The organism is Emticicia aquatilis, assembly GCF_014644295.1.
Taxonomy (GTDB): Bacteria; Bacteroidota; Bacteroidia; order Cytophagales; family Spirosomataceae; genus Emticicia; species Emticicia aquatilis.
This window is the reverse complement of sequence record NZ_BMKK01000001.1, coordinates 461,373-576,715: the sequence shown is the minus strand read 5'-3', so window position 1 is coordinate 576,715 and position 115,343 is coordinate 461,373. Positions and strand designations below refer to the sequence as shown.

99 protein-coding genes (1 of these 99 only partly in view) are annotated in these 115,343 nt (G+C 38.3%); 53 read left to right on the top strand and 46 right to left on the bottom strand.

Annotated features, from left to right (window positions below; all coding sequences use genetic code 11):
- From IEX65_RS02470 to IEX65_RS02420, 11 genes are all read left to right on the top strand, one after another.
- Positions 1-258 carry the 3' portion of an SgcJ/EcaC family oxidoreductase gene (locus tag IEX65_RS02470; RefSeq protein WP_188764304.1) on the top strand. It extends 249 nt beyond the left edge of the window, so the window shows 258 of its 507 coding nt (coding positions 250-507); its start codon lies beyond the left edge, outside the window; its stop codon occupies positions 256-258.
- 88 nt (positions 259-346) lie between these two features.
- Complete coding sequence (locus IEX65_RS02465) at positions 347-895, top strand: cupin domain-containing protein (RefSeq protein ID WP_188764302.1); 549 nt, start codon at positions 347-349, stop codon at positions 893-895.
- Positions 896-937: 42 nt separating this feature from the next.
- Positions 938-1,768, top strand: coding sequence for a helix-turn-helix domain-containing protein (locus tag IEX65_RS02460; protein ID WP_188764300.1), 831 nt, complete (start codon positions 938-940; stop codon positions 1,766-1,768).
- Between the two features lie 196 nt (positions 1,769-1,964).
- Positions 1,965-3,269 carry a phage tail-like protein gene (locus IEX65_RS02455; RefSeq protein WP_188764298.1) on the top strand — a complete coding sequence of 435 codons (1,305 nt, stop codon included), beginning with the start codon at positions 1,965-1,967 and terminating at the stop codon, positions 3,267-3,269.
- 10 nt (positions 3,270-3,279) lie between these two features.
- A complete protein-coding gene (locus IEX65_RS02450; RefSeq protein ID WP_188764296.1) occupies positions 3,280-4,386 on the top strand; it encodes a M43 family zinc metalloprotease in 1,107 nt (368 codons plus the stop codon).
- Positions 4,387-5,871, top strand: coding sequence for an NHL repeat-containing protein (locus IEX65_RS02445; protein WP_188764294.1), 1,485 nt, complete (start codon positions 4,387-4,389; stop codon positions 5,869-5,871).
- Between the two features lie 5 nt (positions 5,872-5,876).
- Positions 5,877-7,442 (top strand): phage tail-like protein, encoded by a 1,566-nt coding sequence (locus IEX65_RS02440; protein ID WP_188764292.1) that lies wholly within the window; start codon positions 5,877-5,879, stop codon positions 7,440-7,442.
- 4 nt (positions 7,443-7,446) lie between these two features.
- Positions 7,447-9,057: an NHL repeat-containing protein gene (locus IEX65_RS02435; RefSeq protein WP_188764290.1), complete on the top strand. Its 1,611-nt coding sequence runs from the start codon at positions 7,447-7,449 to the stop codon at positions 9,055-9,057.
- A gap of 23 nt (positions 9,058-9,080) precedes the next feature.
- Positions 9,081-10,613: a phage tail-like protein gene (locus IEX65_RS02430; RefSeq protein ID WP_188764288.1), complete on the top strand. Its 1,533-nt coding sequence runs from the start codon at positions 9,081-9,083 to the stop codon at positions 10,611-10,613.
- A gap of 22 nt (positions 10,614-10,635) precedes the next feature.
- On the top strand, positions 10,636-11,058 hold the full coding sequence (locus tag IEX65_RS02425) for a lipocalin family protein (RefSeq protein ID WP_188764286.1): 423 nt from the start codon (positions 10,636-10,638) through the stop codon (positions 11,056-11,058).
- 89 nt (positions 11,059-11,147) lie between these two features.
- On the top strand, positions 11,148-11,744 hold the full coding sequence (locus tag IEX65_RS02420) for a hypothetical protein (RefSeq protein ID WP_188764284.1): 597 nt from the start codon (positions 11,148-11,150) through the stop codon (positions 11,742-11,744).
- An 87-nt stretch (positions 11,745-11,831) separates the two neighbouring features.
- On the opposite strand, the gene IEX65_RS02415 is transcribed toward IEX65_RS02420, so the two are convergent.
- The 7 genes from IEX65_RS02415 to IEX65_RS02385 form a co-directional block, all read right to left on the bottom strand.
- On the bottom strand, positions 11,832-12,578 hold the full coding sequence (locus tag IEX65_RS02415; RefSeq protein WP_188764282.1) for an NIPSNAP family protein: 747 nt from the start codon (positions 12,576-12,578) through the stop codon (positions 11,832-11,834).
- Between the two features lie 158 nt (positions 12,579-12,736).
- Positions 12,737-13,462 (bottom strand): nitroreductase family protein, encoded by a 726-nt coding sequence (locus IEX65_RS02410; RefSeq protein WP_188764280.1) that lies wholly within the window; start codon positions 13,460-13,462, stop codon positions 12,737-12,739.
- Positions 13,463-13,649: 187 nt separating this feature from the next.
- Positions 13,650-14,003: a DUF2200 domain-containing protein gene (locus IEX65_RS02405; protein ID WP_188764769.1), complete on the bottom strand. Its 354-nt coding sequence runs from the start codon at positions 14,001-14,003 to the stop codon at positions 13,650-13,652.
- Positions 14,004-14,021: 18 nt separating this feature from the next.
- A complete protein-coding gene (locus tag IEX65_RS02400) occupies positions 14,022-14,915 on the bottom strand; it encodes an NAD-dependent epimerase/dehydratase family protein (RefSeq protein ID WP_188764278.1) in 894 nt (297 codons plus the stop codon).
- 53 nt (positions 14,916-14,968) lie between these two features.
- Positions 14,969-15,661, bottom strand: a complete 693-nt coding sequence (locus IEX65_RS02395) for a hypothetical protein (protein ID WP_188764276.1) — start codon at positions 15,659-15,661, stop codon at positions 14,969-14,971.
- Positions 15,662-15,684: 23 nt separating this feature from the next.
- A complete protein-coding gene (locus IEX65_RS02390) occupies positions 15,685-16,371 on the bottom strand; it encodes a hypothetical protein (protein WP_188764274.1) in 687 nt (228 codons plus the stop codon).
- A 191-nt stretch (positions 16,372-16,562) separates the two neighbouring features.
- The gene (locus IEX65_RS02385; RefSeq protein WP_188764272.1) at positions 16,563-16,946 is read right to left on the bottom strand and encodes a winged helix-turn-helix transcriptional regulator; all 384 of its coding nucleotides are present in this window, start codon (positions 16,944-16,946) and stop codon (positions 16,563-16,565) included.
- A 98-nt stretch (positions 16,947-17,044) separates the two neighbouring features.
- On the opposite strand from IEX65_RS02385, the gene IEX65_RS02380 reads away from it, so the two are divergent.
- From IEX65_RS02380 to IEX65_RS02370, 3 genes are all read left to right on the top strand, one after another.
- On the top strand, positions 17,045-17,392 hold the full coding sequence (locus tag IEX65_RS02380; RefSeq protein ID WP_188764270.1) for a YciI family protein: 348 nt from the start codon (positions 17,045-17,047) through the stop codon (positions 17,390-17,392).
- Between the two features lie 423 nt (positions 17,393-17,815).
- A complete protein-coding gene (locus IEX65_RS02375; RefSeq protein WP_188764268.1) occupies positions 17,816-18,997 on the top strand; it encodes a hypothetical protein in 1,182 nt (393 codons plus the stop codon).
- Positions 18,998-19,097: 100 nt separating this feature from the next.
- Complete coding sequence (locus IEX65_RS02370; protein ID WP_188764266.1) at positions 19,098-20,012, top strand: PfkB family carbohydrate kinase; 915 nt, start codon at positions 19,098-19,100, stop codon at positions 20,010-20,012.
- 157 nt (positions 20,013-20,169) lie between these two features.
- Here the strand turns inward: IEX65_RS02370 and IEX65_RS02365 are convergent, their stop codons facing one another.
- Positions 20,170-23,118 (bottom strand): putative LPS assembly protein LptD, encoded by a 2,949-nt coding sequence (locus IEX65_RS02365; protein WP_188764264.1) that lies wholly within the window; start codon positions 23,116-23,118, stop codon positions 20,170-20,172.
- A 271-nt stretch (positions 23,119-23,389) separates the two neighbouring features.
- On the opposite strand from IEX65_RS02365, the gene IEX65_RS02360 reads away from it, so the two are divergent.
- From IEX65_RS02360 to lptB, 4 genes are all read left to right on the top strand, one after another.
- Entirely contained in the window at positions 23,390-24,154 is a 765-nt protein-coding gene (locus IEX65_RS02360; protein ID WP_188764262.1) for an N-acetylmuramoyl-L-alanine amidase family protein, read from the top strand.
- A gap of 174 nt (positions 24,155-24,328) precedes the next feature.
- A complete protein-coding gene (locus IEX65_RS02355) occupies positions 24,329-25,258 on the top strand; it encodes an MlaD family protein (protein WP_188764260.1) in 930 nt (309 codons plus the stop codon).
- Between the two features lie 160 nt (positions 25,259-25,418).
- On the top strand, positions 25,419-27,134 hold the full coding sequence (gene recJ, locus IEX65_RS02350; RefSeq protein WP_188764258.1) for a single-stranded-DNA-specific exonuclease RecJ: 1,716 nt from the start codon (positions 25,419-25,421) through the stop codon (positions 27,132-27,134).
- Positions 27,135-27,249: 115 nt separating this feature from the next.
- Complete coding sequence (gene lptB, locus IEX65_RS02345; protein WP_188764256.1) at positions 27,250-27,987, top strand: LPS export ABC transporter ATP-binding protein; 738 nt, start codon at positions 27,250-27,252, stop codon at positions 27,985-27,987.
- Between the two features lie 59 nt (positions 27,988-28,046).
- On the opposite strand, the gene IEX65_RS02340 is transcribed toward lptB, so the two are convergent.
- Positions 28,047-28,454: a DUF4890 domain-containing protein gene (locus IEX65_RS02340; RefSeq protein WP_188764254.1), complete on the bottom strand. Its 408-nt coding sequence runs from the start codon at positions 28,452-28,454 to the stop codon at positions 28,047-28,049.
- A 103-nt stretch (positions 28,455-28,557) separates the two neighbouring features.
- Here IEX65_RS02340 and IEX65_RS02335 point away from each other — a divergent pair, with 103 nt between their 5' ends.
- From IEX65_RS02335 to IEX65_RS02320, 4 genes are all read left to right on the top strand, one after another.
- Complete coding sequence (locus IEX65_RS02335; protein WP_229250493.1) at positions 28,558-29,631, top strand: cyanophycinase; 1,074 nt, start codon at positions 28,558-28,560, stop codon at positions 29,629-29,631.
- A 147-nt stretch (positions 29,632-29,778) separates the two neighbouring features.
- Positions 29,779-31,227, top strand: coding sequence for a hypothetical protein (locus IEX65_RS02330; protein ID WP_188764252.1), 1,449 nt, complete (start codon positions 29,779-29,781; stop codon positions 31,225-31,227).
- Between the two features lie 61 nt (positions 31,228-31,288).
- The gene (locus IEX65_RS02325; protein ID WP_188764250.1) at positions 31,289-31,999 is read left to right on the top strand and encodes a 3-coathanger stack domain-containing protein; all 711 of its coding nucleotides are present in this window, start codon (positions 31,289-31,291) and stop codon (positions 31,997-31,999) included.
- Positions 32,000-32,158: 159 nt separating this feature from the next.
- A complete protein-coding gene (locus tag IEX65_RS02320; RefSeq protein WP_188764248.1) occupies positions 32,159-33,460 on the top strand; it encodes an alpha/beta hydrolase family protein in 1,302 nt (433 codons plus the stop codon).
- Between the two features lie 118 nt (positions 33,461-33,578).
- Here the strand turns inward: IEX65_RS02320 and IEX65_RS02315 are convergent, their stop codons facing one another.
- Positions 33,579-35,285 (bottom strand): alpha/beta hydrolase, encoded by a 1,707-nt coding sequence (locus IEX65_RS02315; protein ID WP_188764246.1) that lies wholly within the window; start codon positions 35,283-35,285, stop codon positions 33,579-33,581.
- A gap of 248 nt (positions 35,286-35,533) precedes the next feature.
- Here IEX65_RS02315 and IEX65_RS02310 point away from each other — a divergent pair, with 248 nt between their 5' ends.
- The 6 genes from IEX65_RS02310 (at position 35,534) to IEX65_RS02285 (ending at position 45,199) form a co-directional block, all read left to right on the top strand.
- Positions 35,534-38,137, top strand: coding sequence for a carbohydrate-binding domain-containing protein (locus IEX65_RS02310; RefSeq protein ID WP_188764244.1), 2,604 nt, complete (start codon positions 35,534-35,536; stop codon positions 38,135-38,137).
- A gap of 162 nt (positions 38,138-38,299) precedes the next feature.
- Positions 38,300-39,286, top strand: coding sequence for a sensor histidine kinase (locus IEX65_RS02305; protein WP_229250492.1), 987 nt, complete (start codon positions 38,300-38,302; stop codon positions 39,284-39,286).
- Positions 39,283-40,038, top strand: a complete 756-nt coding sequence (locus tag IEX65_RS02300) for a LytR/AlgR family response regulator transcription factor (RefSeq protein WP_188764242.1) — start codon at positions 39,283-39,285, stop codon at positions 40,036-40,038. Before IEX65_RS02305 ends, IEX65_RS02300 begins: the two co-directional genes overlap by 4 nt.
- 148 nt (positions 40,039-40,186) lie before the next feature.
- Positions 40,187-41,566: a DUF3500 domain-containing protein gene (locus tag IEX65_RS02295; protein ID WP_188764240.1), complete on the top strand. Its 1,380-nt coding sequence runs from the start codon at positions 40,187-40,189 to the stop codon at positions 41,564-41,566.
- A 7-nt stretch (positions 41,567-41,573) separates the two neighbouring features.
- Positions 41,574-42,848 carry a HupE/UreJ family protein gene (locus IEX65_RS02290; protein ID WP_188764238.1) on the top strand — a complete coding sequence of 425 codons (1,275 nt, stop codon included), beginning with the start codon at positions 41,574-41,576 and terminating at the stop codon, positions 42,846-42,848.
- Positions 42,849-42,946: 98 nt separating this feature from the next.
- The gene (locus IEX65_RS02285) at positions 42,947-45,199 is read left to right on the top strand and encodes a TonB-dependent receptor (RefSeq protein ID WP_188764236.1); all 2,253 of its coding nucleotides are present in this window, start codon (positions 42,947-42,949) and stop codon (positions 45,197-45,199) included.
- Positions 45,200-45,203: 4 nt separating this feature from the next.
- Here IEX65_RS02285 and IEX65_RS02280 read toward each other — a convergent pair whose 3' ends face one another.
- From IEX65_RS02280 to IEX65_RS02270, 3 genes are read right to left on the bottom strand one after another with little or no spacing between them, the layout of a single operon-like run.
- Positions 45,204-47,891 (bottom strand): hypothetical protein, encoded by a 2,688-nt coding sequence (locus IEX65_RS02280; protein ID WP_188764234.1) that lies wholly within the window; start codon positions 47,889-47,891, stop codon positions 45,204-45,206.
- A 56-nt stretch (positions 47,892-47,947) separates the two neighbouring features.
- Positions 47,948-48,334, bottom strand: coding sequence for a DUF7793 family protein (locus IEX65_RS02275; RefSeq protein ID WP_188764232.1), 387 nt, complete (start codon positions 48,332-48,334; stop codon positions 47,948-47,950).
- Positions 48,335-48,336: 2 nt separating this feature from the next.
- Entirely contained in the window at positions 48,337-48,825 is a 489-nt protein-coding gene (locus tag IEX65_RS02270) for a GyrI-like domain-containing protein (RefSeq protein WP_188764230.1), read from the bottom strand.
- Between the two features lie 402 nt (positions 48,826-49,227).
- Here IEX65_RS02270 and IEX65_RS02265 point away from each other — a divergent pair, with 402 nt between their 5' ends.
- From IEX65_RS02265 to IEX65_RS02195, 15 genes are all read left to right on the top strand, one after another.
- Positions 49,228-52,263, top strand: a complete 3,036-nt coding sequence (locus IEX65_RS02265; protein WP_229250508.1) for a SusC/RagA family TonB-linked outer membrane protein — start codon at positions 49,228-49,230, stop codon at positions 52,261-52,263.
- Positions 52,264-52,285: 22 nt separating this feature from the next.
- Positions 52,286-53,794 (top strand): RagB/SusD family nutrient uptake outer membrane protein, encoded by a 1,509-nt coding sequence (locus IEX65_RS02260; RefSeq protein WP_229250490.1) that lies wholly within the window; start codon positions 52,286-52,288, stop codon positions 53,792-53,794.
- A gap of 125 nt (positions 53,795-53,919) precedes the next feature.
- The gene (locus IEX65_RS02255; protein ID WP_188764226.1) at positions 53,920-56,598 is read left to right on the top strand and encodes a c-type cytochrome; all 2,679 of its coding nucleotides are present in this window, start codon (positions 53,920-53,922) and stop codon (positions 56,596-56,598) included.
- Positions 56,599-56,737: 139 nt separating this feature from the next.
- Positions 56,738-57,514, top strand: a complete 777-nt coding sequence (locus IEX65_RS02250) for a 3-keto-disaccharide hydrolase (RefSeq protein ID WP_188764224.1) — start codon at positions 56,738-56,740, stop codon at positions 57,512-57,514.
- A 96-nt stretch (positions 57,515-57,610) separates the two neighbouring features.
- Entirely contained in the window at positions 57,611-58,462 is an 852-nt protein-coding gene (locus IEX65_RS02245; RefSeq protein ID WP_188764222.1) for a sugar phosphate isomerase/epimerase family protein, read from the top strand.
- Between the two features lie 169 nt (positions 58,463-58,631).
- Positions 58,632-59,459: a sugar phosphate isomerase/epimerase family protein gene (locus tag IEX65_RS02240; protein ID WP_188764220.1), complete on the top strand. Its 828-nt coding sequence runs from the start codon at positions 58,632-58,634 to the stop codon at positions 59,457-59,459.
- Between the two features lie 9 nt (positions 59,460-59,468).
- Positions 59,469-60,278 carry an alpha/beta fold hydrolase gene (locus tag IEX65_RS02235; protein WP_188764218.1) on the top strand — a complete coding sequence of 270 codons (810 nt, stop codon included), beginning with the start codon at positions 59,469-59,471 and terminating at the stop codon, positions 60,276-60,278.
- Positions 60,279-60,314: 36 nt separating this feature from the next.
- Complete coding sequence (locus IEX65_RS02230; RefSeq protein WP_188764216.1) at positions 60,315-61,343, top strand: aldose 1-epimerase family protein; 1,029 nt, start codon at positions 60,315-60,317, stop codon at positions 61,341-61,343.
- A 229-nt stretch (positions 61,344-61,572) separates the two neighbouring features.
- Positions 61,573-62,775: a cupin domain-containing protein gene (locus IEX65_RS02225; RefSeq protein ID WP_188764214.1), complete on the top strand. Its 1,203-nt coding sequence runs from the start codon at positions 61,573-61,575 to the stop codon at positions 62,773-62,775.
- 154 nt (positions 62,776-62,929) lie between these two features.
- Entirely contained in the window at positions 62,930-63,961 is a 1,032-nt protein-coding gene (locus IEX65_RS02220; protein ID WP_188764212.1) for a sugar phosphate isomerase/epimerase family protein, read from the top strand.
- Between the two features lie 92 nt (positions 63,962-64,053).
- Positions 64,054-65,232, top strand: a complete 1,179-nt coding sequence (locus tag IEX65_RS02215) for a Gfo/Idh/MocA family protein (RefSeq protein WP_188764210.1) — start codon at positions 64,054-64,056, stop codon at positions 65,230-65,232.
- Positions 65,233-65,344: 112 nt separating this feature from the next.
- Positions 65,345-66,835: a sugar ABC transporter ATP-binding protein gene (locus IEX65_RS02210; RefSeq protein WP_188764208.1), complete on the top strand. Its 1,491-nt coding sequence runs from the start codon at positions 65,345-65,347 to the stop codon at positions 66,833-66,835.
- Positions 66,836-66,926: 91 nt separating this feature from the next.
- On the top strand, positions 66,927-67,856 hold the full coding sequence (locus tag IEX65_RS02205) for an ABC transporter permease (RefSeq protein ID WP_188764207.1): 930 nt from the start codon (positions 66,927-66,929) through the stop codon (positions 67,854-67,856).
- Positions 67,857-67,977: 121 nt separating this feature from the next.
- Complete coding sequence (locus IEX65_RS02200) at positions 67,978-68,910, top strand: substrate-binding domain-containing protein (protein ID WP_188764205.1); 933 nt, start codon at positions 67,978-67,980, stop codon at positions 68,908-68,910.
- A gap of 43 nt (positions 68,911-68,953) precedes the next feature.
- On the top strand, positions 68,954-71,098 hold the full coding sequence (locus tag IEX65_RS02195; RefSeq protein ID WP_188764203.1) for a bifunctional aldolase/short-chain dehydrogenase: 2,145 nt from the start codon (positions 68,954-68,956) through the stop codon (positions 71,096-71,098).
- Positions 71,099-71,243: 145 nt separating this feature from the next.
- Here the strand turns inward: IEX65_RS02195 and IEX65_RS02190 are convergent, their stop codons facing one another.
- On the bottom strand, positions 71,244-72,659 hold the full coding sequence (locus IEX65_RS02190) for a tetratricopeptide repeat protein (RefSeq protein ID WP_188764201.1): 1,416 nt from the start codon (positions 72,657-72,659) through the stop codon (positions 71,244-71,246).
- 448 nt (positions 72,660-73,107) lie between these two features.
- Between IEX65_RS02190 and IEX65_RS02185 the strand changes: the two genes are divergently transcribed.
- The gene (locus IEX65_RS02185; RefSeq protein ID WP_188764199.1) at positions 73,108-78,558 is read left to right on the top strand and encodes an alpha-2-macroglobulin family protein; all 5,451 of its coding nucleotides are present in this window, start codon (positions 73,108-73,110) and stop codon (positions 78,556-78,558) included.
- A 57-nt stretch (positions 78,559-78,615) separates the two neighbouring features.
- On the opposite strand, the gene IEX65_RS02180 is transcribed toward IEX65_RS02185, so the two are convergent.
- Together IEX65_RS02180 and glmM are read right to left on the bottom strand one after the other, a co-directional pair.
- Entirely contained in the window at positions 78,616-80,784 is a 2,169-nt protein-coding gene (locus tag IEX65_RS02180) for a 3-coathanger stack domain-containing protein (RefSeq protein ID WP_188764197.1), read from the bottom strand.
- Positions 80,785-81,048: 264 nt separating this feature from the next.
- The gene (gene glmM, locus IEX65_RS02175) at positions 81,049-82,452 is read right to left on the bottom strand and encodes a phosphoglucosamine mutase (protein ID WP_188764195.1); all 1,404 of its coding nucleotides are present in this window, start codon (positions 82,450-82,452) and stop codon (positions 81,049-81,051) included.
- Positions 82,453-82,652: 200 nt separating this feature from the next.
- Here glmM and IEX65_RS02170 point away from each other — a divergent pair, with 200 nt between their 5' ends.
- The gene (locus tag IEX65_RS02170) at positions 82,653-83,261 is read left to right on the top strand and encodes a DUF4230 domain-containing protein (protein ID WP_188764193.1); all 609 of its coding nucleotides are present in this window, start codon (positions 82,653-82,655) and stop codon (positions 83,259-83,261) included.
- A 133-nt stretch (positions 83,262-83,394) separates the two neighbouring features.
- Here IEX65_RS02170 and upp read toward each other — a convergent pair whose 3' ends face one another.
- Both upp and IEX65_RS02160 read right to left on the bottom strand, forming a co-directional pair.
- Positions 83,395-84,039, bottom strand: coding sequence for a uracil phosphoribosyltransferase (gene upp / locus IEX65_RS02165; RefSeq protein WP_188764192.1), 645 nt, complete (start codon positions 84,037-84,039; stop codon positions 83,395-83,397).
- A 76-nt stretch (positions 84,040-84,115) separates the two neighbouring features.
- Positions 84,116-85,870 (bottom strand): capsule assembly Wzi family protein, encoded by a 1,755-nt coding sequence (locus IEX65_RS02160; RefSeq protein ID WP_188764190.1) that lies wholly within the window; start codon positions 85,868-85,870, stop codon positions 84,116-84,118.
- 161 nt (positions 85,871-86,031) lie between these two features.
- Between IEX65_RS02160 and IEX65_RS02155 the strand changes: the two genes are divergently transcribed.
- Together IEX65_RS02155 and IEX65_RS02150 are read left to right on the top strand one after the other, a co-directional pair.
- On the top strand, positions 86,032-87,252 hold the full coding sequence (locus IEX65_RS02155) for a 4-hydroxy-3-methylbut-2-enyl diphosphate reductase (RefSeq protein WP_188764188.1): 1,221 nt from the start codon (positions 86,032-86,034) through the stop codon (positions 87,250-87,252).
- A gap of 146 nt (positions 87,253-87,398) precedes the next feature.
- On the top strand, positions 87,399-87,608 hold the full coding sequence (locus IEX65_RS02150; RefSeq protein ID WP_082892989.1) for a hypothetical protein: 210 nt from the start codon (positions 87,399-87,401) through the stop codon (positions 87,606-87,608).
- 213 nt (positions 87,609-87,821) lie between these two features.
- On the opposite strand, the gene IEX65_RS02145 is transcribed toward IEX65_RS02150, so the two are convergent.
- Positions 87,822-88,007 (bottom strand): hypothetical protein, encoded by a 186-nt coding sequence (locus IEX65_RS02145; protein WP_188764186.1) that lies wholly within the window; start codon positions 88,005-88,007, stop codon positions 87,822-87,824.
- 184 nt (positions 88,008-88,191) lie between these two features.
- On the opposite strand from IEX65_RS02145, the gene IEX65_RS02140 reads away from it, so the two are divergent.
- Positions 88,192-88,572, top strand: a complete 381-nt coding sequence (locus IEX65_RS02140; protein ID WP_188764184.1) for a hypothetical protein — start codon at positions 88,192-88,194, stop codon at positions 88,570-88,572.
- On the opposite strand, the gene IEX65_RS02135 is transcribed toward IEX65_RS02140, so the two are convergent.
- From IEX65_RS02135 to IEX65_RS02105, 7 genes are all read right to left on the bottom strand, one after another.
- A complete protein-coding gene (locus tag IEX65_RS02135; RefSeq protein WP_188764181.1) occupies positions 88,538-89,050 on the bottom strand; it encodes a DinB family protein in 513 nt (170 codons plus the stop codon). The two genes, IEX65_RS02140 and IEX65_RS02135, sit on opposite strands and share 35 nt — an antisense overlap.
- A gap of 11 nt (positions 89,051-89,061) precedes the next feature.
- On the bottom strand, positions 89,062-89,727 hold the full coding sequence (locus tag IEX65_RS02130) for a DUF2490 domain-containing protein (protein WP_188764179.1): 666 nt from the start codon (positions 89,725-89,727) through the stop codon (positions 89,062-89,064).
- 11 nt (positions 89,728-89,738) lie between these two features.
- On the bottom strand, positions 89,739-90,398 hold the full coding sequence (locus IEX65_RS02125; RefSeq protein WP_188764177.1) for a DUF2490 domain-containing protein: 660 nt from the start codon (positions 90,396-90,398) through the stop codon (positions 89,739-89,741).
- A gap of 63 nt (positions 90,399-90,461) precedes the next feature.
- Positions 90,462-91,097, bottom strand: a complete 636-nt coding sequence (locus IEX65_RS02120; RefSeq protein WP_188764175.1) for a DUF4956 domain-containing protein — start codon at positions 91,095-91,097, stop codon at positions 90,462-90,464.
- On the bottom strand, positions 91,066-91,866 hold the full coding sequence (locus IEX65_RS02115; protein ID WP_188764173.1) for a polyphosphate polymerase domain-containing protein: 801 nt from the start codon (positions 91,864-91,866) through the stop codon (positions 91,066-91,068). Before IEX65_RS02115 ends, IEX65_RS02120 begins: the two co-directional genes overlap by 32 nt.
- A gap of 12 nt (positions 91,867-91,878) precedes the next feature.
- Positions 91,879-92,352 carry a hypothetical protein gene (locus IEX65_RS02110; protein WP_188764171.1) on the bottom strand — a complete coding sequence of 158 codons (474 nt, stop codon included), beginning with the start codon at positions 92,350-92,352 and terminating at the stop codon, positions 91,879-91,881.
- 243 nt (positions 92,353-92,595) lie between these two features.
- Positions 92,596-94,167 (bottom strand): CotH kinase family protein, encoded by a 1,572-nt coding sequence (locus IEX65_RS02105; RefSeq protein WP_188764169.1) that lies wholly within the window; start codon positions 94,165-94,167, stop codon positions 92,596-92,598.
- A 203-nt stretch (positions 94,168-94,370) separates the two neighbouring features.
- Between IEX65_RS02105 and IEX65_RS02100 the strand changes: the two genes are divergently transcribed.
- Positions 94,371-94,712 carry a peptidase associated/transthyretin-like domain-containing protein gene (locus IEX65_RS02100; RefSeq protein ID WP_188764167.1) on the top strand — a complete coding sequence of 114 codons (342 nt, stop codon included), beginning with the start codon at positions 94,371-94,373 and terminating at the stop codon, positions 94,710-94,712.
- Positions 94,713-94,844: 132 nt separating this feature from the next.
- On the opposite strand, the gene IEX65_RS02095 is transcribed toward IEX65_RS02100, so the two are convergent.
- The 12 genes from IEX65_RS02095 to IEX65_RS02040 form a co-directional block, all read right to left on the bottom strand.
- Positions 94,845-95,372 (bottom strand): cupin domain-containing protein, encoded by a 528-nt coding sequence (locus IEX65_RS02095; RefSeq protein WP_188764165.1) that lies wholly within the window; start codon positions 95,370-95,372, stop codon positions 94,845-94,847.
- 501 nt (positions 95,373-95,873) lie between these two features.
- Positions 95,874-96,263 (bottom strand): DUF1398 domain-containing protein, encoded by a 390-nt coding sequence (locus tag IEX65_RS02090; RefSeq protein WP_188764163.1) that lies wholly within the window; start codon positions 96,261-96,263, stop codon positions 95,874-95,876.
- A gap of 144 nt (positions 96,264-96,407) precedes the next feature.
- Positions 96,408-97,172 (bottom strand): helix-turn-helix domain-containing protein, encoded by a 765-nt coding sequence (locus IEX65_RS02085; protein WP_188764161.1) that lies wholly within the window; start codon positions 97,170-97,172, stop codon positions 96,408-96,410.
- Between the two features lie 39 nt (positions 97,173-97,211).
- A complete protein-coding gene (locus IEX65_RS02080; protein ID WP_188764158.1) occupies positions 97,212-97,619 on the bottom strand; it encodes a VOC family protein in 408 nt (135 codons plus the stop codon).
- A gap of 136 nt (positions 97,620-97,755) precedes the next feature.
- The gene (locus IEX65_RS02075; protein ID WP_188764155.1) at positions 97,756-98,649 is read right to left on the bottom strand and encodes a helix-turn-helix domain-containing protein; all 894 of its coding nucleotides are present in this window, start codon (positions 98,647-98,649) and stop codon (positions 97,756-97,758) included.
- Positions 98,646-99,062, bottom strand: coding sequence for a nuclear transport factor 2 family protein (locus tag IEX65_RS02070; protein WP_188764153.1), 417 nt, complete (start codon positions 99,060-99,062; stop codon positions 98,646-98,648). The genes IEX65_RS02075 and IEX65_RS02070 overlap by 4 nt, the downstream gene beginning before the upstream one ends.
- Positions 99,063-99,118: 56 nt before the next feature.
- On the bottom strand, positions 99,119-99,652 hold the full coding sequence (locus tag IEX65_RS02065) for a carboxymuconolactone decarboxylase family protein (RefSeq protein WP_188764152.1): 534 nt from the start codon (positions 99,650-99,652) through the stop codon (positions 99,119-99,121).
- Between the two features lie 439 nt (positions 99,653-100,091).
- Positions 100,092-100,718 carry a hypothetical protein gene (locus IEX65_RS02060; protein ID WP_188764149.1) on the bottom strand — a complete coding sequence of 209 codons (627 nt, stop codon included), beginning with the start codon at positions 100,716-100,718 and terminating at the stop codon, positions 100,092-100,094.
- Between the two features lie 136 nt (positions 100,719-100,854).
- The gene (locus tag IEX65_RS02055; RefSeq protein WP_188764147.1) at positions 100,855-101,472 is read right to left on the bottom strand and encodes a hypothetical protein; all 618 of its coding nucleotides are present in this window, start codon (positions 101,470-101,472) and stop codon (positions 100,855-100,857) included.
- Between the two features lie 85 nt (positions 101,473-101,557).
- Positions 101,558-102,136, bottom strand: coding sequence for a Crp/Fnr family transcriptional regulator (locus IEX65_RS02050; protein ID WP_188764145.1), 579 nt, complete (start codon positions 102,134-102,136; stop codon positions 101,558-101,560).
- A 272-nt stretch (positions 102,137-102,408) separates the two neighbouring features.
- Entirely contained in the window at positions 102,409-102,768 is a 360-nt protein-coding gene (locus tag IEX65_RS02045) for a cupin domain-containing protein (RefSeq protein ID WP_188764143.1), read from the bottom strand.
- A complete protein-coding gene (locus IEX65_RS02040; protein WP_188764141.1) occupies positions 102,765-103,622 on the bottom strand; it encodes a CPBP family intramembrane glutamic endopeptidase in 858 nt (285 codons plus the stop codon). The genes IEX65_RS02045 and IEX65_RS02040 overlap by 4 nt, the downstream gene beginning before the upstream one ends.
- Positions 103,623-103,762: 140 nt before the next feature.
- On the opposite strand from IEX65_RS02040, the gene IEX65_RS02035 reads away from it, so the two are divergent.
- Positions 103,763-104,086, top strand: a complete 324-nt coding sequence (locus IEX65_RS02035) for a winged helix-turn-helix transcriptional regulator (RefSeq protein WP_188764139.1) — start codon at positions 103,763-103,765, stop codon at positions 104,084-104,086.
- Between the two features lie 176 nt (positions 104,087-104,262).
- On the opposite strand, the gene IEX65_RS02030 is transcribed toward IEX65_RS02035, so the two are convergent.
- On the bottom strand, positions 104,263-104,784 hold the full coding sequence (locus IEX65_RS02030; RefSeq protein WP_188764138.1) for a hypothetical protein: 522 nt from the start codon (positions 104,782-104,784) through the stop codon (positions 104,263-104,265).
- Positions 104,785-104,970: 186 nt separating this feature from the next.
- On the bottom strand, positions 104,971-106,362 hold the full coding sequence (locus tag IEX65_RS02025; protein ID WP_188764136.1) for a CotH kinase family protein: 1,392 nt from the start codon (positions 106,360-106,362) through the stop codon (positions 104,971-104,973).
- A 161-nt stretch (positions 106,363-106,523) separates the two neighbouring features.
- On the opposite strand from IEX65_RS02025, the gene IEX65_RS02020 reads away from it, so the two are divergent.
- Entirely contained in the window at positions 106,524-107,309 is a 786-nt protein-coding gene (locus IEX65_RS02020) for a LytR/AlgR family response regulator transcription factor (protein WP_188764133.1), read from the top strand.
- Between the two features lie 270 nt (positions 107,310-107,579).
- Positions 107,580-110,216 (top strand): TonB-dependent receptor, encoded by a 2,637-nt coding sequence (locus IEX65_RS02015; RefSeq protein WP_188764131.1) that lies wholly within the window; start codon positions 107,580-107,582, stop codon positions 110,214-110,216.
- A gap of 47 nt (positions 110,217-110,263) precedes the next feature.
- Here IEX65_RS02015 and IEX65_RS02010 read toward each other — a convergent pair whose 3' ends face one another.
- From IEX65_RS02010 to IEX65_RS01995, 4 genes are all read right to left on the bottom strand, one after another.
- Positions 110,264-110,890, bottom strand: coding sequence for a hypothetical protein (locus IEX65_RS02010; protein ID WP_188764129.1), 627 nt, complete (start codon positions 110,888-110,890; stop codon positions 110,264-110,266).
- Between the two features lie 17 nt (positions 110,891-110,907).
- A complete protein-coding gene (locus tag IEX65_RS02005) occupies positions 110,908-111,372 on the bottom strand; it encodes a GNAT family N-acetyltransferase (protein ID WP_188764127.1) in 465 nt (154 codons plus the stop codon).
- Between the two features lie 9 nt (positions 111,373-111,381).
- Positions 111,382-111,843, bottom strand: a complete 462-nt coding sequence (locus IEX65_RS02000) for a hypothetical protein (protein WP_188764125.1) — start codon at positions 111,841-111,843, stop codon at positions 111,382-111,384.
- A gap of 72 nt (positions 111,844-111,915) precedes the next feature.
- A complete protein-coding gene (locus IEX65_RS01995; RefSeq protein ID WP_188764123.1) occupies positions 111,916-112,692 on the bottom strand; it encodes an aminoglycoside 6-adenylyltransferase in 777 nt (258 codons plus the stop codon).
- A gap of 164 nt (positions 112,693-112,856) precedes the next feature.
- Here IEX65_RS01995 and IEX65_RS01990 point away from each other — a divergent pair, with 164 nt between their 5' ends.
- A complete protein-coding gene (locus tag IEX65_RS01990) occupies positions 112,857-114,398 on the top strand; it encodes a M28 family metallopeptidase (protein ID WP_188764120.1) in 1,542 nt (513 codons plus the stop codon).
- 66 nt (positions 114,399-114,464) lie between these two features.
- Here the strand turns inward: IEX65_RS01990 and IEX65_RS01985 are convergent, their stop codons facing one another.
- Both IEX65_RS01985 and IEX65_RS01980 read right to left on the bottom strand, forming a co-directional pair.
- Entirely contained in the window at positions 114,465-114,905 is a 441-nt protein-coding gene (locus IEX65_RS01985) for a GNAT family N-acetyltransferase (RefSeq protein ID WP_188764118.1), read from the bottom strand.
- A 5-nt stretch (positions 114,906-114,910) separates the two neighbouring features.
- Positions 114,911-115,342 (bottom strand): GNAT family N-acetyltransferase, encoded by a 432-nt coding sequence (locus IEX65_RS01980; RefSeq protein ID WP_188764116.1) that lies wholly within the window; start codon positions 115,340-115,342, stop codon positions 114,911-114,913.
- Position 115,343: the final 1 nt, after the last annotated feature.

The following is a 115,343-nucleotide window of genomic DNA, read 5'->3' as shown; positions in this document are numbered from 1 at the left end:
TTTAAGAATGTTACGCTAACCAAGAAAAGTGTACATTTTAGGGCTGTCACGAAAGATGTGATGGTGGTGCATTTGTTGCAGCGAGTTGGGGCTTATAGTTCGCCATCGGGTACTTTATACCCAGAAGCTGATAATTTAAAACTATTGGTTTTTGTGAAAAAAGCAGATAAATGGCTCTTAACAGCCGTAGAAAACGTGGTAGTGGTAGAGCAAGCCCAACGAAGCAATCCTGTAAATAAAATGCCGAAGCAAGATTAAAGAATGTCGATTTTTTACCACTAAAATATCCCGCTGATAGTGAAACTTTGTATCGAAATATTTATCGAACCTAATAAATCAAAAAACGATGCAACGCAGAAACTTCATTCAGGCTTCTTTGGCCGCTTTTCCAGTAATTGCGAACCCAGCAAAATTGACAGACGGAAATCGCTCCGCAAAAAGTTTTACGGTAGGAGCGGGTAAAGACCGATTTAATCAACCTATTAAGTACCGAGGTGTAAACCCCAACGATGTAAAGATTTCGAGCAAAGATACTGATGGTCAGCTATCAGTTTTTGAGTACGTTGGATTTCAAAAAATTGGACCTCAACTGCACGTTCATTTCGACCAAGACGAGATTTTTTATGTAGTAGAGGGCGAGTTTTTGTTTCAAGTAGGCGACGAACGTTCAACCTTAAAAGCGGGTGATACAATTTTCTTACCAAGGGCAGTGCCGCACACATGGTTGCAATTAACGGATAAAGGAAAGTTGGTATATTTTCTGCAACCTGCGGGAAAAATGGAAGAATTTTTCAAGAAAATGAATGAGTTGCAAGGCCCACCAACGCCCGAATTGGTTCAGCAAATTCATCAGGCACATGGCATGAAAGTAGTTGGCCCACCGATTACTTTGTAATTGAAGCTAAATTTGGTAAATTGACTAAAAAATCATAGAGCCATGCCATTTTTTTATGATTTACAGCCCAGTTTAGCTTTGCAGCAGCACGTACGGATGTATCGGTTTATGCACTTGTCATTTACCGATAGTACCTTACCGCCTGCCAAAGCGTATCCGCCTCGACCAGAAGTAACTTTGAGTTTTTATCCAAGAGACTCCGAAAAAGTAACTTATGAAGATGGTCGAGTGCTACCTTCTGTGCGGTCGGCACTCATTGGGCAGCAAAATGTGGTAAGCCACAGGCACGTAGGTAAAGATTTTCTGATGGTTCAGGTTGTGTTTCAACCTGGTGGACTGTATCGTCTGACGGGCATTCCGACGATAGATTTGAATAACCAGTATTTTGATGCAGAAGCGGTTTTGGGCAATGGAGCAAAGGCTTTGAACGAACGTCTGAGCAGTATCGAAGATTACCCAAAGATGATTCCAGTTGTAGAAGAGTTTTTGTTGGGTTTGCTCAAAAAATCAGCCTACGAAATTCGCCCGATTGATAAAGTGGGAATTGCTATGCTTCAAAATGTCAATAGTTATTCGCTCGATTGGTTGGCAAAAGAAGCATGCTTGAGTGCCAAACAATTTGAACGAAATTTCAATGAACGTATCGGTATCAACCCAAAATATTTTGCTCGTATCATTCGATTCGATAAGGTTTTTAGAATGAAAAATGCCTTCCCGAATAAAGATTGGCTCAGCATCGCTCTCGATTGTGGGTACTATGATTACCAACATTTAGTGCGAGATTATAAAGAGTTTACTGGAATGACTCCCGCCAGTTTTTATATGCAAGATACCCAATCGCCCGAGCGTAAGTTTGGAATTGTCGAAGTCTGATTCTGTGCCTTTGTTGTTTACCCCAATTCGTGTAGTCTGCCCCTTTTTGCTTTTTAAGCCTTGTTTTAGCTGCTAATTTTGACTTAAACCCTACGTAATGACCGTGAATGTGTCATGAAGTAGGGGTACTAAACTTTTGTCTGTGAGTATTCAAAAACACAAATTGTGAACGCATAAAATCATAATTTTTTATACCATGAAAAAAATAATACTATTCTCATTAATGATTGCGGTGGGGTTTGAGGGATTCGCTCAGAGTGTCGAACTTCGCCCCAGTCAAGGAATCTCTGTTCCGCAATTTACTACGGCATTTATTGATGCCCTCACTAATCAGCCAAAGGGTACAGTTGTGTTTGATAAAGATTTAAATGTGATGAAATACTGGAATGGCACAGCATGGATAAGCCTTAAAACTGGTGGTGTTGGCTGGGTCGAAAACGGTATCAATCTTGAAAATACAAATACTGGAAATGTTGGAATTGGGTTAAGTAATCCTTCATTCAAACTTGAGGTCAATGGTGATGCAAAATTCTCTGCTCCTGCACTATCTTATAATAGCCTTTTAGGCGACTACTTTGGTGGAAGTATGACAATCAATAATTCTACAGGTGATGCGGCATACACAAAATTAGATGGCAATAAAATTCAGAGTTTTGCCCGAAACCTTTTAAATAGTTCTCCAAGTAAATTAGTCTTAAACCCCTTTGGAGGGAATGTGGGTATTGGAACCAACTTTACACCTGAATACAAGCTCCATTTGTACTCGACAGGCGAGCAACTAATCAAAGTTGATGGTACAAATAGTTTAATGATTTTTAATGACCGTATTTCCAATGCTCAGTATGGTTTCTTACGAGCATGGACGAATAACCCATTTAATCCAGCTGGATATTATGGTTTAGAAATTGGTGTACCGCCAATAGTTGGGGGCGACCCAGCAAAAAGACTGATGTTTTCGACAAATTATGCCTTACGAATGGTAATTATGGACGATGGTAAAGTAGGTATCAATAATTCTACACCAGCTTATAATCTTGATATAACTGGTAATGCTGCTATCAGAGGTACTTCCTATTTCAATCATTTTAACTATGGTGCGAATCAGGATACTTACATCAGAGGAGGTAAAAATGGCTCAAATGTAATCATTAGTGATGTGGAAGCTGGAGGAAAAGTGGGTATCGGGCGTTATCCGACGCTTTACAAATTGGAAGTAAATGGTACGATGAAAGCCAATGAAGTGATTGTAGAAACAGGTTGGGCCGATTATGTTTTTGATGAAAAATTTAGGTTGAAACCACTTTCAGAAGTAGCAAGATTTATCAATGAAAATAAGCATCTACCCGATGTGCCAAGTGCTGAGGAGATTCAGAAAAACGGAGTAAAACTGGCAGAGTTAACAACAAAAATGATGCAAAAAATCGAAGAGTTGACTCTCTATGTAATTGAGCAAAATACTGAAATTGAGCAACTCAAAAAGCAAGTTAAAACACTAAAATAAGGAGATAAGCATGAAAAAGGTAATCTTTTTACTATTTTTTGCCAATGCAATTTTAGTAAACGCTCAAGAAAAACCAAGAGTTTGTGGTACTAAAACGCCTACAATACCTTACAGAATTTCGAGTAAAAATATGCAAACGTTTTTACTGAAAGAAGCCCAATTAACCGCTCCATTGTGCATAAAACTATATTTTACAGTATTTGCCGAAAACAATGGTAGTAGCCGTGCTACCCTTGACTCTGAAATTTACAGACAACTACAAAATACTTTCAATCAGTATGCACCACATGGTATTTGCTTCGTATTGGGTGGTATCAGACAAATTAATAATAGTGACCTCAATTTTCAGGATATAGATACTGAAGAAAGTGAACTTGACCCATACAGAGTTGCGGGGTATCTGAATGTATTTGTTCATTTAAATTTGGTTGCTGGACAAACTCAATTGAATGGAACTGCCTATAATATACCCAATAATAGTGCATATATAAGCTTAGTGGGTAGTGTTTTAGACGAACCTAATAGCGAAAATATATCTACAATGGCACACGAATTGGGTCATGTGTTTGGCTTGTATCATACATTTGAAACATCTTTTGGAGCAGAAAGTGTATCGAGAACAAATGCGTGTAAAGATTGTGAATTCGATGGTGATTTTCTTTGTAGCACGCCTGCCGACCCCGACGATAATAATGGTTATTTGGCGACGAATACCTCTGACTGTGTATATACTGGTACAAAGTTGGATGAATGTAATACTCCATATATGCCAGATGTTAGCAATATTATGGCTTATGGGGTTAGGGCATGCCGAAATAATTTCACAACCGAACAAGGCGATAGGATGAGATATGTTTTGACAAATACTCTTGGGTTCTTTTTTATTACTGCACAAGAAACCTATACCGAACTCGGGAGCCAAACTTATTCGACTGGGGTTACAACAGGAATCAGCCGTGATTTGTATCGCATATTTCCGAATGGAGGTAATTTTATCGTAAACGGTACTGCCAATTTTACGTTGCAATCAAAAAAAATACTCATTAACTCCAACACTCGTTTTTCGCCAAGCAATGGTGGAAGAGTTAATTTAAAACCAAACCCATATTGTAATTAGATGAACAAAATAATTCTATTATTACTCTTTGGGCAAATGGTTTTCGCCCAATCTTCCACGATTTCGAGCCATAATTTGCAGATTCCAAGCCTTTCAAGTTCGCAGATTCAAGCTATTGTTTCTCCACAAAAAGGCATGATAGTTTTTGATTATGAACTGAAAACCTTACGCACCTTTGATGGTACAGAATGGGGAAGTGGAAATGCACAAAGCTCCAATTTTGAAAGTCAAAATATGGCACTTTTCAGAGGAAATGCCAACAATAACGATAATGTTTTTGATATGAAAACCGATGCCAACGGCAATGTATATGTGCTGACAACCTACCGTGGTACGGTAACTTATGGCAGTCAGACGTTTACCAATAGCCACCCGATTGCTTCTTATGTGGCTTTGGTGAAATTTAACGCCGATGGGCAAATACTTTGGGCAAATGATTTGGGAAATGGTACGAGCTATGGGCCTTTGTCAATCGACAATGCTGGAAATGTATTTGTGGGAGGTAATAAGTTTTTGGCAAATGGTTTACGTGATAATACCAATGATTTACCTTTTTCTAAGCCAACTTTCGCTCCAAACGGCAATGTCTATGGCTATCAAAGAATCGAAGGTTATAGCCAAACTATCAATAATATTACTTTTGGTTGTCCAAATGGCACTAATCCACCCAACAATAATGGAGTATTTGCCTACGATGCCAACAAAAACCTACTTTGGGTAAAACATGCCTGTGCTGGCGATATTTTTATTGATGGAACGTTTACCGATGCTGCCAATAATTGCTATTTCACAGGCTACTTTTATAGTGGAAGTTTTGATTTTTCGGGCGGAACAGACCCTACTGCTGTCCTTTCTACTACCAATCGAAAGCATTTTGTGGGTAAAATTTCTGCCAATGGTACTTTTCAATGGATAAAAACATTTCAAAACCTTAAAGCTAATGCTATTGATGATGCTATTACGCATGTCTCACTTCACAGAATTGATGCCGAAGGTAATCTGATTCTTTTGGTGGGTTTCAATGCCAATCACCTTTATTACAACGAGAGCGTAATTGTAAACAACAATTCTTGCGTAAGTCCTCAAAACTATATTGCTTATGGAAATGCAATCGAGCTTAAAATCAATGCTTCAAATGGTTCTTTGAATTCAACTCAACAAGGTTTTTCCAATTCAGGGTATTATTCAGAGCAACAAACCATGATTACGAACGATAATATCTACAATATAAAAGCTTTGCCCTGCCCATTGACTAATGAGGTTTGTCCACCTATTCTCCCACAAGCCATTATTCTCAAACGAAATAAAGCCAATGAGGTAATTTGGACAACCAAAACAAAGGCAACACTCAATGCAATCGCCACTGGCAAAGGAAAATCGGTCTGGATTGCAGGAAGTTTTACGACTGGGAACCTCACCTTTGGTTCGGTTTCGCTTACTACTTCCCAAGCAAACTCTATGTTTTTGCTGAGAATAAAAGAATAAATGCCATGAAAAAATTATTGATATATCTGACATTAAACATCATAATAAGCTCCCTCATCGGGGGCTGGGGCGACCGACGCTTCGGGGCTTTCGGACAGAGTACGTTTACGCCCAATAATATGCGTTTGCCGAGCCTGACGAGTAACCAAGTTTTGGCAATCAGTTCACCGCAAAAAGGCATGATGGTTTTCGATACTGATGCCAAATGTATTAAATATTTCAACAGCACCGAATGGATTTGTACGAGTTCTACCAAAGGCATCACACCGAGCAACCAATCAGCCAAGCGAATCGGGAATAATTCAAACGATGACATTGGAGTAAGCATAGCCACCGATGCCGCTGGAAATGTTTACGTTGGGGGAAGTTTTTATGCAACCGCCACTTATGGAAGCTATAATTTTACTTCTTACGATGCCGTGCTTCAACAATATACTGAAGGCGTGTTCATCATCAAATTTTCACCAGAAGGCAGTATTCTTTGGGCAGTTTCGGAAGCAGGGGCTTCGATGATAGATTTGGAAGTAGATGCCTATGGAAATATCTATTTTGCTTATTATCAGCAATATGCAACCTCGCCTAATAATATTGTTCATGTAAACCGTATTCAACGACGCAACGCCAACGGTACTTATGGTTGGCGAGTAGATTATACCGATTTTGTACAAGTAAAAGAAATCGGAGTAACCAACGGACTCATGATTTTTGTGACAGGAGTTTATACCACTTCTACGGCTTTCAATACCACAACTTTAAATCATATCGGGCAAGATGATATTTTTATTCTGAAACTTTCGTCGATTGATGGTAGCGAAATTTGGGCAAAAAGAGCGGGGGGAATTGCCAACGACCGACCCGAAAGCCTCGAAGTAGAAGGCGAAAATTTTTATATTACAGGCAGCACTAATGGCTCGGCTAACTTTGGCAACAATGCCACGACTAATAATGTAACTGCCATACTCCAAAATGATGCCTTTATCGTAAAATATGATACCAATGGCAACGCACTTTGGCAAAACCGAATAGGTGGAAACAGCGATGATATTGGCCGAGACGTAGCCACTGATAGTCAAGGGAATGTCTTTTTAGTTGGAACTTACGGAGGTGCTACTTTATCGGTCGATAATTACGCAAATACTACCCAAGACCCCGATGGTTTGGCAAGAGGGGCATTCATCGCCAAATTTTCATCGGCTGGGGTTTTAGCTTGGCTCAATCACGCAGGGCGAACGAATGAAGATGGTGTAATTTATTTGAATATCTCGGCCAATAATTCGGGAAATTGTGTGGTGGCGGGAGCTTTTCAGAAATGCGTTAGTTTTGGTACAAACGACCTTACTACGGTTGGGAAATTAGATATTTTCATTGCCAAATATGACTCCGAAGGAAAAATTGATTGGATAACAAAAGGAGGAGGAGCCAACAACGACCGATGTCTGAGCATCGCTTACACACCCAGCGGAATCTATGCTACTGGCTATTTCTTGCAGTCGGCTTCTTTCGGTGGCACATTATTGACCTCTACAAGTGGCTCGCAAAGAGGATTTTATCTCTACAAAATCAAAGAATAAAACCATGAAAAAACTGACATTAATTTTGTTTTTAGGTAGCTTTCTGGCTCCCCCATTGGGGGCGGGGGGGGCTTTTGCACAGTCCATCACCATTACACCTGGAAGTGCAGGGAACATTCAAATTCCGTCAATGACCATCAATCAAATCAAAGCTATTGCATCACCACAAGTGGGCATGACGGTCTTTGATAACACCATTAATTGTCTAAAAATCTACGATGGTGTTTCTTGGAAATGTACTAATCAAGTTCAAGGCAATAACTCCCCGATTCTTACGCCTCAAAAAATGGGAGGAAATAGTAATAATAACGAAAAAGGCTACGAAGTTTATACCGATGCCAATAATAATATGTATCTCGCTGGTACATTTTTTCAATCGGCAGCCATTGGCGATACCACTCTGACAGCCACGAATGTCGATGCGTTTATTTCTAAATATAATGCAAGCGGGCAACGCCTTTGGACACGGAAACTGGGCGTAAGTCAAAGTGCCGAAGGTATGGCTATCGCCGTAGATAATGCAGGAAATGTTTATTTTTCTGGAAATTTCAATGGTTCATTTACTTTAAACGGAAATACCCTTAATTCGCTTGGAGAAAATAATTTTTTCTTGATAAAATATAATGCCAATGGCATTGTGCAATGGTCGAGAAAAGGTGGAGCATCGCCATACACTTACGATAATAAAACCTTTGGTTATGGATTAGCAATTGATGCTTCTGGTAATATTTATGCCAGCGGTACATTCAGAGGAACATCCGTCTTCGGTAGTCTTTCGCTAACTTCTGTTTCATCAAATGCTAATGTCTATGATGATATTTTCTTGGTTAAATACAACTCTTCGGGAGCTGAACAATGGACCAGAAGAGCAGGTGGAAACAGCCACGATGCAGGCCGAAAAGTAGCGGTGAATGGTAGTTATGTGTATATAACGGGTATGTATGTTAGTCCAGCCGATTTTGGCGGAAATACCATAACGGGTAATAATCAATCCGATGGATTTGTGGCAAAATATGATTTGAATGGCACTTATCAATCGGTTTTTCGTACACAGTCGGTGGCGGGTTACTCTAATATTGTGAATGATATTGCCTTCGATGCTGCTGGTAATCAGTACATTACGGGAACTTATGCCTACGGTGCCACTTTTGGCAATGGCATTACACTTACGCCAAACTTGAATGATTACGGTAATTTTTTTTTGGCCAAATTCAATAGTTCGGGTGTGGCTCAATGGGCTAAGCAAACAAACGGAAACGGTGAAGAAGAAGGCCGAAGCATAGCGGTTGATGCCAGCGGAAACGTCTATGTAGCAGCCAATTATACATTCGCACCTTCATTAGATGGCTATATGATTGTGCCTACGCCGAATGGTAATAGAGATATTTTTTACGCCAAATACAGTTCGGGTGGAGAACTTCAATGGTTCAAAAAATCGGGAGGAGAATACGATGAAAGTGCCAACGCCATTGCCGTAGATGGATTTGGGAATCTTTACGCAACGGGTTTTTTCAGAGGAATTGCCTTTTTTGATGAGCAGTATTTACAAGCCAATAATTACTCAAATCTCAGTCCTTCGGGAGAAGATATATTTCTATTAAGGATTTTTGAATAAGTATTAAAAAATGAATTAAAACCATGAAAATCAAATATTTATATACATTCTTGTGCTTGTTTATTGCAATCAATACCCAAGCTCAATTTGCCAATGTGGCTCAAAACAATGTGCAAGTTCCGCAGCTAACAAACAGTCAGTTGGCGGCTATTCCATCACCACAAAAAGGAATGCTGGCCTATAATCTAAGCACCAATTGTCTGAGTTTTTATGATGGTAGCCAGTGGAAATGCTCCGATATTGCCAAAAGTAGTTCGGTTGCCAAAGCCACTATTTCTCAGCCAATTACGGGAGGTTTTTTGCATTATACCCATGGTTTGGCGGCCGATAATGACTTTACTTATATAGCTGGCTCATTTTCTGGCTCAACGATTACGCTCTGCGATACCACACTCACAGCTTCGGGTTCGTTGAATATGTATTTTGCCAAACTCAACTCAAAAGGCTGTTTGGTTTGGGCAAAAGCTTTCGGAACGAGTAGTTGGAACGAAGCTTACGATATTGCAACCGATGCCAGCGGAAATGTTTACGTAACTGGTCATTTTTCGGGAACTGTCAATTTTGGAAATGGCAATCTAACTTCGGCAGGAGGCTCTGATATTTTTGTGGCAAAATATAGTTCAACAGGTGTTTTACAGTGGGTTCAAAAGGGTGGGAGTAACGATTCAAACTTTGAGTACGGTTACGGAATCGCCCTTGATGGTAGCCAAAATGTGTATATCGTTGGCTCGTTTAGAGGAACTGCGAATTTTGGAGCTAATGCTCGCACCTCAGCAGGCGATGAAGATATTTTTGTGGCAAAATATGATAATACTGGTACTATTCAATGGGTAAATGCCTACGGTGGTACTTACAAAGACTTCGCTCGAGATATTGCCATTAACTCAACAAACGATGTTTTTGTGGCAGGAAATTTCAGTAGTTCGTTTAACTATGCAGGCACAGCCATTACGCCCCCGTTTGTAGGTACTTCCGATGCTTTTATTGCCAAACACAACACCAGCGGAACGGTTTCATGGGTGAAACGTGGCGGCGGAAACTATGCCGATACGGGCAATGCTGTTGCGGTTGATGGTTCTGGGAATGCCTATTTGGCGGGAGGTTTTGCCGATGTAGCCACTTTCGGTACAACAAATATCACGGCTACGAACAGTTATTTAGATGCCTATATCGCAAAATTTAATTCGGCAGGAGCGAGCCAATGGGTCATAAAAGCAGGTGGTCAAGTAGATGACGAAGCAAGAGGAATTTTTATTGATGCCAACGGAAATATTTATCAAACTGGCTATTATACAGGAACTGTCTTTTTCAGTACAAAACCACTAAATCCCTTCGGCACAAAAGATTATTTTATTGCCAAATATGACAATACAGGAGCTTTTCAATGGGTAAAAAATGGTGGAAGCACAGCCGATGATATTGGCTCGAAAGTCGTTAAAAATGGTACCAAACTCAATGTCTTTGGAACGTTTTCAGTTACAGGTTTTTTTGATAAAAATGTGATTATTTCGAGCAGTGGAAACGCTAATACTTTTTTACAGAAAATTGAAGAATGAAACTTTTAAAATCAAGAATCTTATGAAAAGCTTAATGTTATTGTGCCTTATTTGTGGTTTTATGCCCGCTTTTTCTCAGAATATTGTGGGAACTTGGAAACGTACATCTTCGATTTTGGAGTATGTCGATGGCAAAACTGATGATTTGCAAAAGAATTTATCGGTAGCCTTTCCGTGCAGTGCGGATATAAAATATGTTTTTGAGAGTGGCGGAAAACACTACATGATTTTACCGAAAGGCTGCGAGTCTTTTCCGAAAATTGAAGCCAACTGGACGCAAACAGGTAATAAATTCTTTATTAGTCAGAAAGTAGGAAAAACAACTACGGATACGAACTATGAGCTAAGTTTTTCTGGCAAAACCATGACAATGACGCACACCTATACTCCCGCCGAAGGACTGAATAAAACCAAAAGATTAGTTATAAAATACGAACGAATATAGATGAGATAGGCTCGCTTTACAAAAACTTTAATTGTGTAAAGTTGTAAATATGCTTAGATTTAGGAATTTTACTTAACTACGCTATTTATATGAAATTAGCTTACTTTCTAACGGCCTTGTTTTTAACTATATTGTTTGCTCTTGTGTTTGGTGTTGTGGGTGTTGTTGGTTATTATGTAAGCTATAAAACCGATAGCAGAGCGTATCCGTGGGCTTATAGTTTTGATGAAAACAAACCCTTATTGGTGGGCAAATGGTCAGGAAAGTTTATGGAACCTGATAGTATGGAAAAAAAAGTAAGTTTAGAAATATATGAGCCATATACTAAGCTTGAACGCATTTTTTACAGTATTGGCTTGCCCTACAAAAGACGTTTGTATATCGAAACCGATAAATTTGATGGCTTGCTGAGAATCGAAAATAAGTTTCGTAAAGAAGAACAATATAAAGTGAGAGGCTCTTTGAATACAAAAAATATACAGTTGTTTGATTTTCATTTGCTTGCTAATGTGAAAGAGACGTTACCATATCATTATTCGTTTCTTTTTACTGAGGGTTTCTGGAAAAAAAATGAAATGAGTTTTGTCATAACAATCGTTTTTCGTAAAAGCATAACACCCAATAACCTAAAAAATCAAGAACCTTTTCTGAGCAAAAAAGTAAGGGTTTCATTGAATCGGGTTTGATGAATATGGTCTTAAATTTTCATGGTAGTAACACTAAAAAAGTCGGACATTCGCCCGACTCTTTTGTTTTTTTGATGACCTAAAATCTTATCGTATCGTTGAGAAATCTGTTGGAGTCATGTAAATAGACTCTACTTTTTCTACGATTTTGCCGTTTTTTTCCGACTCGTCACGTACTTTTATCCATTTTTCATCTTTTCTGAAAGCATCAAAAGAAGCTTTTCCTGCTTCTTCGCTTTTGTGAGCCAAGATATAAACCAATCTCGATTGTGTACCTTCTTTCTCGATACTTTTCCAGTAAGCAATGTTTTCCATGCCGTGTTTCTTGAAAAGTTTCGTAGTGTGGTTTCTGAAACGAGCTAATACATTATCAATATTATTTGGTGTACCAGTATAGATTCTTAGCTCAAACATACGTTCTGGATTTTTTACTTTTCCTTTGATTTTTGGCGAAAAATCAGTGGCATTCATAAAAATTGACTCAACTTTGGCTACAATTTTGCCATCTCTTTGCGACTCTTCGCTTACTTTTTTCCATTCTGGGTCAGCACCAAAAGCTTTCCACGAAGCATCACGAGCTTCTTTGCTTGGGTAAGCTAATACATAATACAAAGCATTTTTATCGTTTTGCACAGGCACCCAATAGCCGATATTTGTCATGCCGTGGCGTTCAAAAATTTTGGTAGTATGGTCTCTGAAACGAGTCAATAAATTAGGTAAACGGCCTGGCTCGCAGTAGTATATACGCATTTCAAAATACCGATTATCTTGTTTTTGTGCAAATAAAAAATTGCCGATACTCATCAGAGCAACCAATAGAAGTAGTTTTTTCATTGTTTTTAATTGAAGGGTTGAATTTTACTTAGCAAAGGTATTTCTTAGAACAATAGCTTGATGGTTTTTGTTGGATTTTTTTATTTAATAATATCATTAGTATCTGTTGAAAAACACTGATGATATTCAAACTTGATAGTCAGAAAATTATTTGAAGCCTATTCAATTCGTTGATACACTTCATTAAAAGGAACTCTCATTCTATCTCCCCAAACGCCCTGTTCTTCTCTAATACCGCAGGAAATAACCATATTGATTTCGGCCCCAAAAGGCAAATTCAAGATACTTTTTACTTTTTTACTATCAAAACCCTCCATTGGGCAAGTATCGTATTTTTCATTTGCCATTGCCAGCATAAATGTTTGAGCCGCCAAAGCACAGGTTTTATGCACAACAACCCTCACATCGTTTTCGGATACTTGATAAACAATTGCTCTGAAAAGCCCGACGATGTTTACAATGATTTTTCGGATAAGTCCCAAAATACCTAAAAAGCGTGCATATAAAAACGGAATTACTTTACCATAATACATTTCCCAGCGTTTAACTCTTTTCTCTTGTTTCTCTTTAAGTGTATTTTTTAGCACATTTTGGGTTTCTAACGCCATCATGGTTTTTGCTCTTTTCTTGTACAAATCTTGCCTTGTCACAAACACAACCATTTGCTGGGCAGTGGTTGCTGCCATTTGGCCTAAACAAGCTGCTGAGAGTTGTTTTAACGTTTCTGGATTCGTTACATGATAAAATTCCCAAAGCTGCATATTAGAGCTATTGGGTGCTAAAGTGGCCAGTTCGATACAATTTTTTACTTTTTCTGAGTCAATCGGAAGGTTTTTATAGTGTCGTACGGAGCGTCTGTAATTGATTATTTCTGCTAAAGTCATTATTTTGTTGATTATGTATTACTAAATTTTTGCGTGAGTTATTAAACCTATTGTTTAAACTCACGGAAAAGGATTTTTCTTGGTAGAGGTATTTCTTTGAGCAATAGTTTGATGGTTTTTGCTGGAATATTTTATTGATTGCCTACTCAGTATTTAAAATAAGCAGGTAAGATGGTTTTCGGAACTATTAGTTTCTTAGAATTTTCTCCATTTTTTTTCCCTTCGCCAATTCATCAACGAGTTTATCGAGATACCTAACTTTTTGTGTCAAAGAATTTTCAATTTCTTCAACACGATAGCCACATATTAGCCCAGTAATCAAGTGGGCGTTTGGGTTTAGTGTAGCTTGCTCAAAGAAGGTTTCAAAAGTAGATTTCGCATCAATTTGGGCTTTGAGTTTTTGCTCATCGAAGCCCGTCAGCCATTCGATTACTTGGAGTAGTTCTTCTTTGGTTCTTCCCTTCTTTTCTACTTTGGCGATATAGTGCGGATACACCGAAGCAAATGTCATTTCGGCAAAACGTTCATCATGTGTTTTCATCATACAATCGCTTAAGTTTTAATCTAATTGTACATATTTCCGCCAATTATGTTGTTCTTTGAAGCCTAATACTTCACGAATTTTACGATTAGAAAACAATGCTTCATGTTCGCCTAATTCACGTGTGATTGGTACATTCGGGAAGAATCTTTCGGCCAATTCTTTGCTCGGAATAATTGCTCCGTTGTGGTCATTGCCCGCATTAAAAACCTGATAACCAAGTCCATCTTTTTGCAGGCATAAATCTACGATTTGCCCCAAATCACGTGCATCAATGTAACAAAAAGCATTTCGGCGACGCACTTCGGGATTTTTGAAATAATACGGAAAAAGTTCGGCATATTCGTGCGGTTCAATCACATTTCCGATACGAAGGGCGTAAATATCGTAGCCCGAACGTAGTTGGAAAGCACGTGCCGTTTTTTCATTCACAACTTTCGATAAACCGTAACTATCCATTGGGTCAACGTCGTAATCTTCCTCCAATGGCAATACTTTTGGGTCGGTTATGCCATCAGCAAAACAGATTCCATAAGTTGTTTCTGATGATGCAATGATAATTTTTTTGATACCCAGCTTTACGGCTGCTTCAATTACATTATAAGTACCAACAGTATTTACTCGGAAAGTTTCGTTATCGGGTTTGATTAAGATTCGAGGGACGGCCGCAAAATGTACCACTGCATCAAACTTCGGCACGCCACTGCCCGCTTCGAGTTCGTGCAAGCCAGTATATGAACTCATGGCATTAAACATTTGTCCAGAGTCAGTAATATCGGCAATTAGGTTATCTACTCCTGGGTGTTTCAGAGGCGTAAGGTCAACGTTTAACACTTGATGTCCTTGTTCGAGTAAGTACGGAATCACGTGTTTTCCTGCTTTGCCCGAGCCGCCTGTAAATAATATTCGCATTGTTTAGATTGATTAGTGGTTTTATTGGTAACTATGAGCGAGGGAGTTTGGTTTCAACAAATGAGCAACAACCGCTCAGTTTTTTCCTTAGGAGCACGGTGAACGCATGGAGGAATTTTGCTTTCAGGATAATCTATCGCCAGCCTCCAGATGTGTCCGATACCTAAGCTGATAGGGTGTGCCTTGGGTTTCGCTTGATAGTGAAGGTCAAAGAAATTTTCAGTTAAAAAGGCTTCAAAACCTTCATCGTCTCCATCATATAGTTTTTTGAGTTCATCACGTATTTCGGGAATCGTTATTTTTTGTATGGCTTCTGAATTTGGCAATATATCACTCGGAACACCGTAATAAGTACATAAAAAAGTATCGGTTGGTATAGGCGACCTATCTACATGGAAAGAGTAAACATCAGTCGGAAAGAACGGGAAGTCATCGTCTCTGTCGTAACACTTGACCACATTAAGAACTGGAGCGGCACCATGTGCCGTCAATAATTGCAAGTCATTTAGTATAATTTCACGAGCAAGATTTCCTTGTTCGCTCAATGAAAGTTCACGGAGTAGCACTTCATCTATTAGCGTTATATTTTCGTTTTGTTCTACCTTACTCACAATCTCAGCGAAATCACCTTTTAGATTCCGTATCCAGCCAATCGCATTTATTTCTCGATTAAATGGCGTAGAAACAAGGTCATGAAAATTTGTGACACATTGAATTTGATGTTTGGCTTGAGAAGAATCTATCATATTGGCTAAATGCACGAATAAAATCAATTAATGAAAATGTTAGGAATAGTCAGAGGAATAACTAATTTCTGGTCTTTCCCATTACTTTCATATTCAAAAAGAAAGGCTAAATTTATCTCGATATTTATATTGTTTTTGGAGGTGCCTTTAAACTCAATAAAATTCAAATCAACGGGATTATGAGAACCAAAAAGATATATACTTTGACCAAATGTATCATCTTCAAAATCTATACGACCTTTGTTGATGTGTTTTTCTGTAATTTCAAGAGGGTCAAATTCCAAAATTCCATTTTCACAAATGTAATCATCAATGAGGTAAGGTAATATAGGTAAGGTTAATTTATAGGTTTTATCCTCATTTTTCTCAAAGATAATTTCACCAAATGGGATTTTCTTTACCGATTTGAATTTCGTCAAATCAGCTTTTACCGAGTCTAATTTTTTTTGTTTTTCTTTCGCTTCTTCAAGCATAATTTCCTTGTACGTTTCTCCCTTTTCAAACCGCTCAAAAATCACTTTTATATTTTCTGTATAAGCTTTCGCTTTTAATTGCCATAAAAAATATAATTGTTCGTAATCCCTTAAAGCTGACGACTGTAAAGCATATTCTTTCATACTAAAGCCAAAAGTTTTTGCCTTTGAAAGCACTGGCAATATTTTTTCTGAATCTCTTTCTTCGTATAATTTCCAAAATTCTTTACGGGTCATGCTTTTAAAGTTTTAATAGTGAAATTTGATTTGTTTTCTCCTTAGTTTGAGGCTGTCGTCATAAACAACACTTTCGGCAAAATCTTGCTAATATTAGAAAAAAAGTCAATGGATTAGAAAATCTCAGTTCTAAGGGGATATTTTATAGATAAGGTTTGGCTAAATGTTCTACATTTAGGCCATTCTTACTTTTACTTTTTTGACTCATTGTTAAGCCTGTATTGCTTTCCCCATTCTGCCATTGTCTGTATAATTGGCGAAAGGCTTAGCCCAAAGTCAGTGAGTGTATATTCAACCCTTGGCGGAATTTCTGCATAAATTTTTCGACTAATAATCCCATCATCCTCCAACTCTCTTAACTGTTGAGTAAGCATAGATTGAGTTATTCCTTTTACACTTCGCTTCAATTCACCGAACCTTGCAGGGGATGTTATATAGATAGCATTAATGAGAATGCACTTCCATTTCCCACCTAAAACCTGCATAGTAGCAGTGACAGGGCAAGAATTTTCATCAAAAACGATTTTTTTTTCTTCGTTAAATTGTTGATTTACAGTAATAGTATTATTTTTCATACTTACTTTGGTTTATAGTCCTACTTGTAGAATAAATATTAACAATGAATATTTACACTATAAAAGTAAATAAAAGTAACAATTAAAATCGAATCAAAATGGAAAAATTTATGTTTTTATTTAGAGGCGGTGACACTCATCCCGATAATGCCAATGATTCCAAGGAAGCTATGGAATACATTCAAAGATGGATAACTTGGATGCAAGGTCTTGGTCAGAAAGGAATCCTTGCAGGTGGCGAATCTCTTCAACGCAGTGGTAAACAGGTAAACGGAAAAAATAAAGTCGTGACAGATGGTCCTTTCATAGAAGCCAAAGAAATGGTTAATGGCTATCTCATCATTAACGCAAAAGACATTAATGAAGCTGTAGAGATTTCAAAAGGGTGTCCTATTTTTGAAGAGAACGGAAAAGTAGAAGTTCGACCAGTCCAAAAACAAAATTAATTTCCGACTTCTCAAAATTCAGTAGTTCAAAAATGTGCTGTAACTATGTCAACTTGTACATTAGGTTGCAGCCTTTTTATTTTGTAAAGGTGTTGACGTTTTGTTGTCAGTTGTATGTTACGTATTGGTAGGGGCGTCCTACCATTACCATTAACTCTCAAATATACGAAAGTTTTGTAGTACCTTTTGTATTGTTTTGAGCTAAACTTGTTTTTCGTGATACCATTTATATCATTTTTTAGTGGTTATAGAAGCATAATGTAGTAAATCCCCAACCACAAACTAAACAATCACTTTCGGTTATTTCTATACGAAACATGGATTTTCTTACCTAAAAATCTGCAAAAGAACAAAACTCAGCATTCAAAACTCAGAATTCAGAACTCTAAAAACTATCTTTGCACTCATAAATAGTAATAGAGTATGCAAATCATTGAAGTAGGAGAGAGCAGAAAGCTACAAAAAGAATTTTTAGAGTTTCCTTCACGCCTCTATAAAGGCAATAAATATTGGATTCGTCCGCTCGACAACGACATCGAAAAAATCTTTGACCGCACCAAAAATCCACTTTTCGATGGTGGCGATTGCATTCGTTGGTTGGCTCTTGACAATTCGGGTAAGATCATTGCAAGAGTGGCGGCATTTGTAAACCCGAATACTGCCAACCAAAACGAACAACCAACTGGGGGCATGGGCTTCTTTGAATGTATTGATAATCAAGAAGTTGCCTTTGCGATGTTTGATAAATGCAAAGCATGGCTACAAGAGCGAGGCATGGAAGCTATGGATGGCCCAGTGAATTTTGGCGAACGTGATAATTGGTGGGGGCTGCACGTTGACCCACATGATGCCGAACCAACTTGGGGGATGTTTTATCACCAAAAATACTACCGTGCGTTTTTCGAGAATTACGGTTTTCAAGATTATTTCCAGCAATACACATTCCTGTTGCCGATTCCCGAAGTTGAGGCTCGAAAGGTTGTTCGCCCTGCATTATTCGAGATTGCTAATCGGATTTACAACACACCGGGCTACGAATTTAAGCATGTAAGCAAGAAAGAATTACCCAAATTTGCCGAAGATTTTCGCATTATTTATAATAAAGCTTGGGCAAAAAATATGTCGGCTGGCGAAATGACACCTGAACGTGCAGCGGCCATTATGCAAACCATGAAACCGATTTTGGAAGAAGAACTAATGTGGTTTGGCTACCATAACGGCGAGCCGATTGCGTTTTTTATCATGATTCCCGAATTGAACCAAATCATTAAGCACATCAACGGTAAGCTGAATTTGATTGGTAAAATAAAATGGTTGTATCATACTTTGATGAAAACCAACAAAAAAGCTCGTGGAGTAATTTTTGGGGTAATTCCCGAATACCAAGGACGTGGTATCGAATCGGCCATTGCTTTGTCGTTTTCGAGGGCATGTTGGGTACCAAATTACCAGTATGAAACTCTCGAACTCAACTGGATTGCCGATTTTAACCCAAAAATGCTCAAAGTAACGCAAATGCTGGGAGCAAAAAAATACAAGACTTATATTACCTACCGATATTTGTTTGATAGAAATAAGGAATTTAAGCGTTGCCCACCGATTTAAAAAGCTGTTTTACGAAGTAAAAAATAAATAAAAAATCGTTAACTTTGCAATAATATAGACATTTTCACTAAAAAAATCCTTTTACAAAGGTAAATTATCTATGTCATTACTTACAGTAGGTTCGGTAGCGTTTGATAAATTGGAAACGCCATTCGGAAAAACAGATAAAATCATTGGCGGAGCAGCCACTTTCATTACGCTCACTGCTTCATACTTCGTAAAAGAAAATAACCTCGTTGCGGTTGTTGGCGAAGATTTTCCACAAGAAATGATTGACACTTTGGTGAGTCATGGCGTAAATGTGGATGGTCTTGAAATCAGAAAAGGCGAGAAATCGTTCTTCTGGCATGGTCGCTATCACAACGATATGAATAGCCGAGATACGGTAGAAGTTCAGTTAAACGTAATGGAAAACTTCGACCCGAAGATTCCTGCATCGTATCAAGATTGTGATTTCTTGATGCTCGGAAACACCGCTCCAGCTATTCAGCACTTGGTTTTGAAGCGTTTGAACAAACGTCCGAAGTTTGTATTGCTCGATACAATGAACCTTTGGATTGATATTGCTCTCGATGATTTGAAAGCATTATTGAAAGATGTTGACTGTGTAACAATCAACGACGAAGAGGCTCGTATGCTTTCGGGTGATTATTCGTTGCGTCGAGCAGCCAAAACTATCATGGCAATGGGACCAAAAACGCTAATCATCAAGAAAGGCGAACACGGTGCATTGTTATTCCAAAACGATGATATTTTCTTCTGTCCTGCATTGCCATTAGAAGAAGTTTTCGACCCAACAGGTGCGGGTGATACTTTCGCAGGTGGATTTATTTCTCACTTAGCAAAAACCGATGATTTGAGTTTTGACAATATGAAACGTGCTATCGTTTATGGTTCGGCAATGGCTTCTTTCTGTGTTGAAAGATTCGGTTCGGAGCGTATCCAAAACCTTTCTCAAGAAGAAATAGCAGCTCGTGTAGAAGAATTTAGAAAATTGGCTACGTTTGAGTTGTAGAAAATTGTCTGAACTATGATTTAGTTGATTGATTTGATTATTATGATTGATTTTGTTTTAGTGTGATGTAATAATCAATATGTTACACGAAAATTGGTTTCTATATAATCGTATTCAAGTTCATCATATAAATCAACTAAGTCTAGTTCAGACAACCTTAAAAACCTCCACTTCCATAATATTGTCTTCTACGGCTTACTTTCAATTCTTGCAATAATGCACTTCTTACATTAAGTGTAAACGAATAACTACTACGTACTGAATAGCCAGAAATTGGTGTCCAGTTGAAAGCCATATCCCAACAGTGAAGTTCTCGATGGATTGTTATGTTTGTAAGCGTAGGAGCTTTTAGCTGCATATCATAACCCGTATTGAAACCCAGTTTCCATTTTGGCGTAAGACTTAAATCACCTTGAACAGTAATGGCCTGCGTGATTTGTGGGTCGGCCAAACCTTGTTTACTATAATTGAGGTTATAGCTCAAACTCAGTGTCCACGGAATCGTGAAATCAACATAAAGTTCAGGGTTAGCTGCCACAAACTTTTTCATAGCATCCATTTGTGGGTTATTGCTTTGTGTATTTGTCTTTGGTTTAGCTTTATCTGGATTAAAAGTCGCTGGCGAAAGACGAGTAGAAATAGCGATATTTGCCGTACGTAAAGTTGCTAAACCCGCAATTCCCTGCACTTGCTGAATTTTATAGTAGCGACGGATACGTCCCGCAGGGTTTAATGCTCGTAATTCGGGGGTGCTTTCTGCTTGATAAAAATAAGGGTCAAGGCTGGCTCCCATATTGAGGTTTATCAGATTCTTAAATAAATTGGTATTAGCACTCAAATTGATGTTTGATAAGTTCATTGAGTCACCAATCGCCAAGAGGTTATAACTTGTTCCGAGACTTAAATTATCAAGTAACGAAATCTTCTCAAATGCCTTTGCCGCCGTATCAGATTTTGACCTAACTTTTGCTTCAAGTTGGTTTGTAAGGTTGAAACTAACATTTCCCGATGCTCCTGCTGCTGCTCCCAATGTTGGGTATTTTGGTAATAATTTACGGAGGGTATCGTAAGTAGAAACCCCGTTAGTAGTAGTTTTATCAATCCTGACTACTTTATATTCAAATAGACGTTTAGTAAAATCAGGGGCATAACTTAAACTTAATGAAGGAGCCATTGTGTGGCGAATAGCCTGTAAACGTCCTTTGCCTTTAAACTGATAAGTACCATATACACGGGTATTTAACCCACCCGAAACTGAGGTTTGGTAAGTAGGGAAAAAACCTTTTACAGTATCTATTTTTACCGCATTTTCGCTCGCAATGTATTCATAACTAAGGCTTTGTGTCGAAATATCACCTCTGAGTGATATACTTGGAGTAAAGTTGATATATCGTGCAATCTTGAAGTTTGGTAATGCAATCGGAATAGAGTAGGTGCTCGTAAACTTACCATCTTTCAAAACTTCATTGATGGCATCTAAACTATTTAGTTTTCTTACATTACTGAGGCGTTCTTGCAATGCTTTTTGTGCGATTCGTTCTTCGGCTGTGAGCGTAAGCGGATTGGCATCACGAAGTTTGATTTCTTCGTTGGTCAAAGGTTTTGCTTCGATTGAAGAGTAACTACCATCTGCGTTCTGACGAATAATTTTATAATCCGAATAGCTCGTGATACTGTTCACACGGGTGTTGGTGGCTTGATAGCCTCCGCTTACGTTTAAGCCAACCCTAAAAGACTCAAACCAACGTCCGATTTGTTTTTTCTCTGGTACAAAGGGGTTAAATTGATTCAGACCAATGCTATAATTGGCCGAGGCATCTACTTGTCCAGTTGTGAAGTTTTGTGAAATATTGATACCCGAACTTGTTACGAGTTTTTGTGCAAAAGTACGCCCAAACTGCACCGATGAGTTTGAAGTACTGCTCAGGTAGTTGCTCACATCAACGGTGTTTACGTTGTTTCGGTTGAAACCATTACTACGCAAATTTACCGACGACGAAAAACTACGGTCGGGACGTTTATTGGCTGGTGAGTGCGACCAGCTAATGTTAAAGTCTTTGGTTTTGTAGTTATTGTTATCATCAGTAGCTACAACTTCGGGTGTATTATTATTGTAATTATACTGAAAATTCAAGTTGCCCGAATATTTATATCGCTTTGAATAAGTGGATTGAATACCTAAACCCAAGCTACCTTTAGAATAAATTTGTCCTAAAACTTTTAAGCCAATTCGCTCATTTACAGCAAAATAGTATCCAAAATCACGGAAATAAAAACCTCGATTGTTGGGGTCTTCGCCATAAGTCCCCATAATAATTCCCGAAGTACCCGCTTCTTTATTTTTTGGTACAGGGAAGAACCCGAAAGGTAAACCAACGGGCAGTGGAATACCACTCAAAACAAAGTTAAATGGCCCCGAAATAATCTGTTTTTTATTGACGAGCTTGATTTTTCGTGCCGAAATATGAAAGTGTGGTTCTTTCAGATTACAGGTTGTATATTTGGCATCGACCAAATACATATCATCGTTAGCATCTTTCTTTACCCGTTCGCCCGTCACGAAGCCTTCGCCTTGTTGGGTTACAATGCCTTTGATAATTGCCTTTTTTGACTTAAAATTATAGCGTATCGTATCGGTATTATAATTATCACCTCCCTGCGTAAAAATCGGTTTTCCTTTTACTTTTTCTCCACGTTTGGTAGTATCGGGCGAGCCGTGGGCATAGATTTCGCTTTTTCCCCAATCAATTTTTATATAATCGGCTTTCAGTTCGATATCTCCATAAGTTACAACTGCTTTTCCGTAGAGATTAAGCACTTCACCCGAAACATCCATTACAGTCGAATCTTCGGCTACATATTTTACGGTTGTTTGTAAGCCAGTGTCTTTACTACGAAGCGAGTCAGGAATTGAGACACGGGTTGTATCTTTCTTTTCTTCAAAAAGCTTATTTCCAAATGGCCGTGTAGTAGTGGTTGGGCGTGAAGTACTCGGGCGAGAGGTACTGCCTCCCCCAAAGTTTGGAAGTCTGCCACCCGATGGAAATTGTGCAAAAGTATTGAATGAAAACAAAAATAGCAGACCGAAAGCTATTTGAAAACCCAACCTCTGCAAGGTTTTGTACCTCGCCGACGTTAAATCTGTAAATGTTTTAAGTCCCTTTTTGAAGTGGGAGGTATATTTTCTCAGTTGTTCCAAAAAACGTATCTTTGTAAAAAATGTTCTATTATTATAACCTACGAGAGAAAGCCGCTCATTCGTATATACTTAAATCCTCAGATTTTGGCTTTTTCTGCAAAAACTATTCTATTAACGCTCAGTAATGGCACAAAATTAGCTATTATATAGTAGTGAAAGAACGTTTGCCCATAAAATCATGTTAAAAATTCTTAAAGTCCTACTTATCATTATATTCTCGCTTGAAATTGCCCATGCTCAAAGCGGAAAAATCCGAACGATTGTAATTGACGCAGGGCATGGTGGCAAAGACCCAGGTACTCAGCACAGCAAGCTTAGAGAGAAGGACATCGCTTTGAGTGTGACGCTGAAACTCGGAAAAAAGTTGCAAGAGAACCTTCCAGGTGTAAAGGTGGTTTATACCCGAAAGACGGATGTGTTTATTCCGCTTCACGAACGAGCAGCTATCGCCAATAAAAATAAAGCAGATTTGTTTATATGTATCCACGTAAATGCCAATCCGTATTCCTCAAAGTTGAGTGGTTCAGAAACTTATGTGATGGGCTTACACAAAACTGAAGAAAATCTCGAACTCGCTATGCGTGAAAACGAGGTTATTTTGATGGAGGATAATTATAAGAAAAACTACAAAGGATATGACCTGAGTTCGCCAATGGCTAATATTATGCTGGCCAATTATCAGAATGCTTTCATGAAAGAGAGTGTAAAGTTGGCAAGCATGGTCGAGAAGCAAATCTCAAAAGTAGGACATAGAAGTAGGGGTGTGAAACAGGCAGGTTTTCAGGTGCTTTGGCAAACTGCAATGCCCGGAATTTATGTCGAAACGGGCTATTTGACAAACTCTACTGATAAAAAAATCTTAGGTAGTTCCGACGGACAAGATAAATTGGCCGATGCAATATTTAAGGCAGTAAAGGCGTATAAAGAAGAGAAGGAGAAATGATTTTTGAATGAAGAATTGAGAATTAAGAATTAAGAATGTAATTTTGTTGAATATTTAAGATAAGCATTAAGAAAATATCTATCCATCATTCTTAATTCTACATCGCACGGGCGACCTCGTCTTAGGCGACCCCGTCTTAATTATACATTTCTTAATTGTGCCTCGCACGTTTCTATGAAAAAAGAATATAAAGTTGGTTTGTTAGGTATTATTGCATTTGCAATATTTTATTTAGGGTTTAATTTCTTGAAAGGCTTGGATATTTTCCGAACCGAAAATGAGTATTACACCTACTATGACAATGCCGAAGGACTTCAAACCTCAAATCCAGTAACTTACAATGGCGTGCCAGTAGGACGTGTGGTGATGGTTGAGCCAGAGCAAGATAAAAATCGGATAAAAGTGATGTTGGCTATCAAGCGAGACATCAAAATTAGCGACAAAACGGTTGCAGTTTTGGCCGATAATGGGCTTTTAGGCGGCAAAGTTGTAAAATTAAAGATTCAAGCGGGGCAGCCAGTTGGTGATGAAGCTGTTATAGGAAGTGAAATTGAAAAAGGTATGGTTGCTTCTGTAACGGATAAACTTACTCCAACCCTCAAAAATGTCGATTCACTTCTGACAACCACAACGGCTATCATCAAGCAATTTGACCAAACAGCTGTTGCTCTCAAAACGCTAATGGCGAGTGCTACGCAAACTACCAACGGTGTGAATGGCGTGGTGGCTGCAAACGCAAAAAATCTTTCAGCAATCACTGCTAATGCTGCCATTTTAACAGCTAACCTAAACACACTATCGAACAGTCTTGATGCTCAAATCAAGCCAATTTTGCAGAAAAGCAATACTTTTGCCGATTCGTTAAACGCCATGAAACTCGGCGAAACAGTCAATCAACTTAATAAATCGGTTGCTGGTTTGCAGGGAGTTATCAAAGAAATTAATCAAGGAAAAGGAACACTTGGTAAACTTGCAAAAGACGATTCGTTGTACGTAAATCTCGACCGAACGGCTGCTAATATAGCTTTGCTAATGGCCGATTTGAAAGCCAATCCAAAACGATATGTGCATTTTTCACTTTTCGGAAAGAAAGAGAAAAAGTAATCGAAATTTAAAAATATTTAGTGAATCCGTAGCTTGAGGTAAACCACAGGCTACGGATTTTTGCTTTTAGGTGTTCAATACTGGATTACACAGTAATTTCGCTTAAAAACATAGATAAATCTGTAATTTTGTGCTTCGTTACCTAAATACAAACTGAATAATGCCCGAAAAACGTTGGTCATATAAACCCACTCCAAGCACCGAATCGGTTGTTGAACTTTCGCAAGCTATCAATGTCGATAAAGCTCTTGCTGCAATGCTCGTGCAGCGAGGAATCACGGCTTTTGATGAGGCAAGGGATTTCTTCCGCCCCAAACTGGAGCATCTACACGACCCATTTTTGATGCTCGATATGGAAAAAGCCGTTACTCGACTCAGAGAAGCTATCGAAAATGGCGAAAAAATAATGGTTTATGGCGACTATGATGTCGATGGCACCACCTCGGTGGCTTTGGTATATGGTTTTCTATCAACATTTTACGGTAATTTAGAGTATTATAATCCCGACCGCTACGAAGAAGGATATGGGGTTTCGGTGCAAGGTATTGAATGGGCTGCCGAGCAGGGAGTTTCGTTAGTTATTTGTCTTGATTGTGGCATTAAAGCCCAAGATAAAGTTACTTTGGCTAAAGAAAAATTCGATATAGATTTTATTATCTGCGACCACCACGAACCCGACGATACTCTGCCCGATGCAGTAGCTGTGCTTGACCCTAAACGCAAAGATTGTCCGTATCCATACAAAGAATTGACAGGGAATGGCGTTGGTTTTAAGCTGCTTCAAGCATTTTGTACACGAACCGAAATGCCGATTGAGAGCCTGTATGAGTTTTTGGATTTATGTGTCGTAAGCATTGCCTCTGATATTGTGCCGATTACGGGCGAAAACCGAGTGTTGGCTTTTTATGGCTTGAAAAAACTCAACGAAAATCCACGAATTGGCTTAAAGGCACTGAAAGAAGTGGCAGGTTTCACAACCCAAATGAATATCGAGAATGTGGTGTTTGTGTTGGGGCCAAGGATTAATGCCGCAGGAAGAATAAAACACGCAAAAGCCGCCGTACAGCTTTTATTATCAGACGATTATGATGAAGCATTGGAGTTTGCCCACGAAATTCAGAAACACAATTTAGAGCGTCGAGGGCATGATTCACGCATGACCGAAGAAGCATTGGCAATGATTGAAGGCGATGAATGGTTGGCAAATACGGCCAAAAGTACGGTTTTGTACCGAGAAGATTGGCACAAAGGAGTAATCGGAATTGTGGCGAGTCGTTGTATCGAAAAATATTATAGACCTACGATTATTCTCACAAAATCGCACGAGAAAGCGGCAGGTTCGGCTCGTTCGGTGGCAGGTTTTAACCTCTATGGAGCGATTGAAGAATGTGCCGAATTACTCGAACAATTTGGCGGACACACCCACGCTGCGGGTATGACGATGCCTATCGAAAATATTGATGCTTTCAGATTAGAGTTTGATAGAGTTGTGAGTAAATATATTACGCCTGAGCAATTAACACCCGTTGTGACCGTTGATTTAAAGATAAAACTGGCCGAAATTAACCCTAAGTTTTATCGAATCATGAATCAAATGTCGCCATTTGGGCCAGAAAATATGCAACCAGTTTTTGCTACCGAAAACATCACACTCAAATATCCGCCGAGAGTAATGAAAGAAAAACATTTGCGTTTAGAGCTTTTTGAGGAAGAAACGGGTGCAATCCTAACTGCGGTTGGCTTTGGTATGGCAGAAGAACACCTTGAGCGATTGAACACAAATAAATATTTTAGTGTTGCCTATCAGGTTGATGAAAATACTTTCAACAATAAAACTACTTTGCAGTTGATGTTGAAGGATATTAAGTACAGTTAAGAAATATTAACGCTGACTTTTGTTGATTAAAGCGTAATTTTGCTTGTAGAACAAGTTTCTAACTTGTTCAGCCAAGAATAAGAAAACGACAGGTTGAAAACCTGTTCTACAAAATATGATTTTAAGAACAGAAAATTTAATAAAAAAATACGGTCAAAGATTAGTCAATAATAACGTAAGCTACCAAGTAGGGCAGGGCGAAATTGTTGGACTTCTCGGCCCAAATGGTGCTGGCAAAACCACATCGTTTTATATGGCCACTGGACTCGTAAAACCCAATAGTGGTAAAGTTTGGCTCGATGATATGGATATTACATCTCTACCGATGTATAAACGAGCAAAACTTGGCGTAGGATATTTAGCACAAGAAGCATCTATTTTTAGAGATTTAAGTGTTGAAGAAAATATTTTAGGTGTACTCGAATTGGCTAAGCCTGAGCTTACGAAGGTTCAACGCAAGGAGAAAACGGAATCTCTGCTCGAAGAATTTAGCTTGACACACGTACGCAAAAATAAAGGAATTGTATGTTCAGGTGGCGAACGTCGCCGATGTGAAATTGCTCGTGCATTATCAGTTGACCCTAAGTTTATCTTGCTCGATGAGCCTTTTGCAGGCGTTGACCCAATTGCCGTAGAAGAAATTCAAGGAATTGTAGCCAAATTAAAAGACCGTAACATCGGAATTTTGATAACTGACCACAACGTAAACGAAACGCTTTCAATCACCGACCGAGCGTATTTGCTTTTTGAAGGAAAAATCCTCCGCCAAGGAACCGCCGAAGAACTGGCAAGTGATGAACTCGTAAGAAAGGTATATCTCGGACAGCATTTTGAGCTGAAACGTAAGATTTAATAAATATTATTCCATCAAAAAATGGTAGTAAGATTCAGAACCTTACTACCATTTTTTATTTATCTTGGTCTTGGTGGCCTTTCACCATTGGGTGGTGGCGGTGGTGGGCCTGGGCGTTCGGCTTCTAATTTCAAAAACTGTGCATATTGAGCAGGACTCAATATACCCTTCATAGTTTTCTCAAATGCCTTTTTGTTGGCATCTAAAGCTGCCCTTTTATCTTTTTCTTCAGCTTTACTGGCAAAAACGGCATCCATTTTCTTCATATTATTCAAAAAAGCATCATGTATTTTTTTTGAAGTAGCTGCATTTAGGTTTAATTCTTTGGTCATTCTCTCCGTAAACCGTTCAGCATTAGGCATAGGTGGGCGTTCGCCTCTTGGTGGCGGAGCGTCTGGGCGTTGAGCTGCTAATGAAAACCATCCAAGTATGAATGTTAAGAGTAAAGGCAGAAAAGTTTTTTTCATAGTTTCTATGTTGATTTCTCTTTTAACATACAATGATATTATTTTATTATTTGCTAATAAAATAATATCTTGAATTTTTATCAACTAACAAACTATATCGAGCATGAAAACTACTATTTTACTGGCTTTATCAATTTTTTGTGGAATGATAGCGTGTAAAAACGATGCTATAACCGCTGATTTATCTGCTTCTGAAAGTCAGGAAACTGCTTCAAGACAAAACACTCGCATAACGGCTGGAAAACCGCCAGTTGTAACTTCTTACCTAACGGGAAACTCGGCCGACGTAACCACCACCACACAAGGTGGTCTATTATTGATGGGAGGAAGCACCGATGTGGATGCGGCTATTGCTTGGTTTTTGCAGAGAAGTGGCGGAGGCGATGTGGTCGTGATTCGTGCAACGGGTGCAGATGGATACAATACATACATGTATAATATGGTACCCGTAAATTCAGTAGAAACTTTGATTATTGATAGTCGAGAAAAAGCAGCGTTGCCAAGTGTTGAGCAGAAAATCAGAAATGCTGAAGCATTATTTATTGCGGGTGGCGACCAATGGGATTATGTAAATTATTGGAAAGATACCCCAGTAGAAAATGCTATCAATTATCTTTTAACTACCAAAAATGTAACCGTGGGCGGCACGAGTGCTGGCTGTGCAATTTTGGGTGGCACATACTTTAGTGCTTCAAAAGGAACGGTTACGTCGGCACAAGCTCTTGCAAATCCGTATAACCGATACATGACACTTGGGCAAAATGATTTTGTAGCGGCACCTAATATGCAAAATGTGATTACTGATAGCCATTACACCCAACGTGACCGTCAGGGGCGTCACATTACTTTCTTAGCAAAAATGATGAAAGATTTTGGTAATACCACTGCCAAAGGTATAGGAGTTGATGAAGAAACCGCCGTATGTATCGACCAAAATGGCATCGGAAAAGTATATGGCCTAAATAATGCCTATTTCTTGCAAAATAATACACTGGGAGCCGAAACTTGCGTGAGTGGTAGCCCACTAAATTGGTTGCGGAGCAATCAGGCAGTAAAGGCTTACAAAATTGCTGGAAGTGCCACAGGTAATGGCTCGTTTAATGCCGCAACTTGGGCATTAAGTGGCGGAGTTTCTTATTTTTATTATGTCAATAATGGTGTTTTAGTTCAGAATTAAAATAGAATTGGCTATAATTTTGTAAAGGGAATGAGAGTTTTCAGACTTTCATTCCCTTTTTTTGTTTTTTTACGCAACCTCTATTTTCATTTCTCCGTATAGACTTACAAGTAGTAACCTATTATTCTTTTTTAACCTTTTCCTCAAATGAGCCTATACAGCAAAACCAACAAGTTCCTAATTGCTTTAGGAGCTGTTCTGACCCTTTCATCTTTAAATTCATGCTTGAAAGATGATTTGACGCACCAAAACTCTACCGAAATGCTTTCGGTTGCAGATGAGCAGAATTCAATGATTATGTCGGTTGAAATGATGGAGCGAATACTCCAAGCTACCCGTATTGCACAAGGAGATTGCGATGTCGATGATGACAAAGATAACGATGGAATGGATGACTCTACTGATGGTCTTTACGAAAACAATGAAGACTACGACCACGATGGTAAAGACGATAATGTTGATACGGATGATGATAATGATGGAACGAAAGACGATGTTGACTCTGATGATGACAACGATGGTAAAAGTGATGACGTTGACCCAGATGATGACAATGATAAAACGCCTGATATTTTCGATAAAAAATCGTACGATGATGATGATTTTGATAATGATGGACAAAACAACACCATTGATACCGATGATGATAATGACGGCACTCCCGATACGAGTGATACTGATGATGATAACGATGGAATAAATGATGATATCGATAAAGATGATGATAATGATGGTTGGAACGACACTGATGATTCGAGATATAATAATAACGAGGACTTCGATAATGATGGAGAAAACAATCTGAAAGATACTGATGATGACAATGACGGCACTAAAGATGATATTGACCCTGATGATGATAATGATGGTAAGAATGATGATGTTGATGCCGATGACGACAACGACCGTATGCCCGATTTGATTGATAAACGCCACGATGATGACGATGATTTTGATGATGATGGATTACCAAATCATTCTGATAGCGATGACGATAATGATGGGGTTTCGGATAGTAACGATACTGATGATGACAATGATGGAGTGAGTGATGATAAAGACCCCGACGATGACAATGACGGCCTTCATGATTCGATGGACGACCAAGCTAATAATGATGACGATTTTGATGATGATGGTAAGAAGAACCGCATTGACTCAGATGATGATAATGATGGTACAACCGATGATATTGATACTGATGATGACAATGACGGTATAAGCGATATAAATGATACTGATGATGATAATGATGGTATCAATGATGATAAAGATAAATCATTTGGTGATGACGACGACTTTGATAATGATGGTCAATTAGATGATAGTGATGCCGATGATGATAATGATGGTATGAATGATAATGACGACCCCGACTCAGATGATGATGGTGATTTTGATTCTTGTGGTGCAACCTTACCAGCTCTTGCACTTACATATATTTCTACCAATTATCCTGCCTATACAATTTTAGGTACGGAGAAATCAAACCGAAGAGGTGAAGTAAGTTATAAAACTTATATTCGAAATGGGCCGAGTTCTACCAAATTAAGACTAATATTTGATGCAAATGGAAATTTTCAGCGGATACAATAAACCGACTCTTACACGCTGATTTTGAAGCAGTTTTATTCGTAAACCTAAAATGTTTATTCGTATGCAATCTAATATTATAAAGGTACTTTTTACAGTATCTATTTTCTCTCTATGTTTCAAACAAAAAAGCGTAGCTCAAAGCTACTGTGTTCCTACTTACACCGAAGGTTGTGGCGTAGATGATGGTATCTCAAGTTTTACTATCAATGGGACGGTTTTAAGTACAGGAAGTGGCTGTTCGACAGGTAGTTTTCAGTTTTATAGTCTTAATTCAGCCAGTGTTTCTGCTGGGCAAACTTATAGTTTTTCTATAAATTTCATCAATGCCGTCAATGACGAATATGTGTCGATTTGGATTGATGTTGATAAAGATGGTGTTTTTTCAGCAAGCGAATTAGTAACACAAACCACTTCACCAGTGGCCGAACCTTACAGCGGGAATATTACAATTCCAGTTAATGCAATCGGAACGGTGAGAATGAGAATCCGAGTTCGTTTTGAAGACATTGCCGACGACCCTTGTGCAGCATATACATGGGGCGAAACCGAAGATTATTTGTTAAATGTTGCTTGTCCAGTTTCGCAGACAATTACTCAAGCTCAAAACGGAACAACCACAGTTTATGCGTCTAATGCTATTACGGCATCGAACGCCATCAATTCGGGAGCAAACGTAACGTATAGTGCAGGTGCATCAATCACGATTCAACCTGGTTTCTTAGCCGATTCGGGTAGTGTGTTTGTAGGGAAAATTGCTGGTTGCCCAAATTGATGTTGTAAAAATTATCTAACCATAAATTATAAAACCTGTTCTCATTTATTTGGGAGCAGGTTTTTTGTTAAATTTTACATCATCAGAAAATTAACATAGAATGTTTCTTTTTCTTGACTAATTTGCAGAAAGATTTTCAAACAAATTCAACCTTAAGAAATGAAACAAAACTCCATTAAACTACTGATTCTTGCAATCGGTTTAGCTCTCTGTTCAAATTCATTTGCTCAAAATACCGCCGAAACTTTTGTTTATGGCGATGCTCTGCCCGATGCTCCCGAACTCGCACCTCGTGGCGAATACAAAATAGGCGTTCGTACGCTCGATTTTGTGAATAAAAACCAAGTTGATGTCCTAAAATCGAAAGGGGGGATTGACCCAACTTACGACCGACCGCTCAAAGTAGAGGTTTGGTATCCTGCCAATGTGGCTGCAGATGTGAAAGATTTGGTAACTTACGACCAAGTGATGGGTTCGTCAAACGACCCTAAACGCCCACTCATTCCGTTTACATTTTTAGGTCGTGCCGTGCGTGATGCTGCTCCCAAAACTACCGATGGGGCATTTCCACTCATTATAGTTTCGCACGGTTATTTAGGTTCGAGACTTTTATTGACTTACTTGACCGAAAATTTGGCTTCAAAAGGCTATATCGTAGTAGCGATTGACCACACAGAATCGACTTTTCGTGATGCAGCAGCTTTTTCGAGTACGCTACTCAACCGCTCGAAAGATGATATTTTTATCATGAATCAGATTACGAATTTAGGAAAAGATAAAAGTAGTTTTTTATCAGGAATTGTTGACGACCAAAATATCGGACTCATTGGTTATTCGATGGGAGGTTATGGCGTTTTGAATGTGGCAGGTGCTGGTTATAGCGACCAAATCATCAAAACTTTTGGGGCATTGAGTGGGGGAAGTAAAGCTATTGAAGTGCGTACTGGTAATAATGCTGAATACAAAGCAAGTATCGACCCACGCATAAAAGCAGTCGTAGCTTTTGCTCCGTGGGGTATGGAACGTGGCGTTTGGGACACCGAAACTTTGAAGGGCTTGAAGATTCCGACATTTTTTGTGGCAGGAAGTCAAGACGATGTTTCGGGTTATGAAAAAGGCATCAAGGCAATTTATAACGGTGCTGTAAATGCTAATCGTTATATGCTTACGTATATGAATGCCCGCCATAATGTAGCACCAAATCCGCCGCCAGCAGAATCATTGAAACTAGGTTTACACTTTGATGAATATTACCGCTACGCCGAACCCGCTTGGAACGAACGCCGCATCAATAATATCAATCAACATTTCGTAACGGCTTTTCTGGGTATTCATCTCAAGAAAAAGGATTATGCTAAATACTTAGATGTAAATCAAAATTCTAACGATAAACCTTGGACGGGCTTCAAACCTCGTGCATCAGTGGGTTTAGAAATGCTTCATGCTGAGGCTGGGAAGTAAGATAAAAGGAAGACTTCGCTTCAAGCGAAGTCTTCCTTAAAATTCACTTTCGGACTTCAAGTCCGAAAAATGACAATAACAATTCCTTTGTTCCCTTAAATGCCCATTTTAATGGGTGTTAATACCTCCAACTCGTCAAATCCACACCTTTAGGTGCAGTTTTCTTCATATCTTCCACCCATTTCGGAATAAACATTCGGTGGTAGCGTAGGCGACTGATATAATTTGGTTGAGTGTGGTCGCCGTTCCAACAATGTTCAGCACGGTCGCCGTAATCTACTTCACCTTCGTAGGCTGGACTATTCAAATTTTTCAGTTCAGCTTCGGCCAAATACACCGCATTGTTTAGATAAAAATTATCCATATCTCCGCAATAAATTCTAATTTTTCCACGCCATTTATCGCCGTATTTTGGCCAGTCTCGTTTCAAAATATAAGTCAAATCGTAGTTTTCTTTCCAATATTCGGCTACTTTTTTATCAATTACTCCAGTTTTTTTGTCCCAAATTGGTTGCGGATAGCCATCTTTCCCAACAGGCGAAAACACAGCCTCCCAAATATCCCATTGTTGTCCACCCCTTGATTTTGTGCCGAGTGCCAGTTCTCGCATATTCATTTCTTTGAGCGTAGCCGTTAGTTGTCCCAAATAATCTCGGTAGCCTGGGCGTTCGGTTTTTTTGAAATCACTTTCGTAGAAATACGCATTTTTATCTTTATAAATATCAACTGTCGTGAAAGCTCTAAAATCAATCGGGTCGGGGCAAGCTGCATAACAACCACCGTATTCGTTCGGATATTTTACTTGCACCGCCAGAGCTTCCCAACCGCCCGTTGAGCCACCATAGGTAAATCTTGCCCAACCTTCGCCAATTCCTCTAAATTGTTTTTCGATGTACGGAATCAACTCATACGTGATAGCATCGCCATACGGCCCAATGCTTTCGGAATTTACGGCGTAAGAATCATCGTAGTAAGGGCAAGCGTGTTGAATTTCGATAGCCAAAACTCTTGGGAAATTTGGCCCAGTCCACATTTTATAAAAATCGTAGGCTTCTTGCTGAACAATTTTGTTATAGCCATAAATTTTGAATCTTGGGCTGTAATCATCGGTTGGCATATTGGCATCGGGAGGCGTTGTGCGAAAACCATCGAAATCGCTCGGAAAATGTCCATGAAAAATTGCCAAAGGATATTTCACATCTTTGTGTTCGTCAAATCCTTCGGGTAACAAAATATGAGCTCCCAAGTACATCGGTCTGCCCCAAAATTCAGTTAAAAGTTTGCTCTGTATCTTGATATGCTTAATGTATTTTGTGTCCTTTGGCTCTTCGATTGGTGGAATCGTTTGGTCGAGTTTTACCTCAATATTTTTTGCAATTTTAGGATTCAGCGAAACTTTTATTGGCTTTGAATAAATATTGCCTGGAGCTAAATTCCATTGTTGACCTTCTCCTCTGTCCATTGGTAATTTGACAGTTTTTCCATCTTTTCGATGAAAAGTTTCGTACTTGTGCAACAAAACTTGTACAAAATACTCACCCGCAGGAATATCTTTTGAGTTTTGAATCGGATAGCCAAAAGTATTATTGGCGTTCATGACTTTGGGCGTATTAGCTGCCCAGTTATCAAGGTCTAAGCCAAAAACCAACTGAGTATCGTGACCATCGAGAATCTGAAATCTTGGTTCAGATTTATCATTTTTTGAAAGCATCAAGACCAATCGACCATCAAGCGTGCCTTGGCTCGGGAATTTGACCGTAACATTAATTTGAGCGGTTACCGAATAAGCAACCAGCATCAGAAAAACGAAGAAGTTTTTTTTCATAGTTGATGAGCTGTTTTTACCAAAGATATAAATTTTTTCGACGAAAATAACCTGTTTTAAAATGGTTTTCCTTTCAAAATCCTTTAAGAATTATTAAAAAATGTAATTCTTACCGCAAGATTTGGCATTTTTACCGAAAATATTATTTACCCATACCACCTTTTTTCTACTTCTCTCGTCTTTTTTATTATTGGCAGGGTATTCACAGACAGATACTGCACTAAAATTCCTTTAAAAAAATTGACACCATGATTAGAAGAGTCTTCACAGTAGTTGGCATTATGCTAACATTTATTTTAGTTTTTCAAGCGTGTAAAACCGATGAAGTAACAACCGTTAAAACTGCTACAATTACCGCATTAACTTGTTCGAGTACAACATTTTCAGCCACGGCCACAAGCGGAGCATCTTATACTGGCACGGCCGCTGTACCTTATACTGGCGGCAATGGTGTAGCCTATGATGCAGGTGCATCAGTAGCTTCCACGGGTGTGACTGGCCTGACCGCAACACTTTCGGCAGGAACGTTGGCTTCTGGTAGTGGCACTGCCAGTTTTGTCATTACAGGTACTCCTGCCTCTGCTGGTACTGCTACTTTTGCTATTTCGTTGGGTGGACAAAGCTGTAAACTTTCCTTACCAGTGGCGGTTTCAAAAGCCAGTATTTCGACATTGATTTGTACGGTTACACCAGCTATCGGTACAAACGGAACGGCTTACACTGGCACCGTAACAATGGCTTACACTGGCGGAAATGGCGGTGCTTATGATGTTTCGACGGCTTCTTCGACGGGGGTAGAAGGCTTAACAGCAACAGTAGCCGCAGGTACATTGGCCAACGGAGCAGGAAATTTGACCTATACAATTTCGGGTACACCGACCTCATCGGGTACGGCTACATTTAATTTGAGTCTGGGCGGACAAAGTTGTACCGTTACTCTTGCGATTGCCGCAGGAACATCCAGTACGGCCACTGCTGCCAAAGATACGGTCGTGATTGCTTATTCAGGTACGAGTGCTGCGGTCAATAACCCGTATGCGAGTTCGGGAGTGGCTGTGGCGGTTAGTGGGGCAGATGTAACCGTCACTTCGACCAATACTACTAAAGAAATCGTTTATTTATTATCGGGAACGGCAAGTAAAGGTAGTTTTAAGATTTACAGCGAATACCGATTTAATATCACGATGAAAGGCGTTAGCCTTACCAATTCGGCAGGCCCAGCTATCAATATTCAATCAAGCAAAAAAGGTACGATTAATATCTTGGCTGGCACAACTAATAATCTGACTGATGGTGCAACTTACGCCACCAGCAAAGAAGACCAAAAAGGAACATTCTTTAGTGAAGGCCAATTGAGTTTTATGGGAACTGGAACTTTAAACGTAACGGGTTTGAACAAACATGCCATCGTTGCCGATGATTATATTGCTATCAGCGAAGCCAATATTGTAGTAAAATCGGCAGTGAGTGATGGTATTCATGCCAATGACTATCTTCAGATTGATAACGGAACGGTGACTGTTACGTCGTCGAGTGACGGTATCGTGGCCGAAGAAGGTTATGTGGCGATTAACGGTGGAACAATCACTGTAAACAGCGTTGATGATGGCATTGCAGCACCATATTCGGGTACTGATGCAAGCATTACGCCTTATGTATTAATAAAAGGTGGCAAAATAACCGTAACAACAACTGGCGATAAAGGCAATGCCATTAAAAGTAAAAGCTATACAACCATCGGAACTGTTGAGACTGTCAGTTTGACGGTTTCGGGCAAAGGTGCTAAGGCTATTAAAACTGGTGGAGATTTTACGCTAACCGCTGGAACTGTAAAACTTACAACGTCAGGAGCAGCCTACTATGATACGGCCGATGCCGATGTAGCAGCACCTGCGGGTATTAATTGCGATAAAAACTTAGCAATCAGAGGCGGAAATTTGACAGTAATAAGTACAGGGATAGGCGGAAAAGGAATCAATGTTGATGGTACGGCAACTGTGAGTGGGGGTACAACTAACATAACGGTGAGTGGGGCAAAATATACTTACAACACCGCCAACACGAGCGATGCTAAAGGCTTTAAAAGTGATGGGGCATTTGTGATGAATAATGGCGAACTCAATATTTCGGCAACTGACGATGGCCTGAAATCCGAGACATCAATTACTGTAAATGATGGAACTATCAACGTAACGAAGTCTTACGAAGGCATGGAGTCTATTATCATCAATATCAATGGGGGAGTTACGAATCTGACAGCTTCAAACGATGGAATCAATACTTCTTATGGCACGGTGTCGGGTGGGACGGAGTCGAATGACAATAGCCAACTGACAGTGAGCGGAGGAATTTTAATCGTAACAGGCTCTGATGCCATTGACAGTAATGGTAATTTCACGATAAAAGGTGGCACTGTGATTTCAAATGGAAATGAAGACGTAGATGTGAATGGTAATTTCTTGGTAAATGGGGGAGTTTTAATAGGGGCTGAACCTGCGAGCAACATGACAAAAGCAATGGGGACTGCCTCAACTCAAGTAGGTATGTTTATCAAATCGACGGCTTCGGTTGCTGCTACTTCAATAATCCATATTGAAGATGCTTCGGGCAAAGATTTACTTACATTCAAGCCCAAAACTGCTTCGGCTTATTTTCATTTCTCAAATCCGAGTTTAACGAAAGGAGCATCTTATAAGATTTATTACGGTGGAACTTACACAGGCGGAAGTTTTGTAGGCGGTTCATCGGGTTGGGGGTTACATACTGGCGGAACGTACTCGAATACGGGTGCAACCTTAAAAGCCAGCCCAACAACATCAACCTCATCGACTGTAAATACGATAACTTTCTAAGATACAATAGTTGAGAATCCGAAAGACCGACGCAAGTTTCACTCGTGTCGGTTTTTTGTTTTAAATTGATAGAGTGTTTTCAAGTCCCAATTTTTCCTGTTCACTCAAAGTTTTATGAAATAGGCTGATTAAATTCATACATTTGAGATATTTTTTATCAAGATGAATAAAAATTTTTCGACTACGCAGTTTGTTTGGGGAGTGTCGCTTTTTTTGGCATTGTTTGTCAATCTTCCTATTATATTTCTTCAATTGCCTCGTTTAGAAAAGTCAGGAATTGCCCAGTTAGATGTTCTGATTCAAGTGGTAGTTTGTCTTGTTTATTCGGTATTTTTTATCCAGTTAGTTTACCGTAATGCTAAATCAAACGCTTCAAAATCAAAGATGATTTTTGAAATTTTTGTCATTCTTCTTATCTTTTTAGTAGTTCTGACAACGCTCAATGTTTTGGTTATTGGGCTTTCAATGAAAATGTTTCCAAGTGTAGTATTACGTGGGGTCTTACTTGGTGGAATTGCCTACTTTTTTAGTAGATTTTTGATAGAAACTGAGCGAAAAAATGAAATTTTACTCGAAAACGAGCATCTAAAGAGCGAAAACCTATTGGTTCAGCTCAGCTCATTGAAGAATCAATTAAACCCGCATTTTCTTTTTAATTCTTTAAATACTTTGAGTTGGCTCATTAATGAAGACAAAGAAAAAAGTCAACGTTATTTGCAGAAACTTTCGCAAGTATTGCGGTATTCGTTGGGCATGCAAGAGCAATCGTTAGTGCCTTTGAAAGAAGAACTGGCTTTGGTAGATAGCTACATTTTCTTATTACAAATAAGATTTGGCAATAATTTGAAGATTATCAAAGATATTGAAAATATGCAGTTCAAAATTCCGCCGCTTTCACTACAATTATTAATCGAAAATGCCATTAAGCACAATGTCATTTCAACTGCATCACCATTGAGTGTTTGGATAGAATTACGAGATAATGTATTGATAGTCAGGAATACACACAAGCCAAAGCCAAATTCAGAAGGTACGGGCATTGGCTTAGTAAACCTTAATGAACGCTTCAAGATTTTGGCAAGTCGGGAGGTAGAAATTGAGCAAAACGAAAAAGAATTTAAAGTAGTTTTACCATTAATAGCAGAATGAAAATTGTAATTATTGAAGACGAAATAGCGGCGGCCAATCAACTAAAGTTTTTGCTAAATCAAATCAATACTGAGTATGAAATTGTGGCAATACTTGAAAGTGTGCAGGAAGCAATCAGTTGGTTTTCGGCTAACGGAAGTCCTGATTTGATATTTTCGGATATTCAGTTGGCTGATGGCATTTCGTTTGAAATTTATGAGCAAGTAAAAATCAATGCTCCTATCATATTTATTACAGCTTTTGATGAATACGCCATTCGTGCCTTCAAACTCAACAGCGTTGATTATATTCTGAAACCTCTTGATATTGATTCGCTGAGTTTTGCGATTGAAAAATTCAATAATCAGCAACTCGTCAAACAAGAAACCCTTAATGAGCTTATCAAACAGCAGGCTTTCTCTCAAAAAAGTTATCGAAAAAGCTTTTTGGTGCGTTACCGAGATAAACTTTTACCCATAAAATCCAGCGAATTTGCTTTTTTCTACATCGAAAATGGATTAGTGTTTGGTCAACTTTTTGATGGCCGAAAACACCTGCTCGACTTCAAACTCGAAGACCTCGAAAACCAACTCGACCCCCAAGAATTTATCAGAGCTAATCGACAATATCTTCTTTCGAGAAACAGTATTCTTGAAATTCAGCCTTACATCAATAGTCGAGTTTTGGTGAAAACTAATCCCACATCGCCTTATGAAGTTATAATTAGTAAGGAAAAAGTTACGTCTTTCAAGAAATGGTTTGAAAAAGGTTGACAAAAGTCCTCAGTAGTTCGACGGCTCAACCCTTCGACGGTTCACTTGGCTTTTTTTCCATTTCACTTTTAAAGTCAAATTCTCACCCCACCAAATTATGCGTTCTACCGTCTATGTAGGTAGTTTCAAATATTAAATAAGTAAATTTATGAAATTCAAGAACGCATTTTTGAGTCTTACAATTAGTGCCACACTACTGATTATCGCCTGCGAGAAAACTGAGGTTTCCACAGCTACCACCGCAAGCATTACGGCATTGAGTTGTTCTTCGACAACATTTTCGGCTACACCAACTGCTGGTACGGCCTTTACAGGAACAGCCACCGTACCTTACACGGGTGGAAATGGAGCTGCGTATGCAGCAGGTACTGCCGTTGCCTCTACGGGCGTTACGGGTCTAACTGCCACTTTAGCTGCTGGAACACTCGCATCGGGTGCTGGTACGGTTACTTTTGCTATTACTGGTACACCATCGGCTGCTGGTACTGCTGCTTTTGCTGTTACAGTTGGCGGACAATCATGTAGTTTTTCATTAACAGTTTCGGCCGCTGGTGGTGCTACAACCGACTGTTCATCTAAAACTGGCGTTGAACAAATCGTTTGTTTGGCCGATGCCTTTAAAGCTACGCTTTCAGCCTCTCAGATTGCTACCTTGCAATTAGACTATACATTTGCCAACATCAAAACTTGGTCGAATTTGCCAGCCGCCATGTCGGCACGCAAAGGGTTGAAGTTCAGTACTTTAAGTGCCACACAATTAGCAGCAGCAAAAGCATTGGTTGAAGCCATGACAAAGAGTTCGGTAGCCAACGAAGGCTATGATGAGGTAAAACAAATTTGGGCAGCAGATGACTGGTTGGTTTCTGACGGAAAAGCTAATAGCGATTACGGTTCGGGAAATTATTATATAGCTTTCTTTGGTACACCTTCTACCACAGGTACATTTGAGATTATGGAAACAGGACATCATAAAACAGTTGCCAATACCTACACAAATGGTGCGTTGGTAGCTGCAACACCTCATTTTGTGGCGGTTGAACCAATTTCTTGGACTACTGGTGGAGTAACTTACGCACCAGTTAGCCAAGAAACTGATGCTATGAAAGCCTTATTAGCGAGTTTGAGTGCCACACAATTGGCTACTGCAAAATCAAGTTCATCGTTTTCGGATATAATACTTTCACCAGGAAAAGAATGGCAGTTTCCAACTACTTATACTGGTTTGGTTTGTAGTGGTTTGACAGATGCTCAAAAAACATTGGCTATAAATGTCATTAAAACTTATACAAATGATATTGATGCAGCAAGTGCAGCTAAATTTTTAGCTCTTTATACTTCCGAAATAGACAAAACCTATATAACGTATGCTGGTACGGGTAATATGAATACAAAAGGTGATTATTTCAGAATTGATGGTCCTCATGTTTGGATTGAACTCAGCCAAAATGGAGGCGTAATTTATTCTGGTCCTCACCCGCACTCGGTTTGGAGAGATAGAGTATCTGACTATGCTGGAACTAATAAATAATAGCAAAATGATTAAAATCAAAAATTTGCTTTTGCTCATCTTTATCTTAGGATTTAGATGGGCAGAAGCTCATTCCTTGCCAAATAGCAATGCTCAGTTGATAGTAGGTAGCGAAAGACTTTTAGTGAAATTTCATACCCCCCTCGAAATTTTGGAGATGGCTTACCAAAAACCAGTCAATTTAAAATCTGAGGCATCGCTTGATAGTTTAAAACAGTATTATTTAAAACATATTTCGGTAACAGATTCGCTTCATAGCCAATGGACTATAAGCATAGGAAATATTTCATTATCTGGTGCCAATACCGAAGAAATAGGTGATTATCAACAAATTATTGCCGAAATCTATCTCAGACCCAGCAATGCAAATAGCCTTACGAATTTCGTCTTAAATTGCGATATTGTCATACACCAAGTTATTAATCAATCTATTTTGTTTTCGGTGGAAGATTGGCAGAATGAGGCGAATAAAAACAAAGAAATTGGTGTAATAAAGTGGGATATACCCACAGGAAAAATTATGCCTTTAAAAATTCAGTTAGAGCAAATTAGCGGTTTTAAGAGCTTTACTAATATGCTAAAATTGGGCAGCCAACACATTGCCGAAGGAACCGACCATCTTTTGTTTCTTTTGGTGCTTTTGTTACCGATTCCATTATTGATGAATCAAAAGAAATGGGCTTCGCAGCGTTCGGTTCGAGAAAGTTTAGTGCATATCTTGAAAGTCGTTACAGCCTTTACCGTTGGGCATTCTATCACACTTTTGTTTGGTGCATTAGGTTGGGTTTTTCTGCCCAGCAAATTTATCGAAGTGCTAATTGGCGTATCTATTTTAGTATCGGCCATTCATGCTATCAAACCTATTTTTCCAAACCGTGAAATCTACATTGCATTGGGTTTTGGCTTAATCCACGGCCTTGCATTTGCTAATACCTTACAAGATTTAAATCTCAATCCATTCAAGATGATATTGAGTATTTTGGGCTTCAATATCGGTATCGAACTCATGCAATTGGCTGTGATTGTAGCCGTTATCCCGTGGTTGCTTTTGCTAAGTCGCACCTCATTTTATGCAATTTTTAGAGTATTTGGAGCTGTTGTGGCGGGAATTGCCGCCATTGGTTGGATTATCGAACGAGTACTCGATGAGCCAAATATTATTACGAATCTAATTGCAAAAGCCACAAATTACTCATCTTGGTTATTGGGAATTCTGATTGTTGGTACGGTATTGCTTTATTTTTTAGAGAAAAATAAGGAAGATATTGCTCGGGCGGTTTAGAAAATGTTTTCTAAGTATTTTAGTCAAGAAAAGTTTTCTAATAGATATTCGATGCTTTATTTTGTGCTTTAAACACACTTCATAGCAAACACAATTTAATGAAAATCTTTAAATATATTTTCTTTTTCCTATCAACTTCAACAGCATTTGCCCATCTCGGGAGTATAGTAGGTAAGGTGACTGATGCTCAAACCAAACAACCTATCAGAGGAGCCAGTATTAGTCTCGTAGGGCAAAATCGAGGCGTAATCACTGATGAGTCTGGCTATTTCCAAATCAATAACCTTTGGGCTGCTCCTTATAAAGTAGAAGTTTCGTTTATGGGTTATGTGGCTCAAAATCAGACAGTTATAGTAAAAGAAGATGAGGCGACCACAATAGAATTTTCATTGAAAAGTGCTGAGTTTTCGCTCGAAGAAGTAAAGGTTTCGGCCGCCAATCCACAGCATCAGCAACTTATTTCGAGTATGGATATTAAACTCCGAACCATCAACAACTCGCAAGAAGTTTTAAGAATTATACCTGGTTTAGTAATCGGCCAACACGCAGGTGGAGGCAAAGCCGAACAGATTTTCTTACGTGGTTTTGATATTGACCACGGAACAGATATTAACCTCACTGCCGATGGCGTGCCAATCAATATGGTATCACATGCACACGGGCAGGGCTACGCCGATGCTCATTTTATTATTCCCGAATTGATTGATGGCGTAGATTTCAAGAAAGGGCTTTACGATGCCGATAAAGGAAATTTCACTACCGCAGGTTGGGCCAATTTTCGCACGAAAAAAGTCTTGGAACAAAATTTTGCTAAAGTTGAAGTCGGACAATTTAATACTTACCGACTGGTGGGTGCTGTTAATATTTTAGCACAAAAAGCAATAGAAAAGAACCAAAATGCCTATTTGGCAGGTGAATATAGCTACTCTGATGCGTATTTTGATGCTCCGCAGAACTTCAATCGCTTGAATTTATTGGGGAAATATCACGGACATATCACCAAAAATACGAGCTTGACTTTTACGGCCTCAACTTTTTGGAGCAAATGGAGTGCTTCGGGACAAATCCCTGACCGTTCAGTTGAGTCGGGTTTGATTGGTTTCTACGGAGCCATCGACCCTAATGAAGGTGGCACAACCAGCCGAACCAACGCCAATGCGGAATTTCTGACTCTCACAAAGCGAAACCATGTTTGGAAAAACCAAGTTTTCTACTCGAACTATAATTTTGAGTTATTTTCAAACTTTACTTTTTTCTTGGAAGACCCCATCAACGGCGACCAAATTAAGCAAAAAGAGGGCAGAAATTTGTGGGGATATAACTCAAATTATTCGATTGCTCACGGTTTAGGAAACAAACAAGCAACACTGAATATTGGGGTAAATTATCGTCACGATTTGACAAAAGATTCGGAGCTTTCGCATACAAAAAACAAAACAACGCTCCTCGAAAGCATCAAATTGGGCGATGTAAATGAAGCCAACGCAGGAGCGTATATTGATGAGAGTATTCAGTTAAGCCCTAAGCTTTCATTAACGGCTGGTCTTCGCTTCGATTACTTTAAAAATCAATATCTTGATAAATTGCAGAATAATGCAATTTTCAAAGCCAATGCTTCCATCGTTTCTCCTAAACTGAATTTGTATTATACCAAGAATAAAAACTTGCAGTTTTATTTGAATGTAGGTAAGGGTTTTCACTCAAATGATACCCGTGCGGTCGTGGAGAAAAGTGGTCTGGAGATTCTGCCTGCTGCTTATGGCTCAGATTTAGGTACAATTTGGAAGCCTATTCCGAAAATTGTTATCAATGCGGCTTATTGGTATTTGTGGCTCAATCAAGAGTTTGTGTATGTAGGCGATGCGGGCGTGATTGAACCCTCGGGTCAATCAAAAAGAAGTGGTTTTGATGTGTCTATGCGTTATCAGCTAATGAAAAATTTGTTTTTTGATGCCGATGTAAACTATGCCAAACCAAGAGCCATTGGCGAAACGGAAGGACAACACCTCATTCCTTTGGCCGTAAAATGGACAAGCATTGGAGGCTTAACACTCAAAAACAACAAAGGTTTTAGTGGAAGTCTGCGTTATCGTTATGTTGGAGATAGACCCGCCAACGAAGATAATAGCATCGTAGCTAAAGGCTATTTTGTGAGTGATGCTTTATTGAATTATACGAAGAATCGTTATTCGATTGGTCTTTCGGTGCAAAATATCTTTAATACAAAATGGAAAGAAACCCAATTTGCCACCGAAAGTAGATTGCAGAATGAAACTAACTCCGTCAACGAGATTCATTTTACACCCGGAACTCCATTTAATGCAAAATTGAGTTTTAGTGTGAGTTTTTGAGAAACTATTGTCGGTTGAGAGTTTTAGTTTTTATAACCCGAAACGGAATACATTCTTCTTTGCAGATTTGTCCGTTAAAGTATCTGGGTTCCATTCCATACGTATTATCATAGCCCCAGAAGACCAGTTTGTCTGAAAAGTCCATTAGACTATTTACATAAGAACTTGCTGGACCACTCTGTACTTCACCAGCTAACTGTGTACCCAGCGGAGTTCCATCGGTTGACCATAATTCATGACCATATCTGTCATCGTCGATACCAAAATAAAGTTTGCCGTTAAAGGCTTTGGCATCGCTTATTCCCGTGTTTCTAAGTATTCTTTGAATAAAGATTTGAGTGCCGTCAACCGTTCCATCAGAAGACCAACCCCAAGCAGGTCGGTCGGCAGAAGAGTATAAAAACATAAAGAACTTGTTGCCTAAAGAGCTAAAACTTTGTTTTATTTGACTTGATAATGTATTAACAGTCGTTAACTTATTTGTGCCAATTCCTGTTCCATCGCTTGTCCATAAATCAAATGTTGATACCGTAGGTTTTACTCTAAAAAACAATTTATTCGTACTTTTTTCTAAGAAAAGTCGAAAAGATGACGTGAGATAATCATCAGACTCATTAAATTCTTTGATGATTTTAGTCCCATTGACAGTACCATCCGACTCCCATAAAGCGGTACCTGATTCGAAAGCAGGAGTAGTATAAGTTGAGAAAAAGTATAACTTAGATTGAAACTCTATCAGACATACGGGTGAGATTGGTGTATCAAAGAAGTTTTCACTCACAAGCTTCGTTCCTGCATCCGTTCCGTCACTTATCCATAAGCGTTCGTTTGTAAAAAACAGTTTTCCATTAACGTGGGTCAAATTGTTTAAGTTACCAAGTATTATTCTGTTGTTAATGGGTCGAGTGTTTGTTATTGTACCGTCGCTCACCCAAAGATATCCCTGAGTAGAAAGCCCTTTAAAGAAAAGTTTGTTTCCCACAACTGTTAGTTTTTCAGGATTTACACCAATATCGCCTTGAAGACCACTACTGAGGGGAATTTCAAAAGTTCCTGTGTTGGTTCCATCTGACCGCCAAAGTCTCATTTTGCTATCAGTAGTTGAGTTAGCTGTAAAATAAACAATATTTCCAATGGCCACCATTTCCCGAATATTAGTACTATATGCTCCTTCACTAATATCTTTTACGATTGTTGTTGCATTTATTGTACCATCAGATTTCCAAAGTTCAGCTCCTTGGTGGTCAATCGCACTAAAATACCAAGTATTACCTATTTTTACTCTTTTATCGCTGACATTTGAATTAGAACTTGTGGTTACAATATTCTTGACCAGTTTGCTGCTTACACCATCGTATATCCATAATTCATAGTTGTTTTGAGCATCATAGTTTTTGTAAAATAATTGATTGGTGGAAGTATATATATATTCGAGAGAAGTAATATCGAAAGGTGATAAGCCATCAGGTTTAGCAATGTTTTGTACAAATACTGTTCCTGTTACTGTACCATCGGTTTTCCAAAGTTCATTGTTATTATTGGCTCTAAAAAATACCTTGTTTCCTATCTTATCGAAATGATTGGGAAGCGAACTTTCATTTGGATTGATGTCTTTCAGTAATTGAGTGCCTGTATATGTACCGTCTGAAATCCAAAGTTCAAAATCATTATTTTCTTGGGCAGAAAAGAAAAATTTATCATTTAATACTCCATACGACCGAGTATAAGGATTGTTGTAGATTGATTGAAAAGATTTAATAATTTGAGTATTGGCTTCAGTACCATCGCTTATCCAGAGTTTTCCACTCTCATTAAAAACAATTTTGTTACCAAATTTTGTCGGACTTTTAGCTGAAAAAGTTATACTGTAATCATTCTGAGTGAGAATTGTTTTTATTAATGCTGTACCTGTTGTTGTTCCATCAGTTCTCCATAGCTCAGTATCGTATAACAATAGGTTATTTATTTCATCTTTACGCATTCGATACACAAACAGAAAAATCTGATTTTCAGTACCTACAATCTTGGGGTCATTTGTATTGTAATTATAGTAGATATCTATTGTATTGTCAATGGTAGTAATTTGAACTGTTCCTGTTTCTGTTCCATCAGTTTTCCAAACCTCAATGGCAGTATTTCCCTTTACAAAGAAATAGACGATGTTATTCATCAATACCGTTTTTTCAAGAAGTGTTACGTTTGGAATACTTTTTACTAAGCTGGCATTGTTATTTTCTATTTTGTAAATACTGGTAGCAAAATCAAAGAAGTAAAGGTTATTATTATACGAAAAAAAATGTGTGCCTGTAAAATTATTAAGAATCAAGACAGGAGTTGTACCATTGGTTTTCCATAGTTCAATTACTCCAGTGCTTGCGTTTTTGGTTTGATAGTACACCTCGTTGTTGTGTACGTAAAGATTAGTTACGGAATTAGAAAAAGTATTGTTGAACAAATTAATTACGATTTTCTGCTCAGAAACTTGTCTCGTGCCTGCTTCTGTACCATCTGTTTTCCATAAATAATAGCCATCAATTCTCTGAACTGTGAAAAATACCAAACCATTTGCCTCAACAAAATTGGCAGGGTTTGACCCGGCTTCAAGTGTATTTATATCTTTGAAAAGCGAAATTTGAGCAAACGAAAAATGAAATGCCAGAAAAAGAAAAGTGCAGATAATTGTGCGTTTCATATGATGGATAAATTATAATTGTGTAAATCAACAGCCAATTTACTTTTTTTTAGATTTTACAGCAAAAATTGCACCAACCATTCACGGGCTTTTTGGTCATCGGTAAATGATTTCATTGGAATCGGAGGCTTCTGAAACTTGAACAAAATACTAATAATCAACTGCGAAAGCCCCGGTTTCGATACCATCGCCATTGCTTTATAAATTTGTGGTAGCTGTTCTGTCGAAAATTGGCGAGTGGCTTTATCTGGTACTGGTGAATCTGTTAGATAAATTAATAGCGGAACGGGTTTATTACCAGTGATTTGTTTCACTAAAGCCACATTTCTGCCAATATTCTCTACGGTGCGTTTAATACTTTTTGAGTAGGAGTAGAGGATTCCGTCTTTATCAAGATAATAATCAGCTATTTCGCCTTCGATGAGTGGTGAATGTTTTTGCATATTTAAGACCGAGGTTTTATTGGTATCCAAATTTCTTCTTCTGAATCGGGGCTTTCGTTTTTATACTTTTCGCCTAAAAGCTCAAAATGTTCTCGGTCATCGACTTCATACGCCGAATTCGGCAACCATTCTTCAAAAATATATTGAAAAGTTGGCATAAATGCACTCGCTGGCCCTTTGTGAGTAAATACTGCATAAAGCCCTCCTTTTAGGGTATAATGTTCCATATTTTCGGGAATTTGCTCAAAGTCGCTTACTTCAACGGCCGCCCATTTTGTAAAGGTATCATTTGGATTGAAATTTCTAAAATCAAAGATACCGTTGTATATCTGCATTGAGTAAAGCTCTGAACCAATTTGATTGTGTATTTCTTTTCTTCGTGGCATGAAACTACACCATAGCTCACCAGTTCGATTATTCATATAACTCATTTCGAGTTTCTTCCCGATGAGTGTTTTTGGTGCTAAAATATTGATTACTGGTGCGTCCATGTGTATGATGTATTTGAAAAATTTTAAAAAAAAATTGACTTTTTTAAATATATTTATTGAACACAGGGTACTTAATGTTCAAAGAGTAAATAAATGCCTTTTTATTGGTAAATTTTGCCCTCTTGTCGCAACTATTGTTTGATTGGCACAAAAACAAAAATAGAAAACTTCACCTTTTTTGCGAGTTTTTGTTTCTAAAAACTTAAAAAAGTACTATTTTTTCTTGATACAGCACAGTACAGTACAGGATAGTACATTTTTAAAAAAAAATAATATTTGAATAATATCAAGGAAAAATATCCTTATATCAATAATCATTCTATTTCAACCTAAAACATTAATCAAATGAGACAAAGATTTACTTTGTACAAAACAAAACTCTATGCGAGTATTTTTTCGCTGATGTTGGCTTTGTTTTGTACTTCATTTGCATTTGCCCAACAAGTGAAGGGCAAAGTGACTGGCCAAAATGGCGAAGCATTGGTGGGGGTGAGTGTAACTATCAAAGGTATAAATCGAGGCACACAGTCTGATGCCGATGGTAGCTACAAATTGGATGTACCGAATAATTCAACTTTAGTATTCAGCTTTGTGGGTTACACTCCCAGCGAGGTTGCGTACACAGGTCAAAAAGAGATTAACGTTTCTTTAGTTCTCGATGACAAATTATTGAGCGAAATAGTCGTAGTGGGCTACGGTAGTCAGTTAAAGAAAAACGTAACTGGGGCCGTACAGACCATTGGGTCGAAAGAAATTAAAGATATTCCTGTATCGCAAATTGGTCAAAAATTACAAGGGCAATTAGCGGGTGTTCAAATCAATCAAACCACAGGTAAGCCTGGCCAAGGAATGAATATCAGGATTCGTGGTCAACTTTCGGTTTCAGCTGGTAGCGACCCTCTCTATGTAATTGATGGTTTCCCTATTACGGGTAGTATCGGAGCCATGAATCCAGATGAAATTGAAGATATTTCTATCTTGAAAGATGCAGCCTCTACTTCACTTTATGGTTCACGAGCTGCCAATGGTGTAGTGCTAATCACTACCAAAAAAGGTAGGTCTGGTACAAATGTTAGCTTTAGTACTTTTGCAGGTATTCAGGAAGTACCGATGAGAGGTAGAGTGAAAATGCTCACTGCTGAAGAATTTGCTCAGTTCAAGAAAGAATATTATACAGATGCTGGTCAACCAGTTCCTGCCGAGTTTCAAGACCCTTCACAATACGCAGGCAAAAACAATGATTGGTATGGTGCATTATTAAGAAAAGCTCCTGTACAAAGCTATAATCTAACACTAACATCTAATAAAGAAAAATCAAGAACATCGTTTATTGGGGGTGTTTTTAATCAGCAAGGCGTGGTGATTAATAATGAATACAAAAGATATTCGTTGCGTATGAATTCGGAGTATGACATCTCTGATAAAGTGAAAGTTGGTTTCAATATCGCTCCACAATATGTATTCGACAATACGCCAAGAACTGACGGTGATAGAGGAACGGGTATCTTGTTCAATGCACTTCATACTTGGCCAGTAATGCCTATTTATGAAGCAGATGGTAAAACTCTTACATTATTTAATAGATTCCCTGCAAGTACAGGAAATATCTTTGCATACCCTAACTGGGTAAGAGCCGCCAATGAATTAGTGAATGAAACAACTACATTGAACTTGATTTCAAATGCTTATATAGCCTACCAACCAATCAAAGGCTTGACGTTGAAATCTTCATTTAATGTGGAGATGAATCGTAATAAATTCTTCTTCTTTAATCCATCAACGGCTACAAGTGCCATCAACGTTGCGATTCCAACAACAGCCGTTTCTATTCGTCAGAATTTTGAAAACCTGACTTGGTTGAACGAAAACTTAGCTACTTATGCAAAAAGTATCAAAGACCATAGTTTTGAAATTTTGGGCGGTTTCACACAACAAAGATTCCGTGCAGAAGGTACTCGTATTCAAGCTGATACGTATGCTGATGACCGTCTCCCAACTATTCAGGGAGCAATTAATATCAACCGTGGAGGTACTCAATCTAATGTTCAAGAATGGGCTTTAACATCATTGCTTTCGAGATTAACTTATAATTATAAAGGAAAATATTTGTTTACCGCTTCGGTTCGTCGTGATGGTTCTTCTCGTTTTGGTTCTAATAATCGTTGGGGAACATTCCCTTCAGTTTCGGCAGGTTGGGTTATTTCGGATGAAAATTTCTTGAAATCAATTCCAAAAATATCATTTGCAAAACTAAGAACAAGCTATGGTGTTGTTGGAAATAACAACATCGGTAATTACACACCTTATGCTTTGATTAACAATACAGTTAATGCTGTTTTTGGTAATACTGTTGCTCCGGGTGCAGTGGTTACAACATTGGCCAACAATAATTTAGGTTGGGAAACCACTAAGCAATTTGACTTAGGCTTAGATTTAGGGTTGTTTAATGACAGAATTACGTTTGTTTATGACTATTATAATAAACGTACTACAAATTTACTTTACAGTGTTCAGATTGCTCAAGAGGCTGGTTTTAGCAATTTTAATGATAATATCGGCGAAATTAAGTTTTGGGGACATGAGTTTTCATTGAATACCAAGAATACAACAGGAAAATTGAAATGGAGTACAAATGCAAATATTTCGTTTAACCGCAATAAAGTAATCGCACTGGCCGATGGTATCGACCGTGTATATGGTACTTTCCACATCACAAAAGTAGGTTATCCGTTTGGTCAATTCTACGGACATATTGCTCAAGGAGTGTATTTGAATGCCGAAGACCTCAAAAACTCACCACAAGTACCAGGCCGTTCGGTGGTAGGAAGTATTAAACTGACCGACCAAAACGGAGATGGAATTATCACCAATGGTGGCGATTTTGATGATAGAGTAATCATGGGTAATCCTTTTCCTAAATTTACTTACGGTATCACTAATAACTTCTCTTATGGTAATTTCGATGCAAGTATCATAGGCTCAGGTTCGCAAGGCAATCAATTATTGGTTCGCCACATTTATAGTACTGCCAATCTTGATGGGGTATTCAATATGGTTGAAGGCGTTAAATATCGTTTTCGCTCAGTTGATAATCCTGGAAAGGGAATGTACGGAACAACCGTTGGTGGTGGTAACGTAACAGGTATTGAGCGTGACTGGATGAATAGCCGTTTTGTGGCAGATGCCTCTTTCTTCACTATCAAAAACGTAACTATTGGCTATACTATTCCTAAGCCAAATAAAGTGTTTAAGTCAGCTCGTATTTATACATCTGTACAACAATTGTACATATTTACTAAATATTGGGGTGGGCCAAATCCTGAGACATCGGCCCAAGGTGATGGCAATGGAGATGGAGGAAATCTAAGTCCTGGTGTCGACTTATCGAACTATCCCGTACCAAGAACCTATACTATTGGTATAAACTTGAACTTTTAATTAACGAAATTACTGTAAGATAATGAAAAAGATAACAACAACAGCACTGTTTATGTTTTTGGGCTTAATGAGTTGTAATAAAGACTTTTTGACTGTTGTCCCAGAAACTAACCTCAGTACCGCCATATTCTTTACAAAAGAAGCTGATTTTCAACAGGCAGTTAATGCTAACTATGTGCCGCTTCGAGCAATCGTAAACGACCGTGCATGGCTTTTGGGCGAAATGCACTCTGATAATGCGTATTATTATAGAAATATTCTCTTCGGAGCAACCGAGCAACAAGAAGACATCGCCGATTTTGCGGTGCCAACCGCAAATGGCGTTACGTCAAATACGCACGTTTTGAACCAGTATCGTCTTGATTTTCAAATAATTGCCCGTGCCAATCAAATTTTAACGTCGATTGATGCAGTTGATTTTGCTGCGGCATCAAAAAACAATCTGAAAGGCCAAGCTCAATTCCTTAGAGCATACGCCTATTTTGAGTTAGTGCAGTATTTCGGAAAAGTGCCTTTGCACCTAACACCTGTAACTAATCGTCAGGAAGCAGCTTTGCCATTGGCTTCTGTAGATGAAATTTATGCACAAATTATCAAAGACGCTACGGCTGCTATTTCTGGGTTATTACCAAAATCAACCCAAGAAGCAGGTAGAGTTACTTCGGGAACTGCAAGAATGCTATTGGCGAATGTCTATATGGTGCGTAAAAACTGGGCTGAAGCAGAGAAATTATTGAAAGAAATAGTAGCAAGCAACGAATACAAGCTGATGCCTGATTTCAATGATGCTTTCTCAACAAATACTGGAAACAAAAATAATGCAGAGTCAATCTTTGAAGTACAGTTTCAAGAAGGTGCATCGGGCTATAACGGAGCAATTATTTATAACTATTTGCCACGCCCGATGAGTCCAGATGAATTAAAGCCAATCACAGGAACATCAAATCCTCAACCACTAACGGGCGAAGGCAACGGAGCTCCAACGCCTGATTTGATTGCTTCTTATGAAAAAGGCGATAAGCGATTGGACGGAACTATTGGCTATGTAACCATCAGCGGTAGTTTAAGAGCAGATAAAAGATTTCCTTATAATAAGAAGTTTGCTAAAACACACTCTCTACATGGTAATACAGGTAATAATTTCCCAATTTACCGCTATTCGGAGGCTTTATTATTCTTAGCCGAAGCACTAACCGAACAAGGGAAAATGGCTGAAGCTTTGCCGTTCCTTAATCAAGTGCGTTCACGTGCGGGTTTACCTGCTGCAACTGCCACTTCGCAAGCAGCCGTAAGAACTCAAATTTACCAAGACCGCAGAAGCGAACTGGCCTTTGAAAACAAACGTTGGTTCGACCTCGTACGCACAGGAACTGCCGTTGAAGTTATCACGGCTTACGGAAATAGAGTAAAAGCTAATCCAGTAGCATATTATTATCCAGAAGGTGCAGCCGTGCGTAGTAATGCCTTCTCAAACATTAGTGTATTGTATGGACTACCAGCCGACGAAGCAGCTTTATCGCCATATTTTTAATTTTTTTAAAATAGCTTTTTTATCAGTACATTGTGAGAAAATTTCAACTCATGATGTACTGGTAATTCAAAGTGGGGATGAAATTACACTATTCGACAAAAAAATATTTAACCCTTCCATTAATTATGTTTTCAAGACAAAACTCCATTAAACTGGGGATTGGATTGGTCGCTGTCGCAACAGCCGCCTCTTTCACTCTCCTCAAAGAACCTAATTTGTCCGCAGTAACTACCGGAGACCCTAAACTTGACAAGTTAAAATACCCAGCAGGGTTTAAAGCCGAGCATCTTTACAGCCCTTCTGAAAACAAGCAAGGTTCTTGGGTATCAATGACTTTCGATGACAAAGGTCGAATGATTTGCTCCGACCAATATGGTAAGTTATTTCGTTTGAAAATGCCCGCAGTTGATGGCAAAATCTCAATATCGGATGTTGAAAAATTACAGGTTGGCCCCGCTACCGACACCATGGGTATGGGCTATGCACACGGATTGCTCTATGCTTTCAATAGCCTTTACGTAATGATTAATAATAGTAAGGGTAATAAGATTTTTACTAAAAAAAGTGGTTTGTATCGCCTTCAAGATACTAATAATGATGACCAATATGATAAAGTTACCTTGCTAAAAGAACTCGTTGGCGATGGCGAACATGGCCCTCACAGTATTGTTTTATCACCTGACAAACAATCACTTTATGTTATTAATGGAAACCATACAGATGTTCCTCCATTGGATTCATATAGACTGCCATCAAATTGGAAAGAAGACCAAATGTTTCCATTAATTAAAGACCCTCGTGGACACGCCAACGACCGCTACGCTCCAGGCGGCTGGATTGCAAACCTTGACCCCGAAGGTAAAAAATGGGAACTGGTAAGTGCTGGTTACCGAAATGCGTTCGATATGGCTTTTGATGCAAACGGAGATTTGTTTGTCTATGATGCCGATATGGAATGGGACTTCGGCTTGCCGTGGTATCGCCCGACTCGTATTACTCACGCTACGAGTGCTTCAGAATTTGGTTGGAGAACTGGTAATAGTAAATGGTCGCCAACATTCCCAGATAATCTTCCGCCAGTCATCAATATCGGACAAGGTTCGCCTACGAATTTATTACACTTGAAAGACGCCAAATTTCCAGCAAAATACAAAAATACCCTCTTGGCCTTCGACTGGACTTTTGGTGTAATGCACGCTATTCATCTCAAACCAGCGGGTTCAAGTTTCACGGGTGAAAGAGAAGAGTTTTTGTCAGGTATTCCACTGCCTTTGACTGATGGAGCGATTGGCCCCGATGGTGCTTTGTATTTCCTAACTGGTGGTCGTCGCTTAGATTGTGATTTATACCGTGTTTCTTACGTGGGCAACGAAAGCACTGCTCCAATTGCTGCCGCACCAATCAACTCAGCCAATGCGTTACGTAGAAGTTTGGAGAAATTTCATACTGGAGGACCAAACCCTGCCGCAGTAGCTACGGCTTGGCCTCAGTTAAAAAGTCCAGATAGATTCATTCGTTATGCTGCACGTTTGGCATTGGAGCATCAACCAGTTGCACAATGGCAAGATTTAGCTTTGAAAGAAAAAGACCCAGTTGCTCTAACTCAGTCATTGATTTCATTGATTCGCATGGGCGATGGTTCTAAGAAAAACGAAATCGTAAATGCACTTTTGGGCGTAAACTTCAAAGCTTTGCAACAATCGCAACAATTAGATTTATTGAGAGCATTTGAGTTGGCATTCCTTCGTATGGGTCAGCCAGATGCAACACTTAAACCAAAAGTGATAGCTTACCTAAACCCACTTTACCCAGCTAATACCGCACACCTAAATCGCTCACTAAGTAAATTGTTGATTTATTTAGATGCACCTGAAGCAGTGGCAAAAACAATGGCCTTGATGGATATTAAAACCGAGCCAGGAAGCGATGCCCTCAACGTTGAAACAGCCACCGCTTCAAGCGATTTGATTCTAAGAAATCCTCAATACGGGAAAGATATTGCTGCGATGTTGGCCAATATTCCACCAGCCCAACACACGTATTATGCCGTTATGTTGAGCTTAGCTAAAGAAGGTTGGACTCCCGAACTTCAAGACAAATACTTTAAATGGTATTACAAAGCTTTTGAATACAAAGGCGGAAATAGCTACATCGGTTTCTTGGATAGGTCTTTAAAACTGGCTTTGAAAAATGTTCCTGATAATAAAAGGGCTTATTTTGAAAAACTCGCTGGTGCAGAAAGATTAAGTAAAAATGGTAATGATTTTATTTCGTTAACTGCACCAAAAGGCCCTGGCAGAAACTGGAGAATGGAAAATGCCTTACCTATCGTTGAAAAAGGCCTAACCGACCGAGATTTTGAAAACGGAAAAGCCATGTTTGCCGCCACAACCTGTAAGATGTGCCATGCTATGAGAGGTGATGGCGGTGCAATTGGGCCAGATTTGAGTCAATTATATACCCGTTTTTCTTCAAAAGATATGTTGGAGTCAATCATCATGCCTGATAAAACGGTTTCTGACCAATATGCAGCTACTTATTATAGTCTCAAAGATGGTAGCTCAATCGTAGGACGTCTAATCAATGAAGATAAAACGGCCTATTACATTTCTCAGAACCCGTATGCTCCGAATGAGTTGGAGAAGGTTTTGAAAAAGAACGTAGTTTCATCAAAACCGTCTTCGGCATCAATTATGTTTGGTGGTTTGATAAATAGCTTGAACGAAGATGAATTGAAAGATTTAATGGCGTATCTGATGGCTGGAGGAAACGAAAACAACGCCATGTTTAAACCAAAAAAGTAATTAGAAGTAGATTTGATTAAGTTTAATATGCTTGTTTGAAGGAGTAACAACGAATTTGGGCAGGCATATTTAAAATCAAGTCAATGCGTTCGGATACAGAGAAATTAAAACATGAATCCTCTTTTTTAATCATACACCAATGACAACAAAAAATACTATAAAATATTGGAATATTGCAGTTGTAATTGCTATCTTGGCAGTTGGTTGTAAAGTTTCAAATACCGCTCAAAGTGAAAAGGGTTTCAAGTCAATTTTCGATGGAAAAACGCTTAATGGTTGGGAAGGTGACACTAAATATTGGCGAGTAGAAAACGGCAATTTAGTGGGCGAAATCACTCCCGAAACTTTGCTCAAAACCAATTCTTTTATCACATGGAAAGGAGGCGAACCAGCCGATTTTGAGTTAAAAGGAGAGTTTAATATTACCGAAAAAGGCAATTCTGGTATTAATTATCGCAGCGTTAAGCTGCCCGATATTCCCTACGCTTTGCGAGGTTATCAGGCCGATATTGATGGAAATAATACTTATACAGGTCAAAACTACGAAGAGCGTGGTCGTACAACCTTGGCATATCGTGGTCAGATTACCACAATAAACCCACAAGAAAATCCGATGACTCTCGAAGAGGTTCGTAAAAAAGTACAAAAAAATGCTTGGACCGACCTCAAAGTAACAGGAAGTTTAGGTGAAAATGAGGCTCTGAAAACCAAAATAAATAAGCAAGATTGGAATACTTTTCATCTAATAATCAAAGGCAATCGTTTACAGCATTACATCAACGATATTCTGATGAGCGATGTAACCGACAATGATTTAGTAAATGGAAAATCAAAAGGTATTTTGGGCGTACAGGTTCACGTAGGTCCACCCATGAAAGTGCAATATCGTAATTTAAGAATTAAAGAATTGAAATAAGACAAGAGAGAAAAGACAAGAGACATGAGATTTTTCTAAAGGTTTCATTTTCAAATAAATTCTCTTGTCTTTTGTCTCATGTCTAATATCTAATATATGAATAAAATAGGATTCAATGTTTTGGCATGGTCAGCCAATGTTTCAGAGGAATTATTTCCGATTATTGAAAGATTAAAAACCATTGGTTATGATGGCGTAGAGTATTTTGTGGGTGCAGCTGACGAAAATGCGTATAAAGTAGTAGGTAAACACTCGAAAGAACTTGGTTTAGAAGTTACAACGGTCACAGTTGTTAGCCCCGATGCCAATCCAATCAATGAGTCAGCAAGTGTGCGTCAGAAAGGTTTAGACCGAATAAAATGGGCAATCGACCGCTCTTATGATTTAGGTTCGACGGTTCTCTGTGGGCCTTTTCATTCTGCTCATGCACATTTTGAGGCTCATCCTGCTCTCGACGAAGAGTATAAAAGAGCTGCCGAAATTTTATATCAAGCAGGCGAACACGCCAAGCAAGCCAACATCATTTTAGCTCCCGAAGCCCTCAATCGTTTTGAGTGCTATTTGTGCAACACGATGGAACAATTATCAAAATTGATAACAATGGTTAACCACCCGAATGTTAGAGCCATGTTTGATACGCACCACGCCAATATCGAGGAGAAAAAATACGCAACGGCAATCAATACCATTGCTCCGTATTTGAGCCACGTACATATCAGCGAAAACGACCGAGGTACTCCCGGTGACGGACACGTTCCTTTTGATGATGCTTTTGCCGCATTATCTGCCGCAAACTATAAAGGCTGGCTAACGATTGAAGCTTTTTCAAGAAATGACCCAGATTTTGCCAATGCCATCAACGTATGGCGAGAATATAACGACCCGTGGCACATTGCCGAAGGTGGTTTGAAATTTATTAAGGAAATGTGTCAAAAACATGGATTGTGATTAGTTACTGGAAATTGGTTATTTGTTACTTATTGTTTTTTTATGTTTTAAGTTGGTGACTATCAGTTAATTAAATATCAAAATAAGCATTCGTTAGTAATTAATAGCCGTAAACCAGTAACCATTCTACCAATAACAAGTAACAAACAACTATTCACCCAATACAAAAATGAAAGCAAAATTGCCTTTTCGATTTGGTTCGGAAGTTTATACATGGTTTATGAGTGGCAACGGCCAAACGCACCAAGGGCGATTGGGTCACATGATAGAAGTGATTGCCAAAGCAGGTTTCACGGGCATTCAACCAATTTTTACTTGGATGGGCGATTTGGTTAATGCCGACCGTTTGGAGGCAAAACTAAAAGAACAAGGCATCGAACTGGCCGCTCTTGCATTGGCTTTAGAATGGAATGGAACGGAAGAATCTGAAAACGAAAAACAAATTGCTAATAATGCCATTGCATTGCTGGAGCGTTTTCCTGGAGCTGTTTTAAATACGGTTCAAATTCCAACAGGTCGCCACGATTTAGAAAATCGCCAGCGAAATTTAGTGAATATCGTCAATACGGTTTCAAAGAGAGCAGCAGAAAAAGGCATTCCTTGTAGTTTTCACCCTAATTCTCCGCACAGTTCAATCATTCGCACAGAGTCAGATTATAAAGTAGTTTTAGAATCATTGGATAGCACAGTAACTGGCTGGACACCCGACGTTGGTCATATCATCAATGGCGATATGAATCCACTCGAAAAAATGAAAGAATATGCCTCGCTCATCAATCATGTTCATTACAAAGACTGGAATGGTGAACCCGAATTTGCTTTAATGGGCAAAGGAAAAGTTGACCTTCTTTCGATTACTCAATGGCTCAAAGATATAAATTACAAAGGTTGGATTATTTGTGAAGACGAGGGCGAAGAGGCCTTAGAAGACCCAGATTTCGTAACTCTTCATGATGGAAATTGGATATTAAACGACCTAATTCCTAACCTAAAATAGTTGACTTGTATGCCATTCGTACAAACAAACGGAATCAATTTTTACTACGAAGAACGTGGTTCAAGCTCCGCACCACCTCTTTTAATGATAATGGGAATTACGGCCGCTGGTGCTGTTTGGGAGCCACACGCTGCTTATTTCGAGAAACATTTTAGATGTATCATCGGAGATAATCGTGGCGTTGGCTTAACTGATAAACCTGAAGGCGATTACTCAACGGCAATGATGGCCGATGATTATGCAGGTCTGCTTGATGAACTTAACATCGAAAATGCCCACATAATAGGCTGTTCAATGGGAAGTACCATTGCTCAGCAATTGGCAATCAGACACCCCGAAAAAGTAAAATCTTTGGTATTGATGTGTCCGTGGGCTCGTTGTGACAATGCCGCCAAAGGCATTTTTCAGCATATTGTCAATTGTAAAGCAAAGTTTAGTCCCGAAGAATTCAGTCTTTATATTCAACTATTGATTTACTCAAAAGCTTCATGGGACGATGAAAAGTTTGCAACCGAACTGGAAGAAGGTCGAAAAAGTGCTCATTTAGACCCAAACCCACAACCACTTCATGGACTAAAAGGTCAGGCGGCGGCATGTATCAATCATTCTGTGCTTGCTGAGTTAAGTTCAGTTTTGCAGCCAACTCTCGTAATCGGTGGTAAAGAAGATATTTTTACACCCGAGTGGATGGCCAATGAAATTGTGGCGACAATGCCCAATGCCGAGCTTTTCCTTTACGAAAAAGCGGGTCATGCCTTCCATTTTGAAAACGTGGAAGATTTTAATACTCGGGTTACAGACTGGTTTTTAGGTCATTAATAGGTTCAAATTAAAAACTTTGTCAATGAATTTTCAATGAGCGGAATTCAAAATTATAAAGATAAAATCTCAAATCATGCCCAAATGGGGGGCATCGAAACTTCCGTTCTTGACAATGGTTTATGTCGTGGAAATCGTATCGCTTGGATAAATACAGGAACTGGGCTGAGATATAAAGTGGTCATTGATAGAGGAATGGACATCGCTGAGGCGTTCTACAACCAACATAGCTTGGCATGGCTCAGTCATGGTGGATTTAACGCTCCACAACCCAACTCAGACCGAGGAATTGATTGGCTAAAAACCTTTGGTGGTGGACTCTTAGCGACTTGCGGACTTTCGCACGTGGGTGGCCCCGAAAAAGATGAGTTTGGCGAAAGAGGTATTCATGGAAACATCTCAAATCTTCCAGCCGAAATTATTTCCATTGTTCAACCCGACCCTGTTGTGGGAAAAATGGAAATGAGTATCACAGGAATTATCAAAGAAACCAAAGTTTTTGGACCAAGTCTCGAATTGAGAAGAACAATTTCTGGGGTTCTTGGTGAGCCAATGCTCAAAATTCACGATGAGGTTATCAATCGAGGAAACACGCCCGCTCCGCTGATGCTGATGTATCATTTCAACTTTGGTTATCCGATGGTTGATGAAGGTACAAAAATACTTTGGGAAGGAAAATGGAAACCCCGTTTTGGCGATGAAAATGCCAAGATTTTCAAAGAAGGAAACGATTTTAAAACCTGTCCATCACCCATCGACGACCATCTCGGTACTGGTGAAGAAGTAGTATTTATCGACCCAGATGTCGATAAGCAAGGAATGTGCGTTGCAGGACTTCACAATGAAAAAATTGGTCTGAGAGTAGAGATTAATTTCAAAAAAGACCAATTACCACACTTAGTTAATTGGCAACATTGGGGCAAAGGTGAGTATGTCACAGGCATCGAACCCGCCACCAATCCTCCAATTGGACAAGCCCAAGCAAGAGCCAATAAAGAATTAATTTTTCTGGATTCTTATGAAACAAGAAGTTTTGATTTAGAAGTGAGGGTTATTGAAAAATAGACTACGTAAAAAGTCCCATCGGGACAACAAATATTGTAGAGATGGGTTTCAACCCATCGAAAAAACAATAACAATAAGAACCGTAGGTTCGGAGCATATTAAATATGCCATCCCTACGGAATTCATAAATACACGATTGGATTATTTCAGTGGGTTAAAACCCACCGCTATAATATTAAACCGTCCCTCTGGGACTAAAAAATAAATTCAACCCTTCAAACATTACATTATGTCAAATTTAAGTATAGCACAAAAAGCTTTAGAACAAGGAAAAGGAATTTTACGATTAGCACCGACTTGGGTTCCACGTTCATTTTGTGTGCCAGGCCGCAGAATAAAACTTCACCCCGATGATTATTACGTACTTGGTGGTGTTCGTGGCGGAATCGACGAGCGTTGGCTTTCATCAACAACTCCTGCAAAAAATGGTCCATTAACTGGCGAAAATGAAGGTTTAAGCTTCGTTATTGTGGGTGATGAAAGAGTACTTTTGAAAGATGCCATCGACGAACTCGGTGCAGAAATCATCGGTGACCGCCTTTGGAATGAATACAAAAGTTGGCCTATGTACTCCAAGTTTTTTGATAATATGGGGCCTTTACCACACCATATTCACCATAACGACGAAGAAGCGGCCAAAATTGGTCAACTCGGCAAGCCCGAAGCTTATTATTATCCGCCACAATTAAATAATCATGGTGGAGATTTTCCATATACATTTTTCGGTATTGCCCCGGGAACAACTAAAGAACAAATCAAAGAATGTTTGATGAATTTCACAAAAGGTGATAATAAAATTACGATGTACTCGCAGGCGTTTCCATTAATTCCAGGAACTGGCTGGGATGTTCCTCCAGGAATGTTGCATGCACCAGGAAGTTTGTGTACGTATGAGCCACAAAAAGCATCGGATGTTTTTGCCATGTATCAATCTTTGGTAAATGAGGCAGTTATTCCAGAAGAATTATTGTGGAATGGCACACCTCCTGACCAAATTGGCGATTATGACCAACTAATGGGAGTAATTGACTGGGAATTAAATACTAATCCAAATTTACTCGAAACTCGTTTCATGCAACCAAAACCAGTAAGAGATGTGGCAGAAATGGAAGCAGAAGGCTATATTGAAAAATGGGTTTGTTATCGTTCAGAAGCATTTTCTGCAAAAGAATTGACTGTTTTTCCAGGGCAAACCGTAACAATTAAAGACAGTGCCGCTTACGGAATCATTATGATGCAAGGACACGGCAAAATGGGTGTTTGGAATATCGAAACACCAGCTTTGATTCGCTACGGACAACTAACAAACGATGAGTTTTTTATCACAGAAAAAGCAGCAATGGAGGGCGTAACAATCACGAATCATTCAGCCAATGACCCAATCGTAATGCTCAAGCACTTTGGACCTAACAACCCTGATTTAGTTTTATAATGATAGAAAGAGTGCCGCAGTGGAACTGAATGATGGAATGAATGAATATTTTATGAGAAGTTGCATTAATTATTAAACATTCGTTCAAAATTCTATCATTCGCTCACTCTATCATTCACTCATTAAAATATCAACCTAAAAATCTATTAAACAAATGGAAAATAATTATCCTAAACTCCACAATGCCACATGGCCGGGTATTGTAGGAAAAGGGCCAGACTCTGAGCCACCAATTTCGTTGGATACCATGCTCGAAATGACCGCCGCTGCCGAAGTAGGTGGCGTAAAATTCGATGGTGTGGACTTGGGTCTTTTCGACCCACATTATGACCTTGATACTTCTGACGATGCCATCAAAAGATTGGCCGATAAAGTTTCAAAGCACGGTCTTGAAATTGGAAGTTTGGTTGCTCCGATTTGGGGTGGACCAGCAATGGGAAGCAAAGAAGAACGAGCAAATTTTGTAGAAATGGTTCGTAAATCTTGTCATATCGGTCAAAAATTGCGTGAAATGGGCATTCGTCCAAACGGAATCGTTAGAATTGACTCAGCGAGTACACCTCACGCTTGGGCAGCTGACCCAGTTGGTAATACAAAATTAATTGCACAAACATTCAGAGAAGCCTGTGATGTAGCTGCCGATTATGGTGAAAGACTCGCTGCCGAAGGAGAAATCTGTTGGGGAGGAATGCACTCATGGAAAGCCATGATTGACACACTGGAAGCAGTTGACCGCCCGAATATTGGTTTCCAAGCTGATATGTCGCACACCACGCTTTACTTGCTCGGGTATAACGCCCCCGAAGCTCGAATTCTTCCCGAAGATTTCCAATGGGGAGATAGAGAAACGTTCCTTGCAGGATTAAGAAAATTAACTGATGCTCTTCGTCCATGGACAATAGATTTCCACGTTGCACAAAACGATGGAACGGTTCACGGGACAGGCTCACACGATAAGACTGGTCGCCACTGTCAAGCAACTGACCCGAATGGAAAATTGGATATTGCACACGATGCAGGTCTTTGGCTTCGCAATAATTCGGGCGAATTGACCAAAGCTTTCCGCCACATTTGTTGGGATGGCTGTATGTTTGATAATGCAGTAATGACCAAACAACAAACATGGAACGATATTTTGGCAGCCATGATAAATGTTAGAAAACAACATGGATGGTATGAAGCCTAAATTTATATAAGATATTAGACAAAAGACATGAGATAAATACTACTATTCTCTTGTCTCTTGTCTAACCTCTCCTGTCTAAAATTAATAAAACTATGTCAACGAAGAAACCTCTTAGAATCGGATTAATAGGAACGGGCCTTATGGGAAGAGCTCATTCTAATGGATATAATCGCATTACAAATTTTTTTCCTGAATTGGAATATACACCTGTATTGAAGGCCGTTTGCTCAAGAAATGCAGCAAAAGTACAAGCATTTGCCGACCAATGGGGTTTTGAATCTATCGAAACCGACTGGAAAGCACTCGTTGCTCGGGACGATATTGATGCCATTGACATTTGTACACCTAACGATTCGCACGCTGAAATCGCTTTGGCAGCGGCAGCCGCAGGTAAAATGATTTTATGTGAAAAACCATTAGCTCGTACTTTAGAAGAAGGGCAAATAATGGTTGATGCCATCGAGAAAGCGGGAACAGATGGCAAACCATTGAAAACCACTGTGTGGTACAACTACCGTAGAATGCCAGCGGTTACTTTAGCAAAACAAATCATTGAATCTGGAAAACTGGGTAAAATATATCATTACAGAGCTAATTTCTTACAGGATTGGACTATCAATGCTGACCTACCACAAGGTGGTGAAGGCTTGTGGAGAATGGATGTAGGTGCTGCGGGTTCGGGTGTAACTGGTGACCTTTTAGCTCACTGTATTGATACAGCCATGTGGCTCAATGGGGCAATTACCGATGTTTCTGCCGTTACTGAGACTTTTGTAAAAGAGCGTATGCACCAGCTAACTGGAAAAGTTGAGCCTGTTGGCATTGACGATGCGTGTATTTTCCACTGTCATTTTGCGAATGGCTCCCTCGGACTTTTTGAATCTACTCGTTATGCCCGTGGACATAAAGCTCTTTATACTTTTGAAATTAACGGTGCTGATGCTTCTATCCGTTGGGATTTACACGACCTTAATCGCCTCGAATATTTCGACCACCGTGATGATTCAATTGTTCGTGGATGGCGTTCGATTCATGTGACTGATGGCGACCAACCTTATATGAATAAATGGTGGATTCCAGGTTGTGGTATTGGTTATGAGCATAGTTTCATTCATCAAGTAGCTGATTTCTTGAAAAGCTTAGAAACTGGCGAAGATTGTTCTCCAACTTTCAAAGAAGCACTTCAAACCCAAAAAGTTTGTGCGGCAGTCATTGATTCGGCTAATTCAAGAAGTTGGAAAGATACGAATGTAGAAGGTAATTTTGTGTGAAAAATTAATTGAATTAATTCGTAGCGTTCGTTCTCAGTAGAGACAGGGCATTGCCCTGTCTCTACAATGCGAAAATTCCCCTAATTAATGCCCATTTTTGTATAAAATTGAAATGCCTTCAAACCCTCAAAATATCCTCCAAGTACAAAATCTCTCTAAATCGTTTTTAGGGGTGAAGGCGTTGGATAATATTCAATTTGACCTCCGAAAAGGCGAAGTTCATGCCTTAATGGGTGAAAATGGAGCAGGGAAATCGACATTTATGAAGATTTTGATGGGCTTGCTTAAACCAGATTCGGGCGAAATTATCTTTGAGGGAGAAATCCTAAAAAGCAATAGCGTTCACGAAAATTTACGGAAAGGAATTTCTATGATTCATCAAGAAATCCTTGTCGTTCCCGAACTAACCGTTGCTCAAAATATATTTTTAGGTCGAGAAACAAACTATCGAAGTTGGTTAAATGACAAAGCTATCAATCAAAAAGCCCAAGAAATACTCGATTTGATTGGTGTAAAAATCAATGCTCAGACCAAAATCAAAAATTTGAGTATTGCCGAAAAGCAAATGGTAGAAATTTCCAAAGCGATTTCAAACAACGCAAAGGTGATTATTATGGACGAACCTACATCGGCACTTACTGATAATGAGGTGACGATGCTTTTGAAAATCATCAAAGATTTGAAAGCAAAAGGAGTCGCAATTATCTATATTTCACACAAAATGGACGAAATATATGAGATTACAGACAGAATCACGGTTTTGCGTGATGGACAATACATCGCTACTAAAAACACAAACGAATTAGATAAAAATGCCTTAATTGCGTTGATGGTTGGCCGAGAAATAAACGACCTCTTTCCTGTCAATAATTCAAAAAAAGGAGAGAGAATTTTTTCGGTAGAAAATTTAAGTACAAAAGGCAAGTTTGAAAATATTAATTTTGAAATTAAGGCAGGCGAAGTGCTTGGCATAGCGGGCTTGATGGGAGCAGGGCGAACCGAAATAGCCAGAGCAATTTTCGGATTGGATAAGTATGATAGCGGAGAAATCATATTAAAAGGCAATAAGGTTGAAATAAAATCACCCGAAGATGCTATTAGAAATGGCATCGGATATGTGAGCGAAGACCGTAAGGCTTTGGGCTTTATTCCCGCATTGTCCATCAAAGATAATATCAGTTTGTCGAGTTTAGCAAACTTCTCAAAAGCATGGTTTGTCAATTCAAGTCACGAACACGAAGCGGCAACTCAACTATCAAAAGATTTAAAAATAAAGTCCACGAGCATCAATCAAAAAGTGATGACGCTCAGTGGTGGAAATCAACAAAAAGTAGTCATTGGTAAAGTTTTATTGACCTCGCCAACTCTGGTTATTTTAGACGAACCCACCCGTGGCATTGACATTGGAGCAAAATTTGAAATTTATAAATTGATTAATCAGTTGACTGATAAAGGAATAGCAGTCATTATGATTTCGTCAGAATTGCCCGAAATTCTTGGTATGAGCGATAGAATTATGGTTCTTTCAAAAGGAAAACAAACCGCTTTATTATCAAAACACGAGGCAACCCAAGAAAAAATCATGCAATATGCAGTGAACTGATTTACGATTTAGCGATTTTAGATTTACGATTGAATTAAGTTGGAAATCAATATAAATCGTCATTCGTAAATCATAAATCGTAAATTAAATCATGTTAAATCGCCTAAGGCAATACGGAATTTTTGTGGTATTTATTATTATTTGCCTCATTCTTTCCTTTATTTCACCCCAATTCTTGACGGTCTCAAACTGGACAATCATCATTACACAGGCATCTATAAATGCCTTATTGGCTTTTGGTGTAACTTTTGTAATAATTACTGGCGGAATTGACCTTTCGCTGGGTTCGATGGTAGCCGTAACAGGTGTAACAGCTGCAATGCTTGCACATCCTGATACTTTTCCTGTGGCATTGCCAATTTTTGCAGGCTTGCTGGCTGGGCTTTTGATGGGAGTTTTTAATGGTTTTATTATTACAAAAAGTAAAATTGCTCCATTTATAGTTACGCTTGGAACAATGACAATCGGACGAGGTTTAGCTTTAATTTTGAGTAAAGGTCGGCCTATTTCAAATCTTTCTGATTCATTCAATTTTATTGGTGGGGGCGAAGTTTTGGGTATTCCTTTTCCGATTATTGTGTTAATTATCATTTTTACTATTTGCTCAATTACCCTTAAAAAAACATTGCTCGGAAGATATATTTATGCAGTAGGTGGCAATGAGCAAGCAGCAAGAGCATCAGGAATCAACGTGAATCAGGTAAAAATGGCCGTTTATTCCATTTCGGGTTTATTGGCAGGTTTAGCAGGAGTTTTACTCACCTCAAGAATCACTACTGGACAACCAAATGCAGGAGCTGGTTTTGAGTTAGATGCCATCGCAGCAGCCGTTATTGGTGGCACATCTACTTCGGGCGGAACGGGTACCATGACAGGCACTTTGGTAGGTGTTTTGCTAATTGGAGTAATTAACAACGGTCTTGATTTACTCAATGTAACCTCTTATTATCAGCAAGTTGTGATGGGAATAATCATTATCGGAGCAGTTGTTTTAGATAGTTGGAATCAGAAAAAAGATTGACATGATTATATTATGTAGAGACAGGGCGACCGTCGCTCGGCAATGCCCTGTCTCTACCCCCAAAATCAAATGTTCTTTCCAAATTTTTATTAGCAAAATATATTTGAAAATAAACAGAAAAATGAAACACCTGTATTCAACTCTAATTATCACAGTTTTCTTATTTATCAGTTGTAGCCAGTCAAAAAATGCAGAAAATAGTGGCGATAAAAAAATCAAAGTAGGGGTTACACTGCTTAGTATGCAAAATGAATTCATTGTCAATATCAGTGACGAAATGAATAAAAAAGCTGAAGAATTGGGCGTTGAATTGATAAGTGTTGATGCCGAACATCAGCCATTAAAGCAAATCGAACAAGTAGAAAGCTTTATTGCTCAAAAAGTAGATGTTATTATTATGAATCCTTGTGAGGTAGAAGCAAGTTCGCCCGCAGTAACGAAGGCTTTGGCAGCAAAGATTCCTATTATCAACGTAAATTCAGCTACAAGTACCAAACCAACGGCTTTTGTAGGTTCAAATGATGTAGAATCGGCCAGAATTGCGATGAAATATATTGCTGAAAAATTGGGCGGAAAAGGAAACGTAGTGATGATTCATGGTTTTATGGGGCAAGCAGCTCAGATTCAACGTGAACAAGGTGCTAAAGAGATTTTGAAAGAATATCCTGACCTAAAACTTATCGCTCACCAGACTGGCGAGTGGGATAGAGCCAAAAGTATGGATTTAATGCAAAACTGGATTCAGTCTTACGGCTCAAAAATCAATGCAGTTTTTGCTCAAAATGATGAAATGGGACTCGGTGCTTTGAAAGCCTTACAAGATGCGGGCCTAAAAGATAAAGTAATTGTGGTAAGTATTGATGCCATTGCCGATGCTTTGCAAGCAGTGAAGAAAGGCACACTTGATGCTACTGTTTTTCAGAATGCTAAACAACAAGGGGCAGGAGCAATAGAAACGGCCGTGAAAATTGCCAAAGGACAACCTTACGAAAAAGAACTGATGATACCGTTTCAGTTGGTTACAAAAGAAAATGTTGGGCAGTTTTTGAAGTGATTTTAAAGAGAAAAAGAAGATTTTAAGCTATAATTTTAAAAAAATGAAAAATTCTAAGACTTTCAACCATGTAAGCTACTTATGGGATGATGCAAAAGCCGCTGAATTGGCGGGCGATGAAGTAGCTTTGTTTATATATCGTTCAAATATTCTCGGAGCAGATTTAAGATTGACAAATTATGGCGGTGGAAATACTTCTGTAAAAATCATAGACAAAGACCCACTCACAGGTGCTGATACCGAAGTGATGTGGATTAAAGGCTCAGGCGGTGATATTGGTACGCTCACAAAATCAGGTTGTGCAGCACTTTATATGGAAAGACTGCTAAACCTAACCAAAGTTTATCGTGGAATTGAGTTTGAAGATGAAATGGTTGAGCTTTTCAATCACTGTATTTTCGATTTAGCCTCAAAAGCTCCTTCAATTGATACGCCACTGCATGGGTTTTTACCATTCAAACACATCGACCACCTACACCCTGATGCCGCCATTGCCATTGCAGCGGCGAAAGATGGAAAGAAAATCACCGAAGAATTATTCAATGGCGAAGTGGGTTGGGTTGGCTGGCAACGCCCAGGTTTTGATTTAGGTTTGCAACTTCGCACTTGTTTGGAAGAAGCCGCTGGTCGTGGAATAAAATTGCGTGGAATTATGCTCGGTTCGCACGGACTTTTCACTTGGGGCGATACTGCTTACAAAAGTTATATCAACACACTTGAAGTTATTGAGAAATGTGCGGAATATCTGGAAAGCAATTATAAAAATGTTTTTGGTGGACAGAAAATAACTTCTTTACCCGCCGAAGAAAGAAAACATCAAGCAGCTAAACTTGCTCCGATTTTGAGGGGACTTTGTTCCTCTCACCGTAAAAACTCCCCTTTAGGAGCTGGGGGTATGATTGGACATTTTACCGACGATGCAAGAGTTTTAGAATTCATTAATTCAAATGATTTAGAGAAACTCGCACCGCTCGGAACATCATGCCCTGACCACTTCTTACGTACAAAAATCTCGCCTTTAGTACTGGAATTAGCTCCAAACGAAGATTTGAGCGATGTTTCGGCCATAAAAGCTAAATTGACACCCGCATTTGAGGCGTACAGGGCAATGTACACCGAGTATTACAATACTTGTAAGCATCCTAATTCTCCTGCCATGCGTGACCCAAATCCTGTCGTGATTTTATATCCAGGTGTGGGAATGTTTACTTTCTCGAAAGATAAAACAACGGCTCGTTTGGCATCAGAATATTATATTAATGCCGTAAACGTAATGAAAGGAGCGGAGGCTGTTTCGGAATATACTTCTTTACCACGCCAAGAAGCTTTTAATATCGAATATTGGTTGTTGGAAGAAGCCAAATTACAACGTATGCCAAAACCCAAAGCACTTTCAGGACGAATTGCATTGATTACAGGCTCAGCTGGTGGAATTGGTAAAGCAATCGCTAAAAAATTTGCCGAAGAAGGTGCGTGCGTAATCATCAATGACATTAATGAGGAGCGTTTGGAAGGTGCAAAAGCCGAATTTATCAAAACTTTTGGACGAGATGCCGTAGCAACTACTTTATTAAACGTAACCGATGCCGAAAGCACCGAAAAAGCACTTGATGCTGCTTGTTTGGCCTTTGGCGGAGTTGATATTGTGGTAAATAATGCAGGAATCAGTATCTCAAAATCTATCGCTGAGCATAGCCTCGAAGAATGGGATAGATTATATGATATTTTAGTAAAAGGACAATTCATCGTATCGAAAGCAGGTATCGAGGTAATGAGAAAACAAGGTTTCGGAGGTGATATTGTGAATATTGTTTCTAAAAATGCCGTAGTTGCGGGGCCAAATAATGCAGGTTATGGCTCGGCAAAAGCTGCTCAAGGTCATTTAACTCGCCTAATGGCTGCCGAAGTTGGAGGAGATAAAATTAGAGTAAATACTGTCAATCCTGATGCTGTTATTTCTGACTCTAATATTTGGGCAGGTGGTTGGGCCGAAGGCCGTGCAAAAGCTTACGGAATTACGGTTGAAGAATTACCAGCGTATTATGCCAAACGTACATTACTCAATGAAATTATCCTTCCAGTTGATATTGCCAATGCTTGTTTTGCTCTCGTTGGTGGACTTTTAAGCAAATCAACCGGCAATGCTATCAATGTTGATGGCGGCGTTGCAATGGGCTTTTATAGATAGAATAATCAAAGAAAATAATAAAGAAGGTCGAGTTGAATCCAAACAACTTGGCCTTTTTGTTGGCTTGCCATTGAGAAGGTATAAAAAAACACGAAAGAATTTCTTCTCTCGTGTTTATAAACTTTATAGTGGTAAGTGTAAATAATTACTTTCCGTATTGCTGCTCAATGCTGGCCCGTATCAGACCCGTAATCCAAGCGGTGTCGGTTCCATTGACAAACACTATTTCTTTTACTCCAAGACCTCTTGTAACTTCATTGGCAAACGAATAAACTAAGTGAGCTGCCGAAATAATATCTTCATCACGGGGGAAAATATTATTGTTGATTTCTTGAATTCTGGCTTCGGCGTAGCTTCTTACAGCCTCATCTTTGATACGAGTTAAATCTGGATTTCTGAGTGCTGTAATATCAGTTACCGACTTAGTTTTGAAATTGTTTATCACAAAACGATTCATGCTAATTACTGTTTCTTTAGCACTATCAGGCGACATCAACATATTTGCAACATAACTTGCTCCACCAAACAAGTAAACTCTCTTACGGCGTTTCATTTCTGGGCGACGTTCGTCAAACTCACGTCTGATTTGTAGAGTAAGGTCTTTCGTTTCTGCATCAATAGCTGTTACATATTCCTGCAAATTCTTAGGGTCATATTTCTTTTCGATAGACGACGCATAAGTTTTAGTACCTGGGAATTCGATACCGAGCATTTTTGGCGAATCACCAGGCTTTGCACCTCTTACATAATAGCCACCTTTTGTGTTTCCACTACCAATGTCAATTACCGTTGAAGTGTACCAAAGCGACTGAGGAATTGCTCCACGAATGGTCATTTCTGCTTCACGGATATAATCAACCACTTCTATTTTCTGGTTAGGATTTCCGAGAGCAGCTTGTATTTCGTCTTTCAAAACCGTAGTATCGGCCTGAATTCTACCTACTAAACCGCTACTGATTGCAATAATCACACGGTCAGAAGGAATTCCAAAACTTACTAAAGAGTCAATCACAAAACTCTTGATAGCTTTAGCACCTTCTTTATAGGCACTCATATTTTTTACACCCATATTAATATTGGCGTTCTTAAATTTCTTAGTCACCTTAAACTCCAATTTTTTTGTTTTAGGGTTAAGTTTAGCTCCCAAAACGCTCAATTTTATACCAGTTGCACCTACGTCGATACCTGCATAATATTCTTCTTTGTTGTCGGCACTCGACATCAATTTCTGAACCGCTTTCACACTGGCCACGTAGTTGGCTTTTTGGTAAATATCCAATGCTTTCGTGAAGTATTTTTGTGCTTCAGCTTGTTCTTCGTGGTCACGGTAGAGTAAACCTAAATTTTCATAAGCAGCAGCTTCCCAATATTTTTGAGTTGGAAATTTGGTTGTAATTAAGTTGATAGCTTTTGTGAGATAATACTCCGAAAGGTTATATTCATCTACTTCACGGTAAGTATTTCCAACTTTAATGTAGCGTAGTGCCTCATCTAAGTCCTGTGAAAATGAATTGCTGGCAAAACAGCACATCATAGCAAGGGCAAGAAAAATTTTCTTCATGGTGTTTTTTAGAGTTAAGTTATATAAGTACATAGTTTCATATCGAATCAATATTGGACATACCAATAGCACGATATGAATTTTTAAATCCTACCTTTTAATCTTCTAAGGGTTACGAATGATTAACTTTATAAGACCAGCAAAGTCTAATTTATGAAGGGAATTAGTGAAAGCACACCTCAAGAAAAAATTGGTATTAATTCTTAAAGGCTGTTCGCAAAGCTAAGTAAAAAGGATTTGAAGTGCAAAGTCTTTTGTCATTAATGCGTATGATAATTTTAATATTTTTTTAGAAAAGCCCACATTACTGTATAATTAAAAGGTTTTTTAGAATTTTTCTGCGTCAATTATTCCGACTTTAATCAAAAATATTTTTGATATTCCGCTACAATTTCACGAACTTCCCACGTTAATACCCTCGAAACCTATTTCAATCTCCAAATCGCCCATGAATCCTCTTTTTTCTCGCACAAAAGCAAACGGCTTTTTGCGTATTGTTTTTTTCTCATATCTCATCACTCAAATTTCATATCTCTTTACTGGCTGTTCAAAACTCAACGAAGTAAGTGTAGCCGCTCGAAACTTTGAAGATGAAATTCAATTGGCTCAAAACTTAGTTTTTACTTTCAACAAAGACTTGGTTTCTGATTCCGACTTGGAAACTTGGCAAGCCGTTGAATACGTAAGAATCGAACCGAAAGTTGAGGGGGTTTTTAAGTGGTCGGCCAAAAACGAATTGGTGTTTTCTCCATCGAATGGTTTCAAAGGGGCAACCAATTATAGAGCTGTACTTACTAAAAACCTTTTGAGCAAATCGACCACTAAAAATTATGGTTTAGATAATGAATCTTTCGAGTTTCACACGCCCCACTTAAAGCCCGAAAAACTCGAAACTTACTGGATGAAAGGTGCTGACAATAAGCCTGTTGCAAAAGTAAAAGTTGATTTTAATTACCCAATACAAGAAACCGATGTTGCGAATTTACTAAAAGTGCAACTCGAAGATGCTGATGCTAAATTTACCTTAAACAGCACACCCAACGACCCAAAATTGGTACTGGCCCTTGATAATGCTCCTTCACTAAAAGATGAAAGTTCGCTCAAAACAATCATCGAAAAAGGTGTAAAAATTGCAGGAAGTGCAGGTTCTACGCAAGAAAAAGTTGAACTCGAAGGAGTTTTACCTTCGCCTTACGTAGTAAAAGTGGTTGATATAGAAACCGGTTTCGAGAAAAACCAAGGTTTTGTGAAGGTCATCACTACTCAACAAATTTCGGGCGATAACCTGAAAGATGCTTTCAAAATCGAGCCAGCTGTTGAAACCCAAACCGAATTGACCGAAAACGGTTTTATCATCAAAGGCTTTTTTAGTGCTTCGGAGGCTTATACTCTGACCATAAAAGACAATCTTCGTGGTACACTCGGAGCAAAACTTGATGGAGAAGTAACCAAAGATTTGTTTTTTGGAGAAATGCCCGCAAGTATCGAATTTACGAGCAAAAAAGGTTTGTATTTATCATCAAAAGGTAGTCGAAATGTGGGCATTCGTATAACGAATATCCCTAAAGTAAAACTCAAAATCGTGAAGATTTATGAGAATAATTTGCTCTCATACGTGCGAAATAACCGCTACGAAAACTACGATTATGATGGCGAAGAAAGCCGAGTAAATGGCTTTAACTATGGTACTGACGACCAAGGAATTTATAGCGATGTAATTGTTGACCGCACCATCGAAACTGGCAATTTATCGAAAGTCCACGGAGTTTCGGTCCTGAATATGCCAATGCCCGAGCAGGATAAATTGCGTGGGGTTTATTTGGTCAATCTTAATTCAAATGATGAATACTATCAGAATGCCACCAAACTTGTTTCGGTATCTGATTTAGGCATTATCGCCAAGAAATCGGCTGACGGCGACCAACTAATGGTGTTTGTCAATTCAATCATCGATGCCGAGCCAATGGGCGATGTCGAGATAAAATTGATTTCGACTAATAATCAAATCATGGAAACGCAAAAGACTGATAGTAAAGGTGTTATTGTATTTGAAAAACTCAAAGAAAAGGCTCCGAACTTCAAGTTAGCCATGATTACGGCTCGCACCGAAGACGATTTTAATTATATGTTGCTCGAAGATACGCAGGTTGAAACTTCACGTTTCGAGGTAGAAGGTAAGCGAGCTAATGCCACAGGATTAGATGCTTTTGTTTATGGCGACCGTGATATTTATCGACCTGGGGAAGAAATTCATTTTAATACTGTTGTGCGTGATACCAAATGGGCTTCTGCCAGCGAAATTCCTTTGAAAATCAGACTCATTTTACCCAACGGTCGTGAGTTTAAATCTTTCTTGAAAAACACCAATGCACAAGGTGCCGTAGAAACTTCGATTCCGCTTGACCGTGCGGCCGTTACGGGTACCTACACTATAGAGATTCTGAACGGAAACGATGTTTTGCTTACCTCAAAAGCGGTGAGCGTTGAAGAATTTATGCCCGATAGAATCAAAGTTGATGTGACGGCAAAAGATAGCTACAAAACTGGCGAAACTGTGCAGATGTTGGCCACTGCCACCAATTTATTCGGCCCGCCAGCATCCAACCGAAACTATGAAATGGATTTTAGCCTCAAACGCAAAGCATTTAATGCCAAAGGTTTTGAGCAGTATTCGTTTGATATTCAGAATGATACAAAGTTCGAGCATGATGTTCGTCAAGGCTCAACCGATGAAAATGGTTTGGCCAAACAAGCTTTTCAAATCGCCGAAACTTACCAAGATATGGGCGTTTTGGAAGGCAAAGTTTTCGTAACGGTTTTTGATGAGACTGGCCGCCCGCTCAATCGAGTAAAAAGTTTTGATGTGTTCACACAAAATACTTTTTATGGCATTGCTTTGCCAGATTATTATGTGGGTACGCACGTGCCGATGACTATTCCGCTTGCTGCGGTTTCGACCGATGGAAAACCTAAATCGGCAAAAGCTGAGGTTTCGGTCTATCGTATTGAATATCAGACCGTTGTCGAGAAAACCGATGGCGTGATTCGCTATAACTCTAAGCGACAAGAAAAACTGGTGCAGACCAAAGAAGTAAGTTTTGCCGCAGGAAAATCTTCGATAAAATTCATTCCACAAGTTTCGGGCGAGTACGAAATTCGTATTGCCCAAGCGGGTGCAAAAAGCTATGCTTCACAAGGTTTTTATGCGTATGGCTACGGAAATACATCGAGTAGTTCATTTGAAGTGAGCAACGAAGGACAAGTCTTGATGGAATTCGACAAAGAGAAATACGAAGTGGGCGATAAAGCAAAGGTCCTGATGAAAACACCATTTGCAGGAAAAATGCTCGTAACCGTTGAAAAAGGGACAGTTTTAGAGCATTTTTACGTAGAAACAGATAAAAAATCGGCAGAAATTGACATCAAAATTACGGAAGAAATGTTGCCAAACGTCTATGTAACGGCAACGCTCATTCGCCCAATGAAAGGAACAGACATGCCACTCACGGTGGCTCATGGTTTTGCACCGATGAAAGTTGAAAAAACAGCCAATCAATTACCAGTTGAAATTGTTGCGGTGAAAGAATCTCGCTCGAAACGCAAGCAAAAAGTCACGATAAAAACAAAAGCTAATACCGAACTCACGATTTCGGTGGTTGATGAAGGTATTTTGCAAATCAAAAACTTCAAAACGCCTGATATTTACAATTATTTTTACCAAAAACAGGCTTTGGAAGTAAGCAGCCACGATTTATATCAATTCCTTTTCCCTGAGTTATCGTTGGCAAGCAGTAGCACGGGTGGTGATGGGTATAATCTCGAAAAACGAGTAAATCCATTAAGCAATGGACGCACGAAGTTGGTGGCAGTTTGGTCAGGAATCTTGAAAACAGGCATGGGTGGTGAAGCCGAATTTGAATTTGAGATTCCACAGTTTTCGGGCGATTTACGTATCATGGCGGTTGCGTACAAAGATGAGGCTTTTGGTTCGGCCAATGCCAACATGAAAGTAAAAGACCCAATCGTTATCAGCACGGGAGCTCCGAGATTCTTGAGTCCGAATGATGAGGTTATAATTCCAGTTACGGTTACAAATACCACTAAAAATGCTACAACTGCTCAAGTTTCGGTCAATCTTACTGGTGGGCTGGCTCTGCAAGGCACTAATAATCAGTCGATTACAGTTCCTGCGGGCAAAGAAGTACGAACAAACTTCAGCGTAAAAGCACCTGCTGCTATCGGAACTGGAAGTATTGCCGTGGTTGTAAATGGCTTTAAAGAGAAGTTTTCTGAAAAAGTTGATTTGACAATCCGACCGTCAACATCGTTGCTTAAAACTTCAATGTCGGGCGTAGTTTTGGCAGGAAAAACCGAATCAGTAAATCTCGGAAACGATTATATGGCAGGCACGGCACAAGCAAGTTTGTTGGTGAGTCGCTTGCCGATGGTGCAGTTTGCCAAGCAATTAGATTATCTGTTGGGTTATCCGCACGGTTGTATTGAGCAGACGGTTTCTAAGGCTTTCCCGCAATTATATTTTGCCGATTTCACGAAAACAATTGCTAAAAATTCTCGCTCGCTCAGAGTTTCGGGCGAAAATGACTGGAATCCACAATTTAATGTGCAAGCTGCTATTCGTAAAGTAGAAAGTATGCAACTGGCCAATGGAGCAGTGAGTTACTGGCAAGGTGGCGATAGCGAAAGTTGGTGGGGAACGGCCTTTGCGGCCCATTTCTTATTGGAAGCTAAAAAGGCTGATTATGAAGTGAATGAAGGAGTATGGAGCAAAATGTTGGATTATCTGACTACCAAAACGTCGATGCAAGATTTGACCGAAACCGACTATATTTATAACGAAACTGGCACTTGGACAACTCGCACGATTGCCCGCCACGAAATGATTTACTCGCTTTATACACTTGCAATGGCAGGAAAAGCCAATCAGCCAGTGATGAATTATTACAAGGCAAATCAAACTTTACTGACAACCGATGAGCGATATATGCTCGGTGCAAGTTTTGCCCAAATCGGTGATGAAGGTAGCTTCAAACAGCTTTTACCGAAAGATTATGTGATAGAAAACACCCAAAAACAGACAGGCGGAAGTTTTGCATCGCCAATCAGAAATTTGGCTATTTCGTTGAATAGTTTGGTAGAATCTGAGCCCGAAAATCTACAAGTACCGAAATTGGCACGCATACTTTCGCAAGCCATCAAATCAACGCCTTATCTTTCTACGCAAGAATCAGTGTTTAGCTTCTTGGCCTTGGGTAAAATTGCCAAACGTACGGGCGAATCGAGTGTAACAGCTTCATTATCAGTTGATAATAAAATATTGGTAAATTTCGCAGGAACAGATTTAAACATCGAAAAAGGCATTGCAGGAAAATTGGTCAATATCTCGACCAAAGGGAAAGGTGGCTTGTATTATTTCTCGCAACAAGAAGGGTTAAGTGCCACAGGAAGCTACACCGAAGAAGACAATTTCTTGAAAGTTCGCCGTCAATTCTTGAACCGAAATGGCGAGCCGATTTCTGGAAGCTTAAAACAAAATCAGTTAGTTGTTGTAAAAGTAAGCGTAAGCAGCACACTTGGCACGCCAGTTGAGAATGTAGTTGTAACCGATATGCTACCAGCGGCATTTGAAATTGAAAATCCACGTCTGAACGAAGACCGTAACATGACTTGGATTAAAAATGCCTCAACACCGCAACATTTCGATATTCGTGATGATAGAATCAATTTCTACACCACAGCCGATGCCACCGAAAAGACATTCTATTATTTAGTAAGAGTTGTTTCTCGTGGTAAATTTATTCTCGGCCCAGTTTCAGCCGATGCCATGTATAATGGCGATTACCGCAGTTATAGCGGTGGTGGGAATGTGATAGTGGAGTAAAAAACGGAAAAGCCCCAAAAATCTAAACTTTTGGGGCTTCTTTATGAAAAAATAATCTTATTTTCTTGCTCTAAACTCAACTCTCGTAGAGCCGTGGCATGGACGAGAAGTTGGGAAAATACCTGGCTGTGCTTGAACATGTGCTGGGAATGCTGTGATTCTACCCGTAAAAGTTGTCGCTGTTTTTGAAATAGTTTCTACGTTTTCGTTATACCAAGATAATTCTTGTGCTGGTAGTAAAGTGCCTGTCCATGAGGCAGTAAAAGTCTCACCTACACTATAATACTCTTTATCAAGAATTACATCTCGGTCATTTTCTGGGCAGTCAATTGGAGCATTATCATGCTCACAAGTACTGGTATAACTCTGATATTCAAAATCCTCATAACCTTCTTTAGAAACTTTCACCACAAAATAAGCATTGCCATTATTAGGTAGGTTATTTTTCGTAATGAGGGTATTACCATTGAAGCTAAATTCAATTTTAGGGTCGAGATTCTGAACTGAAATTTTGTATTGACCTAAATCAGTACTTGGCGTAAATGGCATAAATTCAAATTTCATTCCTCCCTCACGACATTCGTTATTTACCTTTATTTGGATAGGGTTGGGGTTAATTCCGTTAACGGCATTACAGCCTGCTAAATTGAAATCAATAGTTGTTCCAAATTCGCTATCAAAACCATCGGTCAGGTCAACATTTTTACTCGCTCCATAATGTATTGAAGAGTTTTTACTTACTTTATCTGATGTCGTAATACTTTGCGAGGCAACCACTTCTGAATTAACTGCTACTAAATCAACCGAAGTTACAATATCAGCATCACATTTATAATTGATTTTTGTTAGCCAAATATCTTTACTATTCTGAGAACTGTAATGATTTCCCGAAACATCTCCATCAAATGATTGAGTTGTACCGATACTGATAAAAGTTCCTTCATTGGTTTCAACGATTCCGTTACCTTCATCGTCTGATGAGCCACCGAGTGTTTTTGACCAAATAAAATCAAAGTTATTGCTTACTTTCATGAGTAGTACATCGTATTGCCCATTGTTATTTGAAGGAATCCTATTTCGGTCACGAATGTCTCCATTATTTGACCTTGTTGAACCCGCAATCGCAAAATTTCCATCACGAGTGGCAATTAACTCATTGATAATGTCACGGCCAGCTCCCCCAAACATTTTTTTGTTTTGTACATCACCATTTGAATTGAGTTTCATTAACCAGATGTTTTCTTCAAAATTATTAGGAAAAATGTCTGACGAAGTAAATTGAAAATCATTATCCGCAGAGTTAGAAGTCAAGCCAATAATAATGTCTCCGTTAGGTTGTGCCAATACTTTACGTGCTTCGTCTCTTTGATTTCCACCAAAAGTTTTTTTCCAAACAACATTAATAGATTCATCAATTCTTACTGCTAAAATATCTTTTCCTCCCTTATTTGGACCAAAATTGCTGTCGTTTGAAGTCGAAGAACCAACAAGAATAAAGCTACCATCTGAGGTCTTTTTCATATCAAAACCCACTTCGTCTCCACTACCACCAATACATTTTTTTGATAGTAAAGAACCGTTTTGGTCTAATTTAGCAAGCCATAAGTCTTGATTAAAGCCAGACGTATTTTTATCGGAATTAGCTATATCTCCATTTGAAGAACCCGTGTAAGTGAGTAACATCAGATTCCCATCGTTGGTAGGTAATATTTTTACTGGAACATCTTCGCCATCACCACCAAAGGTTTTAAACCAAGTCATTTTGCCATCACCATCAAGTTTAGCTACTAAAATATCGGCATTACCTTTATTTTGTATTGGAGAAATCGTGAGTGAATTTGAGTTATTAAAGCGAAGATTTGAATAACTATTGATGCGAGCTACTAAAATATAGCTACCATCAGGATTTTGAATAACATCTTGAGCCCTACAACCAATGTAGGCATTATTATCTGATACAGTTGTTTCCCATATCATATTGCCCAAATAACCCATTTTTGCTATCCAGACAATTTCAAATCCATTTAAACTTTTCTTACCTATGGTAATGTAATTTCCATCTTGAGTGGGAATTATCTTTGTGCCTTCATCTCCATAGTAATCGTTCCAACCATAGCATTTCTGCCATTCAAGGTTAGTCGGAAAACCTTGTCCAACTACGTGCAGACTACCTATCAAGAGAAAGATAGATAGGATAAATTTTGGGCTTCCTTTTTTCCTAAACATAATAAATCAAATTATGATATGATTGTAAAACAACCATTTATAAATAGCGAATTGTCTGTGCAAAAAAATGATGCACAAATTCAGTGCCAAAACTGATATACTTGAAGATACCTTACTTATTCTTTGAGAATTGAGGGCAGATGAATCAACCAAAAAATATTGATTGATTGTAGCGAAAAGCAAAGAGCTTAAAACTGTTTAAACAATTTTAAGCTCTTTGTTACTAAAACTATATGTGATGACTCAATGTGAAGCTAAAAGTCATTATTGAGAAATAAGTTCTTTAATATCTCTAATGATTTTGTCAGCGAGATTCGAGGCCGTTGTTTCAAATTCTGATTCAGCGTAGATTCTGATGATAGGTTCAGTATTTGATTTACGTAAATGCACCCATTCTTTTTCAAAGTTAATCTTCACGCCGTCTTCTGTATTGATAGGATAGCGTTCGTATTTCACTTTTATTTCATCTAATATGCCATCAACATCTAAATCAGCCGTAAGTTCGACTTTCTTTTTAGCAATATGATAGTTTGGGTAAGTATTACGCAAGAAACCGATAGGCTTGTTTACTTTCGCTAAGTGACTCAAAAAGAGGGCAATACCAACTAAAGCATCACGGCCATAGTGGAACTCAGGATAGATAATTCCTCCGTTGCCTTCACCGCCAATGATTGCACCAACTTCTTTCATCTTGGTTACAACGTTTACCTCTCCAACCGCTGCCGAGTGATAAGTACCTCCTGCTTTTAGGGTGACATCTTTTAAGGCTAAAGTAGAAGAAAGGTTAGAAACAGTTGTTAAGCTTTCTTTATTAGGAGCATTTTGCAAGATATAGTCTGCAACTGCTACGAGTGTATATTCTTCACCAAATGGTTCGCCATCTTCATTAATAAATGCCAATCTATCTACATCAGGGTCAACCACGATTCCTAAATCATAACTTCCTTTACGAAGTTCACCCGAAATTTCTCTCAGATTTTCTGGTAATGGCTCTGGATTGTGGGCAAAAATACCCGTTGGTTCGCAGTTAATCTTCTTGATTTCGCTTACGCCCAGAGCTTCTAATAGCATCGGCACAGCAATACCACCCGAAGAGTTTACGGCATCAACACAAATCTTGAAATTTGCTTTTGCAATGGCATCTTTATCAACCAAAGGCAAATCCAAAATCATTTCGATGTGTTTCTGTAAATAAGAATCATTAGTTTCGACTTTACCCAAACTTTTTACATCGGCATATTCGGCACTATCATTTTCGGCAATTGCCAATAATGCTTCTCCGTCAGCACCCGAAATAAACTCGCCTTTATCGTTGAGTAATTTAAGGGCATTCCATTGAATTGGATTATGGCTGGCTGTAAGGATGATACCGCCCAAAGCATTTTCAAGAGGAACCGCAATTTCGACAGTAGGAGTAGTAGATAGGCCTAAATCAATTACATTAAAACCCATTCCTACGAGTGTGGCAGATACCAAATCGGAAACCATTTTGCCTGATAGACGGGCATCTCTTCCAATTACAACACGAAGTGGTTTTTCTGAATTTTTGTTTTTAAGCCAAGAACCGTAAGCAGCAGTAAATTTTACAACATCTAAAGGGGTCAAGGAATCGCCACTTTTTCCGCCAATAGTTCCTCGAATACCCGAAATTGATTTGATAAGCGTCACTGTAAATAGAGTTTTTGGTTACTTTTAACCCAACAAAGATACGAAAAACATATTAATGTTTAAGATTAAATTGTATTATAATCTTAAATCGAGCTAGGGTACTATATAATTTAATTATGATTATACGAAAATTACACCAAAAATGTTTATTATGTGTAGTAATTTTGCGGCAGAGCGAGTTTATATAAAATTAAGGAATCATGGGCTTATTTAGGAGGTATTTTCAAATAGTGGTAGTATTGGCAACAATAGTGCTAACTATTTTTTTGTGGGAGAAATTCAAAAACTTTAGTCCATTTGCTATCAAAGATATTCAAACAACCCACAATATGGTATTGAAAGAAATGACAGTACTCGGGAAACTCGAATTATCTAATTTTGCTTTCAGAGATGTAGTAGAACAAGAACTGGTGCGTGATTATTTGCCGAATCCGAAAGCCATTTTGATTGTGCAAGGTGAGGCCATTGGCTGCTTAGATTTGACCAAAATAAAAGCCGATGATATTACTACTAAAGATGATACGCTCATTGTGCATCTGCCTGACCCCGAACTTTGTAGCTATCGAATCGACCACAGTAAATCGAAGATTTATGATACTGAATATGCTTTCATGAATGAACAATCGTTGATGAACGAAGCATATACTCGTGCAGAAGCAAAAATCAAACAATCGGCACTTGATATGGGGATTCTGGAACAAACCAAGAAAAACGCTGAATTGGTATTGAAGCCTTTACTCGAAAATATATCAGGCAAAAAAGTAGTACTTCAATACCGTATGAAAGCAACTTTGGAGCGGTTGAAGTAGTGGTTATTTGTTATTAGTGAATTGGTTACTGGTTATTTGTTATTGGTGAATTTTTTTACCAGTAACGAGTTTACAAATAACCAGTTCACCAGTAACTAATTTCCTAATAACCAATTCCCCAGTAACCAAGTATCTACACCTTCCCTCCAAAAGCTAAATCTCCTGCATCGCCTAAGCCTGGTACGATGTATGATTTTGAGTTCATTTCGGTATCAATATCTCCAACCCACAGGCGGCATTGTGGTAGGCGTGCCTGAATAAATCTGACTCCACGTTGGCTCGCAATGGCCGAAACGATATGTGTTTTGGCAGGAATTCCATAACGAAGCATAGCATGATAGGCCTTTTCGATTGATTTTCCAGTAGCCAACATAGGGTCGCTTATTATCAATACTTTACCGTGTATATCTGGACTTGTAATATAATCCATTTCTATCTCAAAAGCCTCTTTTTCGTCATGTTTGCCTCTGTATGCCCCAATGAAAGCATTTTCTGCTTTATCGAAGTAATTAAGCAGCCCTTGATGCAATGGTAAACCCGCCCGAAGAATCGTTACCAAAACCACATCTTGCGAAATATGGTAGGTGTTTTTGATGCCGAGCTGAGTATTTACTTCTTGTTTCTGAAAACTAAGTGTTTTTGAGATTTCGTAGGCAAAAATTTCCCCCAAACGCTCTAAGTTTCGACGGAATCGCATCGAATCTTTTTGTGTTTGTTCGTCTCTCAATTCAGAAAGGAAGTGGTTGGCTAAGGAGTTGTTTTCGGTTAAGACAAACATGATTAATGTAAAATGTATAATTGATAATGAACAACGGCAAATTGCGAAAAATTATCGTAAACTATATTTGTGAAAATCAAAACAAAAACTGTCGTTGGCTTGTATTCCAGCGGAGACCCAACGAAAAAATCGTATTTTTCTTATCATCGGCATCGCCCGATAAGTTGGTGTTTCGGCTCTGAACTTTCAAATCTGCAAATAAATTATGAGCCAACATATATGATACACTCATTTGATAAAATTTCGTATTGGCTCTTCGGCCTTGCCCAATTTCGTTACCGTAGTCAGAAGGACGAGCAAAGTTATAATTTCTTAGAATATCACCGCCCCAATTTATTATGTTTGAGTCTTTTCCTTGTTGGGCAATCATAGCCGTAAAATTCATAGATAAACGACCCATAGGCTGATAACGCCCCACTAATAAAAGTTCTTTAAAGTTTGCTCCCAGTGGATGTGCCAGTGGGAGATTATAATTGACATAATTGCTGTATGTCGAATTATGGCTGTACATGTACGGTCGCACTAAATTATACTCTGCCTGAAAATCAAGGTTTTTTATACCAAATACATCTACGTATCGTGTGCCGATTTGGGCGGAGTATTTTTTTGCCCACCAGCCATCTTTCTTGAAATACTTGATATTAAATTCATCAAGCACAAATTGCCCATAAAGTGAGAAGTGGCGTTTGAAATTATACTTGAAATTTGCTCCAGCAATCGAATTATCAACACTGCCGAGGTGTCCTTCTACAAAACGTAGAAATATTACGGGGTTGAGGTAATTGACATCAAAACCTACTTGACGTTTCCCAAAAACGATACTTTCAAAGAATCCAATATTCAGATTGCGGCTAAGATTAATGCTTAGATGATGCAATGAAAAATATTTAGGCGGGAGCTGTTCAGTGCCATCAACTGCCACTGGAATTTGTTTGTTTATCATCTGGGCAAACAAATTCATGTATTGAAAACGCCCGATGTTTGTTAGCACTTTCAGATGAAGATAGGGAGCCGAAAAATCAGATAAAATCATTGAACGAATACCCGAACCAATGAAGTTTTTGTCATGACCAAACTGTATTTGGACGCTTTTCAGAGCTTGAAACGTAATGTACCCTCTTGCTGAAAAGAAATCGGCTAAATACTTGCTCGAATCGGCATTCGGAATTTTGGTAAAACCCTCATAAGGATTCGCATTGTACTGACGCCCATATTCTCTTACATATTCGGGATAAAGCATCTGGTTTTCTGTCAACATCGAATAAAAACCAAGTTTTTTATTCAATGTACCACGAATTTCAATGCCACGAGTATTGATATAAGGCGTTTCTTTAGCCTGATTGTCATTGGCAAACGAAAACTGGAATATCGGACTTATATGAAAATCTAAATCTTTGTTTTGAATACTATACAAATCAGATTTTTTTCTGAACAGATGTTTCCATATCGCTTTTTTAGAATCACTTTGTGGAAGTTTGGTATCATCGAGCCACTCCCAACTATCGTTTTGTAGATATTCTAAATTGAAACGGTCAGTTTTAGAAAGTTTAACCTTTTCATCAGTTTCTAACTCAGTAGATAATTTCACTAAATCTTTTCTTCTGACTGGTTTTATGTTGGAATGAAGATTTAACAAACTACCACTTTTTATCTCATAACGTTCGATTAGGTTTGAATACTCTTCGTTTAGGGGGGCAAAGTTACTTTGCGATAGGCCACTAAGAGAATTGATGATAGACAGAACAAATAAAATACTAAATTTCCTAAATAGGAGTGTAGTATGCTTGTAGCCAGTCGAAATTTTAAAATATTTTAGCAAACACAATCCCATTAAAATATGTTATTTTTGGTAGAAGCAGTTTTTTACTGTTTTCTGATAAGTGTTAAGTTGTGCGAAAATACAGATAATTCCTCATTATATGTAAATCATCTGTTAGATTTGTAAATAAATTAGTGATTGGCTTCGGCTATCAGCTTTTAGCTTCAATAAATATGAAATCATTTGTCATTCCAGAAATTTATAAGAGCAATATCATCGGTAAAATCAAGGAAGCTCGCCGAAGTAAAGATAAACTCAAAAAAGATTTTACACCAACTATACTTGATTTTGGCTCGGTTAAGTTTCTGATTGCCAGACATTTTGGCTTTTGTTATGGGGTAGAAAATGCCGTTGAGATTGCCTACAAAACCATTGCTGAAAACCCCGATAAGCGAATCTTTTTCTTGAGCGAAATGATTCACAATCCTGATGTAAATGCCGATTTGCTATCGCAAGGAGTGCAGTTTTTGATGGATACGAAGGGAAATCAATTAATCGACTGGCAAGAGTTGAAGCCCGAAGATGCCGTTGTTGTGCCAGCTTTCGGAACAACCATTGAGATTCAACAGCAACTTTCGTCGCTCGGAATAGACCCCTATAAATACGATACGACTTGCCCATTTGTTGAGAAAGTTTGGAATCGTGCTGGACAAATCGGTGAGCGTGGATACAGCATTGTGGTACACGGGAAACCTAACCACGAAGAAACCCGTGCGACTTTTTCGCACAGTAAGCAAAATGCTCCAACCGTAGTTGTAAACGACATCAAAGAAGCGGAGCGTTTGGCCAAATATATTACTCGTGAACTTCCAAAAGGGCAATTCTACGCAGATTTTGCAGGACAATATTCGGAAGGTTTTGACCCCGAACGAGATTTAGAACGAATCGGAGTGGTGAACCAAACCACAATGTTGGCATCAGATACGCAAGGTATTGCCGACTACCTAAAAAAGGTAATAACTGAGCATCATAACGCCCAACCTGCCGAAGTAGAACGTTATTTTGCCAATACTCGTGACACACTTTGCTACGCAACCAACGATAATCAAGAAGCAACCTACGCTTTGTTAGAAAATGAAGCCGATTTGGCGGTAGTTGTGGGTGGATATAACAGCTCGAATACATCGCATTTGGTTGAACTTTGCGAAGAAAAACTTCCTACGTTTTTTATTAAATCGCATGAGAGTATTTTAGATAAAAATCTAATAAAACGCTACGATTTGCATAAAAAGCAAGAAATTATAGGCGATTTTCTATCGGAAAAGGAAAAAACTACCATTATGCTTACTTGTGGAGCGTCTTGCCCCGATGCAGTTATGGAGGCAGTTCTCTTGAAAATTTTATCATTTTTTAATACTACTCAAGAAATAGACGAGCTACTTTTGGCGTTATAGACTAAATAGCCAAAACAGGTTGAGAGTCGAAATGAGATTGCTAACAAATATCCTGTAAAATCTTTGGATAATACAATAATTTGTTTTTAAATTTACATAACATTTCCTCTATAACCCATCAGTTCATTATAAAAAGTAGATGTTCTATGAAGATGATTGAGTATGTAAAACTGATTTTAGAAAAAGTCAGTTTCGAGAGAGAACTGTTTGAAAAAGAATTAAAAAAAGGCCTTAAACTATTATCCTTCAAGGAAATTCGAGAACTAAGGAAATGGTGCTACGAGCGTTTCGGAAGTATCTACCGAGGAATTCTTAATCGAACATTTCGTAAAACCCAAGTAACAGTAAGTGTTTAAATAGTGAAGCCCTTCGACCTAAATCGAAGGGCTTCTGTTTTTGATGTTGGTTGGAAACAAAATAAAGCAGAGTGAAAATCTCCCTGCTAATTCTTTGATTACTAACCTAAACAAAACTATATGATGAATCTTTAAGATGATAGACAAATAATTCTAAAAACCTTTATTTCTTATATTACGTCTATCTTTAAATCTTATAAATCGTACTAAAAATTAGGCGGCAATTGAGAAATTCTCGATAGAATTATCGAAAACCTCATCAAAATCATCGCCCTCGAAGGCATCACCGTACAAATCTTCGTCGGTGTCTTCATACAAACGCTCTTCGCTGAGTCCGTTTGTGGTTCTCACTGTGTATTTCCAGTGAGTTTGGTTTAATCTGAATTTACTCTTAATCATTTACTTTGTTTTAAAATTTACTGACACAAAGGTCGTACTATACTATGAACTAAAAATTGTGCCAATGTTAAGAAATCGTAAATAAAGGTTCTATTTTATGAATTTATAAACTTTACCTTTTCTTAATATTCCGATAAACTCTTCCTAACATCTGCACGCTTATTTTGTAATAAAAACAAAGTTGATGCAAACAACGTTTCCGTCTCGCCAAAATCATTTTCAAAACCTGCTTACTTTAGCAATTTTTATGTTGATAATCTGCTATTATGCCTTTAGTGGTATGCCTAAAGGCGAAAAGTTTTTGGTTGAGAACTCGCCCGAACAAAATAAAAATGTGGTGGTAGAATCTAATATTAGCAAACTGCGTGCTGCTGTGCTGATGGATGCCGATATGGTTGAAATAAACGGAAGTTTATATGCCACCGAAAACGCTTTGGAGGATTTGGTTGGCTCAAAAAAAACAAAAATAGCCATTCGGAAAATTCATGAAAAACTACTTTTGGGCGATAAACAAAGTGCCGTTAAGCTTATTAATCAATTGTCTGCCTTACAACTTTTGAAGTAACCAAAAGTTGCCCCAGATGCCTCGTTGTGTGTTCGGCTGCATGAAAAAGTAACCCAATCACAGTCGAAGGAATTTTTGCTCTCCCAACGCCTCTGACTTCGGTTAAAGTAGCTTCATCGGTACTTTTCAGTTGATTAATGGCCATTTCCACTTGTTGGTCGAAGGCCTCTATGAGTTGCTGAACTTTTAACTCAGAATCTTCTATTCCTTCGGCTTTTAGGGCTTGCATCTGAGTTTCGGACAATGATTCTCCACGAGCATACGTAAAGATGCGGTCGAGTACACCCGTTAGATGCTGCAAATGAAAAGCTACCGAAGCCACACCTGCTGGGCGTTGCCAAAGTAAAGAATCGGGAAAATCGTTTAGATATTCGTGCAATTCTTCTTGAGCTTGCAAAAGTGCGTGAGCAATGGGTTGTAGGAGAGGAGGTACATCGGGCAGTGGCCCACGCAACCATACTTCAAGTGGTTTCGACATGTCTTTGATTATCAAGGCTTTATTTCAAACTCGAAGCTTATACCTACTATTTGATTGGTATCGGGGTATTTTTTATTTACTTCGGGTTGCCAAATATAATACAAAGTTGCGTATTTGTTTTTACTGTACTCATATCTTAGACCAAGCGAATTTTGCCAAAAAGACGTAAATAGACTTTCGCCTTGTTTGATTTTTAGAAAAGGCTCGGCATAAGCGTAGGTGTCCCAGTGTTTATTGATTTTGTATTTAAGCCCCGTGCGTAAACGAAGATAACTATCGCTATCGTTGAGGGTGCTTTCATCATTGACAAAGTATTGTTTTTGGTACTGTACCATTGGGCGAGTAAAAAACGTAAAGTCGTTTACCTTAAACTGAGCATTTGTACCAATCAAGAAACGGTGATAATTATTGCCTTCTACCAATGCAAGGCGATAGTTGGCTAAAATTTTAAAGTATTTGTTTAGTTTTTTTTCGCCTTCTAAAAATAAATACGACCCACGATAATTACTCGCATTTTCGTTGAAACGAATGCGATACCGACTTGACACTTCCCAGCCTTTTCTCAGATTTAGTTTTACAGAAGCATCATACCAAGTCTGGAAATCAGTAGTTGATTTTTGAGCCGATGCAATCAGCGAGATTCCGAAGAAAAGAAAAAGAGTAAGTGAGTATCGCATTTATATAGGTTTTATCGTGCTTTAATGCCAAAAATAAAGTTAATGCCTATGATATTTTTGGTGTCAGGATATTTTTTGTTAACATCTGGCTGCCAAATGTAGTATAAATTAACACTTTTGTTTTTCATGTATTCGTAACTGATACCCGCACGGTTTCGCCAAAAATCTGTCTCGAAAACTCCGTCTTTTTTGTGCATGAAAGGCTCAGTTGAAAGGCTAAAATCTAATTTTTTAGTGACAGCATATTTCACTCCGAGTCGAGTTCTGAGATAGTTTTCGGCTGTTCCTTCATCATCGCCGATAAACGTTTTTTTCTGAGATTGGTAGGTTTCACGCAACGAAAACGTGAATTTCTTGAGTTTATATTTTCCTTCTACATTTCCTGCAAATCGGTGAAAATTTTCGCCATCAACCACGCCAAAGCGGTAGGCTACTCCAGCCGAAAGAAATTTATTTATTTTCTTATCGCCTTCTAAATAAAAATAAGAACCACGATAATTGCTTGAGTTTTCGTTGAATTTTACTCGATATTCGGTGCCGAGACTCCAACCTTTTTTGAAATCTACATCAAGCGAAACCGAGCCACGAGTTTGTAAATCAACTTCTGACTTTTGGGCAAAAGTGACTAACGAAATAAATAATAGGGTAATTATTCTAAGGTAGTTGTTCATAAAGGAAAAGTTTAGTAATGAAACATCAGCCATGAAGAATCAAGACAAATGTTTAGGAGGAAATTATTCATAAAAGTAAATAGTCATTCGGGTGGCGTCTTTCAAGAAATCAATTTCTTGGATTTCTACTCGATGAATATTAAAGCCCGTACGTTTTTTTAAATCTGCCAGTAATTCGGGGCGTTTTTCGGGAGTAATAAGATTGATATTATCGTAAACGATGTTTTTGGTAAACTCTTTTTTGATGAGCCAATTGCTTTCGAGCAAAAAAGTAGCAAATAAAATAATGCTATTTAAGAGTGCCAGTTCGTCCCAGCCGCCTTTGCTGATGGCCGAAAGTAGGCCGATGGCAATGACCAAAAACAGATAGGTCATATCTTTGGTAGAGATACTCTCGGTGCGGTAGCGAAGCATCGAAAAAACGGCAAACAAACCAAAGGCAGCTCCCATGCTCATCTCTACTTTATTGAGCAAATAAGTTATCAAGAAAATAACCAAGTTGAACGCAAAAAACGTGAGATATTGGTCGGCTTTCTTGTAGTTTTTGTAGAAAATCAGGCGGATTAGTACAAAAACCGAGACTAAGTCAATGAATAAACGAATAAAGAATTTGCTTGAAAGCTTATCAAATAACTCAAAAGAAGCTGCTTGGACGGATTGTAGGGTGTCAGGCGATAGCGTTTGCTGTAAAAGATTCATATTGGTGTAAGGTTTTTGAAATTCTTTTTAGGTGTTTTTTGAAATTGTTTTGTTTGACGCCCTCAAAGAGGCTGATGATTCCGAAGCAATATTTACTTATTGACCCCGATTTAAGTTGGTATTTTTTCAGAATATCAAGTATCGGCGATGCTCCCACTTTTTCTTGCTTGATTTCGGCAATCGCTATTTGAGCATATTGAACTTCTTTTGAGTCGTTCTTGAATGTAAGCTCCAAATCAATCGTGAGGCGTTCGGGGCTTTGCTTGCTTACGAGAGTAAGTCTGCTATAATTTACCCACATCACACCCTGCAAATTTTCGGGTTCGAGTGGACTGATTTTGCTTAAAAAAGCTGAACTTTCATCGTGCAAATAAGGCTCATTGATGCCATTGGTTTTGATACGTTTTTTGATGGTTCGACCGTGGTTATTCTTAAATTTTACTTCAAAAAACTGCAAATTTGAGCCAACATAATTGCGTGAACGCACTTTATACCGATTTTGCTTACCTACTTGATGCTGGTGATAGAGCCTTAAATCTTCGGTGTCGTAATAAAGCGTTTGATAAGGGCAAATTCGTTGATTCTCAATTTCTAAGAGTTTATAGTACTGTTTGGCATCGGCCAAAATATTAGGTAATAAATTTACTGGAATCAGGTATTTTACATCCATTCTGTCCATTAGTTTCACACCTTCCATTTCGGCTAAAGTAATTGGCTCAAAGAGCTTTACTTCTTCTTGTATTTTTTCAAAAAAAATATTTGGTGTCATAATGGGCGGGCTTTAAAACTCATAAATATACTTCTTGGTCTGAATCAATTTACCCTTTGCATCGTAGGTTTTCTTTTCGGTTTTAAGTCCTTTGGCATTGATTACATAAACCGAACGGCTGATAAGAACATTTTTTGCATCGTACTTAATTTCCTCCGATTTTTCGCCATCGGCATTGTATTTATAGACAAAACGATTGATTTGCTTGCCTGTGGCATCGAAAGTGGCTTCTTCGATTTTATCGCCATCTTTATTGAATTTTGTGGCAGTTTTGTCTTTTAATGCTCCGTTTTTATCGTAATTGACCTCCAAAATAACTTCACCTTCTTTATCAAATTTCTTTGTTACATCGTTGTGGCTAACTTCTTTTCCGTTTTCATATTCTACGACAACCTCGGTAATTCCTTTGACTCCATTTTTACGAATATCTTTTTTCGATTGTGCCAAAAGACAGAAAGGCATTAAAAGCAAAATTAAAATTCTCATGTTTTTAGTTTATCGTTTTCACTTACTGTTTCTAAGCAAACTTGAATAGCTTAGCAATATCGTTACAAAATTTAATACTTGAAATAAAACTACCCTAATGCTGATTTTATTACTTACTCTTGTAAATTTTGGCACACGGATGACACTGATGTTCTATCACTGATTTACACAGATTTTTTAATAATTTTATTAGTCTGTATTTCAGGAGAGTTGATAGTTTCAACTCTCCTGAAATAACGATTGCTATTTTAAAAATGTAGCAACTGCCTGATTGCGAGTCACGACGTGAGCTTTTAGCTGTGTAATAGCACTCGTGAACGCTGCCGTATTTGATAAATATGAATATGGAGCAACTTCCTGCATAACTGATGATGAAATCAAGTTGTAGTTTTTATCAAAAATGGCGTTCATTTTGGCACTTGTGAAATAGTTATCATTAAAATCTTTAACATAAGACTTATATTTTGCGTAATACGTTGCGTCATCGGCCAAATATCTGATTAAAGGCCAACTGGCAGCTACTTCTGTCATTTCGAGCGAAACCCCTCTCATGCCACCAGCACCACCGCCTTGTTGTTGCGTATTTCCGCCCGCAGTTGTCGTTGTAGAGGTCATCGAAAGGTTAAAATCCCACGGAATCCACGTTACTTTTTTGGTGGCGGTTGGCGTATAAAGATAATAATTATGAGCCATAGCCCCGTAAGCATCCCAGTTGACTATTGTATTATTGATAGCCAAAGCTTTCAAGAAATGGTCAACATTAAACACTTTTTCGAGGTTTGCACGCCAAGTTGCGGAATTTGATGTACGATTAGTGGCATTGAGAGCTGTGATTACTGATTGCACATCGCTCCAGTCAGCAGCATCTTCATTGTTTTTCTTTTCAAAATTGGCCTGTAAGAAACTCTGGAAAGTTGACTCAGGCTTATAAATATTGCCTTTGTCTTCGCCAAATTGATTTTCAACCATCGTATCGTCAATGACCTCAACCATCGTGTAAACACCGCAGTATTTCAGACCATCGCCAAAGTTGATGTATATTTTGTAGAAAGAAGTACGTGCTGCGGGAATTCCTGCCGAACGAAACAAATCAGCTACTACTTTATCACGCATTAATGAAGCATCTCCTTGCCCAGGCGACATAGAAAATTCTTTGAAACCATAAAAACGTTGGTCTTTAATTTCGGGATTTGTATCCTCAAATTCATCAAATTGTAATTTGAAAGGTAATTTATAGATACCCGCACTCCAAGCCTGCGATAAACTCGAATTTCCCTTTAGGCGAAACCCAACTTTATACCATTCTTTACCATTGAATTTGACCGATGATTGTACATAGATTGGGTCGCCTGGAATAATATCTAATGCTCCACCGCCTGCGGCACCGCCTCCAGCTGGAAGATTTCCTCCCATAGCCGCTCTTAGGCTATCAATATTGACTCCAGTTGGCGGAACTCCGCCACCCATCTGACCACCTGTTGGTGGTGTAACGCCGCCCGTTGGAAAAGTAATTCCTCCACCTGCTTGACCACCTGTTTGGGTTCCACCAACACCAAAATCATTGCCTGTTTTGGTTTTCATATCAGCCCTGATAGCTGCCCAGTTTTCGGCTGTTAAGGTAATTTCGAGCGTATTGATTTTATCTTGTGGGAAAACCACATCATAGTTAGGGTCAGTTTTGCCGTGGGTAGCTTCTGTCCAGTCTGTTAAACCTGCATGAATCGGGTCAACGGTTTCGGAGTCGTTTAGTTTATTACACGAAATACTGATGCTTACGAGCAAAATAGCAGTAAAAAATAGAATCTTTGATTTCATAATCGGTGCTTTAAGTTTGTCTTTTTGATTGGTCGAAATTTTAATAAAAACTTAATATTTACTTCATATTCAAAAAGACGAAGGCTTCGGTAGATTCGTGTCAAGGTGTCGAAAAACGCATGATTTGTGTATATTGAAAGAAATAATCTGCCATTTTTTTGTAATTTAGCTATGTGGTTTCACCGTGAAAACTAAACTTTACCATGAAAATTATATGCTTATTCCGTACGTCAAACCTCAAAAAATACTTGTTTTTGGGAATTATGATGCTTTTTATGCAGAGTTGCGACTGTTTGCAAAAAGTGGAGGGCAATGTATATGACGCCCAAAATATGAAAGCGTTATCTGATGTGGTGATATATAAGCAGAGCCAATCTTATGAAAGTATCAAGACCGATTCGAGTGGGAGTTTTAAGTTTAGTGATATTGATGGGGGACGAAATTGCTCGAATGTAGCCTTAGTTTTTGAGAAAACAGGCTACAAATCCGATACAATTGTTTTTTCGACGAATACTGTTGGTGCGGTTATGAAGTTGAGTAGGTGAGGGGAGATAATGTAAACAGTTTGAAGTATTGGAATAGCAGAAATTTATCAGCCAATGATTGAAGCTGATATTTTCAATGATGCTGATGATTTATTTGCAACCTGTCCAACCCGAAATAATGAATCAGTGCATTCAGCTAATAGCATATTGATTTTTTAGTTCATTCAATCTGCCTGATGCTTCTGCTTTGGCTGCGGCTCGTAAGAAAAATGGCTCGACTACGTACTTTGCAAAACCTGGCATACGACTATTGGTGAGTTTAAGAAACAGGGCCAAGTCCCCAAAGTTTTTTGGGTGCATTTTCTTGTCAACCAGACCATCACGAATAAGACCATGATAAATCGAAAAAGCGGCTACGAAATCATCTTGGTGGTCTGAAACAGAAACTTTTACGATTGCCGATGTATTCTCATCATTTTGAAAAGCATGAATTGTGCCAGCAGGAACAGAGATTTTCCCTCCGGACTGTAATATAATACGTTCGTTACCAGCAATAAAAGTGATTTTTCCCTTGACCACCTCGAAATTTTCGGTGAAGTATTCATGGAAGTGTTTGGGTGTTTTGTATTTAGGTGCAACGTACATACTTAACGCTATGATGCCTTGTTCGCTTTCCTCTTTGAGCATTTGAGATGGCGTTACTTTTTCTGATAAATCCATAGTATTAATTGATTGTAGTACCAATTTGAACTTTAATTAGGCTTTCTGATAATTAAGTGCCGAAATACAAATCTTTTAAAATAGAGTCTTTATTAATAGGCTTATTATCAGACTAATAGCCATTAAGTAATTAAAATATTAGAACGTAACAACCTTCTTTATGAGTGCGTATTGTGTATTTCTTGCTTGTTAAAGTCCATTCTTTTTTAGCCAAGCAAGCGAATATTCGGCAATTTCTTTCTAACCGTTATTCAATATAAGTATTAACCCGAGTTAAAATCGTATTACTTTGTCGAAATTCTTTTCTTGTTTTTGCGTGATGTGTTACAATGACTGCCCCATTTTCAAATATACAAAGTTTTGTGTTATTTTTAGAGGTTTGAGTTTGAATCCCCCAATCTTTTACAAATTTTATTTCACAATAGTTGTAAAAATTATGGTGGCAATAAAATCATATTAAGCTATCTCCAAATAATATCAAACTCATTGTTGTAGGGCATTTTATTGTGGTATTTGCTCTACTAAAATTTCTATACCTGCTTTATCAAAATAAGTACAGGTCATTTTGTCGATACATATTTTCCATTTTTCAATGCCTGTTTCTGCACACATTTTGATAAAAGTAATATAGTCTGTTTTTCCTTGTTGATGTGCCAATAATTCTGCCTTAAATTTTTCTATTTTTGAAGTATCAGCGATTATTAATGGTTCGTACTTGGCAGGAACAGTTGCAGTATAGTCTTTTCCTCCGTGGTAGTCGATATGACCATCTTCTACATACGCTTCGTACTGAGTAACTCCCATTAATTTGATTTCTCTGATATAAGCTGGGAAGTCTGCACCTGATTTTACTTTTCCGTGAGCAGCTTTGATTTCTTCTACTGTAAACATATTTTCTTTGCTTTTAAACGATTAATTGATTAATCGTAATCAGAATGCTTAAACTTGTCGGAATGATTGTCGATGTCATTGCATTGAGATTACAATGCAAAGTTGCAACGCTTAAAATAGCTGTAATTGTAAAAAAACGTTTTTCTACAAAAATCGTTTAAAGTTTTCGGGAGTATTGCCCGTAAACTGTTTAAAGTCTTTGATGAAATGGGCTTGGTCAAAGAAATTGTTTTCGTAGCAGATTTCCGTTAAAGATTTGGAGGTATTCAGGTGGGTAAGAACTGTATTGAAGCGGACGATTGAAGCAAATTTTTTGGCTGTTGTACCAACTATTTTTCTAAATCGTTTTTCAAAAGGACTTTGGCTAATAGATAGTTTATCGTTCAACTCTTTTATGCGGATTGCTCCATTGGTCTGATGAATTAGTTTAACTGCCTCAACAATTAATTTATCGGTTTGAATGTCGTTGAGTTGTGATATTAAATACTGTTCAACTATTTTTATTCGATGTTTATCAGTGGTAGCGATAGTCAGTTTTTCCTCCACTTCGGTTACAGTATTTCTATCAAAAACATCATCAAGCGAGAGACTCAAATTAAATAATTCGTTGGCGGGATGTGATGCAAAATGAGTAAAACCAGTTTCGGTAAAGTAAATTAATATTGTGCCGATACAAGCAGAATTCTTAAAAATTTTATAGCTGTCGCTAATCCCAGTAATCCCTGCCGAAGTTAGTTTGCTTTCAGTATTTTTACTAATAGTAGCGAGTTGTCCTTTGTATTGAAAACCGATAACAAGGCCCGATGAAGGGAAAACTTTGTATTCATTTTCAAGTTCGTTTTCTGACACTACAAAATATTTGATGTAGGGCTTTAGCTGGTCAGTTGGTATGATTTTTTCAAATCTCATTTATTAATTAAGCTCAAAGCATAGTCTTTGATTGAGTTATTAAGAATTTATGGGTTCCCATAATTCTATTTTATTGCCCTCAGTATCCATAATATGCACAAATTTGCCGTAATCATAAGTTTCAATATCGTCGAGTACAGTTACGCCATTTTCTTTGAGTTGACTCACAAGTCCTTCGATATTTTGCACCCTATAATTTATCATAAATTCCTTTTTTGAAGGAGCAAAATATTCGCTCCCTTGTTTAAAAGGATTCCATTGAAGGCTATTGATTTCTTCGGGTTTGTCAACACTTCTGGAATCAAAACTTGCACCTCCCCATTCATTCATTTCAATACCTAAATTTTTAGCATACCAATTTTGCAGTTCTTCAGGATTTTCAGAAAAAAAGAAAATTCCACCTATGCCCGTTACTTTTGGAGTTTTATGGTTGTTTGGCTTTTCCATATTATTTTTTAAGCCTCTTTTATATTGTGTATGCTTAATCAGTTACAATTCTCATAGAGTAGTGTTGAAAACACTAATAATCAAATTTAGTATATCTGAACCAATTTTACAAAACTCAAAATTTCTTCCTTTGGTATCAATTTATAGAAACTTTAGCTTGTCTATCAAACCCAACGGTATTACGATAAACCTGTGGAGAAATTTCGGTATTGGTTTTAAAAAACCTACTAAAATAATACTCGTCTTGATAGCCTAATTCGTATGCAATTTGTTTAATTGGTTTATTAGTAAGATACAATTCTCGTTTTGCTTCAATAATGATACGTTCGGAGATTAAAGTTGTCAGGTTTTTGTTTAAATGTGTTTTAGTAATTTTTGCCAATGATTTTGGTGTAATATTAAGCATTTCAGCGTACTCATTAACGGCATGTTTTTCTCTGTAGTAAGCCTCAATTGCATCTTTTAGAGACTGTAAAATAAATGGTTCTTTAGTATTTGTCGTATCTTCTTTTGCTTGTTTGTGCTGTTCTGTTTTTAATCTTGAGGCCGTAATCAAGAATATTTTCAGATAAGAAACCAATAGTTCAGTTTGGGCCAGTGCAGGATTTTGCATTTCAAAACAAATTTGCTCAATTATCAATTGAAGCGTATTCGTTGATTTAGTGTCGAGCAATACAAACGGTGGCTGATAAATGTTATTAAACAATACTCCATTGCAGGCTACTTCTGTTTGATGTTTATGTATGCAGAAAAAATCTGGATGGAATTGCAATGCTACACCACTAATCGAACCATTTGGTATTAGCATAAATGGCTGATATGGCGAAAAAGATAAAAGGTGGTTTGTAGAAAATTTGTATTCAGAAAAATCAGACTTAAGAATTCCGCTACCTTCTTTAATCCATATTAAAGAGTAATAATTATTTCTTTGAATGTGGTCGAAGAAGGCATTGCTTTCAAAAAATAGTATTTTGAAAGCAAGATTTCCATTAGTAGGGTTTACAAGAGTTAATGTATTTTGATTGTTCATTTTAGCTTTCTTTCCGCTTCAGTAATGGATAAGTCATTGATACTTGCAAATCTTTTTCTCATTAAGCCGTTTTCGTCAAATTCCCATAATTCATTTCCATAGCTTCTAAACCAGTTTTCATTATGGTCATGCCATTCGTATTCGAATCTTACTGCCATTCTGTTTTCTCTGAAACCCCAAAGTTCTTTTTTTAGTTTATAATCTAACTCATTTTCCCATTTTTGAGTCAAGAACTTTTTTACTTCTTCTCGTCCATTTATAAATTGAGTTCTATTTCTCCATTCAGTATCAATGGTGTAAGCTAAGCATACTTTTTCTGGGTCTTTGGTATTCCAAGCATCTTCGGCCATTTGTACTTTTTGTAAAGCTGTTTCAAGCGTAAACGGGGGCAAAGGGTATTTTTTATTTTCCATTTTTGTTTATTTTAGAAATGAGAGCAAAACTGATGTTTTACTCCCATTCAAATTCATTAGATACTTTTTGCAACAGGAAAATCAATATCAACCTTTGTAATTGCGTGTAGATAGTTCATCGCTGATTTTTCGGCCACTAACATTACTATTTCTACAACATGTCCTTTAGTGTAACCTGCATCAATAAAGTTATTGATTGTAACTTCCGACACAAAGCCTCTTTTTTCTGTAATTTCCTTTGCTAAAACCACTAATGCGTTGAGTTTAGCATCAAAAGAAGCATTTCCTTTTCTAATTTCAATGGTTTGTTCTTCGGTAAGCCCATTCATTGTTCCAAGTAGCGTGTGGGCTGACTGACAGTATAAACATTCGTTTACTTGGCTTACTATCAAATTCACGGCTTGTTTTTCTTTATTTGAGAAATTAGTTTTTGCATTCTGGAAAGCCAAATAATTAGCCAAAGCATTATCAGAATGAGCCATAACCGCATAAAGATTAGGAACCATACCGAGTCCTTTTTTTAGGTTATCGAAAATCTCTTGATTGTTTGCAGATACATCTGCTCTGTTAGGAACATTAAAATTTGTCATTGTTTATTGCTTTAAAAATTCTGTCGTTTTTGACTTTGCAAAGTTGCAATGACTGTGGCTCTTACAAAATGGACAAAGGGCGTGAGTAGATGGACATTTTTCCCATCTATGATATTTAGGGACTAACAAGCACTAAAATAGTGTAATTTGAAGTTTATCGTCATACATTCATAAGACTTAGGTTAGTCTTATGAAAAGAATAGGTTGAACGCATTAAAATTTCTAAACGGGGCATCGCCCCAAAATTATTGTAGCAAAAAAAGTAAAACTGACTATTTGAGGTGCATCGCACCGAGATATTACGGCGACCGATGCTCGGTGCGATGCACCTCATAATGAAGATAATATTGCTAATTTCTACAAATATTACGCCGTTATACGGCTAAAAATTTTAATGCGTTTAACCTGTGAAAAGAATTCTAATCCCGAACTCACGTTATTAAAAGTTAAATCCAAAATGAAATCCTGGTTCTCCGAAGACAAATTTTGACCATTTATCGTCCAGCTGTTTAAATCCATTAGGTAATTTTGTGTGATAAGGGCGATGGGTAATTGCAATGGATGGTTGAATAAAAAATCTGTCTTTGAAAAGTTTGATGTGATAACCAACACGGTAAGTATTGAAAATCTGAAATCCATTGTCAATTTTTTTGCCGTCATCATCCACGAATTTTTGCCACGTAGGCATTACATTCAATTCAGCATATAAACCTTTCAACAAAAATCGCTGGTAAGATACTGATACCCCATACTCACGCACATATCCCGGAAATTTTTCTTCTGGTTTTCCGTATGATTTATTTAAAAATGGGTGAATACCGTTCGGCCAAGCATATTTCCAAGTTTTTGGCTCTAACGTAATTACGTCTTTTCCTGTAATCCGATAGCCAAAATTGAGCTGAACAAAATCTGGGGGATTTGTTGTGGACAAATTACCCAATAAAAATACTGTGCTGCCAATAAACCACCGTTTGTAAGTGCTGTCTTGTTTGTCGTATTGTGCATTCACCTGTAAACTACTCGCCAACACTAAGGCGAGTCCAATCCATAAAATTTGCTTTTTCATAAATTTGTAATAGATGTTAAATACTAATACAAAAGTAGATTGGCAATAGACTTAAAATCGTTCACTTAAGTTAAGAAAGGATTTACTCGTTACTTTTTTTCAAGTGTTTGACTGCTTTTATCGAATTATTGTAGCTTTAAAAGTTAAAACCAAAATCAAACCCAGGTTGAATAAAGTAGTTATTCCATCGTTGTTCTACTGCTTTAAAAGATGCTGGCACATTAGTTCTTACAGGCCAAGAACTAATTCCAATTGCTGGCTCGAAAAAGAAGCGATTTTTAAAAAACTTAAACTGATAACCTAAATAAAAGTCCAGATATAGCGTGTAACCATTTCCAATCTTTTTATTATTTTCATCCATATATTTTTCAAAAGCATTCAAGGCTTGTACGGATGTATAAGCTCCTTTCCACCAAAAACGTTGATAGCCAAGTGTTGGTGCAAGTATGCGGGCATGACCAGGATAGTTCAAACCTGGTTTGTCGAACGATGGCCCAAAAGGGATACCAATTGGCCAAGCATAAATGGAGCGTTTAAATCGAAAAGAGATGACATCTTTAGGTGTTATCCTATAACCAACATTTAGTTGTATATACTCTGGGTTGTTTGTTTTATCTAAATTTCCTAACAAATAAAGTGTGCTCCCAACAAACCACTTTTTGTAGGTGCTATCTTGTGTAGAATTTTGTGCATTCACTTGTAGATTACCTGCCATCAGTAAGGCCAAAGCAAACAATAAACTTTTCTTTTGCATATCTGTTTTAATTGATTTTAAATGATATGGCAAAAGTAAAAAGACGATATACTATAACTCGTTCACTTAAGTTAAGAAATGCTTTTTAGCTCTTTTTCTCAACAATTCTTGCTCGAAGCCTGCTCAAAGATTGAGGTTTGATGCCCAAAAAACTCGCCAGTTGGTGCTGTGGTACACGCTGAATGAGGTCTGGGCGTTTTTGTATTAAGTTTAGGTAACGTTGTTCGGGAGAAGACGTCTTAAACTCGTCAAAGTCTATTCGTTCTTTGGCCAGCAATTCCTCTGACAGCATTTTACACATTAGGTCAAACTTTGGAAATTTGCTGTTGACTTCTTCTTCCATATCCGAATTCGAAATCAAGAGAATACTATCTTCGCTACAACTTATATAATATTCGGAAGGTTTTTTGTTGATGACACAAGGAGGTGTCAGAGCATCCATTTCTGTGTAGAAAGCTGTGGTTTTTTCTTCTCCCTCTATGACATAATATGTTCGGATACAGCCTTTTAAAACAAAATAGCTTTCTTTCGATTTTTGTCCTTCTTTGAGTAAAATCGTTCCTTTCTTTATTGAGCGGAATATGTCTAAAGAGAGTAATACGTTTTTCTCTTCTTCTGTCAGAGAAATGTATTTTGATATAAAGTCAAATAGTATGTTTTTCATAATTTTGTTATTATTACTATTGTGTGTTACACTTGCTACCAATGAGCAGAGGTTTGCGAGGTGGGATTAGAATTCCTGCGGCCCGTAACCAAAGCCCGATAAAATTACAAAAGATGATGATAATAAGCTAATGCTCAATAGAAATCCTTCTGCCTAAACCGAAGCTGATTAGAATTACAAATGTTGAGGTTTATCCCGTCCGCCCAACTATCGTAAATACACCATGTTAGTGGCTGGTATTTTTTTGATTAGATGAATCGCTTTACATTGCTTTAACAGAATTGGTCTTCTATTGATTTGGTAATTGCTGAGGTTATTTTTCCTGTATGTTCAGTGGTTTTAGATTCAATAAGCATAATCAGACACTCTTTTTTTGAAGAAACTCTGTGATTTTTTCCTTTTTTCACAACAAACAAGTCGCCTTTTTTCAATATCAGGTCTGGCTGATTTTCAATTTCCATTAGAAGTGTCCCTTTTACAACGTAGAATAATTCATCTTCATTTTCGTGATTATGCCAAGGCACTTCTTGCCCCTTTATTTTTACGACTTTAATATATTGGTCATTTACTTCACCTATAATCCTTGGTGAAAAATAGTTGCCAAGACTTGAAAACTCATCTTTCAAATTCATCTTTTAAATAGTTCGCTTTTTACAATTTTACCCTCTCTTTTTGCCAGATAATAAAATATGATTCCAATAAGCAATAAAAAAGTTACTGTAAAAATGGAATCTTCAATTCCAACTGCACCACCTGTTAATAGTTCAGGGCCATTAAATTTTGATTGAATGATACTGCCCATATTATTTAACCCCGAAAGATTTGAGCCATAAAATGGCTGTGAAAAATTCCAACCTAAATGGAAGAAAAAAGGCAGCCATATTCTTTTAGCATAGATAAACATCATTGCCATAGTAAACCCCCAAATCAAAGTAAGAAAATGACTAAATAGGTTGAAATTTGGATTGAAAAAGTGTTGTTGAAGCTCAACTAACATTGCAATGACAATGGTTAGATGAGTTCCTAACCAATTTTCACAGACACGAACTATCAACCCTCTATGAAATAGGTCTTCAACTATGGCCGCAAACATTAAAAACGTAAAAAATTTGATGGGGTAGTGAGCTGTTGTAATACCAAAAGCTTGATAATACCCTAATACATATAAAATGAAAATAACGAATGAAATTGCAAAAAAACCAAAGAAAAACCCTCCAAACATTTCTTTAAAAAAGAATTTCATGGATAGCTCTGTTATTTCTCTTTTATCATAAAAACGAAATAAATAGTAATAGGTAGCTAGTAAAACTATAAAACAAATAAAGTGAATAATTGGATTAGCAGTATTTTTATCTTGAATAATGCTGTAAAAAAATGGTTTCAAAACAAAGTTTTGAATTACTACGAATAAGGAAAAAGGGACTACAATGCCTACGATAATTTTTGTTATTGGAAAATGCAGGACTTTTTTAATTGATGCATTCATTGTTTCTTTTGATTTATTGTAAGTAAAATTTTAGACAAAGAAAACTCCTTATTATCTTTACAGCAAGTACATACAATAAAGTACTCTACATACTAAAAAGGTAGTATTGCTGATTATCAGTAACTTAAATTTGAAAATAAATGAAGAATAAAATTAAAAAGGCTCATTGTGCAGTTGATTATGCTTTCCAACGAATAGGTGGAAAGTATAAAGGCCGAATTTTATGGGTACTGAGAGATGGTTTTTTGAGATATGGGGAATTAAAAAGAGCAGTGGTGGGTATAACACCAAAAATGCTTACTCAAACGCTAAAAGAATTGGAAGCCGATGAACTAATTGTCAGAAAAGTTTATTTAGAAGTTCCACCCAAGGTTGAATATTCATTGACCGATACAGGAAAAGAGTTAATTCCGTTTATTGGTCAAATGAGAAGTTGGGGTGAAAAGCAAATGTTAACAAATTGAAACTTATAATTCTCAGGGTGTTGGCGATATGTTTGCCACTAATGGGCAGGACTTTGCGTTCGGGCGAGTCTCGAAACACAAAGTTTCAATTTATTACTAAGGTTTATTAGAAGCACAAAGCTCCAAGTTTGTTCGTCAGCCCGCCTGACGCAAAACCCGTGTTAGCAGGCGTTTTTCTATCTGTCGATATATTCAAACCACCCATTTGTCAAAATTTTAAAGTCCTTGTTATTTGAATATTTCTCCTTCAAACTGTCAATAAAGGTCATTACATATTGCTCTGAAAGTCCGTCACGATAGGAAAATGAAACCTTGTTAAGTCTATCAACTTTAATGTGTCCGAACTTAAATTTTCTACTAAGGTCAATAAACCTTTGTATGTCAATTTTATTTGCTGTTGTGTCAATGTTATATTTGTTTATTGTAGCTGCTTTCTCTGAACCCTGGTTTGCCATGTCGCTGATTCTAAAAACGTCTTTAACATTTCCGGAGTTGTCTAAAGTATACCAAATCATAAATTTCTCATTGTCAAAAAATATGTTGCCACGTCTGTATGCATAAAAGCCGTCTGGTAATGTTTTTAAAGAGTCTACATTAACTTCATACTTGTCAATGTGGTTTTCTTCTTTGCAACCGAAACTGAGTACGGTCGCAATAAGAATGATTATTAATGTCTGTATTTTTCTATATTTTGTCATTCACTTTCTGTCGTCCTTAAAATGCCTGCCAACTCCCAAATATACAAAAATTTTGTAGTACTTTTTGAATTGTTGGACTTCTAACAAAATACAAGTTGGCAGAATTTTATCCATAAAAAAGCCATTAAGTCACGAAATTTAATACACTAATTCCGCAACTTAATGGCTCTCAAAAATTAATTTTTCTCACTTCAAAAACGCACTAACCGCCTGATTTCTACTCACAACATGCTGTTTTAAAATCGGCAAAGCGGCCGTAAAATTGGCAGTATTCGTGAGGTTTGAATACGGAGCTACTTCCTTTTCAGTCCCGTTTACATAAGGTGTAATGAGCGTTGTGGCTTTATCAAAAATCTCATTCATCTTGCTGGTAGTAAACACATTGTCATTGAAATCTTTCACATAAGCCTTGTATTTGGCATAATAAACGGGGTCATTGGCAATATAATTAATCAAAGGCCAGTTATTGGCCACACCCGCCAATGAGAGCTGCACACGAGCCTGTGAGGTCAGGGCTTCGTTATTATCCCACGGAATCCAAGTGAGTTTTTTAGTAGGGTCATTGTATAAATAATGGTTGTGAGCCATGCCTCCGTATGTATCCCAATTGACGAGTGTAGAATTGACCGCCAACCACTTGATAAAATGGTCGGTATTGAAAACCGCATCTAAATTGCTTCGCCATTGTGCTGGATTTGACGTACGAATCGGGTCGTTCAGAGCCTTGATACTTGCCTGTACATCGCTCCAATCGGCAGCATCTTCATTGTTTTTTTTCTCAAAATTAGCTTGATTAAACGTCTGAAAAGTTGATTCGGGCTTGTAAATATTACCACTTTTACTACCAAACTGGCTTTTTATCATCGAATCATCAATAATTTCAATCATCGTATAAACCCCACAATATTTTTTTCCTTCGCCAAAATCAATGTAAACTTTATAGAACGCCGTTTGAGCGGCAGGAATCCCAGCCATTCTAAAAATATCGGCTGTTACTTTATCTCTAATCAATGAGTTATCTTTTACACCCGCACCCATTGATAGTTCTTTGAAACCATAAAAACGTTGGTCGTTTATTTCGGGGTATTTATCCTCAAACTCATCCATTTTTAGGCGAAATGGAAACTTATAAATACCTGCTCGCCAAGTGGCATTTAAAGTCGAATTACCTTTTGGTCTAAATCCAACTTTACGCCACTCCTTGCCATTAAATTTCATCGTGACAGGGATGTAGTCAGCATCTTCTCCAAACGAAGGGGCTGCTCCTCCACCAACATTTCCTCCGCCAACTGCACCGCCTCCGCCTTGTGTAGTGCCTCCTGAGCCAAAAGTGCCTTTCCCTTTGGCAGCCATGTCAGCTTTGAGAGCTGTCCAGTCGGCCGTAGTCATGCTTATTTCGAGCGTGTTGACTTTATCTTGCGGAAAAACCACCGTGTAGTTTGGGTCGGCATCATTGCTGTGGCTCTCGGTTGACCAGTCGGGGTTTGAGTTGGAAGGTGTGATGGTTTCGGTATTCTTCACGCAAGCAGCCATCAGCCACAAGCCTATGGCAGTAAATAGTATTTTGATAGGTTTCATAAAGGGTGTTTAATTTTAGACGATAGACGTAAGTTCGTAAGAAATGGTTGTTTTGATGCGTTTTTGACTAAAAACTTGCGGAAAATCTCGAAATGTCTGTAATCTAATTTGTTCTCCGTAATTTTGTCACGCAAATTTTATTTCGCCAAGCCCGAAAATCATTGCACGAAAACGGAAATCTTACTACTCAAATTGCCATGAATATTCTTTTGGTCGAACACGATGAGAATCATGCAAAGCTACTGACGCAAGTTTTGGCTGAGTATTTTCCTATGAGTAGCATTGAATTTTGTCAAACAAACGAAGAACTAAAAACAGCACTCAATGCAGGAGTTTTGTATGATTTGGCTCTGTGCGAAGTAGAATTAAGGGATGGATTGATTTTTGAAATATTTCAAGAATTATTGCCGAGTTTTCCGGTTGTATTTATGTCGGCTTATGACAAATATTGGTCGCAATCAATGGCCTACAACGCCATTGATTATCTCAGAAAACCAATAGAGAAGGAAGAAGTAAATCGGGTTTTGGAGAAATATGAAGCATTGAAATTGCATTTTTTGAAGCGTTTTTCGGCCGAAAACAATTCAAGAATAACAAAATCTGCTTTTCAGAAAGACCGCTTGATTGCCAAGAAAGGCACAAACTATTATGTGGTTGCAACCAAAGATATTGCGTTTATTTATACCGAATCAAGAATTGTATTTTTGATAGACCGAATGGGCGAACGCTATACCGTAGAACGTAGCCTGAGTGAACTCGAAATTGAGTTGCCGAGTCGAGATTTTTTTCGGGTAAATCGCAAATTTATTGTACATATTAATGCCATTCTGAGTTTTAAACCTTCATTCAAAGGCAAAATTGCCCTCGAACTCCTGCACCTCGCAAAAGCCGAAGTAAGTATCAGCCAAGAAAACGCCGCCCAGTTTAAGAAATGGATTGAGGAGTAAATTAGACAATCAGTGAAGTAAAATTTCCCCTCCTTTTTTCAAGGAGGGGCGACCGTCGCTACGGTGGCAAAATTCTGACAAAGTCGAATTTTGACGGGGACGCCCAGTCGGGGTGGTTTGTCTCAAACGTACCTATCTTAAAGTATTCATAGACCCAAAACCACCCCGTCCGACTTCGTCAGGACACCCCTCCTTGAAAAAGGAGAGGAAATTTTAGAACCAATTAATTTTCTTCAGAATAGAAAAGGAATGTAAGTTAACCAAACGAAAATGAAAAAAACATTTACAATTTTTACCAGTATTTTAGTCACATTGCTATCTTTTCGAGCATCGGCTCAGCTTGATAGTGTTCAGAATCTCAACGAAGTCGTGGTTTCGGCTTCTCGTATCGAAGAAAGTATTTTTAAAGCACCTGTTTCGGTCACGAAGGTTTCGGCTTTACAGCTTCAAAACTCTCCGAGTGTGGAGTTGATTTCTTCATTGGCTCGCTACAAAGGTATTGACGTAAGTCAGTCGAGTTTGTTTGTGACAAGCCTCAGCACGAGGGGTTTCAATAGCGGAAAAGCCGAAAGATTATTGCAACTGGCTGATAATGTGGAGTTTATGTCGCCAACTTCATCGCTTTATGGCGGAAATTGGATGGGAACACCCGAACTCGACATTGATAATATCGAAATCATTTATGGAGCAAATTCGGCTTTGTATGGTTCGGGGGCGTTGAATGGAGTAATTTTGATGAACTCAAAAGACCCTTTTAAACATCAAGGTGTCACGGTTTCGGTGCGTGGTGGTTCACGTCTTTTATTCGATACCCAACTACGTTATGCACAAGTTTTTGCCAAGCGTTTTGCATTTAAACTCAATGCCAATTTCATTTCGGCCGATGAGTTTCTGGGCGAATCTGATGCCGCCATCAAAGCCATAACTGAAGGTGGTTTGGCGGGCTCTGATGCTACAAACAATGCTTATGGCTCACCTTTTGGTTGGAATAAACTCAACTATTTTGGAGATATTGGTTCTACTATTACGAACCCAGATTTTACAAAATATAATGATGGAAAACCCTACCGAATTTATATGCCAGGTTTCAAAGAAAGTGAAATTTTGACCGTAAATGATGGCAAAAGATTTGGTTTTGGTGGAGATTTTAAAGCAGGAAATTTACGTTTGAATCCATCACTTCATTTCAAAATCAACGAACGCACGAGGGCTTCTTACGAATACCGTAAATCAATCGGAAATGGTATTTTTCAAAGTACAAGTCGCTTTGCTTGGCGAGAAATGCAATATGATTTGCACAAATTCGAGATTAAAAACGACCGTTGGTTTGTGCGGGCCTACTCAATGTTTGATTATGGCGGTAAAGCCTACGAAATTAGTGGCGTGGCCAATGCCCTCCAAAATATGCGTATGACTGACCCTGCCAACGGGAATTTTCCGACAATCGCAGCTAACTACTTTAATGCTTGGAATCAGATTTTTGCGGCTGCTCGTGGCAATGGTTTTGGTGGAGGAAGTTTAGCTGGTGTTTATGTGCCAGATGCTGTAAATGGAGGTGTACCAAAGGCTTTTTCTTTACCAACAATTCAAGGTGGACAAAGCATTGAAAATGCCGCAAAATTGGCTTTTAACTTAACACAAGGTTTACAACTTACGCCAACTCCTGCAGGAGCATCTGGTTCAGTATTTGAAGCAGTTACCCAGAAAGTAGCTAACGGCGTGGGTGACTTAAAAGTAAATGGAACAACCGTAAAAGGTGCGGCTTTTACGAATACCGCCCGTAATATTGATTTTTCGGCACAACGTGAGTTTCGTTTCAAAACTACGAATGTAGTAGTGGGTGGAGCATACCGCAAATACATTCTAAAATCGGCAGGAACTTTACTTTCTGATGGGATTTATTCGCCATTAAACACCGAGCAAAGAGACGAAATAATAAACTGGGAATCAGGCATTTATGGACAAATTCAGCAAAAACTTTTCGATGAAAAACTAACGCTGGCAGCCGCTACTCGACTTGATGCTTTTAAGAATTTTGACACAAAATTATCGCCAAGAATCTCGGCAGTTTATGCTTCTGGACGACATAATTTTAGAGCTAATTATTCAACCGCTTTCCGAGCTCCAGCCCAACTCGACCAATATATTTATTTAGATTATGGTAGTATTTTGCTCATCGGAAATACCGAAAATGGTTTTAAAGGTTTAAACTCAGCTGGAACGGCTGCATACGAAGTAAAAAAGCTCGCTCCCGAAAAAATGAATTCGTGGGAAGTAGGTTATAAAGCATTGCTCACCAAAGATTTACAAATTGATTTGAGTTATTATAGAAGTTTGTACAATGGTTTTATTGGAATCGTGCGTTTCCAAGGGCGTGAAGATGGACAAATGCCCGAAGGTGATTTTGTAAAGAAAACAGGAGACTGGGCTAAACCCGTAGGCGACCGCACACGTGGAAGATTTATTCAGACTTGGGCGAATTTTGATAAGCCAGTAACCACACAAGGTGCGTTTGTGAGTTTAGATTATCGCTTAAACAAAAATGTGAGCCTTTACGGAAACTATACATGGTCAAAAATATCAGATATTAAAGGCTTAATTGCAGGCTTCAATACACCTAAACATAAGTTTAATTTAGGAGTTAATGGGTTGATAAAGAAAGACTTAACATATTCAGTAAATTATCGTTGGACAGATACTTACACTTACTTCATGCCATTTGATGAAGGCGAAATAAAGGCCTTCGGAACGCTTGATGCACAAGTAAATTACCACGTAAAAACTCTCAAAACAACCTTCAAATTGGGTGGAACAAATCTAACAAATACCAATGCCATCACGGTTTACGGTTCTGCACCAATCACCCGAATGGTGTATGTGGGAGCAGTGCTTGATTTGAAGTATTGATGTTTTTACACAAGCAATAGTGCCATAACAATATGGCACTATTACTTTCATTTATTTAGTGTTTTTAGATATCTTCGTAAAACTTTTTCAATCATTATATCTTTGGTAGTCATATTTAGAGGTTCTTGATTTTTAGCACTTTTTGCATAATGTACAACCTTTCCCTCTTCAATTACTATACAGTACAGTAATGAACTTCCTTTAATAATAATAGTTGGTATCCCAGTAGTCGCAGTAAATAGAGAGTTCCTTATACTTTTTTGCGTGTAACTATCATAAGAAAGTGTTGTCCCTTTATTCCAAAAGACCGCCATTTTCTTTATACCTTTTTTACTCATAAAAAATTTAAGGCTATCACTAATTGGTATCTTGCGAAGTGGCATAGCTTTCATTATATTATCAAAAATTGACAAAAACTCTTTATTTAGAATTTTATTAGTTAAAGAAACACTATCGGCAATATATTGGTGTGCTGTTTTTGATAAGTACCAATCCAATTCTTTATGAAATAGCTCTCGTGATTTAAAAGAAAGACTTTTATTTAGTTCGACTTTCCTATCTTCAAGCAAAATCTCATGCGGCAAATCATATATATATAAAGTATCACTTGATTGAGCAGATAGTTTTAGTGAAAATGTCAAAGTTATTAGTATTATTAAAGCAGTGGTTTTCATAGATTAAGAATAAAGAGTTATTTAAGATTTCTCACCATAATCGCATTCTCAAACGCAACCTCTTTACTGATTTTAGTATAGATTTTTTCGATAACAAAGCCTTTATTCAAGAAAAAAGGTCTTGCTGTAATGCTGGCATCTGTCCAGATTTTGGTGAGGTTTAGGCGATTGGCCTCATTCAGAATATTTTCCAGTAAAGCACCAGCAATACCTTGCTTTTGGTGGTTTTTGTGAACATACATAAAATCCAAATAACCGTCGGTTGTCAAAGAAGCAAATCCCAATAAGTATTCATCGTTTTCAACAATGATAAAATGCTGTTTTTCAATTTGCTCTTGCCAAAAATCCTTATTTTCTGCACTTGATGCCCAAGTTTCAATCTGTTGAGCATCATAATCTTTCACATTAATGCTTGTTATTGTTTCATAAAATAGCTGAGTAATTGCTTGATTATCAGCAATAGTAGCCTTTCTAATAATCATTTCTGTATTTCACTTTTCTATCGTCCCCTTATAAAGCAATTTCTTATCAGCACTTTCGATACTGTAAGTATCTTTCGCCTTGGTCAATACATATTTATCATTTTTCCATTTATCGGTAGCTTCTTTTTTTACGATAATTGTTTGCTCGTCGTAAGGCACAAAAAGCTCTATTTCTTGGTCGCTACTGTCAGTTTTTATGACCACAAAAGCCGATAACGATTGTTCGAGATCTTTGGCTACGGGGTCTAATCGTACGCCCGCTTCAAATATTCTGATACACTCGTTTCTCAAAACCGACCATCTATATCCAGCCGACGCTTTACAGCCGTGTTCGTCGGCATCATTGCCTACTATTGGTGGTGGTGTTTGAGCTGACTCAACTTTGAGCGAGTCGTCTTGTTGAGTAGTTGTATTCGTGTTACAAGCCATTATCAGATAGGTTAGTATTAAAATTGAAAAGTGTTTCTTCATTGTTAAATGATGTTTGAATAGTTTTTTTGTAATATTAAGAAGAATAAAACTCTGAAAATAGCTTTTAAAAGTTTATTTAATTTTCTCGAAATACTCCATTACTCTCAGTTCGGTTGATGTTTGTAATTGAATAGAATTAGTGTAAAGTTCTACCCGTAAACTCCGATAAAGTTCAACCGCATTTGCTAAACTTTCCAAGAGCGATTCTCTGTTATATTCAGGAATTGTATTTCGGAGTGCCACAAAATCTTCGGACAATAATTGCGTTTCAACCTTACGTACACCTCTCGGCAAATTACCGTTTTTGATGTGCAACAAAGGCCCCAAAACAACCATTCGTACGAAACCCATGAAATCAAGAGCTTCGGTGTATTCTCCTCGTCCGATTTTTAGCAAAGCATAATGCACCCAAATCCAAAAACGGTCCTCGAGCCATTGATAGTCGGGATAAGGAAACTGATAAGTTGTTTGCTCAATAATTTTTTGTAACTGTCCGTCGGTATCGAGTAAAATAACAGGGTTTTCGATGCGATGTGCAAACTCTTCGATGGTCAGAAACTTAATATCGACGTGGAGTAAAGGATTATCATAAAGGCAAATTAATACTCGTGGCTCACCTACGTGTTCGCCCGTGAAACCCGATAGAAAATTACCCAGTTTTTGAGCATAATCAATCATCAACGATTTATCATGCGAGATTTTTTGTTTCGTTACCAAAACCAAATCAAGGTCTGAAAACTCATCAATTTCATTCGTAAGCCAAGAACCCGCTACGGCTAAGCCAATCACTGATTCATCGTTTCTGAGAATACTCACGCATTTTTGGGCAAATTCCTGCTGTATGGTCATATTATTTGTTAGATTTTATCACCAAATTTAACGAAAATATCTCGCCGAAATCAACTTTAAACCTCAATTAATCGCTTTATCGACCGCATTAATCTCAAAATTTTGTGCACCCCAATTATTACGTATATCTTTAGCCTTCAACAAACTAAACACATCTATATTGTATGAAAAAACTCCTACCTATTGTTGCTCTTAGTATGTTTTCGTTGGGTATTGCCAATGCTCAAGAAGAAAAAATTGATGTAGAAACAACCAAGAAAATTCGTCAAGAAGGGCTTCAAAATTCAAAAGTAATGGATATTGCTTTTCATTTGACCGATGTGAACGGACCTCGTTTGCAAGGCTCACCTGGGTACATGAAAGCTGCCAATTATGCCAAAGGAAAATTATCAGAATGGGGCTTAGAAGATGCCAAACTCGAAGCGTGGGGCGATTTTGGGAAAGGCTGGGAACTCAACAAAAGCTACGTGGCCATGACCGCTCCTTATTATCGACCTTTGATTGCATACCCAAAAACATGGACGGCTGGCACGAAAGGAAAACTAAAATCGGCTGAGATTTTATTAATTGATGAAACCGATACACTTGGCCTTGAAAATTATCGTGGAAAGCTAAAGGATAAAGTAATTTTACTCTATAAAAATGATAAAATTCAACCCTCTTTCAAGCCTGATGCGAGCCGTTATACTGATGAAGAATTAGAGAAAATGGCTACCGCAACACCAACTACTACTACTGCACCCGATACGGCTTTCCGCTCAATGATGCAGGCGATGCGTAGAACTAATATGCTTTCTACGAAAACCAAAGATATGGCCAAAAAAGAAGGTGCTTTGGCACTTTTGAGCATGAGTGCCAGAGGAAAAGATGGTACTTTGTTCGTTTCGAGTGGAGGTTCATACAAAGCCACCGACCCCGAAGGTTTGCTTGATATTATGCTTGCTGCCGAAGATTATTTATCGCTTTGCCGATTGACAAAAGCTGGAATTCCAGTAAAATTAGAATTAGATGTAAAAACAAAATTTTATACCGAAGATTTGAAAGGCTATAATGTTTTGGCCGAAATCAAAGGTACTGACCCAAAACTGAAAGAAGAAGTTGTAATGTTGGGAGCTCACCTCGACTCATGGCAGAGTTCGACTGGTGCAACTGATAATGCTGCGGGTTCGGCGGTGATGTTGGAGGCCGTTAGAATTTTGAAAACTTTGGGTGTTCAGCCACGTCGCACAATCAGAATTGCACTTTGGAGTGGCGAAGAACAAGGGCTTTTTGGTTCGAGAAATTATGTGAAAAATCATTTAGCTGACCCGAAAGACGCTAAAAAAAGCAATGCCGAAGGCGAGAAAGTAGCTGCCTATTTCAATGTTGATAACGGAACTGGTAAAATCAGAGGTATTTATTTGCAAGGAAACGAAGCTTGTCGCCCGATTTTCACGAAATGGTTTGAGCCTTTCAATGATTTAGGAGCAAAAACAGTTACGATTAGAAACACTGGCGGAACCGACCACCTTTCATTTGTGGGTGTTGGTATCCCAGGGTTTCAATTTATTCAAGATGAAATCGAGTATAACACTCGCACGCACCACACAAACATGGACTCGTACGACCATCTTCAACCCGAAGATTTGAAACAAGCGGCAACTATCGTGGCTTCATTTGTTTATAACGCAGCCATGCGTGACGAAAAATTACCGAGAAAGAAATAATAATCTCAAATACCAAAACGACCGCCTCGAATTTACATCTTGGCGGTCGTTTTGTTTTTAAGGCAATCACTTATTCAACAGTCTCATTTTCAGAATCGGATAAGGTTTATTGCAGCCATCGAGTGGCGTGCGGTCGTATTGTACAAAACCTAATTTTTGATAGAAACCAACTGCACTCGTATTATCTTCGTTGACATCTACTTCATTGACCTTGCGTTGCTCAATGGCGTATTTTGTCATAGATTTCCCTAAACCTTTTCCAATATAGTTAGGTTTCAGAAATAGCATTTCGAGTTTTTGTTCGGCTATTCCCATAAATCCAATAAGCTGATTTTTGTCCGAAAAAGCACAATAAACCTCAAATTCATTAAAATCTATCTCTTTTACTAACGATTTATAGAATTCTATATCTGCTTCGCTCAAAAAAAGATGCGTCGCTCTGACAGAGCTTTCCCAAACCTCAATTATTTCATTGCGGTAGCTATCTTCGTAGGGCTTTAAATTCATGATTTTTATGCAATAACCATTTTATAAACATTGGTTTCTCGTTTATTGAAGCCCACTCTCGGATAAAGTTTATTGGCCGCAATTCGGCTTGGGTGCGAAGTAAGCATCAATAATTTTACATCTTTGGTTTTCACAAATTCGATGGCGTGCTGCACCAGTTTTTCGCCTATACCTTGCCCACGATAGGTGTCATCTACTACTACATCTTCAATCCAAGCTTTTTTGCCCGTTGGGCTGTAATACATGCCTACGGTTATCATTCCCATAATATTTACGGCCTCATCATACGCCAAAAACAAATGGCTATTCTCTGATGCTACGAGGGCCGTAAGGGTTTCGGTAGAAGCCGTATAGGGCGTAGTTACAAGCAAATCAATGAAATGTTGAATGGCTGTTTGTATGGTTGGTGTAAGGGTGGTTATTTCTTTGATAGTCATT

Excerpts from the sequence above, each read along its gene's own strand:
- IEX65_RS02295 (WP_188764240.1), top strand. The coding sequence starts at position 40,187 with ATGAAATTCAAGAACGCATTTTTGAGTCTTACAATTAGTGCCACACTA.
- IEX65_RS02210 (WP_188764208.1), top strand. The coding sequence starts at position 65,345 with ATGCCTTCAAACCCTCAAAATATCCTCCAAGTACAAAATCTCTCTAAA.
- IEX65_RS02415 (WP_188764282.1), bottom strand. The coding sequence starts at position 12,578 with ATGAAAAAACTACTTCTATTGGTTGCTCTGATGAGTATCGGCAATTTT.
- IEX65_RS02300 (WP_188764242.1), top strand. The coding sequence starts at position 39,283 with ATGAAAATTGTAATTATTGAAGACGAAATAGCGGCGGCCAATCAACTA.
- IEX65_RS02120 (WP_188764175.1), bottom strand. The coding sequence starts at position 91,097 with ATGAATCTTTTACAGCAAACGCTATCGCCTGACACCCTACAATCCGTC.
- IEX65_RS02185 (WP_188764199.1), top strand. The coding sequence starts at position 73,108 with ATGAATCCTCTTTTTTCTCGCACAAAAGCAAACGGCTTTTTGCGTATT.
- IEX65_RS01995 (WP_188764123.1), bottom strand. The coding sequence starts at position 112,692 with ATGACCATACAGCAGGAATTTGCCCAAAAATGCGTGAGTATTCTCAGA.
- IEX65_RS02305 (WP_229250492.1), top strand. The coding sequence starts at position 38,300 with ATGAATAAAAATTTTTCGACTACGCAGTTTGTTTGGGGAGTGTCGCTT.
- IEX65_RS02385 (WP_188764272.1), bottom strand. The coding sequence starts at position 16,946 with ATGAAAAATAATACTATTACTGTAAATCAACAATTTAACGAAGAAAAA.
- IEX65_RS02160 (WP_188764190.1), bottom strand. The coding sequence starts at position 85,870 with ATGGGATTGTGTTTGCTAAAATATTTTAAAATTTCGACTGGCTACAAG.
- IEX65_RS02315 (WP_188764246.1), bottom strand. The coding sequence starts at position 35,285 with ATGAAAAAAAACTTCTTCGTTTTTCTGATGCTGGTTGCTTATTCGGTA.
- IEX65_RS02360 (WP_188764262.1), top strand. The coding sequence starts at position 23,390 with ATGTTAAAAATTCTTAAAGTCCTACTTATCATTATATTCTCGCTTGAA.
- IEX65_RS02420 (WP_188764284.1), top strand. The coding sequence starts at position 11,148 with ATGAAATTAGCTTACTTTCTAACGGCCTTGTTTTTAACTATATTGTTT.
- IEX65_RS02290 (WP_188764238.1), top strand. The coding sequence starts at position 41,574 with ATGATTAAAATCAAAAATTTGCTTTTGCTCATCTTTATCTTAGGATTT.
- IEX65_RS02190 (WP_188764201.1), bottom strand. The coding sequence starts at position 72,659 with ATGAAGAAAATTTTTCTTGCCCTTGCTATGATGTGCTGTTTTGCCAGC.
- IEX65_RS02275 (WP_188764232.1), bottom strand. The coding sequence starts at position 48,334 with ATGCAAAAACATTCACCACTCATCGAAGGCGAAATAGCTGATTATTAT.
- IEX65_RS02430 (WP_188764288.1), top strand. The coding sequence starts at position 9,081 with ATGAAAATCAAATATTTATATACATTCTTGTGCTTGTTTATTGCAATC.
- IEX65_RS02065 (WP_188764152.1), bottom strand. The coding sequence starts at position 99,652 with ATGACAAATTTTAATGTTCCTAACAGAGCAGATGTATCTGCAAACAAT.
- IEX65_RS02325 (WP_188764250.1), top strand. The coding sequence starts at position 31,289 with ATGCAATCTAATATTATAAAGGTACTTTTTACAGTATCTATTTTCTCT.
- IEX65_RS02005 (WP_188764127.1), bottom strand. The coding sequence starts at position 111,372 with ATGATTATTAGAAAGGCTACTATTGCTGATAATCAAGCAATTACTCAG.
- IEX65_RS02200 (WP_188764205.1), top strand. The coding sequence starts at position 67,978 with ATGAAACACCTGTATTCAACTCTAATTATCACAGTTTTCTTATTTATC.
- IEX65_RS02070 (WP_188764153.1), bottom strand. The coding sequence starts at position 99,062 with ATGGAAAATAAAAAATACCCTTTGCCCCCGTTTACGCTTGAAACAGCT.
- IEX65_RS02460 (WP_188764300.1), top strand. The coding sequence starts at position 938 with ATGCCATTTTTTTATGATTTACAGCCCAGTTTAGCTTTGCAGCAGCAC.
- IEX65_RS02400 (WP_188764278.1), bottom strand. The coding sequence starts at position 14,915 with ATGCGAATATTATTTACAGGCGGCTCGGGCAAAGCAGGAAAACACGTG.
- IEX65_RS02310 (WP_188764244.1), top strand. The coding sequence starts at position 35,534 with ATGATTAGAAGAGTCTTCACAGTAGTTGGCATTATGCTAACATTTATT.
- IEX65_RS02450 (WP_188764296.1), top strand. The coding sequence starts at position 3,280 with ATGAAAAAGGTAATCTTTTTACTATTTTTTGCCAATGCAATTTTAGTA.
- IEX65_RS02235 (WP_188764218.1), top strand. The coding sequence starts at position 59,469 with ATGCCATTCGTACAAACAAACGGAATCAATTTTTACTACGAAGAACGT.
- IEX65_RS02245 (WP_188764222.1), top strand. The coding sequence starts at position 57,611 with ATGAATAAAATAGGATTCAATGTTTTGGCATGGTCAGCCAATGTTTCA.
- IEX65_RS02035 (WP_188764139.1), top strand. The coding sequence starts at position 103,763 with ATGAAGAATAAAATTAAAAAGGCTCATTGTGCAGTTGATTATGCTTTC.
- IEX65_RS02405 (WP_188764769.1), bottom strand. The coding sequence starts at position 14,003 with ATGAAAACACATGATGAACGTTTTGCCGAAATGACATTTGCTTCGGTG.
- IEX65_RS02155 (WP_188764188.1), top strand. The coding sequence starts at position 86,032 with ATGAAATCATTTGTCATTCCAGAAATTTATAAGAGCAATATCATCGGT.
- IEX65_RS02045 (WP_188764143.1), bottom strand. The coding sequence starts at position 102,768 with ATGAATTTGAAAGATGAGTTTTCAAGTCTTGGCAACTATTTTTCACCA.
- IEX65_RS02435 (WP_188764290.1), top strand. The coding sequence starts at position 7,447 with ATGAAAAAACTGACATTAATTTTGTTTTTAGGTAGCTTTCTGGCTCCC.
- IEX65_RS02445 (WP_188764294.1), top strand. The coding sequence starts at position 4,387 with ATGAACAAAATAATTCTATTATTACTCTTTGGGCAAATGGTTTTCGCC.
- lptB (WP_188764256.1), top strand. The coding sequence starts at position 27,250 with ATGATTTTAAGAACAGAAAATTTAATAAAAAAATACGGTCAAAGATTA.
- IEX65_RS02270 (WP_188764230.1), bottom strand. The coding sequence starts at position 48,825 with ATGGACGCACCAGTAATCAATATTTTAGCACCAAAAACACTCATCGGG.
- IEX65_RS02375 (WP_188764268.1), top strand. The coding sequence starts at position 17,816 with ATGCAAATCATTGAAGTAGGAGAGAGCAGAAAGCTACAAAAAGAATTT.
- IEX65_RS02410 (WP_188764280.1), bottom strand. The coding sequence starts at position 13,462 with ATGACTTTAGCAGAAATAATCAATTACAGACGCTCCGTACGACACTAT.
- IEX65_RS02335 (WP_229250493.1), top strand. The coding sequence starts at position 28,558 with ATGAAAACTACTATTTTACTGGCTTTATCAATTTTTTGTGGAATGATA.
- IEX65_RS02280 (WP_188764234.1), bottom strand. The coding sequence starts at position 47,891 with ATGAAACGCACAATTATCTGCACTTTTCTTTTTCTGGCATTTCATTTT.
- IEX65_RS02055 (WP_188764147.1), bottom strand. The coding sequence starts at position 101,472 with ATGCAAAAGAAAAGTTTATTGTTTGCTTTGGCCTTACTGATGGCAGGT.
- IEX65_RS02140 (WP_188764184.1), top strand. The coding sequence starts at position 88,192 with ATGCAAACAACGTTTCCGTCTCGCCAAAATCATTTTCAAAACCTGCTT.
- IEX65_RS02250 (WP_188764224.1), top strand. The coding sequence starts at position 56,738 with ATGACAACAAAAAATACTATAAAATATTGGAATATTGCAGTTGTAATT.
- IEX65_RS02425 (WP_188764286.1), top strand. The coding sequence starts at position 10,636 with ATGAAAAGCTTAATGTTATTGTGCCTTATTTGTGGTTTTATGCCCGCT.
- IEX65_RS02340 (WP_188764254.1), bottom strand. The coding sequence starts at position 28,454 with ATGAAAAAAACTTTTCTGCCTTTACTCTTAACATTCATACTTGGATGG.
- IEX65_RS02180 (WP_188764197.1), bottom strand. The coding sequence starts at position 80,784 with ATGTTTAGGAAAAAAGGAAGCCCAAAATTTATCCTATCTATCTTTCTC.
- IEX65_RS02230 (WP_188764216.1), top strand. The coding sequence starts at position 60,315 with ATGAGCGGAATTCAAAATTATAAAGATAAAATCTCAAATCATGCCCAA.
- IEX65_RS02130 (WP_188764179.1), bottom strand. The coding sequence starts at position 89,727 with ATGCGATACTCACTTACTCTTTTTCTTTTCTTCGGAATCTCGCTGATT.
- IEX65_RS02320 (WP_188764248.1), top strand. The coding sequence starts at position 32,159 with ATGAAACAAAACTCCATTAAACTACTGATTCTTGCAATCGGTTTAGCT.
- IEX65_RS02260 (WP_229250490.1), top strand. The coding sequence starts at position 52,286 with ATGAAAAAGATAACAACAACAGCACTGTTTATGTTTTTGGGCTTAATG.
- IEX65_RS02225 (WP_188764214.1), top strand. The coding sequence starts at position 61,573 with ATGTCAAATTTAAGTATAGCACAAAAAGCTTTAGAACAAGGAAAAGGA.
- IEX65_RS02080 (WP_188764158.1), bottom strand. The coding sequence starts at position 97,619 with ATGGAAAAGCCAAACAACCATAAAACTCCAAAAGTAACGGGCATAGGT.
- IEX65_RS02105 (WP_188764169.1), bottom strand. The coding sequence starts at position 94,167 with ATGAAATCAAAGATTCTATTTTTTACTGCTATTTTGCTCGTAAGCATC.
- IEX65_RS02220 (WP_188764212.1), top strand. The coding sequence starts at position 62,930 with ATGGAAAATAATTATCCTAAACTCCACAATGCCACATGGCCGGGTATT.
- IEX65_RS02115 (WP_188764173.1), bottom strand. The coding sequence starts at position 91,866 with ATGACACCAAATATTTTTTTTGAAAAAATACAAGAAGAAGTAAAGCTC.
- IEX65_RS02075 (WP_188764155.1), bottom strand. The coding sequence starts at position 98,649 with ATGAACAATCAAAATACATTAACTCTTGTAAACCCTACTAATGGAAAT.
- IEX65_RS02390 (WP_188764274.1), bottom strand. The coding sequence starts at position 16,371 with ATGACCCGTAAAGAATTTTGGAAATTATACGAAGAAAGAGATTCAGAA.
- IEX65_RS02060 (WP_188764149.1), bottom strand. The coding sequence starts at position 100,718 with ATGAAAAAGCAAATTTTATGGATTGGACTCGCCTTAGTGTTGGCGAGT.
- IEX65_RS02030 (WP_188764138.1), bottom strand. The coding sequence starts at position 104,784 with ATGACAAAATATAGAAAAATACAGACATTAATAATCATTCTTATTGCG.
- IEX65_RS02095 (WP_188764165.1), bottom strand. The coding sequence starts at position 95,372 with ATGGATTTATCAGAAAAAGTAACGCCATCTCAAATGCTCAAAGAGGAA.
- IEX65_RS02000 (WP_188764125.1), bottom strand. The coding sequence starts at position 111,843 with ATGAAGAAACACTTTTCAATTTTAATACTAACCTATCTGATAATGGCT.
- IEX65_RS02330 (WP_188764252.1), top strand. The coding sequence starts at position 29,779 with ATGAGCCTATACAGCAAAACCAACAAGTTCCTAATTGCTTTAGGAGCT.
- IEX65_RS01985 (WP_188764118.1), bottom strand. The coding sequence starts at position 114,905 with ATGAATTTAAAGCCCTACGAAGATAGCTACCGCAATGAAATAATTGAG.
- IEX65_RS02040 (WP_188764141.1), bottom strand. The coding sequence starts at position 103,622 with ATGAATGCATCAATTAAAAAAGTCCTGCATTTTCCAATAACAAAAATT.
- IEX65_RS02195 (WP_188764203.1), top strand. The coding sequence starts at position 68,954 with ATGAAAAATTCTAAGACTTTCAACCATGTAAGCTACTTATGGGATGAT.
- IEX65_RS02215 (WP_188764210.1), top strand. The coding sequence starts at position 64,054 with ATGTCAACGAAGAAACCTCTTAGAATCGGATTAATAGGAACGGGCCTT.
- IEX65_RS02025 (WP_188764136.1), bottom strand. The coding sequence starts at position 106,362 with ATGAAACCTATCAAAATACTATTTACTGCCATAGGCTTGTGGCTGATG.
- IEX65_RS02265 (WP_229250508.1), top strand. The coding sequence starts at position 49,228 with ATGTTGGCTTTGTTTTGTACTTCATTTGCATTTGCCCAACAAGTGAAG.
- IEX65_RS02240 (WP_188764220.1), top strand. The coding sequence starts at position 58,632 with ATGAAAGCAAAATTGCCTTTTCGATTTGGTTCGGAAGTTTATACATGG.
- IEX65_RS02100 (WP_188764167.1), top strand. The coding sequence starts at position 94,371 with ATGAAAATTATATGCTTATTCCGTACGTCAAACCTCAAAAAATACTTG.
- IEX65_RS02455 (WP_188764298.1), top strand. The coding sequence starts at position 1,965 with ATGAAAAAAATAATACTATTCTCATTAATGATTGCGGTGGGGTTTGAG.
- IEX65_RS02380 (WP_188764270.1), top strand. The coding sequence starts at position 17,045 with ATGGAAAAATTTATGTTTTTATTTAGAGGCGGTGACACTCATCCCGAT.
- IEX65_RS01990 (WP_188764120.1), top strand. The coding sequence starts at position 112,857 with ATGAAAAAACTCCTACCTATTGTTGCTCTTAGTATGTTTTCGTTGGGT.
- IEX65_RS02145 (WP_188764186.1), bottom strand. The coding sequence starts at position 88,007 with ATGATTAAGAGTAAATTCAGATTAAACCAAACTCACTGGAAATACACA.
- IEX65_RS02085 (WP_188764161.1), bottom strand. The coding sequence starts at position 97,172 with ATGAGATTTGAAAAAATCATACCAACTGACCAGCTAAAGCCCTACATC.
- IEX65_RS02010 (WP_188764129.1), bottom strand. The coding sequence starts at position 110,890 with ATGAAAACCACTGCTTTAATAATACTAATAACTTTGACATTTTCACTA.
- IEX65_RS02090 (WP_188764163.1), bottom strand. The coding sequence starts at position 96,263 with ATGTTTACAGTAGAAGAAATCAAAGCTGCTCACGGAAAAGTAAAATCA.
- IEX65_RS02015 (WP_188764131.1), top strand. The coding sequence starts at position 107,580 with ATGAAAAAAACATTTACAATTTTTACCAGTATTTTAGTCACATTGCTA.
- IEX65_RS02370 (WP_188764266.1), top strand. The coding sequence starts at position 19,098 with ATGTCATTACTTACAGTAGGTTCGGTAGCGTTTGATAAATTGGAAACG.
- upp (WP_188764192.1), bottom strand. The coding sequence starts at position 84,039 with ATGTTTGTCTTAACCGAAAACAACTCCTTAGCCAACCACTTCCTTTCT.
- IEX65_RS02125 (WP_188764177.1), bottom strand. The coding sequence starts at position 90,398 with ATGAACAACTACCTTAGAATAATTACCCTATTATTTATTTCGTTAGTC.
- recJ (WP_188764258.1), top strand. The coding sequence starts at position 25,419 with ATGCCCGAAAAACGTTGGTCATATAAACCCACTCCAAGCACCGAATCG.
- IEX65_RS02255 (WP_188764226.1), top strand. The coding sequence starts at position 53,920 with ATGTTTTCAAGACAAAACTCCATTAAACTGGGGATTGGATTGGTCGCT.
- IEX65_RS02150 (WP_082892989.1), top strand. The coding sequence starts at position 87,399 with ATGAAGATGATTGAGTATGTAAAACTGATTTTAGAAAAAGTCAGTTTC.
- IEX65_RS02110 (WP_188764171.1), bottom strand. The coding sequence starts at position 92,352 with ATGAGAATTTTAATTTTGCTTTTAATGCCTTTCTGTCTTTTGGCACAA.
- IEX65_RS02205 (WP_188764207.1), top strand. The coding sequence starts at position 66,927 with ATGTTAAATCGCCTAAGGCAATACGGAATTTTTGTGGTATTTATTATT.
- IEX65_RS02170 (WP_188764193.1), top strand. The coding sequence starts at position 82,653 with ATGGGCTTATTTAGGAGGTATTTTCAAATAGTGGTAGTATTGGCAACA.
- IEX65_RS02285 (WP_188764236.1), top strand. The coding sequence starts at position 42,947 with ATGAAAATCTTTAAATATATTTTCTTTTTCCTATCAACTTCAACAGCA.
- IEX65_RS02465 (WP_188764302.1), top strand. The coding sequence starts at position 347 with ATGCAACGCAGAAACTTCATTCAGGCTTCTTTGGCCGCTTTTCCAGTA.
- IEX65_RS02440 (WP_188764292.1), top strand. The coding sequence starts at position 5,877 with ATGAAAAAATTATTGATATATCTGACATTAAACATCATAATAAGCTCC.
- IEX65_RS02395 (WP_188764276.1), bottom strand. The coding sequence starts at position 15,661 with ATGATAGATTCTTCTCAAGCCAAACATCAAATTCAATGTGTCACAAAT.
- IEX65_RS02050 (WP_188764145.1), bottom strand. The coding sequence starts at position 102,136 with ATGAAAAACATACTATTTGACTTTATATCAAAATACATTTCTCTGACA.
- IEX65_RS01980 (WP_188764116.1), bottom strand. The coding sequence starts at position 115,342 with ATGACTATCAAAGAAATAACCACCCTTACACCAACCATACAAACAGCC.
- IEX65_RS02355 (WP_188764260.1), top strand. The coding sequence starts at position 24,329 with ATGAAAAAAGAATATAAAGTTGGTTTGTTAGGTATTATTGCATTTGCA.
- IEX65_RS02135 (WP_188764181.1), bottom strand. The coding sequence starts at position 89,050 with ATGTCGAAACCACTTGAAGTATGGTTGCGTGGGCCACTGCCCGATGTA.